Annotated in this window: 106 protein-coding genes (2 of these 106 running past the window's edge); 48 read left to right on the top strand and 58 right to left on the bottom strand. The window is 61.2% G+C overall.

What is annotated here, in order from left to right; all coding sequences use genetic code 11:
* Positions 1 to 121, bottom strand: partial view of a DUF2076 domain-containing protein gene (locus AC1Q6Y_RS13890; protein ID WP_492624699.1) — the 5' portion only. The gene continues 656 nt to the left of window position 1, outside the view; only the first 121 of its 777 coding nucleotides appear in the window; it begins with the start codon at positions 119 to 121; its stop codon lies off the left edge, out of view.
* A 178-nt stretch (positions 122 to 299) separates the two neighbouring features.
* On the opposite strand from AC1Q6Y_RS13890, the gene AC1Q6Y_RS13885 reads away from it, so the two are divergent.
* Both AC1Q6Y_RS13885 and AC1Q6Y_RS13880 read left to right on the top strand, forming a co-directional pair.
* Positions 300 to 974: a YciC family protein gene (locus AC1Q6Y_RS13885; protein WP_492587865.1), complete on the top strand. Its 675-nt coding sequence runs from the start codon at positions 300 to 302 to the stop codon at positions 972 to 974.
* A 66-nt stretch (positions 975 to 1,040) separates the two neighbouring features.
* Positions 1,041 to 2,120, top strand: a complete 1,080-nt coding sequence (locus AC1Q6Y_RS13880) for an endonuclease/exonuclease/phosphatase family protein (protein WP_492624698.1) — start codon at positions 1,041 to 1,043, stop codon at positions 2,118 to 2,120.
* 144 nt (positions 2,121 to 2,264) lie between these two features.
* Here the strand turns inward: AC1Q6Y_RS13880 and AC1Q6Y_RS13875 are convergent, their stop codons facing one another.
* From AC1Q6Y_RS13875 to AC1Q6Y_RS13855, 5 genes are all read right to left on the bottom strand, one after another.
* Positions 2,265 to 3,098, bottom strand: coding sequence for an ABC transporter ATP-binding protein (locus AC1Q6Y_RS13875; RefSeq protein WP_090451570.1), 834 nt, complete (start codon positions 3,096 to 3,098; stop codon positions 2,265 to 2,267).
* Complete coding sequence (locus AC1Q6Y_RS13870; RefSeq protein ID WP_007990681.1) at positions 3,086 to 3,889, bottom strand: ABC transporter permease; 804 nt, start codon at positions 3,887 to 3,889, stop codon at positions 3,086 to 3,088. The genes AC1Q6Y_RS13875 and AC1Q6Y_RS13870 overlap by 13 nt, the downstream gene beginning before the upstream one ends.
* 8 nt (positions 3,890 to 3,897) lie before the next feature.
* Positions 3,898 to 4,884, bottom strand: coding sequence for an ABC transporter substrate-binding protein (locus AC1Q6Y_RS13865; RefSeq protein WP_057713182.1), 987 nt, complete (start codon positions 4,882 to 4,884; stop codon positions 3,898 to 3,900).
* A 390-nt stretch (positions 4,885 to 5,274) separates the two neighbouring features.
* Positions 5,275 to 6,645: an aspartate aminotransferase family protein gene (locus AC1Q6Y_RS13860; protein WP_492624697.1), complete on the bottom strand. Its 1,371-nt coding sequence runs from the start codon at positions 6,643 to 6,645 to the stop codon at positions 5,275 to 5,277.
* Between the two features lie 21 nt (positions 6,646 to 6,666).
* Complete coding sequence (locus AC1Q6Y_RS13855) at positions 6,667 to 8,157, bottom strand: aldehyde dehydrogenase (protein WP_492624696.1); 1,491 nt, start codon at positions 8,155 to 8,157, stop codon at positions 6,667 to 6,669.
* A gap of 227 nt (positions 8,158 to 8,384) precedes the next feature.
* Here AC1Q6Y_RS13855 and AC1Q6Y_RS13850 point away from each other — a divergent pair, with 227 nt between their 5' ends.
* Positions 8,385 to 9,305, top strand: coding sequence for a LysR family transcriptional regulator (locus AC1Q6Y_RS13850; protein ID WP_057713179.1), 921 nt, complete (start codon positions 8,385 to 8,387; stop codon positions 9,303 to 9,305).
* 24 nt (positions 9,306 to 9,329) lie between these two features.
* On the opposite strand, the gene hrpB is transcribed toward AC1Q6Y_RS13850, so the two are convergent.
* Positions 9,330 to 11,846: an ATP-dependent helicase HrpB gene (gene hrpB, locus AC1Q6Y_RS13845; protein ID WP_492624695.1), complete on the bottom strand. Its 2,517-nt coding sequence runs from the start codon at positions 11,844 to 11,846 to the stop codon at positions 9,330 to 9,332.
* A gap of 109 nt (positions 11,847 to 11,955) precedes the next feature.
* Between hrpB and AC1Q6Y_RS13840 the strand changes: the two genes are divergently transcribed.
* Positions 11,956 to 12,375: a hypothetical protein gene (locus AC1Q6Y_RS13840; protein WP_057713177.1), complete on the top strand. Its 420-nt coding sequence runs from the start codon at positions 11,956 to 11,958 to the stop codon at positions 12,373 to 12,375.
* A 42-nt stretch (positions 12,376 to 12,417) separates the two neighbouring features.
* A complete protein-coding gene (locus tag AC1Q6Y_RS13835; protein ID WP_492624694.1) occupies positions 12,418 to 13,314 on the top strand; it encodes a cation diffusion facilitator family transporter in 897 nt (298 codons plus the stop codon).
* Here AC1Q6Y_RS13835 and AC1Q6Y_RS13830 read toward each other — a convergent pair.
* Entirely contained in the window at positions 13,308 to 14,351 is a 1,044-nt protein-coding gene (locus tag AC1Q6Y_RS13830; RefSeq protein ID WP_492624693.1) for a DUF6515 family protein, read from the bottom strand. The genes AC1Q6Y_RS13835 and AC1Q6Y_RS13830 overlap by 7 nt on opposite strands.
* 437 nt (positions 14,352 to 14,788) lie before the next feature.
* On the opposite strand from AC1Q6Y_RS13830, the gene AC1Q6Y_RS13825 reads away from it, so the two are divergent.
* Together AC1Q6Y_RS13825 and AC1Q6Y_RS13820 are read left to right on the top strand one after the other, a co-directional pair.
* The gene (locus AC1Q6Y_RS13825; protein WP_007937367.1) at positions 14,789 to 15,268 is read left to right on the top strand and encodes an Lrp/AsnC family transcriptional regulator; all 480 of its coding nucleotides are present in this window, start codon (positions 14,789 to 14,791) and stop codon (positions 15,266 to 15,268) included.
* A 213-nt stretch (positions 15,269 to 15,481) separates the two neighbouring features.
* Positions 15,482 to 15,691 (top strand): DUF2788 domain-containing protein, encoded by a 210-nt coding sequence (locus tag AC1Q6Y_RS13820; RefSeq protein WP_008022976.1) that lies wholly within the window; start codon positions 15,482 to 15,484, stop codon positions 15,689 to 15,691.
* On the opposite strand, the gene AC1Q6Y_RS13815 is transcribed toward AC1Q6Y_RS13820, so the two are convergent.
* From AC1Q6Y_RS13815 to AC1Q6Y_RS13800, 4 genes are all read right to left on the bottom strand, one after another.
* Positions 15,686 to 16,321 (bottom strand): pseudouridine synthase, encoded by a 636-nt coding sequence (locus tag AC1Q6Y_RS13815; RefSeq protein ID WP_102670798.1) that lies wholly within the window; start codon positions 16,319 to 16,321, stop codon positions 15,686 to 15,688. The genes AC1Q6Y_RS13820 and AC1Q6Y_RS13815 overlap by 6 nt on opposite strands.
* Positions 16,322 to 16,393: 72 nt before the next feature.
* Complete coding sequence (amn, locus tag AC1Q6Y_RS13810; protein ID WP_191622263.1) at positions 16,394 to 17,893, bottom strand: AMP nucleosidase; 1,500 nt, start codon at positions 17,891 to 17,893, stop codon at positions 16,394 to 16,396.
* 164 nt (positions 17,894 to 18,057) lie between these two features.
* Positions 18,058 to 19,707, bottom strand: a complete 1,650-nt coding sequence (locus tag AC1Q6Y_RS13805; RefSeq protein WP_492624692.1) for an acyl-CoA dehydrogenase family protein — start codon at positions 19,705 to 19,707, stop codon at positions 18,058 to 18,060.
* Between the two features lie 74 nt (positions 19,708 to 19,781).
* The gene (locus AC1Q6Y_RS13800) at positions 19,782 to 22,166 is read right to left on the bottom strand and encodes a 7TM diverse intracellular signaling domain-containing protein (RefSeq protein WP_492624691.1); all 2,385 of its coding nucleotides are present in this window, start codon (positions 22,164 to 22,166) and stop codon (positions 19,782 to 19,784) included.
* A gap of 395 nt (positions 22,167 to 22,561) precedes the next feature.
* Here AC1Q6Y_RS13800 and AC1Q6Y_RS13795 point away from each other — a divergent pair, with 395 nt between their 5' ends.
* From AC1Q6Y_RS13795 to AC1Q6Y_RS13780, 4 genes are all read left to right on the top strand, one after another.
* Entirely contained in the window at positions 22,562 to 23,359 is a 798-nt protein-coding gene (locus AC1Q6Y_RS13795; protein ID WP_057713171.1) for a hydroxymethylpyrimidine/phosphomethylpyrimidine kinase, read from the top strand.
* 31 nt (positions 23,360 to 23,390) lie between these two features.
* Positions 23,391 to 24,014 carry a thiamine phosphate synthase gene (gene thiE / locus AC1Q6Y_RS13790; RefSeq protein ID WP_223500205.1) on the top strand — a complete coding sequence of 208 codons (624 nt, stop codon included), beginning with the start codon at positions 23,391 to 23,393 and terminating at the stop codon, positions 24,012 to 24,014.
* 10 nt (positions 24,015 to 24,024) lie between these two features.
* Positions 24,025 to 25,308 carry a glutamate-1-semialdehyde 2,1-aminomutase gene (gene hemL, locus AC1Q6Y_RS13785; RefSeq protein WP_046041700.1) on the top strand — a complete coding sequence of 428 codons (1,284 nt, stop codon included), beginning with the start codon at positions 24,025 to 24,027 and terminating at the stop codon, positions 25,306 to 25,308.
* Positions 25,309 to 25,532: 224 nt separating this feature from the next.
* Entirely contained in the window at positions 25,533 to 26,087 is a 555-nt protein-coding gene (locus AC1Q6Y_RS13780) for a tetratricopeptide repeat protein (protein WP_057713169.1), read from the top strand.
* 130 nt (positions 26,088 to 26,217) lie between these two features.
* Here the strand turns inward: AC1Q6Y_RS13780 and AC1Q6Y_RS13775 are convergent, their stop codons facing one another.
* A complete protein-coding gene (locus AC1Q6Y_RS13775) occupies positions 26,218 to 26,547 on the bottom strand; it encodes a DUF1820 family protein (protein ID WP_008052403.1) in 330 nt (109 codons plus the stop codon).
* A 134-nt stretch (positions 26,548 to 26,681) separates the two neighbouring features.
* Here AC1Q6Y_RS13775 and miaB point away from each other — a divergent pair, with 134 nt between their 5' ends.
* The 5 genes from miaB to lnt all read left to right on the top strand — a co-directional run bounded on the left by miaB (position 26,682) and on the right by lnt (position 32,110).
* A complete protein-coding gene (miaB, locus tag AC1Q6Y_RS13770; RefSeq protein ID WP_492624690.1) occupies positions 26,682 to 28,010 on the top strand; it encodes a tRNA (N6-isopentenyl adenosine(37)-C2)-methylthiotransferase MiaB in 1,329 nt (442 codons plus the stop codon).
* A 228-nt stretch (positions 28,011 to 28,238) separates the two neighbouring features.
* Positions 28,239 to 29,246 carry a PhoH family protein gene (locus tag AC1Q6Y_RS13765; RefSeq protein ID WP_008022966.1) on the top strand — a complete coding sequence of 336 codons (1,008 nt, stop codon included), beginning with the start codon at positions 28,239 to 28,241 and terminating at the stop codon, positions 29,244 to 29,246.
* Entirely contained in the window at positions 29,239 to 29,733 is a 495-nt protein-coding gene (ybeY, locus tag AC1Q6Y_RS13760) for an rRNA maturation RNase YbeY (RefSeq protein ID WP_057713168.1), read from the top strand. The genes AC1Q6Y_RS13765 and ybeY overlap by 8 nt, the downstream gene beginning before the upstream one ends.
* A gap of 5 nt (positions 29,734 to 29,738) precedes the next feature.
* Positions 29,739 to 30,578 carry a CorC family transporter gene (locus tag AC1Q6Y_RS13755; RefSeq protein WP_046028710.1) on the top strand — a complete coding sequence of 280 codons (840 nt, stop codon included), beginning with the start codon at positions 29,739 to 29,741 and terminating at the stop codon, positions 30,576 to 30,578.
* Between the two features lie 8 nt (positions 30,579 to 30,586).
* Positions 30,587 to 32,110, top strand: coding sequence for an apolipoprotein N-acyltransferase (gene lnt / locus AC1Q6Y_RS13750; protein WP_223500185.1), 1,524 nt, complete (start codon positions 30,587 to 30,589; stop codon positions 32,108 to 32,110).
* 139 nt (positions 32,111 to 32,249) lie between these two features.
* Here lnt and AC1Q6Y_RS13745 read toward each other — a convergent pair whose 3' ends face one another.
* Both AC1Q6Y_RS13745 and AC1Q6Y_RS13740 read right to left on the bottom strand, forming a co-directional pair.
* Positions 32,250 to 33,008 (bottom strand): YdcF family protein, encoded by a 759-nt coding sequence (locus AC1Q6Y_RS13745; RefSeq protein ID WP_223500183.1) that lies wholly within the window; start codon positions 33,006 to 33,008, stop codon positions 32,250 to 32,252.
* Positions 33,009 to 33,112: 104 nt separating this feature from the next.
* On the bottom strand, positions 33,113 to 33,433 hold the full coding sequence (locus tag AC1Q6Y_RS13740) for a hypothetical protein (protein WP_057713165.1): 321 nt from the start codon (positions 33,431 to 33,433) through the stop codon (positions 33,113 to 33,115).
* Between the two features lie 280 nt (positions 33,434 to 33,713).
* On the opposite strand from AC1Q6Y_RS13740, the gene leuS reads away from it, so the two are divergent.
* From leuS to AC1Q6Y_RS13715, 5 genes are all read left to right on the top strand, one after another.
* Positions 33,714 to 36,320 carry a leucine--tRNA ligase gene (gene leuS, locus AC1Q6Y_RS13735; protein ID WP_492624689.1) on the top strand — a complete coding sequence of 869 codons (2,607 nt, stop codon included), beginning with the start codon at positions 33,714 to 33,716 and terminating at the stop codon, positions 36,318 to 36,320.
* 87 nt (positions 36,321 to 36,407) lie between these two features.
* Positions 36,408 to 37,013: an LPS-assembly lipoprotein LptE gene (locus tag AC1Q6Y_RS13730; RefSeq protein ID WP_492587851.1), complete on the top strand. Its 606-nt coding sequence runs from the start codon at positions 36,408 to 36,410 to the stop codon at positions 37,011 to 37,013.
* A gap of 39 nt (positions 37,014 to 37,052) precedes the next feature.
* Entirely contained in the window at positions 37,053 to 38,090 is a 1,038-nt protein-coding gene (gene holA / locus AC1Q6Y_RS13725) for a DNA polymerase III subunit delta (protein WP_407516290.1), read from the top strand.
* Positions 38,091 to 38,299: 209 nt separating this feature from the next.
* Positions 38,300 to 38,464, top strand: coding sequence for an alternative ribosome rescue factor ArfA (gene arfA / locus AC1Q6Y_RS13720; protein ID WP_003228536.1), 165 nt, complete (start codon positions 38,300 to 38,302; stop codon positions 38,462 to 38,464).
* A 61-nt stretch (positions 38,465 to 38,525) separates the two neighbouring features.
* A complete protein-coding gene (locus AC1Q6Y_RS13715; protein ID WP_090451593.1) occupies positions 38,526 to 39,848 on the top strand; it encodes a lytic murein transglycosylase in 1,323 nt (440 codons plus the stop codon).
* Between the two features lie 117 nt (positions 39,849 to 39,965).
* Here AC1Q6Y_RS13715 and AC1Q6Y_RS13710 read toward each other — a convergent pair whose 3' ends face one another.
* From AC1Q6Y_RS13710 to AC1Q6Y_RS13650, 13 genes are all read right to left on the bottom strand, one after another.
* Positions 39,966 to 40,916 (bottom strand): S66 peptidase family protein, encoded by a 951-nt coding sequence (locus tag AC1Q6Y_RS13710; RefSeq protein ID WP_057713161.1) that lies wholly within the window; start codon positions 40,914 to 40,916, stop codon positions 39,966 to 39,968.
* Between the two features lie 173 nt (positions 40,917 to 41,089).
* Positions 41,090 to 42,088 (bottom strand): lipoyl synthase, encoded by a 999-nt coding sequence (gene lipA / locus AC1Q6Y_RS13705; RefSeq protein ID WP_162130289.1) that lies wholly within the window; start codon positions 42,086 to 42,088, stop codon positions 41,090 to 41,092.
* Between the two features lie 25 nt (positions 42,089 to 42,113).
* Positions 42,114 to 42,761: a lipoyl(octanoyl) transferase LipB gene (gene lipB, locus AC1Q6Y_RS13700; protein ID WP_046041686.1), complete on the bottom strand. Its 648-nt coding sequence runs from the start codon at positions 42,759 to 42,761 to the stop codon at positions 42,114 to 42,116.
* Positions 42,761 to 43,036: a DUF493 domain-containing protein gene (locus tag AC1Q6Y_RS13695; protein WP_008052383.1), complete on the bottom strand. Its 276-nt coding sequence runs from the start codon at positions 43,034 to 43,036 to the stop codon at positions 42,761 to 42,763. Before AC1Q6Y_RS13695 ends, lipB begins: the two co-directional genes overlap by 1 nt.
* An 87-nt stretch (positions 43,037 to 43,123) precedes the next feature.
* Positions 43,124 to 44,281 (bottom strand): D-alanyl-D-alanine carboxypeptidase family protein, encoded by a 1,158-nt coding sequence (locus AC1Q6Y_RS13690; protein WP_057713160.1) that lies wholly within the window; start codon positions 44,279 to 44,281, stop codon positions 43,124 to 43,126.
* A gap of 184 nt (positions 44,282 to 44,465) precedes the next feature.
* A complete protein-coding gene (locus tag AC1Q6Y_RS13685) occupies positions 44,466 to 45,476 on the bottom strand; it encodes a septal ring lytic transglycosylase RlpA family protein (protein ID WP_057713159.1) in 1,011 nt (336 codons plus the stop codon).
* Complete coding sequence (gene mltB / locus AC1Q6Y_RS13680) at positions 45,476 to 46,486, bottom strand: lytic murein transglycosylase B (protein WP_057713158.1); 1,011 nt, start codon at positions 46,484 to 46,486, stop codon at positions 45,476 to 45,478. Before mltB ends, AC1Q6Y_RS13685 begins: the two co-directional genes overlap by 1 nt.
* Positions 46,487 to 46,503: 17 nt before the next feature.
* The gene (rodA, locus tag AC1Q6Y_RS13675; protein ID WP_057716556.1) at positions 46,504 to 47,607 is read right to left on the bottom strand and encodes a rod shape-determining protein RodA; all 1,104 of its coding nucleotides are present in this window, start codon (positions 47,605 to 47,607) and stop codon (positions 46,504 to 46,506) included.
* A gap of 31 nt (positions 47,608 to 47,638) precedes the next feature.
* The gene (gene mrdA / locus AC1Q6Y_RS13670) at positions 47,639 to 49,534 is read right to left on the bottom strand and encodes a penicillin-binding protein 2 (RefSeq protein WP_057713157.1); all 1,896 of its coding nucleotides are present in this window, start codon (positions 49,532 to 49,534) and stop codon (positions 47,639 to 47,641) included.
* Positions 49,535 to 49,544: 10 nt separating this feature from the next.
* Positions 49,545 to 50,012 carry a 23S rRNA (pseudouridine(1915)-N(3))-methyltransferase RlmH gene (gene rlmH / locus AC1Q6Y_RS13665; RefSeq protein WP_008052376.1) on the bottom strand — a complete coding sequence of 156 codons (468 nt, stop codon included), beginning with the start codon at positions 50,010 to 50,012 and terminating at the stop codon, positions 49,545 to 49,547.
* Positions 50,013 to 50,021: 9 nt separating this feature from the next.
* The gene (rsfS, locus tag AC1Q6Y_RS13660; protein ID WP_007975896.1) at positions 50,022 to 50,516 is read right to left on the bottom strand and encodes a ribosome silencing factor; all 495 of its coding nucleotides are present in this window, start codon (positions 50,514 to 50,516) and stop codon (positions 50,022 to 50,024) included.
* 73 nt (positions 50,517 to 50,589) lie between these two features.
* Positions 50,590 to 51,279 carry a nicotinate-nucleotide adenylyltransferase gene (gene nadD / locus AC1Q6Y_RS13655; RefSeq protein WP_007975898.1) on the bottom strand — a complete coding sequence of 230 codons (690 nt, stop codon included), beginning with the start codon at positions 51,277 to 51,279 and terminating at the stop codon, positions 50,590 to 50,592.
* A 1-nt stretch (position 51,280) separates the two neighbouring features.
* Positions 51,281 to 52,552, bottom strand: a complete 1,272-nt coding sequence (locus tag AC1Q6Y_RS13650; protein WP_057713156.1) for a glutamate-5-semialdehyde dehydrogenase — start codon at positions 52,550 to 52,552, stop codon at positions 51,281 to 51,283.
* Between the two features lie 189 nt (positions 52,553 to 52,741).
* Between AC1Q6Y_RS13650 and AC1Q6Y_RS13645 the strand changes: the two genes are divergently transcribed.
* Together AC1Q6Y_RS13645 and AC1Q6Y_RS13640 are read left to right on the top strand one after the other, a co-directional pair.
* A complete protein-coding gene (locus AC1Q6Y_RS13645; protein WP_492624688.1) occupies positions 52,742 to 53,440 on the top strand; it encodes a DNA-3-methyladenine glycosylase in 699 nt (232 codons plus the stop codon).
* Between the two features lie 159 nt (positions 53,441 to 53,599).
* Entirely contained in the window at positions 53,600 to 54,916 is a 1,317-nt protein-coding gene (locus tag AC1Q6Y_RS13640; protein WP_057713155.1) for a bifunctional DedA family/phosphatase PAP2 family protein, read from the top strand.
* 90 nt (positions 54,917 to 55,006) lie between these two features.
* Here AC1Q6Y_RS13640 and AC1Q6Y_RS13635 read toward each other — a convergent pair whose 3' ends face one another.
* From AC1Q6Y_RS13635 to AC1Q6Y_RS13615, 5 genes are all read right to left on the bottom strand, one after another.
* Complete coding sequence (locus AC1Q6Y_RS13635) at positions 55,007 to 55,168, bottom strand: hypothetical protein (protein ID WP_157858919.1); 162 nt, start codon at positions 55,166 to 55,168, stop codon at positions 55,007 to 55,009.
* A 484-nt stretch (positions 55,169 to 55,652) separates the two neighbouring features.
* On the bottom strand, positions 55,653 to 56,021 hold the full coding sequence (locus AC1Q6Y_RS13630; protein WP_057713154.1) for a hypothetical protein: 369 nt from the start codon (positions 56,019 to 56,021) through the stop codon (positions 55,653 to 55,655).
* Between the two features lie 204 nt (positions 56,022 to 56,225).
* Positions 56,226 to 56,816: an LON peptidase substrate-binding domain-containing protein gene (locus tag AC1Q6Y_RS13625; protein WP_492624687.1), complete on the bottom strand. Its 591-nt coding sequence runs from the start codon at positions 56,814 to 56,816 to the stop codon at positions 56,226 to 56,228.
* 10 nt (positions 56,817 to 56,826) lie between these two features.
* Positions 56,827 to 57,543: an LrgB family protein gene (locus tag AC1Q6Y_RS13620; RefSeq protein WP_057713153.1), complete on the bottom strand. Its 717-nt coding sequence runs from the start codon at positions 57,541 to 57,543 to the stop codon at positions 56,827 to 56,829.
* The gene (locus AC1Q6Y_RS13615; protein ID WP_057713152.1) at positions 57,540 to 57,902 is read right to left on the bottom strand and encodes a CidA/LrgA family protein; all 363 of its coding nucleotides are present in this window, start codon (positions 57,900 to 57,902) and stop codon (positions 57,540 to 57,542) included. The genes AC1Q6Y_RS13620 and AC1Q6Y_RS13615 overlap by 4 nt, the downstream gene beginning before the upstream one ends.
* A 193-nt stretch (positions 57,903 to 58,095) precedes the next feature.
* On the opposite strand from AC1Q6Y_RS13615, the gene AC1Q6Y_RS13610 reads away from it, so the two are divergent.
* The 3 genes from AC1Q6Y_RS13610 (at position 58,096) to AC1Q6Y_RS13600 (ending at position 61,054) form a co-directional block, all read left to right on the top strand.
* On the top strand, positions 58,096 to 58,551 hold the full coding sequence (locus tag AC1Q6Y_RS13610) for a MaoC family dehydratase (protein WP_057713151.1): 456 nt from the start codon (positions 58,096 to 58,098) through the stop codon (positions 58,549 to 58,551).
* A gap of 115 nt (positions 58,552 to 58,666) precedes the next feature.
* Positions 58,667 to 60,385, top strand: coding sequence for a C13 family peptidase (locus AC1Q6Y_RS13605; RefSeq protein ID WP_223500103.1), 1,719 nt, complete (start codon positions 58,667 to 58,669; stop codon positions 60,383 to 60,385).
* A gap of 27 nt (positions 60,386 to 60,412) precedes the next feature.
* Positions 60,413 to 61,054 carry an oxidoreductase gene (locus tag AC1Q6Y_RS13600; RefSeq protein ID WP_057713149.1) on the top strand — a complete coding sequence of 214 codons (642 nt, stop codon included), beginning with the start codon at positions 60,413 to 60,415 and terminating at the stop codon, positions 61,052 to 61,054.
* Between the two features lie 170 nt (positions 61,055 to 61,224).
* Here the strand turns inward: AC1Q6Y_RS13600 and AC1Q6Y_RS13595 are convergent, their stop codons facing one another.
* The 4 genes from AC1Q6Y_RS13595 to AC1Q6Y_RS13580 form a co-directional block, all read right to left on the bottom strand.
* Positions 61,225 to 61,509 carry a YceK/YidQ family lipoprotein gene (locus tag AC1Q6Y_RS13595; RefSeq protein ID WP_090451603.1) on the bottom strand — a complete coding sequence of 95 codons (285 nt, stop codon included), beginning with the start codon at positions 61,507 to 61,509 and terminating at the stop codon, positions 61,225 to 61,227.
* Positions 61,502 to 62,134, bottom strand: coding sequence for a flavin prenyltransferase UbiX (gene ubiX, locus AC1Q6Y_RS13590; RefSeq protein ID WP_057713147.1), 633 nt, complete (start codon positions 62,132 to 62,134; stop codon positions 61,502 to 61,504). The genes AC1Q6Y_RS13595 and ubiX overlap by 8 nt, the downstream gene beginning before the upstream one ends.
* Complete coding sequence (mpl, locus tag AC1Q6Y_RS13585) at positions 62,131 to 63,480, bottom strand: UDP-N-acetylmuramate:L-alanyl-gamma-D-glutamyl-meso-diaminopimelate ligase (protein ID WP_492624686.1); 1,350 nt, start codon at positions 63,478 to 63,480, stop codon at positions 62,131 to 62,133. Before mpl ends, ubiX begins: the two co-directional genes overlap by 4 nt.
* A 158-nt stretch (positions 63,481 to 63,638) precedes the next feature.
* Positions 63,639 to 65,552, bottom strand: coding sequence for a sigma-54-dependent Fis family transcriptional regulator (locus AC1Q6Y_RS13580; protein WP_150813910.1), 1,914 nt, complete (start codon positions 65,550 to 65,552; stop codon positions 63,639 to 63,641).
* Positions 65,553 to 65,851: 299 nt separating this feature from the next.
* Between AC1Q6Y_RS13580 and exaC the strand changes: the two genes are divergently transcribed.
* The 9 genes from exaC (at position 65,852) to AC1Q6Y_RS13535 (ending at position 75,374) form a co-directional block, all read left to right on the top strand.
* Positions 65,852 to 67,372, top strand: a complete 1,521-nt coding sequence (gene exaC, locus AC1Q6Y_RS13575) for an acetaldehyde dehydrogenase ExaC (protein WP_492624685.1) — start codon at positions 65,852 to 65,854, stop codon at positions 67,370 to 67,372.
* Between the two features lie 271 nt (positions 67,373 to 67,643).
* Positions 67,644 to 69,017 (top strand): ethanolamine permease, encoded by a 1,374-nt coding sequence (gene eat, locus AC1Q6Y_RS13570; RefSeq protein ID WP_057713144.1) that lies wholly within the window; start codon positions 67,644 to 67,646, stop codon positions 69,015 to 69,017.
* Positions 69,018 to 69,209: 192 nt separating this feature from the next.
* A complete protein-coding gene (locus AC1Q6Y_RS13565) occupies positions 69,210 to 70,604 on the top strand; it encodes an ethanolamine ammonia-lyase subunit EutB (RefSeq protein WP_492624684.1) in 1,395 nt (464 codons plus the stop codon).
* An 8-nt stretch (positions 70,605 to 70,612) separates the two neighbouring features.
* Entirely contained in the window at positions 70,613 to 71,437 is an 825-nt protein-coding gene (gene eutC / locus AC1Q6Y_RS13560) for an ethanolamine ammonia-lyase subunit EutC (protein WP_492624683.1), read from the top strand.
* A 114-nt stretch (positions 71,438 to 71,551) separates the two neighbouring features.
* Positions 71,552 to 72,013, top strand: a complete 462-nt coding sequence (locus AC1Q6Y_RS13555) for a GNAT family N-acetyltransferase (protein ID WP_007990572.1) — start codon at positions 71,552 to 71,554, stop codon at positions 72,011 to 72,013.
* Positions 72,014 to 72,283: 270 nt separating this feature from the next.
* On the top strand, positions 72,284 to 72,940 hold the full coding sequence (locus tag AC1Q6Y_RS13550) for a DedA family protein (protein ID WP_090451611.1): 657 nt from the start codon (positions 72,284 to 72,286) through the stop codon (positions 72,938 to 72,940).
* Positions 72,941 to 72,944: 4 nt separating this feature from the next.
* Positions 72,945 to 73,757, top strand: coding sequence for a M90 family metallopeptidase (locus AC1Q6Y_RS13545; RefSeq protein ID WP_090451613.1), 813 nt, complete (start codon positions 72,945 to 72,947; stop codon positions 73,755 to 73,757).
* Positions 73,758 to 73,870: 113 nt separating this feature from the next.
* A complete protein-coding gene (gene ppa / locus AC1Q6Y_RS13540) occupies positions 73,871 to 74,398 on the top strand; it encodes an inorganic diphosphatase (protein ID WP_007990564.1) in 528 nt (175 codons plus the stop codon).
* Between the two features lie 229 nt (positions 74,399 to 74,627).
* Positions 74,628 to 75,374 carry a LexA family transcriptional regulator gene (locus tag AC1Q6Y_RS13535; protein ID WP_492624682.1) on the top strand — a complete coding sequence of 249 codons (747 nt, stop codon included), beginning with the start codon at positions 74,628 to 74,630 and terminating at the stop codon, positions 75,372 to 75,374.
* Between the two features lie 336 nt (positions 75,375 to 75,710).
* Here AC1Q6Y_RS13535 and AC1Q6Y_RS13530 read toward each other — a convergent pair whose 3' ends face one another.
* From AC1Q6Y_RS13530 to AC1Q6Y_RS13505, 6 genes are read right to left on the bottom strand one after another with little or no spacing between them, the layout of a single operon-like run.
* A complete protein-coding gene (locus tag AC1Q6Y_RS13530) occupies positions 75,711 to 76,523 on the bottom strand; it encodes a YfaP family protein (protein WP_492624681.1) in 813 nt (270 codons plus the stop codon).
* Between the two features lie 3 nt (positions 76,524 to 76,526).
* Positions 76,527 to 78,146: a DUF2300 domain-containing protein gene (locus AC1Q6Y_RS13525; RefSeq protein ID WP_492624680.1), complete on the bottom strand. Its 1,620-nt coding sequence runs from the start codon at positions 78,144 to 78,146 to the stop codon at positions 76,527 to 76,529.
* 1 nt (position 78,147) lies between these two features.
* The gene (locus AC1Q6Y_RS13520) at positions 78,148 to 82,707 is read right to left on the bottom strand and encodes an alpha-2-macroglobulin family protein (protein ID WP_492624679.1); all 4,560 of its coding nucleotides are present in this window, start codon (positions 82,705 to 82,707) and stop codon (positions 78,148 to 78,150) included.
* Positions 82,704 to 83,342: a DUF1175 domain-containing protein gene (locus tag AC1Q6Y_RS13515; RefSeq protein WP_057713137.1), complete on the bottom strand. Its 639-nt coding sequence runs from the start codon at positions 83,340 to 83,342 to the stop codon at positions 82,704 to 82,706. The genes AC1Q6Y_RS13520 and AC1Q6Y_RS13515 overlap by 4 nt, the downstream gene beginning before the upstream one ends.
* On the bottom strand, positions 83,339 to 85,051 hold the full coding sequence (locus AC1Q6Y_RS13510; protein ID WP_492624678.1) for a DUF2138 domain-containing protein: 1,713 nt from the start codon (positions 85,049 to 85,051) through the stop codon (positions 83,339 to 83,341). Before AC1Q6Y_RS13510 ends, AC1Q6Y_RS13515 begins: the two co-directional genes overlap by 4 nt.
* Positions 85,052 to 85,090: 39 nt before the next feature.
* Positions 85,091 to 85,882, bottom strand: coding sequence for a YfaP family protein (locus AC1Q6Y_RS13505; protein WP_492624677.1), 792 nt, complete (start codon positions 85,880 to 85,882; stop codon positions 85,091 to 85,093).
* A 409-nt stretch (positions 85,883 to 86,291) separates the two neighbouring features.
* On the opposite strand from AC1Q6Y_RS13505, the gene AC1Q6Y_RS13500 reads away from it, so the two are divergent.
* From AC1Q6Y_RS13500 to AC1Q6Y_RS13485, 4 genes are all read left to right on the top strand, one after another.
* On the top strand, positions 86,292 to 86,534 hold the full coding sequence (locus tag AC1Q6Y_RS13500) for an exodeoxyribonuclease VII small subunit (RefSeq protein WP_007970180.1): 243 nt from the start codon (positions 86,292 to 86,294) through the stop codon (positions 86,532 to 86,534).
* A complete protein-coding gene (gene ispA / locus AC1Q6Y_RS13495) occupies positions 86,531 to 87,418 on the top strand; it encodes a (2E,6E)-farnesyl diphosphate synthase (protein WP_057713134.1) in 888 nt (295 codons plus the stop codon). The genes AC1Q6Y_RS13500 and ispA overlap by 4 nt, the downstream gene beginning before the upstream one ends.
* A gap of 91 nt (positions 87,419 to 87,509) precedes the next feature.
* A complete protein-coding gene (gene dxs / locus AC1Q6Y_RS13490; RefSeq protein ID WP_057713133.1) occupies positions 87,510 to 89,408 on the top strand; it encodes a 1-deoxy-D-xylulose-5-phosphate synthase in 1,899 nt (632 codons plus the stop codon).
* 157 nt (positions 89,409 to 89,565) lie between these two features.
* Positions 89,566 to 91,449, top strand: coding sequence for a TonB-dependent receptor domain-containing protein (locus AC1Q6Y_RS13485; protein ID WP_492624676.1), 1,884 nt, complete (start codon positions 89,566 to 89,568; stop codon positions 91,447 to 91,449).
* Between the two features lie 95 nt (positions 91,450 to 91,544).
* Here AC1Q6Y_RS13485 and AC1Q6Y_RS13480 read toward each other — a convergent pair whose 3' ends face one another.
* The 12 genes from AC1Q6Y_RS13480 to nrdR all read right to left on the bottom strand — a co-directional run bounded on the left by AC1Q6Y_RS13480 (position 91,545) and on the right by nrdR (position 100,503).
* Entirely contained in the window at positions 91,545 to 92,390 is an 846-nt protein-coding gene (locus AC1Q6Y_RS13480; protein WP_492587838.1) for a cobalamin-binding protein, read from the bottom strand.
* The gene (locus AC1Q6Y_RS13475; protein WP_489339296.1) at positions 92,390 to 92,809 is read right to left on the bottom strand and encodes an MFS transporter; all 420 of its coding nucleotides are present in this window, start codon (positions 92,807 to 92,809) and stop codon (positions 92,390 to 92,392) included. The genes AC1Q6Y_RS13480 and AC1Q6Y_RS13475 overlap by 1 nt, the downstream gene beginning before the upstream one ends.
* A complete protein-coding gene (ribA, locus tag AC1Q6Y_RS13470; RefSeq protein WP_008053837.1) occupies positions 92,806 to 93,423 on the bottom strand; it encodes a GTP cyclohydrolase II in 618 nt (205 codons plus the stop codon). The genes AC1Q6Y_RS13475 and ribA overlap by 4 nt, the downstream gene beginning before the upstream one ends.
* 163 nt (positions 93,424 to 93,586) lie before the next feature.
* Positions 93,587 to 94,327: a substrate-binding periplasmic protein gene (locus AC1Q6Y_RS13465; protein WP_492624675.1), complete on the bottom strand. Its 741-nt coding sequence runs from the start codon at positions 94,325 to 94,327 to the stop codon at positions 93,587 to 93,589.
* A gap of 53 nt (positions 94,328 to 94,380) precedes the next feature.
* Positions 94,381 to 94,884 carry a phosphatidylglycerophosphatase A family protein gene (locus AC1Q6Y_RS13460; RefSeq protein WP_007970166.1) on the bottom strand — a complete coding sequence of 168 codons (504 nt, stop codon included), beginning with the start codon at positions 94,882 to 94,884 and terminating at the stop codon, positions 94,381 to 94,383.
* Positions 94,881 to 95,846, bottom strand: a complete 966-nt coding sequence (thiL, locus tag AC1Q6Y_RS13455; protein WP_154862096.1) for a thiamine-phosphate kinase — start codon at positions 95,844 to 95,846, stop codon at positions 94,881 to 94,883. Before thiL ends, AC1Q6Y_RS13460 begins: the two co-directional genes overlap by 4 nt.
* A gap of 176 nt (positions 95,847 to 96,022) precedes the next feature.
* Complete coding sequence (nusB, locus tag AC1Q6Y_RS13450; protein ID WP_057713127.1) at positions 96,023 to 96,523, bottom strand: transcription antitermination factor NusB; 501 nt, start codon at positions 96,521 to 96,523, stop codon at positions 96,023 to 96,025.
* Positions 96,520 to 96,996 carry a 6,7-dimethyl-8-ribityllumazine synthase gene (gene ribH, locus AC1Q6Y_RS13445; protein WP_003228649.1) on the bottom strand — a complete coding sequence of 159 codons (477 nt, stop codon included), beginning with the start codon at positions 96,994 to 96,996 and terminating at the stop codon, positions 96,520 to 96,522. The genes nusB and ribH overlap by 4 nt, the downstream gene beginning before the upstream one ends.
* A 91-nt stretch (positions 96,997 to 97,087) precedes the next feature.
* Complete coding sequence (gene ribBA / locus AC1Q6Y_RS13440) at positions 97,088 to 98,179, bottom strand: bifunctional 3,4-dihydroxy-2-butanone-4-phosphate synthase/GTP cyclohydrolase II (RefSeq protein ID WP_090451662.1); 1,092 nt, start codon at positions 98,177 to 98,179, stop codon at positions 97,088 to 97,090.
* A 16-nt stretch (positions 98,180 to 98,195) separates the two neighbouring features.
* A complete protein-coding gene (locus AC1Q6Y_RS13435; RefSeq protein WP_008018158.1) occupies positions 98,196 to 98,861 on the bottom strand; it encodes a riboflavin synthase in 666 nt (221 codons plus the stop codon).
* Positions 98,862 to 98,908: 47 nt separating this feature from the next.
* Positions 98,909 to 100,042, bottom strand: coding sequence for a bifunctional diaminohydroxyphosphoribosylaminopyrimidine deaminase/5-amino-6-(5-phosphoribosylamino)uracil reductase RibD (gene ribD / locus AC1Q6Y_RS13430; RefSeq protein WP_492624674.1), 1,134 nt, complete (start codon positions 100,040 to 100,042; stop codon positions 98,909 to 98,911).
* Positions 100,039 to 100,503, bottom strand: a complete 465-nt coding sequence (gene nrdR, locus AC1Q6Y_RS13425) for a transcriptional regulator NrdR (RefSeq protein ID WP_003228656.1) — start codon at positions 100,501 to 100,503, stop codon at positions 100,039 to 100,041. The genes ribD and nrdR overlap by 4 nt, the downstream gene beginning before the upstream one ends.
* Positions 100,504 to 100,630: 127 nt before the next feature.
* Between nrdR and AC1Q6Y_RS13420 the strand changes: the two genes are divergently transcribed.
* From AC1Q6Y_RS13420 to trxA, 3 genes are all read left to right on the top strand, one after another.
* On the top strand, positions 100,631 to 101,095 hold the full coding sequence (locus tag AC1Q6Y_RS13420; protein WP_057713125.1) for a YbaY family lipoprotein: 465 nt from the start codon (positions 100,631 to 100,633) through the stop codon (positions 101,093 to 101,095).
* The gene (locus AC1Q6Y_RS13415) at positions 101,092 to 101,745 is read left to right on the top strand and encodes a class I SAM-dependent methyltransferase (protein ID WP_057713124.1); all 654 of its coding nucleotides are present in this window, start codon (positions 101,092 to 101,094) and stop codon (positions 101,743 to 101,745) included. The genes AC1Q6Y_RS13420 and AC1Q6Y_RS13415 overlap by 4 nt, the downstream gene beginning before the upstream one ends.
* A 183-nt stretch (positions 101,746 to 101,928) precedes the next feature.
* Positions 101,929 to 102,801: a thioredoxin gene (gene trxA / locus AC1Q6Y_RS13410; protein WP_057713123.1), complete on the top strand. Its 873-nt coding sequence runs from the start codon at positions 101,929 to 101,931 to the stop codon at positions 102,799 to 102,801.
* Between the two features lie 103 nt (positions 102,802 to 102,904).
* Here trxA and AC1Q6Y_RS13405 read toward each other — a convergent pair whose 3' ends face one another.
* Positions 102,905 to 103,246 carry a hypothetical protein gene (locus AC1Q6Y_RS13405; RefSeq protein ID WP_492624673.1) on the bottom strand — a complete coding sequence of 114 codons (342 nt, stop codon included), beginning with the start codon at positions 103,244 to 103,246 and terminating at the stop codon, positions 102,905 to 102,907.
* A gap of 135 nt (positions 103,247 to 103,381) precedes the next feature.
* On the opposite strand from AC1Q6Y_RS13405, the gene AC1Q6Y_RS13400 reads away from it, so the two are divergent.
* The 5 genes from AC1Q6Y_RS13400 (at position 103,382) to AC1Q6Y_RS13380 (ending at position 107,534) form a co-directional block, all read left to right on the top strand.
* Positions 103,382 to 103,972 carry a DUF2796 domain-containing protein gene (locus AC1Q6Y_RS13400; RefSeq protein WP_492624672.1) on the top strand — a complete coding sequence of 197 codons (591 nt, stop codon included), beginning with the start codon at positions 103,382 to 103,384 and terminating at the stop codon, positions 103,970 to 103,972.
* Between the two features lie 135 nt (positions 103,973 to 104,107).
* Positions 104,108 to 104,818 carry an ABC transporter ATP-binding protein gene (locus AC1Q6Y_RS13395; RefSeq protein WP_057713120.1) on the top strand — a complete coding sequence of 237 codons (711 nt, stop codon included), beginning with the start codon at positions 104,108 to 104,110 and terminating at the stop codon, positions 104,816 to 104,818.
* 1 nt (position 104,819) lies between these two features.
* Positions 104,820 to 106,085 carry an ABC transporter permease gene (locus AC1Q6Y_RS13390; RefSeq protein WP_057713119.1) on the top strand — a complete coding sequence of 422 codons (1,266 nt, stop codon included), beginning with the start codon at positions 104,820 to 104,822 and terminating at the stop codon, positions 106,083 to 106,085.
* A gap of 11 nt (positions 106,086 to 106,096) precedes the next feature.
* Complete coding sequence (locus AC1Q6Y_RS13385) at positions 106,097 to 106,615, top strand: DUF3299 domain-containing protein (RefSeq protein ID WP_090451674.1); 519 nt, start codon at positions 106,097 to 106,099, stop codon at positions 106,613 to 106,615.
* Positions 106,616 to 106,835: 220 nt separating this feature from the next.
* Positions 106,836 to 107,534, top strand: coding sequence for an OmpW/AlkL family protein (locus AC1Q6Y_RS13380; protein ID WP_090451676.1), 699 nt, complete (start codon positions 106,836 to 106,838; stop codon positions 107,532 to 107,534).
* A 199-nt stretch (positions 107,535 to 107,733) separates the two neighbouring features.
* On the opposite strand, the gene AC1Q6Y_RS13375 is transcribed toward AC1Q6Y_RS13380, so the two are convergent.
* Together AC1Q6Y_RS13375 and AC1Q6Y_RS13370 are read right to left on the bottom strand one after the other, a co-directional pair.
* The gene (locus AC1Q6Y_RS13375; RefSeq protein ID WP_492624671.1) at positions 107,734 to 108,663 is read right to left on the bottom strand and encodes an NAD-dependent epimerase/dehydratase family protein; all 930 of its coding nucleotides are present in this window, start codon (positions 108,661 to 108,663) and stop codon (positions 107,734 to 107,736) included.
* Positions 108,656 to 109,540, bottom strand: a complete 885-nt coding sequence (locus AC1Q6Y_RS13370; protein WP_008053852.1) for a sugar nucleotide-binding protein — start codon at positions 109,538 to 109,540, stop codon at positions 108,656 to 108,658. The genes AC1Q6Y_RS13375 and AC1Q6Y_RS13370 overlap by 8 nt, the downstream gene beginning before the upstream one ends.
* A 308-nt stretch (positions 109,541 to 109,848) precedes the next feature.
* On the opposite strand from AC1Q6Y_RS13370, the gene AC1Q6Y_RS13365 reads away from it, so the two are divergent.
* A protein-coding gene (locus AC1Q6Y_RS13365; protein WP_492624670.1) for an Lhr family helicase crosses the window boundary here: on the top strand, positions 109,849 to 112,866 show its 5' portion. The gene runs 1,299 nt beyond the window's last position; the window shows 3,018 of its 4,317 coding nt (coding positions 1-3,018); its start codon is at positions 109,849 to 109,851; its stop codon lies off the right edge, out of view.

The raw sequence follows: 112,866 nt of genomic DNA, 5'->3' as shown, positions 1-112,866 counted from the left end.
GGCGCGTCAGGTGTTCCTTGATCCGCGCCTCGGCTTGGGCGTCGCGCGGGGCTGAGTCCGTTTCGGCCTGCTGCAGCCGGGAAAACAGTCCATCGATCAGGGTTTGTTCTTCGCTGTTCATGGCGACCTCGTAGATTGCCGGGAAAATCGTTGCCTTTATCCAATGAGGATAAGGTGCCTGACCTTAATGGAGGCTGAAACAAGATGTTTCAATGACATTTACCGAACGTTTACGTTTGCGTCTACGAGCGCTTGATCGGTTAAAGTGAGCCACTGCTTCCAACCTGCGATACCCACTGATGAATCCGTTAGATGTCCTGCGTGACTCGCTGTATTTCTTCAAGCGCAATCTGGGCCAGATCGTGCAGCTGTGCCTGCCGCTGGTGATGCTTGAGGCGCTGCTGCAACAAGTGGTCGACCACTCCACCGAGCCGGACAGTTTCCCCGGCATCAGCGTGATAGTCGGCTTGCTGGTGTACCCGCTGTACACCGCTGCGCTGATTCTGTTTCTCGACGCCCGCAGCCGCGGCGAGTCGCCGCGCAACCGCGACCTGCTGGCGATGGCGGCGAGCCTGTGGCCACGCTTCGCCCTGCTCACGGCGCTCAATACCGTGCTGATTCTGCTGGGCCTGTCGCTGTATTTCCTGCCGGGTATCTACCTGATGGTGACCCTGGCGTTTGGCGAATACCTGCTGGTGTTGCGCGGCCTGGCGCCACTGGCAGCCATGAAGGAAAGCCTGCGCATGACCCAAGGGCATTTCTTGCGCATCCTGCTGTGCATTCTGTGTGTGATGGGGCCGTTGTGGCTGCTCAAAGGCGTGACGCTGGCAGCGTACCCCGAACCTCAGAACCCGGTGGTATCCATGCTGATCGACAGCGCACACAGTTTCCTGCAGCTGTTTACCAGCGTGGTGCTGTTCCGACTGTTCATGCTGATCAACCCGTTGCCTGAAAGAAATGACAGCTCGCTCTGACCTTGGGCGCGACCTTCGCTCTCGGGTATGCTCGGGAACAATCCTGTAACGCTAATAAGCCGAGCCATGACCCGTCTACTGCGCTACATCCTGCCGGGCCTGCTGATCGTGATCGGCCTGATCGCCGCGATGATCTACAGCCTGACCTGGCGCCCCGATGCCAAAGAAGTGTTGACCGTCAGTTGCAGTGCCCAGGCCCCCTCCCTGGTCCCCGGGCAGGCATTGAAGGTGATGACCTGGAACGTCCAGTACCTGGCCGGCAAGCGCTACGTATTCTGGAATGACCTGGCCGCGGGCACCGACGAACGTCCCACAGCGGAAGACATGGCTTTCAGCCTTGACGAAGTGGCGCGGGTGATTCGTGACGAACAACCGGACATCGTGCTGCTGCAGGAACTGGACCACGGCGCCAAGGCCAGCGATTACCAGCACCAGTTCAAGCTGCTGCAGGAGCGGCTCGCCGACTTGTATCCGTGTGGCACCAGCGCGTTCGACTGGAAGGCCGACTTCGTGCCGAATCCGCACATCTTCGGCAGTGTCGGCCGGCAACTGGCAACCCTGAGCCGTTATCGGATCGAACATGCCGAACGGCTGCAACTGCCAGTTGCCTCGGGCAATCCGGTCAGCCGCCAATTCAAACCCAGAAACGCCTTGCTGGTGAGCTACTTGCCATTGAGTGATGGCGGGCAAATAGCGGTGCTCAATACCCATCTGGAGCGCGCCAATCGAGCCGACAACACCTTGAAAAACCAGGTGAACGCCGTGGCCAGGGCCCTCGATAAACTCGAAAGCCGTGGCACGCCGTGGTTGATCGGTGGGGATTTCAACCTGCTGCCGCTGGGCCAGTATCAGCGCCTGCCCGATGCACAACGCGCGCCCTACTCCGCCGACAGCCTGTTACACCTGCTGTGGGACAAGTACCCGATGATCCCGACCAACAACGAAGCCAGTGGTATCGACCGCGAGCGCTGGCTGACCCACTACCCGAACGACCCCGGACTGAACGGCCCGGACCGGACCGTCGACTACCTGTTCTACAGTCCGCGGATCAAACGGGTGGAGGCGATGGTGCGGCAGGACGATACATTGCGCATCTCCGATCACCTGCCGGTGATTGCGCGGTTTCTGCTGCCGGTTGCGCCCTGACACCTCACCCCAGCCAGACACAAAACCTGTGGGAGCGAGCTTGCTCGCGATGGCGTCGTGTCAGTCGACATCAATGCTGAATGACAAATCGCAATCGCGAGCAAGCTCGCTCCCACAGGGATGGTGCACGGGCTGGAATCGGGTTTAATGCACCTCTTCCAGATCATCATGCAGCAGCCCGAAGATCTCGCGCTTCATCTCGATGAACGAGCGCTCCATGACCATGTCCAGGTTGCGTGGACGCTCGATCGGCACATCCAGAATCTGCTTGATCCGCCCCGGCCTGGCACCCATCACATACACCCGGTCGCCCAGCAGAATCGCCTCGTCGATGTCGTGGGTCACGAACAACACAGTCTTCTTGCTGTTGCCCCACACCCGCAGCAACAACTGCTGCATTTGCAGGCGCGTCTGGCTGTCGAGAGCCCCGAAGGGTTCGTCCATCAGCAGGATCTGCGGGTCATTGGCCAGTGCGCGGGCAATGGCGACACGTTGCATCATCCCCCCGGACAACTGTTTGGCGTAGTTGTCGGCAAAACCGCTCAGGCCCACTTCATTGACGTAGTAATCGACGATGTCCTTGCGTTGCGCCGCCGGCATGCCACGCCGCTTGAGGCCGAACTCGACGTTCTGGCGCACTGTCAGCCACGGGAACAGCGTGTAGCTCTGGAACACCATGCCGCGGTCCGCGCCGGGGCCTTCGACCTGCTGGCCGCCAACGTAAATCTCGCCCGAGGTCGGTTCGGCCAGGCCGGCGGTGAGATACAGCAGGCTCGACTTGCCGCAACCGGAAGGCCCCACCAGTACGGCAAATTGCTGGTCCGGCACTTCGAACGACACTTCCTCCAACGCGGTAAAGGTACCGCCATCGGGTTTCTTGTAACTCAGGCTGACCTTGTCCACCTTCAGCCGTGGCGCGTTCACCGGGGCGGCCTGGGGGGCGACAAAACGATGAGTGGCGGCGGTTACTGAGCCCATGCGGTGATCCTCAGACGAAGGAAACGGAACAGTTGATCGGTGACCAGGCCCAGCAGGCCGATGATCGCGATGGCGAGGAAAATCACATCCACCTGGAAGCCACGCATGGCCTTGAGGCTCAGGTAACCCAGGCCACTGGATGCGGCCACCAGTTCAGCCACCACCAGGTAAGTCCAGGCCCAGCCCATGGTCACCCGCAGGGTGTCGAGCACGCCCGGCAAGGACGCCGGGGCAATCACATGCAGCACCGCGTCACGACGGTTCGAGCCAAGGGTGTAGGAGGCGTTGATCAGGTCCTTGGAGATGCCTTTGGACACGTCCGCGATCATCACCAGTTGCTGGAAGAACACGCCGAAAATGATCACCGACACCCGCTGCTCCAGACCGATGCCGATCCACAGGATGAACAGCGGTACGAACGAGGTCACCGGCAGGTAGCGAATGAAATTCACCAGCGGCTCAAGGAAGGCCTGGACGATGCGAAAGCTGCCCATCAACAAGCCCAGGGGCACCGCCACCAGGGACGACACGATGAAACCGACCATCACCACTTCGACACTGGCCCACACATGTTGGCCAAGGGTGCCGTCGCGGCCTAACCGCACGGCGGCCTCGACCACCGCGCCCGGCGTCGGCAGGAACATGCCCGGCACCACGCCGCCGTAGGACAACCCGGCCCACAGGCCGACCAACAGCACCCAGGCCAGGCCGCTCGCGCTCCAGATCACCGAGACCGGTAATCCGGTCTTGGGCGTGATGCAGCGGCTCAGCCATGAATTGCGCTTGAACATGCAGCCTCCTAGAGCGGGGTGACGAAGCGGTTGTCGATCAGGTCGTCATTGCTGACGTTGTAGGGCTTGCCTTGCAGCTCGCTGGCGGTCTCGTTGGCCAGCTTGATCAGCGGTGCGCTGTCACCCGGTTTACCCGGCGAGCCCAGCAGTTTTTCGCTCATGGCCTGATCGTAGAAACGCACGCCCTGTGCGGCCGCTTCCATTTCCTTCGGATCGGCCAGGTAACCGCCGACACCCTTGGCCATGATTTTGTAGGCTTCCTGTGGATGATCCTTGGTGTACTGCACAGCTTTGTACAAACCGGCCACCAGGGCCTTGACGTCTTCCGGCTGCTTTTCGATCACGCTGCAGTTCAGTGCGACCACATCGACGATCACCCCCGGTGTGCTGCTGCTGTCGATCAGCACCTTGCCCTGCTTCTTGTCGCGAACCATCGACAGGTGCGGCTCCCAGGTCACGGCGGCCGGTACGCGACCGGCGATGAACGCGGTGGCGGCGTCGTCAGCCGTCATGTTCTGCACGGTGATGTCGCTCATGCTCATGCCGTGTTTTTTCAGTAGATAGGACAACCAGAACTGCGAGGTCGAACCTTCGTTGACCGCAACGGCCTTGCCCTTGAGTTCCTGCAGGCTCTTGACGTCCTTGCCCACCAGCACGCCGTCGCCACCATGGCTGTCGTCCAGCGCGGCCACGGCCTTGAAGCAGAATTGCGGACGGTACTTGAGCACCTCGTCGATGGTCGACGCCGAGCCGGACAACTCACCGGAAGCTTGTGCGGCCATGTACATCGCCGCTTCCTCGACCACCGGCAATTCGACGGTCAAACCGTTTTCCTTGAAGTAGCCAAGGTCCTTGGCCAGGTACAGGGTGCCGTAGCCGACCCAGGTGGTATGACCGATGGACAGGGTGCCGGCCTGGGCGCTGGTGGCGACCGTCGCGGCGATGGCGGTGACCGCCAGTGGATGGGCAACGCGGGTAAGCAAGGACTTGATCATGGAGCACTCCCAAAGCTGTTGATTTAGTTTTGTCATGGGCAGTACGGCGAGCCCTGAATCGGCTGCAACCTGTGGTCTCTCGGGGACCCTTCGGCGGGCAGCATTCGGTGGGCTGGCGAGATCGATGTTGGCCCAAGGGCGGGATTAGGAAAATGAGGAAATATGTGGATGCGAACGATGAAAAAACTCGTTAGCGCGCACCGCGAAAGGGCGCTGTGGGCGGGGATGCACAGGGTGAGAGCAAGACTTGGGAAATGTGTTGTTTGAGCAATAGCTATCGCGAGCAAGCTCGCTCCCACAGGGTTTGTGCCAGCCACAATATTTGGGCATTACACATAACCTGTGGGAGCGGGCTTGCCCGCGAAGAGGCCCGCAAGAACGCTACAAATGTCAGAGCCAGCCGTACTCCTGCGCCGTACGATCCACCGCTTTCAAGGTCTTGGCGATCAGCTCATCGATCTCCTCACGGCTGGCAATCAACGCCGGCGCCATGATCATCCGGCCCAAGGTCGAGCGAATGATCACGCCCTCTTCAAAACCAATCGTGCGGCAGCGCCACGCAATGTCGTTCTCGTTGGCAAAACGCTTGCGAGTGGATTTGTCTTCGGCCAGTTGCAACGCCGCAACCATGCCGGTGCCCTGGATGTCACCCACCAGCGGGTGCTTGCCGAACACTTCGCGCAGGCACTGTTGCAGGTACGGGCCGATGTCGTCCTTGACCCGCGTCACCACGCCTTCATCGCGCAGGGCCTTGAGGTTGGCAATCGCCACAGCCGCCGCCACCGGGTGCCCGGAATAGGTCAGGCCGTGGGCAAACACACCGCCCTGCTCCACCAGCACCGAGGCCATTTTCTTCGACAGGATCAAGCCGCCCATGGGGATGTAGCCCGAGGTCAGGCCCTTGGCGATGGACAGGGTGTCCGGCTCGAACCCGAAGTACTCGTGGGCGAACCATTCGCCGGTGCGACCGAAGCCACCGATCACCTCATCGGCGCACAGCAGCACATCGTACTTGCGGCAGATGCGCTGGATTTCCGGCCAGTAGCTTTCGGGCGGGAAGATCATGCCGCCGGCGCCCTGGAACGGTTCGGCGATAAAGCCTGCGACCTTGTCAGCACCCAGTTCGAGGATCTTCGCTTCCAGTTGCTGCGCCGCGCGCAGACCGAATTCGGCCGGGGTCAGGTTGCCTTCGTGGGCGAAGAAGTACGGCTCGTCGATATGCTCGATGTCCGGAATCATGCCGCCCATTTCGTGCATGAACTTCATGCCGCCCAGCGCCGTCGCGGCCAGGGTCGAACCGTGGTAACCGTTCCAGCGACCGATCATGATTTTCTTCTCGGGCTTGCCGAGCACCTGCCAGTAACGACGCACCGTGCGGATCAACACCTCGTTGGCTTCGGAGCCTGAGTTGGTGTAGATCGCGTGGCTGTAGTGAGCCGGCAGCAAGCTGAACAGCAGTTCGGACAGCTCGATCACCTGCGGGTGGGTGGTGTGGAAAAACATGTTGTAGTACGGCAGCTGTTCCAGCTGCCGGCTTGCCGCGGCGGCCAGGTCCTTGCGCCCGTAACCGAGGTTGGTGCACCACAACCCGGACATGCCGTCGAGGTAACGTCGGCCATCGTTGTCCCACAGGTGCAGGCGCTCGCCACGGACCATCACCCGTGGCCCCTCATCGTTGAGGGCTTTCTGATCGACGAACGCATGGATGTGGTGCGCAGCGTCGGCGGCCTGGTAGTCGCGGGTATCACGTGGTGTGGTCATCGCCAGTTCTCCGTTTTGTTATCAGCGCAATTGAAACCAGGTGGTCTTCAACTGGGTGTATTTATCGAATGAATGCAGGGACAGATCGCGGCCGAAACCCGACTGCTTGCCACCGCCAAAAGGCACGGTCACGTCCAGCGCATCGACGCTGTTGACCGACACCGTACCGGCGCGCAATTGTCGCGCCACACGGTGAGCGCGGTTGAGGTCGTCGGTCCAAAGCGAGGCCGCCAGACCGTAGACGCTGTCGTTGGCCAGTTGCAAGGCGTGGGCTTCGTCGTCGAATGCCGTAATCGCCAGCACCGGGCCGAACACTTCATCGCGAAACAGCGGCATGTCCGGTGTCACGCCGGTGAAAATCGTCGGCTGGATGAAGTTGTCCGAGCCGTTGAAGATCGACTGCCGACCGCCACAGATCCTGGTCGCGCCTTGCTGTTCGGCCTGTTGGATGAACTTCATGATGCGTGCGGTCTGACGGCTGTCGACGATGGCCCCGGCGGCGCTCGACGGGTCCAGCGGATCACCCGGCAACCAGCGTTCAGCCTGGGCTTTGAGGCGCTCGACAAACTCGTCATGGATCGAGCGCTGCACCAGCAACCGCGAGTTGGCCGAGCAGACTTCGCCCTGATTGAAGAAGATACCGAACGCGGCTTTCTCGGCCGCCAGGTCCAGATCCTGACAATCGGCAAACACCAGGTTGGCGCTCTTGCCGCCGCACTCCAGCCACACCTGCTTGAGGTTCGATTGCGCCGAGTACTGCATGAAATATTTGCCGACCTCGGTGGAGCCGGTGAACACCAGGCAATCGACGTCCGGGTGCAGGCCGAGGGCCTTGCCGGTCTGCTCGCCGAGCCCCGGCAGCACGTTCAGCACACCCGCAGGTACACCGGCTTCCAGCGCCAGCTCAGCCAGGCGCAGGGCAGAAAACGGCGACTGTTCGGCCGGCTTGAGGATCACCGAGTTACCGGCGGCCAGGGCTGGGGCGAGTTTCCACGCCGCCATGTCCAGAGGGAAATTCCACGGCACCACCGCAGCCACCACGCCCAGGGCTTCGCGAGTAATGGTTGCCAGCACGTTCTGCGCACTCGGCGCGACCTGATCGTAGAGTTTGTCGAGGCTTTCGGCGTACCAGCGGAACACTCCCGCGGCACCCGGCACGTCGATGTTGTAGGCATCGGCGACGGGCTTGCCCATGTTCAGCGAATCGAGCAGCGCCAGTTCTTCACGGTTTTCGAGGATCAAATCGGCCAGGCGCAACAGTACTTGCTTGCGTTCGGTCGGTGAGCGCGCAGCCCAGGTGCCTGCCTCGAAAACCTGCCGCGCATTGTGTACCGCCGAGTTCACGTCTTCTTCGCCGCAGGCGGCAACGTTGGCCAGGCATTGGCCGGTGGCGGGGTTGATCGCGGCGAAAGTCTGCCCCGACTGCGCCGGGCGGCGCTGGCCGTCGATCACGGCCTGGTCGGGAAACCGCAGGGAAGCGGCCTTGCGTTGCCAATACTCAAGCTCGAACACGTTCAGATGCTCCAGAGGACATTCTTGTGTATTGGATAGTCGCTCAGGCCCAAGCGGTGGAAAACCAGTAAAAATGTGTTCGCAGGCCAAGAAAAAACTACGTAGCCAATCTCCCTTCTGGCGCAGCATGTGGTTATTGTTCAACCACAACAAATCGCTACCCGAGCGGATAGGGGTCGCGCGCAAATTGCCAGGATGCCTGATCCGTTCTCCCCCCGAGGTTTGCTGTGGCTGCCTACAATCTGCGTCAACTGAAATACTTCATCACCACCGTCGAGTGCGGCAGCGTGGCCGAGGCCTCGCGCAAGCTGTACATCGCCCAACCCTCGATCTCCACGGCCATCAAAGGGCTGGAAGACAGCTTCGGCGTGCAGCTGCTGATTCGTCACCATGCACAGGGCGTGTCATTGACCCCCAGTGGTGCACGCTTCTACCGCAAGGCCCAGGAACTGCTGCGCATGGCCAAGGAGTTCGAGCAGAACGCCCTGGCCGACAACGATGTGGTCTCCGGGCAGATCGATATCGGCTGCTTCGAAACCGTCGCGCCGCTGTACCTGCCGCAATTGATCGCCGGATTTTCGGCGTTGTACCCGGGGGTGGAAATCCGCATCCGCGACGGCGAGCAACAAGAGCTGGTGCAGGGCCTGACCTCCGGCGCTTTCGACCTGGCGATCCTTTACGAGCACGATCTGGACGGCACCATCGAGACCGAACCGCTGATGCCGGCGCAACGACCTTACGCACTGCTGCCAGCCGATCACCGTTTTGCCCAGCAGGCACAGGTGTCGCTGCGGGACCTGTGCCTGGAGCCAATGATTCTTCTGGACGTGCAGCCGAGTCGGACCTACTTCGTCAGCCTGTTCGATGAGCTGGGCCTGACGCCACGCATCGCCTTCAGCTCGCCATCGATCGAGATGGTGCGGGGCATGGTTGGCCAGGGGTTCGGGTTCTCGATCCTGGTGACCAAACCGCATTCGGAGTGCACCTACGACGGGCAGAAAGTGGTGTGCGTGGACATTGCCGAAGACGTCACCGGTTCGGGACTGGTGGCGGCGTGGCTCAAACGCGGGCAACTGACCAAACCGGCGCAGTTGTTTGCGGACTACTGCCGCGAACAACTCACCGCCAAATCCGAAAGATCGCAGTAATTTCTGTGAGTCCGGTGTTAACCGTTATTTACGGGGTTTGATCCGCGCAGTTGCTTCGGCCACCAGCGGATCATCCGGCCAATAATGCTTCGGATAACGCCCCTTCAAATCCTTCTTCACTTCGGCGTAGGTGCTGCGCCAGAAGTTGGCCAGGTCCTGCGTTACCTGCACCGGCCGCCGCGCCGGGGACAACAGATGCAGTTTGACCACCTGCCGCCCCCCGGCAATGCGCGGGGTCTCGGCCAGGCCGAACAACTCCTGCAAGCGCACCGCGAGAATCGGCGGCTGTTCGCTGTAATCCAGACGAATCGACGAGCCTGACGGCACGCTCAAATGATGGGGCGCCAGCTCGTCCAAGCGTTGTGGCAGCGGCCACGGCAGCAGGTTGTGGACGATGCTCGACAGGTCGAGATTTGCGAAGTGACTGAGTCGCGAGACTTTGCCCAGATAAGGCATCAACCAGTGCTCAAGACTTTTGAGCAACGCTGCGTCGCTGACATCCGGCCATTCGCTTTCGCCCTTGCTGGCCAAGTCCAGTTGCCGCAACAAGGCGACCCGCGCCTGCCACTGACGCAACTCCGGGGTCCACGGCAACAACTCCAGCCCTTTGCGCCGCGCCAGGTTGACCAGCGCCTGGCTGCGGGCGGTTTCATCGAGACCGGTCAGCGGTTCACGACTGAGGATCAGTTCACCAACCTTGCGCTGACGCTCGGCCCGCAGTACGCCTTCACGTTCATCCCAATCCAGTTGATCGACGCAGCGAACCTGCTCGGCCAGCACTGAATCGAAGAGTGCCGGATCGAAGTCCGTCGCCAGATAAATCCGCTCCTCACGCTGGCCCTGGCGACTGCCCAGATCGGCGATCACCAGCCACGGCTGTTTCATCAGGCTATCGGCCTCGGCGAACAGTGCGGCACGTCCGTTGGCCAAGCGATATTCCGCACCACCGGCGCGCCGTTGCTGAGCGACCCGGTCGGGATAGGCCAGCGCCAGCAATGCGCCGAGCCAGCGCGGGTGATCTGGATCGCTGACCGGCTCCGCTGCTTTGCCCCGTAGGTAACCACGATACTGCCGCGCCAGTTGCCGTGCGCGCTGCACCCCACCCTGGGCACCCCGTGCGGCGCGTTCTTCGCCAGACAGCAATACCAGTCGGCTGTGCAAGTCCGCCCCGGCGCCGCGCAAGATATCGCGCTCGCCGAGCAGTGCCGCGACGTCGCAGGCCATGTCCGCCAGTCCCAGCGCCTGGCCGCGCAACAGCAAATGCGCGATGCGCGGATGCGCCGGCAGTTCGGCCATGGCCTGACCGTGACGGGTCAGCGTTTCGCCATCCAACGCTCCGAGGCGTTCCAGCAAATCTTGAGCCTGTGCATAGGCGGCGGCAGGCGGCACGTCGAGCCACACCAACTGTTCGGGTTTTACGCCCCAACGTCCCAGTTGCAAGGCCAGCCCGGCGAGGTCCGCCGAAAGGATTTCCGCACTGCCATAGGCCGCCAGTTGCTCGTGCTGATCCTGGGACCACAAGCGATAACACACGCCCGGCTCCAGGCGCCCGGCCCGGCCCGCGCGCTGGGTGGCGCTGGCCTTGGAAATGCGCTGGGTGTCGAGACGGGTCATGCCGCTGCCGGGGTCGAAACGCGGCACCCTAGCCAGCCCGGCATCGATCACCACGCGCACGCCATTGATGGTCAGGCTGGTTTCGGCGATGTTGGTGGCCAGCACCACTTTGCGCTTGCCCGCCGGTGCCGGATCGATGGCTGCCCGTTGCGCGGCGAGGTCCAGTTCACCGTGCAATGGGCACAGTAGAACCTGAGTGTTTTCGCCCAAGGCATCGGCCAGTTGCTGATGCACACGTCGGATTTCCGCCTGCCCCGGCAGGAACACCAACACACTGCCGGTTTCGTCGTTCAAGGCTTCAAGAATGGTTTGTACCAAGCGCGGCTCGATGAATTCACCGGACTGGAACGGTCGGCCCCAGCGCATCGCCACCGGGAACATGCGCCCTTCGCTGCGCAGAATCGGCGCGTCGTCCAGCAACCCGGCCAAGCGTTCGCCTTCGAGCGTGGCGGACATCAAGAGGATTTTCAGCGGCTGATCGTCACGGAACAGTTCCCGGCCATTGAGGCTCAGGGCCAGCGCCAGATCCGCGTCGAGACTGCGTTCATGAAATTCGTCGAAGATCAGCAGGCCCACGCCCTCAAGCGCCGGGTCGTCCTGCAAACGCCGGGTGAGGATGCCTTCGGTGACCACTTCAATGCGGGTGTTGGGACCGACCTTGCTGTCGAGCCGAATGCGATAACCTACGGTTTCGCCGACCTTCTCCCCCAGCTCACTGGCCAGCCGTTCAGCCGCTGCGCGCGCGGCCAACCGACGGGGTTCGAGCATCAGGATGGTCTGCCCGGCCAGCCACGGTTCGTTGAGCAAGGCCAAAGGCACGCGGGTGGTTTTACCGGCGCCGGGCGGCGCTTCGAGCACGGCTTCGTGGCGTGTAGCGAGGGCTTCACGCAAGGCGGGTAAAACTTCATCGATCGGCAAAGAAATCATGCTGGCTCCCAAACAGAGCGGCGAGTATAACGGCGAACTGCAAGGCGTTCGTCAGGGTCTTAATTCATACCGACGACGTTTCGTTTCGAGATTACCCAGGAGGTTTCATATGCGTGCTCCCTTTCGCCTGATTGGCGGTGTTCTGGTCGCAACCTTGCTGACTCAGGTGACCGCCTGCGGTTCGATCTTCTACCCGGATCGCCGTGGCCAGATCGAAGGCAAGATCGACCCGGCCATCGCCGCGCTCGACGCCGTGGGCCTGCTGTTCTACATCATCCCCGGCCTGATTGCGTTTGCCGTGGACTTCGCCACCGGCGCGATTTACTACGCACCGGGAGAGACTGCCCAGGTTGCACCGGAAAAACTCAAGGAAGCCATCGGCGCCGACGGCAAAGTCGATAACCGCAAGTTGCAGACTATTCTGGAAAGCGAACTGGGTCGCAGCTTCCCGCTGGACGATCCACGCCTGATCCAGAGCAAAGGCAACGCCCAGCAACTGGCGATGTTCGGCCTGCAACCCGCCGCGTAAATCCCTACGCGCGAAAGGACTCTTCAAGGAACGATGGCCCCTATGACCTCCAGCTCCGAACACGCCCGCCTGCTGCGGCTGGCGACCCGTGCCTCGGTGGCGGTGGCATGCATCCTGATCGTCGCCAAAGCCATCGCCTGGTGGTTGAGCGGCTCGGTGAGCATGCTCGCCGGGCTCACCGACTCGACACTCGACGGCGTCACGTCATTGCTCAACCTGCTGGCGGTGCATTACGCCCTGCGCCCCGCCGACAATGATCATCGCTACGGGCACGGCAAGGCCGAGTCATTGGCGGGCATGGCCCAGGCATTGTTCATCGGCGGCAGTGCGGTACTGATCGCGTTGCAGGCCTACGATCGGTTGAAGCATCCCGAGCCCGTGGGCGCACCGTGGATCAGTATCGGCGTGATTGTGTTTTCCCTCGTGCTGACCCTGGCTTTGTTGATGTTTCAACATCGGGTGGTCAAGGCCACCGGCTCCAACGCGGTGCGCGCCGACTCCCTGCACTACCGCTCGGACATGCTGCTCAACGGCAGCATTCTGATCGCGCTGGTGTTGGCCGGGTTTGGACTGCATCAGGTCGACCCCTGGTTCGGCCTGGGAATCGCCGTCTACATTCTGTGGAGCGCGGTGCAGATCGCCCGGGAGAGCTTCGCGGTGTTGATGGATGAAGAACTGCCGCCGGATGTCAGCCAGCACATGCTGGAATTGGCGTGCAGCGTCCCCGGCGTATTGGGCGCCCATGACCTGCGCACGCGGATCTCCGGCAACCAGTGGTTTGTGCAGTTGCATCTGGAGCTGCCGGGGGAGCTGACGCTATCCGTTGCCCATGGCATCAGCGATCAGGCTGCCGCCGCCATTCACACCGCCTACCCGCGGGCCGAAGTGCTGGTGCACGCCGACCCTCAGGAAGTGGTGAAAGCCGCGCGGGATCAGTAAGTCACCTGATAGCCGCGACTGCTCAGGCAGTTGCCCTGGGCCTGTCGGTAGGCTTGCACCACCGACGGGTCTGGCTGGTAGGTGGCGGTTCGTGGATCGAAACCACTCTGCTGCACCGCGTATTGATAACACTCGTAACCGTCCCGACTGACCTGCTCCGGCGACTGACCGTTGGCTGGATACGCCTCCACGTCATAACCGCTGTTGCCAGCGGGTGGTTGCGGTTGGCCAACCGGCGGTTCGACCACGACGTAGTCCTGAGTGCTTTGCTGATAGGCGTAATAGGAACCGGCCGCCAGGAACAGCAGCGCCCCGCCGATCCATACCTGCTCGGCGTAATCGGGCAGGTACCTGACACGAATCCCGCGCGGTGGCTGCACCACCACGTAACGCGGGCCCAGCGGGCGATACCAGTAGCCACCGGAATAGAAGTAATCCATGCCACGGTAAGGCACGCGGTAGTCGCGCTCGGGAAAGCGGTCGATCACTTGACCGGGACGATACCTGGGGCCAGGCCCCCAGCCGTTGCCGCGTCCACTCGGGCGCCCCTGCCCGTGATTGTCATAGGACGGTGCGACTGTGTAACCACTCCAGCGCTGTTTGTCATCGTTGCGACGTGGCTGGTCCTTGTAGTAACCGCGCTGCGGCTCCTGGGTCTGGCGCACGGTGTCGGGCCGGGGCTGGATTGGCATGTCAGTGGCCGGCATCTGCGGCGGTGGCGGCGGCGAGCGCACCTGGCTGTTGAAATCCGGCGCTGGACGGCTCTGCCTCTGGTCATTGTCCTGACGTTGATTCTGGCCGCCGTGCTCTTTCTGGCGGTTGTCCTTGTTCTGCGCCCGGGGCTGATTCTGCTGCTGGCCGTTTTGCGGATGCGGCTGGTCACCGCCACCACGGCCCTGGTTATCGCCCTGATGCCCACCCTGGCCGCGTTGCCCGCCATCATGGCCACGGTTTTGCGGCTCATCGGCCATCGTTTGCACCGAGACACTGACACACAACAAACCAACACCGGCCAAACGCCAGATGCGCGATTTCATGCTTTACCTCATTGCGGGTAAGGGCCTGTACTTAAGACTGGGAAAGCGCTGGCCGGTTCTGCGACAGGTTATCTGTCACGCAACTTATTTATTGAGGCCAGTGGGTCAAATTCCACGCAAGAAAAAGGGGAGACCCGTCGGCCTCCCCTTAGAGAACTTCGTCCTGGCTCGACACTTGTGGCGTCGGCTCACCTCACGCCGTCTTCTGGACAGTGTGTAGCTCGGGGGCCGGCACATCCCCGGTGGGGGTGGCGACCGCGGCGGGCCTGATTCGGCGAGCCGCACTGGACTGTTTGTCCGAGCAGTGATTCTGGTGATAAGAATAGGCCGGGAGCGCCGGCAGAGGATTGCGAAGATTGCTGAATTAAACATCACTTGCGCAATTTTTAACCCTAGATACATAATCCTCCGCAATAGTTACGACAAAGGACCGATTGATGAGCAAGCTCGACCGTTACGACCTGAGTATTCTGGCGGAATTGCAGCGCGACGCACGCATCTCCAACCAGGAGCTGGCCGAGCGCATCGGCCTGTCGCCTTCGCCGTGCTCGCGGCGGGTCAAGCAACTGGAAGACGACGGTTACATTTCCCGCCAGGTCGCCCTGCTCGACCGCAAGATGCTCGGCCTGAGCCTGACCGCTTACGTGCTGATCGGCATGGACCGTCACACGCCGGAGCGTTTCGAGAATTTCGAAGCGGCCATCCGCACCCTGCCCCAAGTGCTCGAATGCAGCCTGGTGACCGGGATGGATGCCGACTATCAGCTCAAGGTCGTGGTGCCGGACATGGATCACTACCAGAAACTGCTGCTTGGGCATCTGACGCGGATTGAAGGCGTGACCAGCGTGCGATCGAGTTTTGTGTTGAATCAGGTGTTGAACAGCACCGAACTGCCTTTGACTCATCTGCGCAGCTGAGGACGCCATCGCGAGCAAGCTCGCTCCCACAGGTTTTGTATGGATCACGATACTGCGGTCAACACAAAACTTTGTGGGAGCGAGCTTGCTCGCGATGGGGGCGGCACAGGCGACGAATGACTGCGACACACCGACGCAGGTCAATACTGCACGAAGCCAGTGCGGCGTATACTCGCCGCGCCCTTTTAGCCTCGCCTGTGCTGGAGATGTTCGATGGATCCTGCAGTATTCGAAGAGTGGATGATGACCGGACTGGTCACGATCCTGATCATTTTCATGGGTTTCATCGTCTGGGATCTGGCGAAGAAGTCCAAGGCCGGGCGCTTTGGCTCGTTCATTCTGTTCTTCGTGCTCGGCCTTGGTGTTGCTGCATTCGTGATCAAAAGTGTGGTCATCGGCCTGATCGAATCCGGCACTTTATAAGCGCGCCGGTACTTCTTTCCACTGCCCCTGATCGAGCCCTTCGATCGTCCAGTCGCCGATCCTGACTCGCACCAGGCGCAAGGTCGGCAACCCGACCGCAGCGGTCATGCGCCGCACCTGCCGGTTGCGCCCTTCGCGAATCACCAACTCCAGCCAGCTGGTCGGCACGCTTTTACGAAAGCGAACCGGCGGATTGCGCGGCCACAGCTCAGGCTCGTCCAGTTGCCGTGCCTCGGCGGGCAAGGTCATGCCGTCATTCAATTCGACGCCGTCGCGCAAGCGCTGCAACTGTTCGGTGTTCGGCTCGCCCTCGACCTGCACCCAATAGGTCTTGGCCAGCTTGTGTTTCGGGTCGGCGATCCGCGCCTGTAGCTGGCCGTCGTTGGTCAGCAGCAACAAGCCTTCGCTGTCGCGGTCCAGCCGCCCGGCCGGATAGATGCCCGGTACATCGATGTAATCCTTCAGGGTCGCGCGCCCGTCGCCGTCGCTGAATTGCGTCAGCACATCGAAAGGTTTGTTGAACAGGATCAGCTTCGGCTCGGCTGGTGGCGCCTTGGCGACACGGCGCGGGGCTGATGGGGATGGTTTCGCGCCGGGGCGACGGGAAGGTGGACGAGATGGACGCGACATGGGCAAAACAACATCTAACGGTCAGGGCTGCTAATGCTAGTGCCCTGACCGCCAAATGACCATGACAAACCGTTAGCGGAACGGCGGCTCGTCGAAGCTGCGCAGTTTGCGCGAGTGCAGCGAGTTGAGTTCGGTGCGCAACAGATCCACCGCCTCGATACCGATCTTCAGGTGCTGGCTGACCGCGCGCTCATAGAAAGCGTTGGCCGAACCCGGCAACTTGATTTCGCTGTGCAGCGGCTTGTCCGAGACGCACAGCAACGTGCCGTACGGCACTCGCAAGCGATAACCCTGCGCGGCAATGGTGCCGCTTTCCATGTCCACCGCCACGGCGCGGGACAGGTTGATCAGCGGCCGTTCCTGCGCCCAGCGCAGCTCCCAGTTACGGTCGTCGTAGGTCAGCACGGTGCCGGTACGCAGGCGTTTCTTGAGTTCGTCGCCCTTCTCGCCGGTGACGTTGGCCGCCGCTTGCTGAAGCGCGAGCTGCACTTCGGCCAACGCCGGAATCGGAATGTTCGGCGGCACCACCCGGTCGAGAATTCCGTCGCGACGCATGTAGGCGTGGGCCAGCACGTAGTCGCCAATGGTCTGCGACTGACGCAGGCCGCCGCAGTGACCGATCATCAGCCAGCAGTGCGGGCGCAGCACGGCCAGGTGGTCGGTGATGTTCTTGGCGTTGGACGGGCCGACACCGATGTTGACCAGGGTCACGCCGTGGCCATCGCTGGCGATCAGGTGATACGCCGGCATCTGGTAGCGGTGCCAGACCACCCCGGCGGCAATCGCCGAGGCTTCGCCGTGATCCATGCTCTTTTCGATGATCACGTTGCCCGGCAGCACCATGCGCACGAAACGCGGGTCGTTGCGCAGTTGCTCCAGACCATGGACGATGAACTGATCGACGTAGCGGTGATAGTTGGTCAGCAGAATCCACGGCTGCACATGCCGCCAGTCGCTGCCGGTGTAATGCACCAGTCGGCGCAGGGAGAAATCCACCCGCGCGGCATCGAACAGCGCCAGGGGCAGCGGATCGGTGTTTTCCCAATCGTACAGACCGTCGGCAATGCCGTCGGTCGCCGCCGACAGGTCGGTACTCGGGAACACCCGCGCCAGCACGGGGGCAGTGACACCGGAACCCGCCAGCTCATCGCCCTGCTCGACCACATACGGATACGGGATGTTCTGCTGGCTGACACCGACTTCCACGGTCACGGTGAAGTCGTGCATCAGCGGAACGAGCTGTTCCAGCAGGTACTTACGGAAAGCCGAGGGATGGGTGACGGTGACGCTGTAGGTGCCCGGCAGCTGAACCTTGGCGTAGGCACGGGTGGTCTGCGGGACTTCGCCCTGGCAGTGATAGGTCAGGCGCAATTCGGGATAGCGGAACATCGAGCGCTGTTCTGCATCGGGCTCGACGCGATCCTTGAGGTAGCGCTTGAGCGCCTGGCTCAGCGCGGTGGTTGCACGATTGTGCAAGAGTGCAAGCCGATCCACGGCTTGCTCGGCGGTTTGAACGACAATAAAAGCTTCGGTCACGATCAGCATCCTGTGTTCTGACTTGCAGACCTTCATCTTGCCTGCATCGTCGCTTCACGGGAACAGTGGCATTGACTGAGTACAGAGAACAACTGTGGGAGTGAGCTTGCTCGCGATAACGGCGCATCAGTCAACATCACTGTTGAATGTTGATCCGTCATCGCGAGCAAGCTCGCTCCCACAGGAGTTTACGGCGCTGATCAGAAGCCTTGAGGAGTCGAACGGGCGACAATCGCTTCCACGTCCAGGCCTCGTGGTAACGCGCCATACACTCGGCCGCCGCCATCCAGGCGACTGGCGATGAAAGCATCACTGACCACCGCATTCCCGGCTTCCAGCAACAGCTTCGCCTGCAGTCCCAAGGCAATGTCTTCAGTCAGTTGCCGGGCGCGGTACTGGATGTCGCTGGTGTCCTTGAAGGCCGCCTGCAATTGATGGATGTGCGCAGCCAGGCGCTTGTCGCCATGGCCATCGCCCAACTCGCTGAACAGCGCATCGAGCACGCCTGGTTCTTTCGACAGGGCACGCAGCACGTCGAGGCACTGCACGTTACCGGAGCCTTCCCAGGTCGAATTCACCGGCGCCTCGCGGTAAAGCCGCGGCAGGATGCTGTCTTCGACATAACCCGCGCCGCCCATGCATTCGGCCGCTTCGTTGATCATCGCCGGCGCCCGTTTGCAGATCCAGTACTTGCCCACCGCCGTCACCAGGCGGGCGAATTTGGCTTCCTGCGAATCATCCAGATGATCCAGCGCCCGGCCCATGCGCAGGCTCAACGCCAGGGCCGCTTCGCTTTCCAGTGCCAGATCCGCCAGCACGTTCTGCATCAACGGCTGTTCGCTGAGCAGTTTGCCGCCAACCGATCGGTGAGCGCAGTGATGGCTGGCCTGGGTCAGCGCCTGACGCATCAGCGAACTGGAACCGACCATGCAATCGAAGCGGGTCATGGCGACCATTTCGATGATCGTCGGAACGCCACGGCCCTCTTCACCGACCATCCACGCCAATGCTCCACGGAACTCCACTTCGCTGGAAGCGTTGGAGCAGTTGCCGAGCTTGTTCTTCAGGCGCTGGATATAGAACTGATTGCGCGTTTCGTCCGGACGATGGCGCGGCAACAGGAAACAGGTCAGGCCCTTGTCGGTCTGCGCCAGTGTCAGGAAGGCGTCGCACATCGGCGCCGAGCAAAACCACTTGTGCCCCACAAGTTCATAGGCCTGGCCCGGACCGCTGGCGCCGACCGGATAGGCCTTGGTGGTATTGGCCCGCACGTCGGTACCACCCTGCTTCTCGGTCATGGCCATGCCGATGGTGACTCCAGCCTTGTGGACCATGCCGACATTGCGCGGGTCGTATTCGGTGGCGAGGATTTTCGGCAGCCACTTTTTCGCCAGGTCCGGTTGCAGGCGCATGGCCGGAACGCTGGCGAAGGTCATGGTCAGCGGGCATCCACTGCCGGCCTCGGCCTGGCTGTGCAAATAGGTCATGGACGCGCGGGCGACATGGGCGCCGTCCTGCGGGTGCGCCCAGGGCAGCGAGGTCAGACCGTGTTCGACCGCCGTGCGCATTAATTGATGGTAGGCCGGATGAAACTCCACCAGATCAATGCGATGACCAAACCGGTCATGGCTGTTGAACACCGGCTTGTTCTGATTGGCCAGGAACCCGGCTTCCATCAACGGGCCACCGGCCAGCGCGCCATAGGCGTCGATCCGCGATTCGGCCCAACCGGCCCCGAAGCGCCGCGACCATTCCTGCAACGGCAAGTCAATGCGGTACAGGTTGGCGCCGTCCAGTGACGGTGGCTGGTTGGTGACTTCGTGGGTTTCGGCGAACTGATGCAGGTTCATGACAGGGCTCCTTTGGTCGGCCAAGGGACTTCAGTTAAGCACCGCCCCTCGGCCGATCAAAGTGTCATATACGCCTAACTGTCGGCGCTTTCGCCCTGTTTCGGGCAGAGCACACGGCGGTAGAGCGCGGCCTGCAAGTCTTCGAATTTCACCGGTTTGCTCAAGTGATCAATCACTGCGCCGGTCGGGCAGCGTTCTCGGTCACCGCTCAGGGCGATCATGAACAACGGCAGCTCGGCATAACCGGGTAACGCGCGGATCCGGCAGCACACCGACTCACCGTCCGGCAGCGGCAACTGACAATCGACCAGCACTGCGTCAAACACTTCGCGTTGCAACAGATCGAGCGCGACATCGACGCTGTTGGCCGTACGTACGCGAAAGCCCAGCTTGAGCAACATGCCGCGCATCACCAACTGGCTGATGCCGTTGTCATCCACCAACAGCACGGCACAATCCTGGGGCAAGCGCAGGCGCGGAAAATCCCGGGTCATCAACGGCGTCACCGGACGTTCGGCCGCCGGCAACCCGACTTCCACATCCAGCTGAAACCGGCTGCCGCGCCCTGGCTCGGAGCGATGAGTCAGTCGTCCACCGAGCAATTCGACCAACTGTCGGCAAATCGCCAGGCCAACCCCCAGGCCACCGTATTCACGGGTCATCGAGCCATCGAGCTGGAAGAACCGTTGATACATCGTGGCCTCCCCTAGATCGGTGAAACCAATGCCCGTGTCGATCACCGCAAAGGTCAACGCCAGCCGGTCGGGCTCGATGGTCCTGCCGGTCACCCGCAGCGCCAGACCGCCGACCTTTGTGAACTTGATGGCGTTATCCAGCAGGCATTCCAGGCACTGCGCGATCTTGACGTTGTCGCCGAGCAAGCGATCCGGCACACCTGGCGCGACATCGACCTTGAAGTCCAGCGACTTGCTCGATGCGTTGCCCTCGAACTGCGTGCGCAGTGCCTCGACCACGCCACGCAAGCTGAAGGTGTCGGCCGAGGCCTTGAGTTTGCCGGCCTGCAGTTCGGTGAGGGTGAGGATGCCGTTGACCATGCGCATCATGTCCCGCGCCGACCCCGAAGCCGTCTGCTGGTAGTACTCGAGTTCCGGGTCCATCTCGACCGTCTGCATCAGCTCCAGTGAACCGATCACACCATTCATGGGCGTGCGCAATTCGTGGGTCAGGGTGGCAAGGAACTCGTCCTTGAGCTTGTTACTGTGAGCCAGTTGCTGGTTGAGGACTTCAAGCTTCTGGCTGGCGTCGAACAGGGTTTGAGCCTGCTGCTCGCGCATCGCGTTGATGCGGTCGGCCAGCGCCAGGGACAGCAACGCCACTTCGATGGCCGAGCCGATCTGACTGGAATACATGGTCAGGAACACGTTCGGCAGGTATCCAAGCACCATCAGCGTATTGACGATGCCACCGAGTAAAAACGCCGACCAGGCAATGATGAAATACCGCGCCACCCGCAGACCCCGCAGCCAGGCAAAGATCCCGGCGGCAAAAATCACCACGGTGAATGTCAGCGCCAGGGCCGTGGCCAGGCGCAAGGCCAGGGCATAGCTGGTCATCAATGACAGGCCGATCACCAGCGCACTGAAGGCAACCAGCGCCAGCAACAAGCGGTCAAGCCAGCGACTGTGGGTAGCCATCTGCAGGAAACTGCGGGCGAACTGACTGCCGAACAGCCCCGCACAGCCGATGAAAAACGGCGTCGCAGCGTTAGCCCACCACGGATTGTCCGGCCAGAAATACTGCACAGCCGCACCGTTTACCGACAGCTGATACAAGCCGAACGAGGCGATATAAAAGATGTAGTAGAGGTAACTGGTGTCGCGCACGCTGAGGTAGATGAACAGGTTGTAGACCAGCATCCCCAGCAGTACGCCGTAGATCAGCCCCAGTACGTAGAGGCGCACGGGCTGCTCTTCGAGGTAGGCGGTGCTCGACCACAAGGTTACCGGCGCCTGGATCGAGCCTTCGCTTTGCAAGCGCATGAATACGGTTTCGGCCTGGTCCGGCTTGAACGTCAGGTCGAACAGATAGTTGTTCTGACGAATCTCGCGGCTGGCGAAGGGCAAGGCATCGCCGGTCTGCCTGACCAACTGATAGTTGCCGGCCGCATCGGGCAAATAGAGATCGAGATGATCGAGGGGCGGATAGGCCAGTTCCAGCAGCCAGGTCCTTTGCGCCGCCGGATTGGCTGGACGGTAATGCAGGTCGATTTTCAGCCAGAACACCGAACGCGAGTACCCGGCGTTAAGCGTATCTTTGTGGTGCGGTTTGAAGTTGCCGGCCGCCGCTTGCGCACGGATATCCGCGATGGTCGCCTGACCACCTGCGTCCTCATAGACCTGCAGGGTTCGGCCCAAGGGGAGGCTTTGAGTGAACTCATCGAACTCGACGGCGTTTGCCAGGAGGGGCAAACACAACAGCAACATCAGCAAATAGCGCATTGAAGCCCCAGCGTGGCCTGTCCGGTTCTGTCAGGAAGCCCCCCATTCCTTTTGAGCAGACGTAAAACCGGTATTACCTGTTATTGGTTTGGATCCACTCTAGCATAGCCGTTGATGGCCAATGAGAACCACAGAAATTTTCCCTACAAAGGCTCTAGAACGGGCGTTCCAGCAACACCAACGAACGATTATCAATGACAGGAATATCAATGTGGCGAGGGGGCTTGCCCCCGTTCGGCTGCGAAGCAGTCGTAAAACCAGCCGACTCGATGAACCTGACGGGTCACTGGGGCCGCTTCACTACCCAACGGGGGCAAGCCCCCTCGCCACAATGTATCGACCAAACACACTGCCACAACACCCGAAAAACAGGTTTGGTGGTAAGCTCGCGCACCATGAATATCTACAGCTCTCGCCCCGTTGTCCTCTGTCTCTCCGGCCACGACCCAAGTGGTGGCGCCGGCTTGCAGGCAGATATCGAAGCCCTGCTCGCACAGGGTTGCCATGCGGCTCCGGCCGTCACCGCCCTGACCGTGCAAGACACCGTCAATGTCACTGACTTCCGCGTCCTGGACCGTGAGTGGGTACTGGCCCAGGCCAATGCCGTGCTCAACGACTCCGAAGTCGCCGCCGTCAAACTGGGCATGCTCGGTTCCCTGGAAATGGTCGACACCGTGGTCGAACTGCTTTCGGCGCACCCGCACTTGCCGGTGGTCTGCGACCCGGTGCTGCGCGCTGGTGGCGGCGGACGCCTGGGCAAGGACGAAGTCGGCTACGCCATGCGCGAACGCCTACTGCCCCTTTCGATCATTGCGACCCCCAACCTTCCCGAAGCCCGCATCCTCGCCGAACTGCCCGAAGGCACCGCGGACGAGTGCGCAGAAAAACTCCTGCCGTTCGTCAAACACCTGCTGATCACCGGCGGCCATGGCGACGAAACCGAAATCCACAATCGCCTGTACAGCCGCGACGGCCTGCGCGAAACCTTTACCTGCCAGCGCTTGCCGGGCAGTTATCACGGTTCCGGCTGCACCCTGGCCAGTGCGCTGGCCGGTCGTCTGGCCCAGGGCGAAAACCTCGCCAGTGCCGTGCAGACCGCGCTTAACTACACGTGGCGCACCCTGCGAGATGCCGAGCAGTTGGGCAAAGGCCAGTTCGTGCCGCGCCGTTTGCCACTGGATTTCTGTTCGTAACTTCTATTTGTAATGCGGTGAGGCTTGTCCGATGAAACTACGTGGCCTGTACGCCATTACCGACAGCCATTTGCTGGAAGGTAAGCTGCTCAAGTACGTGGAGGCGGCGCTGGAAGGCGGCGTCACCTTGCTGCAATACCGCGACAAGAGCAATGACGAAGCCCGTCGTCTGCGCGAAGCCGAAGCCTTGCGTGATTTATGCGAACGCTACAACACCCGGTTGATCATCAATGATGACGCTGAGTTGGCCGCACGCCTGAATGTCGGCGTGCACTTGGGTCAAACTGATGGTCCATTGTCTCCGACCCGCGCCCTGCTGGGTCGCGATGCAATCATCGGTTCGACCTGCCATGCGCAACTCGACCTCGCCGAACAGGCCGTCAAAGAAGGCGCCAGCTACGTCGCGTTCGGCCGCTTCTTCAATTCCAACACCAAACCCGGCGCCCCGACCTGCAGTCTCGATCTGCTCGACCAGGCACGCAGCAAACTGCACCTGCCGATCTGCGCGATCGGCGGCATCACCCTGGAAAACGCCGCGCCGCTGGTGGCCCATGGTGTCGACCTGCTGGCCGTGGTGCATGGCCTGTTTGGCGCCGAGAGCACGGCTGAAGTAACCCGCCGCGCCCGCGCATTCAATGAATTACTAAAAGTCTGAGAGCCCGATCATGTCTCGTTCCGAAACGCTGTTTGCCAATGCCCAGAAACACATTCCCGGTGGCGTGAACTCGCCGGTTCGCGCGTTCAAGAGCGTCGGCGGCACGCCACTGTTCTTCAAGCACGCCGAAGGCGCCTACGTCACCGACGAAGACGACAAGCGCTATGTGGATTACGTCGGTTCCTGGGGCCCGATGATTCTCGGCCACAGCCACCCGGACGTGCTGGACGCCGTGCGCAAACAGCTTGAGCACGGCCTGTCCTACGGCGCCCCGACCGAGATGGAAACGCAGATGGCCGACCTGGTCTGCTCCCTCGTGCCGTCGATGGAAATGGTGCGCATGGTCAGCTCCGGCACCGAAGCGACCATGAGCGCCATTCGCCTGGCCCGTGGCTTCACCGGCCGCGACAGCATCATCAAGTTCGAAGGCTGCTACCACGGCCACTCCGACAGCCTGCTGGTCAAGGCCGGTTCCGGTGCACTGACCCAAGGCGTACCGAGCTCGGCCGGTGTACCGGCGGCATTCGCCAAACACACCCTGACCCTGCCGTTCAACGACATCGACGCGGTAGAAACCATGCTCGCCGAAGTCGGCCAGGACGTGGCCTGCATCATCGTCGAGCCAGTTGCCGGCAACATGAACTGCGTGCCGCCGGCACCGGGTTTCCTCGAAGGCCTGCGGACCCTGTGCGACAAGCACGGCGTGGTGCTGATTTTCGACGAAGTGATGACCGGTTTCCGTGTCGCCCTCGGCGGTGCCCAGGCGTACTACGGCGTGACGCCGGACCTGACCACCTTCGGCAAGATCATCGGTGGCGGCATGCCGGTTGGCTGCTTCGGCGGCAAGCGCGAAATCATGCAGCGCATCGCCCCGCTGGGCCCGGTGTACCAGGCCGGTACGCTGTCCGGTAACCCGCTGGCGATGGCCGCCGGCCTGACCACCCTGCGTCTGATCAGCCGCCCGGGCTTCCACGCCGAGCTGACCGACTACACCACTCGCCTGCTCGACGGCCTGCAACAGCGCGCCGATGCGGCCGGCATTCCGTTCGTGACCACCCAGGCCGGCGGCATGTTCGGCCTGTACTTCAGCGGTGCCGACAACATCGTCACCTTCGATGACGTCATGGCCAGCGACGCAGCCCTGTTCGGCCGCTTCTTCCACCTGATGCTCGAAGGTGGCGTGTATCTGGCACCGAGCGCATTCGAAGCCGGTTTCACTTCGATCGCCCACGGCGAAGCTGAACTGAAGCTGACCCTGGACGCCGCCGAGCGCGCCTTCGCGGCCTTGAAGTAACGTTCAAATGCTGACGCTGGCCCTTGCCAGCGTCAGCTTTCGCCTACGCTCCCACGATTTTTCCTACTCATCTGCTAATAATCCCCCGCAAAGTGGGCGATAAATTTCCCGTGCAGCAGAAAAACGAGTAAAGACTTTGTAAGGTTGGCCCTGCTTATTTCATAATGCGCGCTTATTGGATCCCTCGATGGGTCCGCGCGCCCTTCAGAGGTAAGTCGATTCCCATGAACCGCACCGGCCGCACCCTTGCACTGGGCTGCCTGTTGCTTCTTCAGCCCCTGCTCGCGCACGCACAAGCAGGCGGCAACTCGTTGTTAATCCCAGCGATGGGTCGCTGCACCCTCAATACCCAGCCGCAAGACCTGGAACAGGCGCTCGCCGCCTGCCAGAAAGCGTCGGAAGAAGGGGATGCGCAAGCGCAATACGAGTTGGGTGAGTTCTACTACGAAGGCAAAAACACGCCGCGCGACCTCAATCAAGCCCTGAGCTATTTCGAAAAAGCCTCGCTGCAAGGCCACGCCCAGGCACAATTCAAACTCGGCACCATGTTCTTCCACGGCGAAGGCGTGCCGGCCAATAACGTTCAGGCGTACATCCTGCTGAAAATGGCGGCGGTCAACGGCGCCGAAGAGGCCCTGGACACCGCCGACGAAGTCACCGAAAAGATGCCCCGCGAAGAACTGGAGCTTGCTACCCAGGTGCTCGGGCAAATTTTCCGTAAATACCTGATGGAATTGCAGAGCGCCGATGGGCGTACGCCGTTCGCGCCACTGCCCTGACTTCCGTGTTGTTCTGACTGCCCCAATCGCGAGCAAGCTCGCTCCCACATCCGACTGCATTCCCATGTGAGAACTCGGCCAACTGTGGGAGCGAGCTTGCTCGCGATTGGGGGCGACCCGGTCTTGAGCCCTACTTCTCGGGCATCGGCATCGGAAACGGCATGACATTGCCGACCGCGCCACGGGCTTCGCTGATTTTCGGTGTTCCCATTCGCTCGACTTCATCGATACGCACGATCGAATGCATCGGCACAAAACTGCGCACTACGCCTTCGAACTGAGCCTTGAGCTTTTCTTCGCTCGGATCGACGACCACTTGCGTGCGCTCGCCAAAGACGAACTCTTCCACTTCCAGAAAGCCCCACAGATCACTTTGATAGATCTGCTTGGCGTACATTTCGAACACCTGGCCCTGGTTGAGGAAAATCACCTTGTAGATTGGAGCTTCACGTTTGGTCATGGTGGGCGAAACACATCGGGGGATAAAAATGAGGGCGCGAACTATAGCATAGCCATCGGACGCGCAGCGGTAGGAACCTGGGTACATGTTCCCTATAATGCGCGGTTCTTTGAATCACGTGATGACTCTATTCCATGGCCAAGAAGCTTTACATCGAAACCCACGGTTGCCAGATGAACGAGTACGACAGCTCGCGCATGGTCGATCTGCTGGGCGAACATCAGGCCCTGGAAGTCACCGCTCGCGCTGAAGACGCCGACGTGATCCTGCTCAACACCTGCTCGATTCGTGAACGTGCCCAGGATCGTGTCTACTCCCAGCTCGGCCGCTGGCGCGAACTGAAGCTGGCCAACCCGGACATGGTGATCGCCGTCGGCGGTTGCGTGGCCAGCCAGGAAGGCGCGGCCATTCGCGATCGCGCACCGTACGTCGACGTTGTCTTCGGCCCGCAGACCCTGCACCGCCTGCCGGAAATGATCGACGCCGCGCGCATCAGCAAGCTGCCGCAAGTCGACGTCTCGTTCCCGGAAATCGAAAAGTTCGACCACTTGCCCGAGCCCCGCATCGACGGCCCGAGCGCTTACGTGTCGGTGATGGAAGGTTGCAGCAAGTACTGCACGTTCTGCGTGGTGCCCTACACCCGCGGTGAAGAGGTCAGCCGGCCGTTCGACGACGTGATTGCCGAGATCATTCACCTGGCCGAAAACGGCGTGCGGGAAGTGACGCTGCTGGGGCAGAACGTCAACGGCTATCGCGGCCTCACCCATGACGGGCGCCTGGCCGACCTGGCCGAGCTGATCCGCGTGGTCGCCGCGGTCGATGGCATCGACCGCATCCGCTACACCACGTCGCACCCGCTGGAGTTCTCCGACAGCCTGATCCAGGCCCACGCCGACGTGCCGGAGCTGGTCAAGCACCTGCACTTGCCGGTGCAATCGGGCTCGGACCGCATTCTCGCGGCGATGAAACGCAACCACACCGCGCTTGAATACAAATCCAAACTGCGCAAACTGCGCGCCGCCGTGCCGGGAATCTGCATCAGCTCGGACTTCATCGTCGGCTTCCCCGGCGAGACCGAGAAAGACTTCGAGCAAACCATGAAGCTGATTACCGACGTCGGCTTCGACTTTTCCTACTCGTTCGTCTACAGCCAGCGCCCGGGCACACCGGCCGCCGATCTGGCCGACGACACGCCGGAAGAGCTGAAGAAAGAACGCCTGAATGCCCTGCAGCATCGCTTGAACCAGCAAGGTTTCGAGATCAGCCGACAAATGGTCGGCTCGATCCAGCGAATCCTGGTGACCGATTACTCGAAAAAGGACCCGGGCGAGCTCCAAGGCCGCACCGAGAATAATCGTATCGTCAACTTCCGCTGCGACAATCCGACCCTGATCGGCCAGTTCGCGGACGTGCACATCGATGCCGCGCAGCCGCACTCGCTGCGGGGCTCGCTGATCCAGTAACACTGCATTCCACTGTGGGAGCGAGCTTTTGTGGCGAGGGGGCTTGCCCCCGCTGGATCGCGAAGCGGTCCCAAGATTTTGCGACTGCTTCGCAGTCGAACGGGGGCAAGCCCCCTCGCCACAGTTTAAGTGCCAAATTCCTGCATCTTATTTAAGAGCTTTCGCACCCACGCCACTGGCGCTATCCTTGAACTCATCACCATTGCCCCAGGGCGGCTAAATACGACCTTGAACGCACCCATAGAACCACATCGTTTCATCCTCGAGCCTTTTGAAGCTCGCCGCTTCGCCAATCTGTGCGGGCAATTCGACGAGCATTTGCGCTTGATCGAACAGCGCCTGACCATCGAGATCCGCAATCGCGGAAACCAGTTCGAGCTGATCGGCGAACCCAAACACACCACCTCCGCGGAAAACCTCCTGCGCCGCCTGTACCGGGAAACCAAGGGTACCGAGCTGTCGCCGGACATGGTGCACCTGTTCCTGCAGGAATCGGCCGTCGAGCAGCTGGACAACCACTCCCCCGCCGAACCGTCCGTCGCCCTGCGCACCAAGAAAGGCATGATTCGGCCACGCGGCTTGAATCAGCTGCGCTACGTGAAGGAAATCCTCGGCAACGACATCAACTTCGGCATCGGCCCGGCCGGTACCGGCAAGACCTACCTGGCTGTCGCCTGCGCGGTGGATGCACTGGAGCGCGAGCAGATTCGCCGCATCCTGCTGGTTCGTCCGGCGGTCGAAGCGGGCGAAAAACTCGGCTTCCTGCCCGGCGACCTGTCGCAAAAAATCGACCCGTACCTGCGCCCGCTCTACGACGCGCTCTACGAAATGCTCGGCTTCGAATACGTCGCCAAGCTGATCGAGCGCCAGGTGATCGAAGTCGCGCCGCTGGCCTATATGCGCGGCCGCACGCTGAACAACAGCTTCATCATTCTCGACGAAAGCCAGAACACCACGGTCGAGCAAATGAAGATGTTCCTGACCCGGATCGGCTTCGGCTCCACCGCCGTCATCACCGGGGACATTACCCAGGTCGACCTGCCACGCGGCACCAAGTCCGGCCTGCACCACGTGATTGAAGTGCTCAAGGATGTGCCGGGGATCAGCTTCACCCACTTCCAGCCCAAGGACGTCGTGCGCCATCCACTGGTACAGCGCATCGTCGAAGCCTACGAGCGCTTCGAAACCAAAGCGGCCGATGATGCCGCCGCCAAGGATAGCCGCCGCGATGCTTGAGCTTGACCTGCAAATCGCTACCGAAGCCTGCGCCCCCAGCGAGGCCGAGTTCCGCCAGTGGTGCGAACTGGCCCTGCGCCAGCGCACCGCCGACTCGGAGATGACCATTCGTCTGGTCGACGAAGCCGAAGGACGCGAGCTGAACCACACCTGGCGGCAAAAGGACTACGCAACTAACGTCTTGTCATTCCCGGCCGACGTGCCGGATGAGTTCCTCGACATCCCGCTGCTGGGCGATCTGGTGATCTGCGTGGCCGTGGTCGAGCGCGAAGCCGCTGAACAGGGCAAGGAGCTCAAGGCCCATTGGGCGCATCTGGTGATTCACGGTTGCTTGCATCTGCTTGGTTACGACCATATTGATGACGAAGAAGCCGAAGAAATGGAAGCACTGGAACGAACGTTGCTTGCAGAACTGGGCTTTCCCGATCCGTACGCGGACGACGAAACCGACGCATTCCCTACCGAAACAACAAAGGATTCAGAGTAATCGCTATGAGCGAAGATCGATCGAGCAACGGGCAGAAGTCATGGCTGGGTAAACTCACCCAGGCTTTTGCCCACGAGCCGAAAAACCGCCAGGAGCTGCTGGAGCTGCTGCGCGATGCACACCAGAACAAACTGCTGGACAGTGAAGCGCTGGCCATCGTCGAAGGCGCCATCCAGGTGGCTGACTTGCAGGTCCGGGACATCATGGTCCCGCGCTCGCAGATGGTCAGCATCAAGGCGACCCAGACACCGCGCGAGTTCCTGCCTGCCGTGGTCGACTCGGCCCACTCCCGCTACCCGGTGATCGGCGAAAGCCATGATGACGTGATGGGCGTGTTGCTGGCCAAGGACTTGCTGCCGTTGATCCTCAGGGAGAACGGCGACAGCTTCAACATCAAGGACCTCCTGCGCCCAGCCACCTTCGTGCCGGAGTCCAAGCGCCTTAACGTGCTGCTGCGCGAGTTTCGCGCCAACCACAACCACATGGCCATCGTCATTGACGAGTACGGCGGCGTGGCAGGCCTGGTGACCATCGAAGACGTGCTGGAACAGATCGTCGGCGACATCGAAGACGAACACGACGTCGAAGAAGACAGCTACATCAAGCCGCTGCCCAGCGGTGATTTCCTGATCAAGGCCCTGACACCGATCGAGAACTTCAACGAATTTTTCGACAGCGAGTTCTCCGACGACGAATTCGACACCGTTGGCGGCCTGGTGATGAGCGCGTTCGGGCATTTGCCAAAACGCAACGAAATCACTGAAATCGGCCCGTACCGCTTCCGCATCCTGAACGCCGACAGCCGTCGGATTCACTTGCTTCGCCTGACGCCCATTGCTCGCTAAGGATTGAAATGCGCTGGACAACCCGCCCCGGCTGGCCCGGTAACCTGCTGGCCGTGGCGGCCGGTGCAATCACCACACTGGCCCTGGCGCCGTTCGATATCTGGCCCCTGGCACTGCTCGCCGTCGGCCTGTTCTATGCCGGCCTGCGCGAGCTGAGCCCACGTCAGGCACTAGGGCGCGGCTGGTGTTTCGGTTTCGGCCTGTTCGGTGCCGGCACCAGCTGGATCTACTACAGCATTCACCACTTCGGCGGCGCGTCGGTATTGCTGGCCGGTTTCCTGATGCTGCTCTTCACGGCGGCAATTGCCTGGTTCTTTGCCCTGCCCGCCTGGATATGGGCGCGCTGGCTACGCCGAAATGAAGCGCCGCTGGCCGACGCCCTGGCCTTCGCAGCGCTGTGGGTCGGCCAGGAAGCCTTCCGCGGCTGGTTCCTGACAGGCTTCCCGTGGCTGTATTCCGGGTACAGCCAGCTCGATGGCCCACTGGCCGGGCTCGCGCCTATCGGCGGGATGTGGCTGATTTCCTTTACCTTGGCCCTGACAGCTGCGTTGATCTACAACGGCATGCGCCTGGTTCGCACGGGGCGCAAAGGCTTCATCGCTGCCGGTGTTTTGCTGCTGGTCGGCCCGTGGCTGGCCGGCATCGCGCTCAAGCACCACGCCTGGACCAGCCCGTCGGGCCCGCCACTGAGCGTCGCCGCCATTCAGGGCAACATCGAACAAAGCATGAAGTGGGACCCGACGCAGCTCAACGCGCAACTGGCGCTGTATCGCGACATGAGTTTCAGCTCCAGGCGAGTCGACCTTCTCATCTGGCCGGAAACGGCGATCCCGGTGCTCAAGGAGTCCGCCGAGGGCTACCTGAACATGATGGGCAGCTTCGCGGCCGAGCGTAAATCGGCGCTGATTACCGGCGTCCCGGTCCGCATGGAGGTCCGCCACGAGAAGCGCTTCTTCAATGGCATCACCGTTGTCGGCGAAGGCGACGGCACCTACCTCAAGCAAAAACTGGTGCCGTTTGGTGAATATGTTCCGCTGGAGGATCTGTTGCGCGGGCTGATCGCCTTCTTCGATCTGCCGATGTCGGACTTTGCCCGCGGACCATCTGACCAGCCGCTGCTGCAAGCCAAGGGTTATCAGATCGCGCCGTACATCTGTTATGAGGTGGTGTACCCGGAATTCGCCGCCAGCCTCGCCGCCCGCAGCGACCTGTTGCTGACCATCAGCAACGACACCTGGTTCGGCACCTCCATCGGTCCGCTGCAACACCTGCAGATGGCGCAGATGCGTGCGCTGGAGGCCGGCCGCTGGATGATCCGCGCCACCAACAACGGCGTGTCCGGCCTGATCAACCCGTTCGGTCAGATTACCGATCAGATCCCGCAGTTCGAACGCGGCATCCTGTATGGCGAAGTGGTGCCGATGCACAACCTCACGCCGTACCTGGAATGGCGTTCGTGGCCATTGCTCATTCTCTGCGTGTTGTTGTTTGGCTGGGCGCTGGTTGCCAGTCGGATGGCTAAAACCGTTTAAAAGCTTCGCGAGCAAGCCCGCTCCCACATTTGATCGGCGTCGTACACAAATACAGAGACCGACTTAAATCCAGTGTGGGAGCGGGCTTGCTCGCGAAGGCGGCATCACAGGCACCTCATCAATCAGCACCGACATCACCTCAGTAGAACATCGAATAACCGATCTGCCCCACCGCCTCGTTCATCAACTGCCCGTTCTGCCAGATCGCCTTGAACTCCGGCATCCAGCCTCCCAGTGGCCGCGCATTGTCGCCGCTCAGAAACCCTACCGGCGCCGGCACCACCTCAAACCCGGCCTTGCGGAAACTCCAGACCGCTCGTGGCATATGCCCGGCATGAGTCACGAGCACCACACGTTTGATGCCCTGTGGCAGCAACACCTGGGCGCTGAACTGCGCATTTTCCCAGGTCGTGCGGCTGCGCCCTTCCTGCCAGCGCACGGTCACGCCAAAATCGTCGCGCAAGGAGTCAGCCATCATCTGCGCTTCGCTTGGCGGAGTGCCGTAATGCAAGCCGCCGCTGGTCAGTACCGGCAAGCCGGAAGCCTTGGTCAGTCGCGCGGCAAAGCGCTGGCGCTCCAGGCCTACACCCGTGGGCTGGTCGGCCCCCCAGGCCACGTCACCGCGCTCGCGTCCGGAACCAAGGACGACGATGGCGTCCGCGCGCTGCCCCAGCACTGCCCATTCGTCGCGGGCCAGCGGTGGCTCGCGCTCGAGCAGGCTGGCACTCCACTGCACCACCACCGGCAGGCTCATCAGCCAAAGACCACCCAGCCCCAGTGCAAAGCACACACCGGCGAGCCTTGGCCTTGAGCGGCGCAACCACCAGGCAAGCAAAAGCAGCAGCAATAGAATGCCGGGGGGCAAAAGAAGTTGTTTTACAAAGTAACGAAAAGGCATCGAGCATCTCCTGGAGATGCCCGAAGCCTAAGTGGGTTAGCGCAATGCGACAATCAATACAGAAGAACTATGCTTCAAAAAACAATTGAGCACGGCTCTGCGTCTTATTTGAACTGCAAAGACCGGACCTTTACCGCGTCTCTGCCGGGAACCTTGTCCTTGAGCCAGATGATCTTGGCCGAACGTGGTGCGTCGAGTTGCTTTATCGCCTCTGACAAGCATCCGTGCGTCTCACGCTCACTGCGATCCAGATACGCCTTGATCAATGCAAACTCTGCGGAGCTCAGGCCACGCAGTTCCAGTTCCAGAGGGCGTACGTCGCGCAACCGGCCAGCAGTTCTTGCCGCTTCCAAGGCCAGGGCCAAACGATCGATCAGCCTTTCGTACAGCTCCGGTTTTGTAGCTTTTTGCTGTGACTCAACCATCCCTCACCTCATTGGAAGATAAGACCTACTCCCCAGTTAGAGCTTAGCTTCCATGAACAAACCGGCTGAGCGCCGCGACCAACGGCCCTCGCGGCGGTTTTGCGGGACGCGCGGCAGCAATCAGGGTTTCCCTCGGTAGAGCGCGGTCATGTATGCTACGGCGCTTCCTGTAACTCCACTTCCAGCTCGGCTGGACATCGAAAACGCCAATGCGGCGTGTTCACCGTCCAGCGTTGCATTGAAGAGGATTAGGCCACCCCTATTCAGTTCAAAAGTAGCCATGCACGAACAATATCAGCCCCGTGAAATCGAAGCCGCCGCCCAGTCGTTCTGGGACGAGCAAAAGTCCTTTGAAGTCAGTGAACAGCCAGGCAAGGAGACTTACTACTGCCTGTCGATGTTCCCTTACCCCAGCGGCAAGCTACACATGGGGCACGTGCGCAACTACACCATCGGCGACGTGATCTCCCGCTACCAGCGCATGCAAGGCAAGAACGTTCTGCAACCCATGGGTTGGGACGCCTTCGGCATGCCGGCGGAAAACGCCGCGATGAAGAACAACGTAGCGCCCGCCAAGTGGACCTACGAAAACATTGCCTACATGAAATCCCAGCTGCGCAGCCTGGGCCTGGCGGTGGACTGGTCCCGTGAAGTGACCACCTGCAAGCCCGATTACTACCGCTGGGAACAATGGCTGTTCACCCGCCTGTTCGAAAAAGGCGTGATCTACAAAAAAAGCGGCACCGTGAACTGGGACCCGGTCGACCAGACCGTCCTGGCCAACGAACAGGTGATCGACGGTCGCGGCTGGCGTTCCGGCGCGCTGATCGAAAAGCGCGAAATCCCGATGTACTACTTCAAGATCACCGCCTACGCGGATGAACTGCTGGAGAGCCTGGACGAACTGACTGGCTGGCCTGAACAGGTCAAGACCATGCAGCGCAACTGGATCGGCAAGTCCCGCGGCATGGAAGTGCAGTTCCCGTACAACGTCGATTCCATCGGCGAAGCGGGCGCGCTGAAAGTCTTCACCACCCGTCCGGACACCCTGATGGGCGCGACCTACGTCGCCGTCGCCGCCGAGCACCACCTGGCTACCCTGGCCGCACAGAACAACCCTGAGCTGCAAGCGTTCATCGCTGAATGCAAGGGCGGCAGCGTTGCGGAAGCCGACGTTGCGACTCAAGAGAAAAAAGGCCTGCCGACCGGCCTGTTCGTTGAGCACCCACTGACCGGTGAAAAGCTACCGGTATGGGTCGCCAACTACGTGCTGATGCATTACGGCGACGGCGCGGTCATGGCTGTTCCTGCCCACGACGAGCGCGATTTCGAATTCGCCCACAAATACAACCTGCCGGTCAAATCCGTGGTGCGCACCAGCTCCGGTGACAGCAACCCGGCGCCATGGCAAGACGCCTACGGCGAGTACGGCACGCTGATCAATTCCGGCGAGTTCGACGACCTGGACTTCGCGGGCGCCTTCGACGCTATCGAAGTCGCGCTGATCAAGAAAGAACTGGGCGCCTCGCGTACCCAGTTCCGTCTGCGCGACTGGGGCATCAGCCGCCAGCGCTACTGGGGCTGCCCGATCCCGATCATCCACTGCGGCACCTGCGGTGACGTGCCGGTACCGGAAGATCAACTGCCTGTCGTGCTGCCGGAAGACGTCGTACCCGATGGCGCCGGTTCGCCACTGGCGCGCATGCCCGAGTTCTACGAGTGCAGCTGCCCTAAATGCGGCCAGCCTGCCAAGCGTGAAACCGACACCATGGACACCTTCGTCGAGTCCTCGTGGTACTACGCCCGCTACGCCTCGCCGCACTTTGAAGGCGGCCTGGTGGAAAAATCGGCGGCCGACCACTGGCTGCCGGTGGATCAGTACATCGGCGGTATCGAACACGCGATTCTTCACCTGCTCTATGCGCGCTTCTTCCACAAGCTGATGCGCGACGAAGGCCTGGTGAGCTCCAACGAGCCGTTCAAGAACCTGCTGACCCAGGGCATGGTGATCGCCGAGACTTACTATCGCCGCGAAGCCAATGGCGCTTACACCTGGTTCAACCCGGCGGACGTCGAGCTTGAGCGTGACAGCAAGGCCAAGGTCATCAGCGCCAAGTTGAAAGCAGACGGCTTGCCGGTGGAAATCGGTGGCACCGAGAAGATGGCCAAGTCGAAGAACAACGGCGTCGACCCACAGTCGATGATCGACCAGTTCGGCGCAGACACCTGCCGCCTGTTCATGATGTTCGCCTCGCCACCTGACATGAGCGCGGAATGGTCCGACTCCGGCGTCGAAGGTTCGCACCGTTTCCTCAAGCGCGTCTGGCGCCTGGCTCAAGCCCACGTCACTCAGGGCCTGCCGGGCAAACTGGACGTCGCCAGCCTGAATGACGAGCAGAAAGCCGTTCGTCGCTCGATCCACCTGGCCATCAAGCAGGCCAGCCAGGACGTCGGCCAGAACCACAAGTTCAACACCGCCATCGCTCAGGTGATGACGCTGATGAACGTACTGGAAAAAGCCGCACAAGCCACCGACCAGGATCGCGCACTGATTCACGAAGGCCTGGAAACCGTGACTCTGTTGCTGGCTCCGATCACGCCGCACATCAGCCACGAGCTGTGGAATCAACTGGGTCACGCCAATCCTGTGATCGACGCCGGTTGGCCGGTGGTGGATGACAGTGCGTTGGTACAGGACAGCCTGCAACTGGTGATTCAGGTCAACGGCAAGCTGCGTGGCCACATCGAAATGCCGGCCAGCGCCAGCCGTGAAGAAGTCGAAGCCGCCGCCCGTGCCAACGAGAACGTGCTGCGCTTCGTCGACGGTCTGACCATTCGTAAAGTGATCGTAGTGCCCGGGAAACTGGTCAATATCGTCGCCAGCTAATTGGATCAGGCGCCAGGTGAGCCTGGCGCCGAGTAAAACCTTTCGGGCCGCTTGATCGGCCCACATGGTTTCAAGGGGAGCAACAAGATGATCAAACGCAATCTGCTGGTGATGGGCCTCGCGGTTCTGCTGAGCGCCTGCGGTTTCCAGCTGCGCGGCACCGGCACCAATGAACTGGCGATCAAGGAACTCGACCTGAGCGCCCGTAACGCTTATGGCCCAACCGTTACCCAGTTGCGTCAGGTACTGATTGGCAGCGGCGTCAAGGTCTATACCGGCGCTCCTTACAAGCTGGTACTGACCAATGAACAGGAAAGCCAGCGCATCCTCACCTACGCAGGTGCCGGTCGTGCCGGCGAGTACCAGGTCAGCACCGTGTTGAGCTACGACATCCGTGGTCGCGGCGATCTGCCCCTGTTGAGCGACAAGCTTGAAGTGCAGAAGATCTATATGCACGACGGCAACAACTTGGTGGGCTCTGACCAAGAAGCTGAAACTGCCCGGACAGAAGGCCGCCGGGAGTTGGTTCAACGCATGATGCTGCGCCTGGAACAACTGAGCCCCACCCAACTGGACCAGTTGCAGCAGACTGCCGAAGCCAAGGCCAAGGCTGATGCCGCGGCGCTGGAAGCGGCAAAGAAGGCTGAAGCGGAAACCCCGCGTCAGTCGCCTGTCGAACTGCCACAGCAGTAAGACTTACGGGGCGCCTGTGCGCCCCGTTCGCCCTCTCTTATGAAGCTCGCCCCCGCCCAACTCGCCAAACACCTGCAAGGCGCCCTTGCGCCGGTCTATATCATCAGCGGCGATGACCCGTTGTTGTGCCAGGAGGCGGCCGATGCTGTTCGCACTGCCGCCCGCCAGCAGGGATTCGATGAGCGCCAGGTGTTTGCCGCCGACGCCAGTTTCGACTGGGGGACGCTGCTGCAAGCCGGTGCCAGCATGTCGCTGTTCGCCGAAAAGCGCCTGCTGGAACTGCGCCTGCCGTCCGGCAAACCCGGCGACAAGGGCGCTGCCGCGCTGATCGAGTACTGCTCGCGCCCGGCCGACGACACCGTGCTGCTGATCAGCTTGCCGAAACTCGATGGCAGCGCACAGAAAACCAAGTGGGGCAAGGCGCTGGTCGAAGGACAACAGACCCAGTTCGTGCAGATCTGGCCGGTCGATGTCGCCCAACTGCCAAGCTGGATCCGCCAACGTTTGTCCCAGGCCGGGCTTTCCGCCAGCCAGGACGCCGTTGAGCTGATCGCGGCACGGGTCGAGGGCAACTTGCTGGCCGCCGCCCAGGAAATCGAAAAGCTCAAACTGATGGCCGAAGGGGGTCAGATCACCGTTGAAACCGTGCAGGCTGCGGTGGCCGACAGTGCGCGCTTCGACGTCTTTGGCCTGACCGATGCGGTTCTCAATGGTGAAGCAGCCCATGCCTTGCGCATGCTCGAAGGGTTGCGCGGCGAAGGCGTCGAGCCGCCGGTGATTCTCTGGGCCCTGGCCCGAGAGTTGCGCCTGCTGGCCAATATTTCGCTGCAATACAGTCAGGGCACGCCACTGGACAAGGCTTTCAGCCAGGCCAAACCTCCGGTCTGGGACAAACGAAAACCCTTGATGAACAAAGCCCTGCAACGCTACTCGGCGCAACGCTGGGCGCAATTGCTGCTCGAAGCACAGCGCATCGACGCGCAGATCAAGGGCCAGGCGGCCGGTTCGCCGTGGATGAGCCTGAGCCGGCTGACGTTGTTGATGGCCGGGCAACGCTTAACCCTACCCGCTGAATAACACCACCCCCTGTAGGAGCGAGCTTGCTCGCGATGGTCGTTAACGATAACGCAGACTTTCTGATTTAACGCAGCGCCCTCAAGTGCTTCGCGAGCAAGCTCGCTCCTACAAAGAACGGCGCTTTTTCCGACAGCCACCGGGACTAGACAGCCCCTTAACTTCGGCCGATGATTTGCCCCGCAAAAACCACTCACTTGCGAGGCACCATCATGAGCAAAAAGCCATCAAAGCATGGCCCCAACAAGGCCAAATCCATCATCGCCCAGCCATTGTTCCGCAGCCGCCAGGAACGCCCCACCAAGGGCAAAGGCAGCTACCGCCGCGAAGCCTTCCAGTCTGACAGCTGGGAGGCTTCTTACTTTCTGGCTGCGTAAAGCAGAACCCCCCTTCAACATGTTAAGGTCTGTACCTGATTCGTATTCCCTGGACCCGTGCATGCCTTTTTGTCTTCCCCATCGTTGGCACTTACGCCAATTGATCGCTGCCTCCAGCCTTGTTTTGCTTGTCGCCTGTGCGGAAAAACCGACCGCAGCCGACGCTCAGCCGCTTCAGACACTTCCTGTCGCTACCGCCCCGGCGGTTGTTCCGCCGGTGGTTCCGACGGGTGAGAACCTCGACATCCAGCCTACCCAGACATTTGCCGAATGGCAGGCGGGTTTCCGCAAGGATGCCCTGGCCGCCGGTATCCGCGCCGATCTGTTTGATCGCGCTTTCGCCAATGTCAGCTTCGACCCCAGTGTGATTCGTGCCGATCGCAGCCAACCGGAATTCGCAAAACCGGTGTGGGAATACCTCGATGGCGCGTTGTCGCCGCTGCGGGTACGTAAAGGCCAGTCACTGATCGACCAGTACGCCGACATCCTGCAAGGCATCGAGCAGCGTTATGGCGTTGATCGTCAGGCGCTGGTGGCCGTGTGGGGCATGGAAAGCAATTTTGGCCAGTTCCAGGGCAGCAAGTCGGTGATCAACTCGCTGGCGACCCTGGCCTACGAAGGCCGCCGTCCCGGCTTCGCCCACGCGCAATTGATCGCGGCCCTGCAAATCCTGCAACAAGGCGACATCGAACCCGAAAAGATGCTCGGTTCCTGGGCCGGCGCCATGGGCCAGACCCAGTTCATCCCGACCACCTACAACACCCACGCCGTCGATTTCGACGGCGACGGCCGTCGCGATATCTGGAGCAGTTCGGCTGATGCCCTGGCCTCGACCGCGCATTACCTGCAAAGCTCCGGCTGGCAGAGAGGTCAGCCGTGGGGCTTTGAAGTCCAGCTGCCGAGCGGCTTCAACTACGTACTGGCCGATGGCACGATTCGCAAGAGTGTTGCCGAGTGGCGCCAACTGGGCGTTACGCTGCCCAACGGTGGCCAGGTCCCGGCAGGCTCGGAGCAACTGTCTGCGGCACTGCTATTGCCGGCTGGCTACCGCGGCCCGGCGTTCCTTGTGCTCGACAACTTTCGTGCGATTCTCAAGTACAACAATTCGTCGTCCTATGCCCTGGGGGTGAGCCTGTTGTCCGAACGCTTCAATGGCGCAGGCTTGATCAGCGGTACGTGGCCAAAGGATGACCTGCCTCTGAGCCGTACCGAGCGGATCGAGCTGCAAAGCCTATTGAGCGCGCAAAACTATGACGCCGGCACCGCCGACGGGATCATCGGCGCCAACACCCGCAAGGCTATCCGCAGCGCCCAACAGTCGTTTGGCTGGCCGGCAGATGGGTATCCGACGCACAAGTTGCTCGAAGGACTGCGTAACCGCTAAAAGCATCGCGGGCAAGCCCGCTCCCACAGGTTCAGGGGCGTTCACATGATTTGTGTACGACGCGAACACTGTGGGAGCGGGCTTGCCCGCGAAGACTGACTGACAGGCGATAAAAATCTAGCGCCTGGCCACCACATCCTGCTCCAGCATCAATTCCTTGTTTCCCGCATCCAGCCTGACCAGCGCCCCCATGGGTAACGTCAGGTTCGGGTCGCAATGGCCGCTGCGCCACCCGGACAGCACCGGAATCTTCAAAGGCTCGAAGATCTGCTTGAGCAACCTGTCCAGCGCCGCCACCTCAACCCCCGCCACATCCCCGACCAACACGCCGCGCAGCTTGTGCAACGTGCCTGCCAGCCGCAGATGGGTGAGCAACCGGTCGATGCGATAAAGCGGCTCGTTGATATCCTCGATCAACAGAATGACGCCCTCGGCGTCAATCTCGTAGGGCGTGCCCATGGTCGCGGCGATCATGGCCAGATTGCCACCGAGCAAGCGCCCGTGAGCCACGCCTGGCTCGATCGTGGTCAGCGGGTAGGCCACCGGATGCGCCAGCACTGTTCCCGCCCTCACCTTCCCTCGCAGCATGTTGAAGAACGAAGACTCGGTAGGTATTTGCTTCTCACCCAGCAGGTCGGCATTGAGCAACGGACCATGAAAGGTCACGAAGCCGGCATAACGACTGATCGCCAAATGCAGCGCAGTGATATCGCTGTAGCCGACGAACGGCTTGGCGTTGTCACGCAGCAAATCAAAATCGATGCGGTCGAGCAGCCGGGGCGTGCCATAACCACCGCGCAGGCAGATGATCGCATCCACCTCGCTGTCGGCGAACGCTGCATGCAGATCGTCGAGTCGCACCTCGTCACTGCCGGCCAGGTAGCCGTTTTTTTCGTAGACCCCGGGAAACACTTTCAGTGAATAACCCCGGGCACGCATCCATTGCACCGCCTTGTCGGTGTCCAGCGGCGCGGGACCGGCGGGTGCGATAACGCCGATCATGCCTTCCGACGGCAGTGCCGGGACGGGAGCATGAGGGCAAAGGGTGAGGGTCGGTCGAGCGGTCATCCGTGAATCTCCCTGCGTGAAAACATCAGCACACAGTAGTCAGGAACGGGGACAAACAGAAGAGGAACCGTTGCCCCGCAGGTTGCAGGAAAAGGCAGCCGTTGTCGTAGGCCAGGCAAAAAAACGCCCGCAAGGCTTTGAAACCTTGCGGGCGTTTTATGCTTCACAGTCGATCAGGACGACATCAGCTCGGCCTTGACCAGCTTCGCCTGCTCGTCGGCGTGGTACGAGGAGCGAACCAATGGACCGGAAGCGACGTTCTTGAAGCCCATCTTGTAACCTTCCTCGGCGAACCAGGCGAAGGTGTCCGGGTGCACGAAGCGCTGGACCGGCAAGTGGCTGCGGGACGGTTGCAGGTACTGGCCGAGGGTCAGCATGTCGATGTCGTGCTCGCGCATGCGCTTCATGACTTCGATGACTTCTTCGTCGGTCTCGCCCAGACCCAGCATCAGGCCGGACTTGGTCGGAATGTGCGGCATCATCTGCTTGAAGCGTTGCAGCAGGGTCAGCGACCACTGATAGTCCGAACCTGGGCGGGCAGCCTTGTACAGACGTGGCACGGTTTCCAGGTTGTGGTTGAACACATCCGGCGGCTCGGCGGCGGTGATTTCCAGCGCGATGTCCATGCGGCCACGGTAGTCCGGGACCAGGGTTTCGAGCTGCACGTTCGGCGACAGTTTGCGGATTTCGCGGATGCAGTCGGCAAAGTGCTGGGCACCGCCGTCACGCAGGTCGTCACGGTCCACCGAAGTGATCACCACGTACTTCAGGCGCAGGTCGGCGATGGCAATGGCCAGGCTTTCCGGCTCGTTGACGTCCAGCGGCTTCGGACGGCCGTGGCCGACGTCGCAGAACGGGCAACGACGGGTGCAGATGTCACCCATGATCATGAAGGTCGCGGTGCCGCCGGAGAAACACTCGCCCAGGTTCGGGCAGGAAGCTTCTTCGCACACGCTGTGCAGCTTGTGTTTGCGCAGCAGGGCCTTGATGCGGTCGACTTCCGGCGAAACCGGGATGCGAACGCGAATCCAGTCCGGCTTCTTCGGCAGTTCGGTGGTCGGAATGATCTTCACCGGGATGCGTGCAACCTTTTCGGCGCCGCGCAGCTTGACGCCGGCTTCAACCTTGGGACGCGGGGCCGGGCGCTCGGTGACATCAAGCGTCGGGATCATGGTTTGCACTGCATCAGTAGTCATATCAGTCGATTCCGCCCGTCAGGGTCGTCTGCTCAGCATAGTCGAGGTGTTTGACGAGCTGCGCGCGCAGCCGGGCACTTACCTCGGCAAATTCAATCGATCCTGCGTGATCGCTCAGCTGGGTCATCGCCAGCCCGGCGTAGCCGCAGGGATTAATCCGTCGAAACGGTTCCAGGTTCATGTCCACGTTCAAGGCCAGGCCATGAAAGGAACAACCGTGGCGGATCCGTAGACCCAGGGAGGCGATTTTCGCCCCGTCGACGTAGACACCCGGCGCATCGGGCTTGGCCACGGCGGTGACACCGTAACTGGCCAGCAGCTCGATCAGGCATTGCTCCATCCGGCTGACCAGATCGCGCACGCCAAACCCGAGCTTGCGCACGTCCAGCAGCAGATAAGCCACCAGTTGGCCGGGGCCGTGGTAGGTCACCTGACCACCACGGTCGACCTGCACCACCGGAATATCACCGGGAAGCAGCAGATGCTCGGCCTTGCCGGCCTGGCCCTGGGTGAACACCGCAGGGTGTTCGACCAGCCAGATCTCGTCGGCGGCATCGTTGCCGCGTTCGTTGGTGAAGCGTTGCATGGCATGCCAGACCGGCTCGTAAGCCATCTGGCCGAGTTCGCGAAAGCCCAGCACACCGGACATCACAGCACCATGTGCACGAAACCGGTTGCCCGCAGTTCGCTGTTGATGTTGTACAGCTGGTCCTGGTCGGTCGCCACGATGTGCAACTGAATGGTGGTGTATTTGCCGTTGCTGCTCTGGCGCTCATCAACACGCTCATCGTTGATCGTTGCATATTTGCGGACGATGTCGATGATTCTGTCCTTGTTGCCCACACCGGTGTCGCTGATCACCTTAACCGGGTAATCATTGGCAGGGAACTCGATCTTTGGCGCCTTTACTTCGGTATCGGTCATGGCGTAACGGCCTCGTAAGCGTAAGCCGTGGCGACGGGCATGGCTGCGCGCCAGATCAGCGCGGAGCCATGCAGGTGCACACTAAATTCAGTTGAACAAGCCGTAGAAGAATAGACGGATGCTATCCCACATGCGGCGGAAGATACCACCTTCCTCGACAGCGTCCAGAGCGATCAGATCGGCGCTGTGCACCACCTTGTCGTCCAGTTTCACTTCGACTTTACCGATCACGTCGCCCTTGGCGATTGGCGCGATCAGTTGCGGGTTCATGGTCATGCTGGCAGCGAGCTTTTTCAGCTGGCCTTTTGGCAGGGTCATGGTCAGGTCTTGCGCCAGGCCAGCCTTGATCTGGTTGGTGGAGCCTTTCCAGACTGGAGCCTGAGCCAGCTCGGTGCCCTTCTGATAGAAGGTCTGGGTTTCGAAGAAACGGAAACCGTAGGTCAGCAGCTTCTGGGTTTCGGCGGCACGGGCCACTTCGCTGTTGGTGCCGAAGACCACGGCGATCAGACGCATGCCATCACGTACGGCCGAAGACACCATGCAATAGCCGGCTTCGTCGGTGTGACCGGTTTTCAGGCCGTCGACGGTCTTGTCGCGCCACAGCAGCAGGTTGCGGTTCGGTTGCTTGATGCCGTTCCAGAAGAACTCTTTCTGCGAGTAGATCGCGTAGTGAGCCGGGTCTTCGTGGATGATCGCGCGAGCCAGTACGGCCATGTCGTGAGCCGACGAGTAGTGCTCAGGGTTCGGCAGACCGGTCGGGTTCATGAAGTGGCTGTTGGTCATGCCCAGGTCGCCAACGGTTTTGTTCATCATGTCGGCGAACGCGTCTTCGCTGCCGGCGATGTGCTCGGAGAGCGCAACGCTGGCGTCGTTGCCCGACTGGATGATGATGCCGTGCAACAGGTCGCTGACAGTCACCTGCGAGCCGACCTTGATGAACATCCGCGAACCGCCGGTACGCCAGGCGTTTTCGCTGACGGTCACCGGATCGTTTTCGCCGATCTGGCCACGACGGATTTCCAGAGTCGCGATGTACGCGGTCATCAGCTTGGTCAGGCTGGCCGGCGGCAGACGCTGGTCACCGTTGTTCTCGACCAGCACGTTGCCGCTGCTGGCATCCATGAGCACATAGGCCTTGGCGGCCAGTTGTGGTGGCGAAGGCATCATCTCGACCGCGAACGCGGCGGGTGAGAGAAGCAGCGGGACTAGCAGGAACAGGCGTTTGGCAAAGGTGGTGATGTTCATCCGTCTCTCGAAATCGCTAATGGAAACTTGCCCAAGGGCAAAACTAATCAAATGACTTTCTAACGAGTCATCGCGTGTTCAGTTGCTCACTCAGTCACCCTTGCCGGGCTTTTGTTCTTCAACGAGTCAACAACCTGGTTCGCCCCCCAATACCGCAGACGAACCGTCAATCAAGCTCTACGTATTACTCCGTGACCACACTCGGCGAACCGAGATTGGCCAGGCGCACACTGTTCTGCACCTGCTGGATTTCACCCGGCGAACCGATTGGCCCCATGCGCACCCGATGCAGGGTCTGCTGATTGCGCACGATCGAGCTGATGAACACCGGAGCGCTCACCATCCCGCTGAGCTTCGATCTCAGGAGTTCTGCAGCGTCCGGGTTGGCGAACGCGCCCACCTGCAGATACTGGCCAGAGGCTGCTACAGAAGCGTTTTTTTTTGCATCGAGCTGCACGGGCACCACCGCGGCGGCGTGTTGCTGCGGCGGAGGCGTCCATTGCTCGACGGTGCCGGCCGAAGCCGTGATCACCGGGGCGCTATTCTGCGCGACTTTCGGTTCGTTGAGCATTAATGGTGCCGGACGGCCCTTGGCAGCCCACCATTGCTGCGGATCGATGCCTTCGACCTTGACCCGCGCGGTGCCGGTTTCGGCGTAACCAAGTTTCTTGGCGGCAGCGTAGGACAAGTCGATGATCCGGTCCGAATAGAACGGCCCGCGATCGTTGACGCGCAGGATCACCGACTTGTTGTTGTCCAGGTTGGTCACCCGAACGTAACTTGGCAGTGGCAGAGTCTTGTGGGCAGCGCTCATGCCGTACAGGTCATACACTTCGCCGTTGGCGGTGTTCTGGCCGTGAAACTTGGTTCCGTACCAGGACGCCGTGCCCGACTGCACGTAGGTCTTTGACTCCTGCAGCGGAAAGTAGGTTTTGCCCAGTACCGAGTAAGGAGCGGCCTTGTACGGGCCGGTGTGCAGGGTCGGCGTGGCGTCCGGGATACGCGAAACATCGACATCCCACCATGGCGCGCCATCCTTGTGGGCGCGGTTGATGTCCAGCCCCGGCGTCGTGCGCACCGCGGTGCTGCTGGTCTTCTGGGCCGGCGCACGGCTGGTCGAACAACTGGCGACCAGCATTGCCAACGCGGCGAATGCCATCAGCTTCAGGGGTTTATTGATAGGCAATGCCCGCATTACTTGACGCCCCGTGCTTGGACCAGCTGCTCAGACAGTTGATGTACGGCCATGGCGTACATCACGCTGCGGTTATATCGCGTGATCGCGTAAAAATTCTTCAGGCCCATCCAGTACTCGGAGCCATTGTCGCCTTCCAGGCGGAAAGCAGTAACCGGCATATCATCGCGCAGCGCATCATGACTTGACCACCCCAGGGCTCGCAACTCCCCGACGGTTTTCGTCGGTTCGATGCCGGTGGTCAAACCTTCGTCGACCTGATCGCCACGGACATCGCCGCGACTGACTACCGGTTCGCCGGCGACCCAGCCATGGCGCTTGAAGTAACTGGCAACACTGCCAATGGCATCATCCGGATTGGTCCAGATGTTGATATGGCCATCACCGTCGAAATCCACTGCATAAGCGCGGAAACTGCTCGGCATGAACTGCGGCAATCCCATTGCGCCAGCGTAGGAGCCTTTGAGCGTCAACGGATCGACCTGCTCTTCGCGGGCCAGTAGCAGGAACTCACGCAACTCCTTGCGGAAAAACTCGGCACGGGGAGGATAGTCGAAACCCAGGGTCGACAAGGCATCGATCACCCGGAAATTTCCGGTATTACGGCCGAAAAAGGTTTCAACACCGATGATCGAGACAATCACCTGGGCCGGCACGCCGTATTCCTGCTCGGCACGAGCCAACACCGCTTCGTGCTGACGCCAGAAATCCACACCCCGGGCTATGCGCGCATCGGTGATGAACATCGGGCGATACTCGCTCCACTGCTTGACCCGTTCGGCAGGTTTGGAGATGGCGTCCAGAATCGACTGCTTGCGCTCGGCTTCACGGAACACACCCATCAATTGTTCACCGGCGAAACCGTAGTCGCGGGTCATTTCACCGACGAATTCGGCCACCTGGGGTGAGCCTTCGTAGTCGCCGGCCAACGCGTCCGGCATGGTGCCAAGGATGCTTACCAGGCTGACCCATGGCGCGTATCGAGTCGCCCAGCCACGCATTACTTGCATTGAAAATTTCACCTTATTCAAACCTGCGCGATCCACTTGCGATGGGTATGGATCGACATCAAAACCCCAAACGCTGACAGTAGCGTCACCAGCGAAGTTCCTCCGTAGCTAATGAACGGCAACGGCACCCCCACCACCGGCAACAGGCCACTGACCATACCGATGTTGACGAAAACATAAACAAAAAACGTCATGGTCAGGCTGCCCGCGAGCAACTTGCCGAACAATGTCTGCGCCTGGGCGGTAATCACCAGGCCGCGGCCGATCAACAGCAGGTAGATCAGCAACAGCGCGCAGATCCCCACCAGGCCGAACTCTTCACCCAATACGGCAATGATGAAGTCGGTATGGCTTTCCGGCAGGAAGTCCAGGTGCGACTGGGTGCCCAGCAACCAGCCCTTGCCGAACACCCCACCGGAGCCGATGGCGGCCTTGGACTGGATGATGTTCCAGCCGGTGCCTAGCGGGTCGCTTTCCGGGTCGAGGAACGTGAGGACGCGCTGCTTCTGGTAATCGTGCATAACGAAATACCACATGGCCACGGACACCGGCACGGCGGCAGCGAGCACGCTGAGGATCCAGCGCCAGCGCAGGCCACCCATGAACAGCACGAAGGCACCCCCCGCCAGAATCAGCAATGAAGTGCCAAGGTCGGGCTGACGCACGATCAGGATGAATGGCAAGCCGATCAGGAACAGGCTCACCCCCACATGCTTGAGTTGCGGCGGCAAGGTGCGCTTGGACAGGTACCAGGCGATGGTCGCCGGCATCAGGATCTTCATGAACTCCGAAGGCTGGAAGCGGATCACCCCGGGAATGTTGATCCAGCGGGTAGCACCCATGGCGTTGTGACCCATGACGTCGACGACTACCAGCAACAGCACGCCGATCACATAACCCACCGGGACCCAGCGGGCCATGAAGCGTGGCTCGAACTGGGCGATGACGATCATCGACACCAGGCCGATGCCGAAAGAAGTGGCTTGTTTGGCCAGCAGATCCCAGCTTTTGCCACTGGCCGAATAGAGTACGAACAGGCTGCCGGCCGCCAGGGTCAGCAGCAGGATCAGCAACGGGCCGTCGATGTGCAGGCGTTGCAGCAGCGTCGCACGGCGACGCATCACATCCTCACTGGAGAGCATGCGATCGAAGTTATTCATCACGGGCGGTAGCCTCTGCACTGATAGGGCTGGCGTATTCGGGCTTCAACCGACCGTCCTGGTCCAGGAGCCAGGCATCCATGATTTGGCGCACCACCGGCGCGGCGACGCCGGAGCCGGACTCGCCGTTCTCGACCATCACCGACACCACGATTTTCGGGTCGTCGGCCGGCGCGAAACCGACGAACAGGGCGTGGTCGCGATGGCGCTCCTGAACCTTGGAACGGTCATACTTCTCACCCTGTTTGATCGCGACCACCTGGGCTGTACCCGACTTGCCGGCGATCCGGTATTGCGCGCCGATAGAGGCTTTGCGCGCCGTACCGCGGGCACCATGCATAACCTGCTGCATGCCGTGGTTGACCCTGGTCCAGTCCGAGGGGTCGCGCAGGATGATGTCCGGCATCGGATTCTCATCCACCGGCTTCACGCCCTCGATGGTCTTGGCCAGGTGCGGACGGTTCCAGACGCCTTTGTTGGCGACCAGAGCGGTGGCCTGGGCCAATTGCAACGGGGTCGACTGCATATAGCCCTGGCCGATCCCCAGAATCAGCGTTTCACCCGGGAACCACGCCTGCCGGCGGGTCGCACGTTTCCATTCGCGGGACGGCATCAGCCCCGGCGACTCTTCGAACATGTCCAGGGAGACTTTCTGGCCGATGCCGAACTTGGTCATGTATGCCGACAGCCGATCGATCCCCAGCTTGTGGGCCAGGTCATAGAAGTAGGTGTCGTTGGAACGCATGATCGCCGTATCGAGGTCGACAAAACCGTCACCGGTGCGATTCCAGTTACGGTATTTGTGATCGTAGTTGGGCAGCATGTAGTAACCCGGGTCGAACACTCGCGACGACGCCGTCACCACGCCCGCGTCCAGACCGGCAATCGCCACCGCGGGCTTGATGGTCGAACCCGGCGGGTACAGGCCACGCAGCACGCGGTTGAACAGCGGCCGGTCGATGGAGTCGCGCAGCTCGGAATAGGCCTTGAAGCTGATGCCGGTGACGAACAGGTTCGGGTCGAAACTCGGTTGGCTGACCATCGCCAGCACTTCGCCGGTTTTCGGGTCCAGCGCTACCACCGCGCCACGACGACCACCGAGCGCAGCTTCGGCGGCTTCCTGCAATTTGATGTCCAGACTCAGGACGATGTCCTTGCCGGGAATCGGATCGGTACGCTTGAGCACGCGCAGTACGCGGCCCCGGGCGTTGGTCTCGACTTCCTCGTAACCCACCTGGCCGTGCAATTCAGGCTCGTAGAAACGCTCGATGCCGGTTTTGCCGATGTGGTGGGTGCCGCTGTAATTGACCGGGTCCAGCGACTTGAGCTCTTTCTCGTTGATCCGCCCCATGTAGCCCACCGAGTGAGCAAAGTGCGCCCCTTGGGGATAGTGACGAACCAACTGCGCGACCACTTCCACGCCCGGCAGGCGGAACTGGTTAACGGCGATCCGGGCGATCTGCTCTTCGCTCAGCTCAAACAGGATCGGCACCGGCTCGAACGGCCGGCGCCCCTGACGCATGCGCTTCTCGAAGATCACCCGGTCCTCGGGCGTCAGTTCCAGCACTTCGACGATCACGTCGAGCACCTGCTGCCAGTCGCCGGAACGCTCGCGGGTCATGCTCAGGCTGAAACTCGGCCGGTTATCGGCAATCACCACGCCGTTGCGGTCGAAAATCAGCCCGCGAGTCGGCGGAATCGGCTGCACGTGGACGCGGTTGTTTTCCGACAGGGTCGAGTGGTACTCGTACTGGATCACCTGCAGGAAATACAGACGCGCGATCAACACCGCAATCAGCGCCACCACTGCAATGGCCCCGAACACGACGCGACCACGCACCAGACGGGCGTCTTTTTCGTGGTCCTTGATGCGGATCGGCTGGGACATGAGGGCAGAACTACTTGTGGTAAGGGTGACCGGACAACACGGTCCAGGCACGGTACATCTGTTCGCCGATCAGGATCCGCACCAGCGGGTGCGGCAAGGTCAGCGGCGACAACGACCAGCGCTGGTCGGCCCGGGCACAGACTTCCGGCGCCAGCCCTTCGGGGCCACCGACCATGAAGTTGACAGTGCGCGAGTCCAGCCGCCAGCGATCGAGCTCGACCGCCAGTTGCTCGGTACTCCAGGGCTTGCCATGGACTTCGAGAGTGACAATCCGCTCGTTCGGCCCGACCTTGGCCAGCATGGCTTCGCCTTCCTGACGGATGAAACGGGCCACGTCGGCGTTCTTGCCACGGGTATTGAGCGGAATTTCCACCAGTTCCAGCGCCAGCTCGGACGGAAGACGCTTGGCATATTCATGCCAGCCTTCTTCCACCCACTTGGGCATGCGTGAACCGACGGCGATCAGTCGCAGTCGCACAGCGGTCCCTTATTCCTGGTCTTTGTTGAGCTTGTTGAAGTGCTCGTGACCAACTTCAGGGCTGTGGTGCTTGCCATCGGCCGCACGGCTCTGCTCGGCACCTTTCCACAGGCGCTCCAGGTCGTAGAACTGACGGGCGTTGGAGGTCATCATGTGAACGATCACGTCGTCCATGTCCAACAGCACCCAGTCGCTGTCGCCCTTGCCTTCTTCACCCAGCGGCTTGATACCCAGGGCTTTGACGGCCTCGCGAACCTTGTCCAGCATCGCGCCGATCTGGCGGTTGGAGGTACCGGTGGCGATGATCATGTAGTCAGTGATGCTCTGCTTGTCGCGAACATCAATCACCAGCACGTCCTGGGCCTTGACGTCTTCAAGGGCGGCTACGGCGATCTTGACCAGCTCGTCGCCTTTAGGCGGCTCGGCGGCGAGGACCTTTTCCGGCAGCGGGGCACTCTTGAATGTGCCTTTGCGTTTTACTTTGCTTTCGTTGTTGCTCGTCATATAAAACTCGTTTTGCTCGTTTGTTCGGGCGCTTCAATACACGTTGTTGCCACGTGCCTTGAGGCACTCCCATTCAGTTCGACGCACGGTAGAGTCCGTGCGCATCGATGTAGGCCAGGACCGCGTCGGGCACCAGGAAACGTACCGACTTACCGCTGGCCAGCAGTTGACGGATCTGGGTGGCGGATACCGCGAGCGGTGTCTGCCAGACGAATGCAATCTGTCCGCTCGGCCCTTTGAGGGCCAGCGGGTCGCTCACCGAGCGCGCTGCCAGCAAGTTGCGCAAGGCATCCGGCGGTTCGCTGTCGGCATCCGGGCGTTGCAACACCAGGATATGGCAATGCTGGAGCAACTCTTCCCAGCGGTGCCAAGTGGGCAGGCCGCAAAAAGCGTCCCAGCCCAAAAGCAGAAAAACCTGGTCGGATACGGCCAGTTCGGCGCGCATCAGTTCCAGGGTATCAATGGTGTAGGACGGTTTGTCCCGCTGCAATTCGCGGGCGTCCACCACCAACGGCGCCACACCGGCCACCGCGCACTCGACCATCGCCAGACGGTCTTTTGCCGACACCTGCGGCTTGTCCCGATGGGGCGGCCTGGCACTGGGTGTCAGGCGCAACTCATCGAGCGCAAGTGTTTCGGCGACTTCCAGCGCACCGCGCAAATGGCCGATGTGCACCGGGTCGAACGTTCCGCCCAGCACGCCAATGCGGCGAGGGGCTGGCTCGCTGACGGTGACCGGGGCTGACGGGTCGAAGTCGCCCAAGTCAGACCGGCTCCTGTCCGCGCAACTGCCCGTCGCCGACCACGATGTACTTCTCGCAGGTCAGTCCCTCGAGGCCCACCGGGCCGCGGGCGTGCAGCTTATCAGTAGAAATGCCGATCTCGGCACCCAATCCGTATTCGAAGCCATCGGCGAAGCATGTCGGGGTATTGATCATCACCGACGAGGAGTCGACTTCAGCCACGAAACGCCGGGTGTCGCCCTGATGTTCGCTGACAATCGAATCGGTGTGATGGGAGCCGTAATGATTGATGTGCTCGATGGCCTGTCCCAGTCCGTCGACCACGCGGATCGACAAAATTGCCGCCAGGTACTCGGTGCTCCAGTCTTCTTCGGTAGCGGCCACGGCATCGATGATTGCCCGGGTACGCTCGCAGCCGCGCAGTTCGACGCCTTTTTCGCGGAACTGTGCCGCCATCGCCGGCAGGAAATCCTTGGCAACGGTGTGGTCCACCAGCAGCGTTTCCATGGCACCGCAGATGCCATAACGGTAAGTCTTGGCATTGAACGCGATGCGCTGCGCCTTGGCCAGATCGGCGTGTTCACTCACGTAAACGTGGCAGATGCCGTCCAGGTGCTTGATCACCGGGACACGGGCATCACGGCTGACGCGCTCGATCAGGCCACGACCGCCGCGCGGCACGATGACATCAACGTATTCAGGCATGGTGATCAGCGCGCCGACGGCAGCGCGATCGGTGGTTTCGACCACTTGCACCACCGCGGCCGGCAGATCGGCCTCGGCCAGGCCACGCTGAATGCAGGCGGCGATGGCACGATTGGAATGAATGGCCTCGGAACCGCCACGCAAGATGGTCGCGTTACCGGACTTCAGGCACAGACTGGCCGCATCGATGGTCACGTTCGGTCGCGACTCGTAGATGATTCCGATCACGCCCAGTGGCACGCGCATCTTGCCGACCTGAATACCGGACGGACGGAAGCTCATGTCACGGATAGCGCCGACCGGGTCCGGCAGGGCTGCCACCTGACGCAGGCCGACGATCATGCCGTCGATACGCGCCGGGGTCAGTGCCAGGCGCTCAAGCAGGGCCGGCTCAAGACCATTGGCGCGACCGGCAGCCAAATCCTGTTCATTGGCCGCCGTCAGCTCGGCGCGGGCAGCGTCCAGCGCGTTGGCGGCGGCCTGCAGGGCGCGGTTTTTCTGCGCGGTACTGGCACGGCCGATCACGCGGGAAGCTTCGCGGGCAGCGCGACCCAGGCGGGTCATGTAGTCAAGAACGGACTCAGTCATGGTCTGGCGTGGTCTTTGATTAGGTCTTGGTAAAGAGTAAAGCGACAGATTATAGCTGTCGCGCCCACCGACTAACAGCGGTGACGGGCGGATGGTCGAAATGGAGGGCAAATTGCCGATGTTCAGCCGGGATTAAGCTGCAAATTGTTATCATCACGACTCATTCAGCCCTGACAAATGCCGGTCATCATGTCCAATCTGACTGTTCGAGCGTCCGCCGCGAGCCTGCCCACGGGTCTCCCGGACGCGTTTTTCGACCGTGACGCGCAAATTCTGGCCCGGGATTTACTGGGCAAAGTCATTCGCCATCGAGTGGGCGACCTGTGGCTCAGCGCCCGAATTATCGAGACAGAGGCCTACTACTGCGCGGAAAAGGGCAGCCACGCATCCCTCGGCTACACAGAAAAGCGTAAGGCTTTGTTTCTGGATGGCGGCCACATCTATATGTATTACGCTCGGGGCGGCGACTCACTGAACTTCAGTGCTCAAGGGCCGGGAAACGCGGTACTGATCAAATCCGCCTACCCGTGGGTCGATCAATTGAGCGGGCCGGCCAGCCTGGCGCAGATGCTACTGAACAATCCCGATTCCCAGGGCCACCCTCGCCCGTCACAAAAACTCTGTGCCGGGCAAACCCTGCTCTGCAAGTCGTTGGGCCTGAAAGTGCCGGTATGGGACGCCAAACGCTTCGACCATGAAGTGCTGCTGGTAGAACACGTCGGGCAGACGCCTGCCCACGTCATCCAGACCACGCGTCTGGGCATTCCCCACGGGCGCGATGAACACCTGATGTACCGCTTCGTCGATGCGGCCTACGCGGCTTATTGCACGCGCAACCCGCTACGACGGGGACAGGTCGAAGGTCGCGATTATTTTGTACTGTCCTGAGACCGATCCGGATTTTGAAACTGAAGGAATCTTCTGTAGGAGCGAGCCTGCTCGCGATGAGGTCAGCACAATCAACATCACCGTTGACTCAAAGTGCGCTATCGCGAGCAGGCTCGCGCCTACAAAGTAGAAAATTGAACATTTGATGGAGTGGTTTTTATGGGCCCATGGCTCGATAGCGTGACCGGATGGTTGGCGGCCAACCCGCAATGGCTGGCGGCAGCGGTATTCATCGTGGCCTTTGTGGAATGCCTGGCGATTGCCGGGCTGATCGTTCCCGGCACGGTGCTGCTGTTCGCCGTGGCGGTACTGGCAGGCAGTGGCGCACTGACGCTCAGTGAGACGCTCTTGCTGGGTTTCGTCGCCGGGGTGCTGGGTGACGTCATTTCGTATTTTCTGGGACGGCACTTCCATCAGAACATCCGGCGCCTGCCGGGCTTGCGCCATCATCCGGAATGGATCGCCGGAGCCGAGTCATACTTCCAGCGCTACGGCATCGCCAGCCTGCTGGTTGGGCGCTTTATCGGCCCCTTGCGGCCAATGCTGCCGATGGTGGCCGGAATGTGCGACATGCCTTTCCCGCGCTTCTTCGCTGTCAGCCTGTTGGCTGGCGCGGGTTGGTCGTTGGCTTATCTGATGCCTGGCTGGGCCACGGGCGCGGCAATCCGCTTGCCATTGCCCGAAGGCTTCTGGCTCCAGGCCGGAGTTGTTGTCGGCAGCATTGCTGTGATGGTCGGCTTGAGCGCAACCAGTAGCCTGCGCCGGCATCGCAATGCCACGATGTTCATCACCGGCATGAGTTTTCTGATTCTGGCAGGGTTGTTTATCGGCTATTCGCATCTGAGCGCGCTCGATCAGGGCGTGATGACACTGGTGCAAGAGCATCGCAATCCGATGCTCGATGAAGTAGCCGTAGTCTTCACACTGATCGGCGAATTCCGCAACATGCTGGTGTTCAGTGCTTTGCTCGTAGCGCTACTGGTAATCGCCAGGCAATGGCCGCAAGCGATCTTCGCCTGCAGCACCCTGCTCTGCACGGCACTGGCCAACACCGCGACCAAACACTTCTTCGCTCGCGTACGTCCGGAAGTCCTGAGCGATCCACTGACCAGTTACAGCATGCCAAGCGGTCACGCCTCGGGTTCTTTCGCGCTGTTTCTAACCCTCGCCGTACTTGCCGGGCGTGGACAACCGCCACGGATGCGATTGACCTGGTTACTACTGGGTTGCATTCCAGCCTTGGCGATTGCCCTCTCCAGGGTTTACCTCGGCGCGCATTGGCCGACGGATGTATTGGCGGGTGCAATGCTGGCGGCCTGTGTCTGCGCAGCCAGCCTCTGGCTGAATCAACGTCAGGCACCACTGAACGCAATGCCGCCCAAGGTCTGGTGGCTGCTGCTACCGGCGTTAGTGGCCCTGTTCGGCTTCTTCGTATTGCGGCACTTGCCCCATACGATGTTGCGGTATGCCTACTAAAAAGAGTGCAGTTTTATCTCGGTCTCTCATAAAAAAAGAACCCCGACCAATATGACGGGGTTCTTTTTGAATGCGTTCAGCTAATTGCAATCAGGCACGTTGACGTTTACGCATTTCCAGAATCAGTGCATCAGCGAGCCGGCTTGCTGCAATTGCAGTATCCTCGAAGGGCTGACCAAAACTTGCATGTTTGAGCAGGTAACCTACAGCGGCCGCTTCCCATGCCGCCCACTCATTGGTGAAAATAGTCATCATTGAAATCCTTTTGATATTTTGAAGTGACCCGCTTTATGCGGGCAACCCCAAACTAATCAAAACACCGGTACCCAGCAATGCTGGCAATCGAGTGCAATGTTTGCCAAATGCTGCTCAGGTAAACAGCTCCCCCTGCAACTCATCCAGTAACGCCTGAATCGCACTCAGTCGCTGCTGCGGATCATCTAATTGCAGCAGGTCGAACTAGCCCGCTCGAAGATCGCGATTACTTTGTGTTGAGCTGACTGAGTCGGACCTGAAGTAAATCGAATCCTGTGGGGCGGGCCTGCCCGCGAAGGCGGAGAGTCAGGCGATATCAGTATCGACTGAAAGAGCCTCTTCGCGGGCAAGCTCGCTCCCACAGGGTGTTATGGAGTTCTTGAAGCCTGCGTTCGTCCCTTGGCGCAAATGGAACATCAGCCCACAAAACGTCATTCAAGGAATCGCTTTACCATCAACTACCAAAAAACCATATTACGACTTAGCTTCCGAATGGAAAGCTTGGCAGTTCCGAACCTTCCGTGCCGCGATACTTCGCAACGGCTGAATCGGCATTTTTGGCAACGCGGCCGGCAATGACAACATAGTCTTCAAGTTTCCAACGAACCTCTGTCGAAAACTTGATCATAGCGTCCCCTACATAACTATCCCAAAGCCGCTGCTCATAATTATCACGATCACCATTCAGGCCCGAACGACGCACCAGGATCAACGCATTGGCCGCATTGGCTGCAGAGTCCGCGGCAAACTGAACTTCGCCCTGCGGTGATTGCGCAGAAACATAGTTGACCATAATTCGAGAAAAGCACAACTCCCACAAAGCACGCTCGGCACCAGTAAAATTCTTCACAATAACAGCTCCTTATATATGTAACGCCCGCCTCATGCAGGCGCAGCAAATATAATCACCACCGCGTGAACACTCAATACAAACCATCACCTTTAGTTATTAGAAATAAATACAGACTCAGCCGGCTGAACCTAAAATAAACCTCAAAAACAATGCCATTAAAAATAACATACAGCCAAGCCATCGGAAGTTCGCCAAAATCACTCAGGCAAACAACTCCCCCTGCAACTCATCCAGCAACGCCTGAATCGCATCCAGTCGTTGCTGCGGATCATCAAGTTGCAGCAGGTCGATCTTGTCCAGTTCCGCGAAAGGCAACAGGTACGCCAATTGATTGGCCAGTGATTGTTGCCCGGTCGCCTCAGTGCCCATGTTCAACGCTTCGACCATCGGGTGCTCAGCCAAGGCCTTGAGCAACGCAACCAGGTCGGCATCTTCGTCCTGCAAGGGCTGCTCGGGCTCGTCTTCCAGCCACTCGACCTCGGCGACGATCAACTGATCGCGCTGGACTTCCGTTCGTAATACATGGAAACGCCGTCCGCCCTGAACCCGAATCCCCAGCAGGCCGTTGTCCTGTTGCTTGAAATCGGTGATCAGCGCCTCACACCCGACCAAGGCGTAACCCGCCGGGGCGATCCCGACTTCCTCACCCTCGAGGATGCACACCACGCCGAACCCGCCGCCCTGCTTCATGCAGCGGCCGATCATGTCCAGATAGCGCGCCTCGAAGATCTGCAAGTCGAGGATGCAGCCTGGAAACAGCACTGTATTGAGCGGAAAAAGCGGCAGACTCATAGACATTTCCTTACACCACCATCGACACCGCCAACGGCAGGAGCACCGCCGTGGCCACACCCATCAGGCTCATCGCCAGCGCCGCGAAGGCGCCGCACTCTTCACTTTCCTGCATCGCCACTGCCGTGCCGACCGCGTGGGCCGTCATGCCCAGTGCCATACCCCTGGCTTCCGGGCTATGCACGCCCAGCCGGGTCAACAACGCCGGGCCGAAAATCGCGCCGATCACACCCGTAATCAAGACGAACACCGCTGCCAGCGCCGCGACACCACCGATCTGCTCGGCCACCAACATAGCGATAGGCGAAGTCACCGATTTCGGCGCCATGGTCATCAGGATCATGTGCTCGGCACCGAACGACCAGCCCAGCAACACGCCCATCCCCGTGGCCACCACCCCGCCTATCACCAGCGTAGTAAATATCGGCCAGAACAACTGCCGAATCCGTCGCAGGTTGAGATAAAGCGGCACCGCCAGTGCGACAGTGGCCGGGCCTAGCAGGATGCTGAGAATCTCGGTGCTCTTGCGGTACTCGGCATAGGTCAGGCCGCAGCCCACCAGCACGCCGATCACCAACAACATGGAGACCAACACCGGCTGCAAAAAGATCCAGCGGGTTTTCTCGAATGCCGCCAGGACGAGTTGATAGGCGCCAAGAGTAATGCCGATACCAAACAGGGGATGATGAATCACCGACGTCCAGGCGCCGTGCCAGTCGAAGATCATTGGCTGTCCTCGGAGTGAGCGTGCCCCTTGACCATACGATGCATCAGCACCCCGGCGAAGGCCATGGAAAGCAGCAGCGACAATACCAGCGCACCGACAATGGCCCAGAAATCCGCCGCGATGTCAGCGGCGTAGACCATCACGCCCACAGCCGGCGGCACCAGCAACAGGGGCAGGTAACGCAACAGGCTACTGGCCGCCAGGTTCAGCGGCTCGCCAACCTGCCCGCGACAGATGAGGTACACCAGCAACAGCAGCAACCCCACAATCGGCCCCGGCAGCACCGGCAAGAACAAATGATTGAGCGCAGTGCCGAGCAATTGGAACAGCACCAGCCACGTCAGGCCCCGTAACAACATCAAAGTTCTCCCGCAAAATCCGTCACCCGCATTGGCCGGGCATTATAGGCATGCTCGCGCTATAGACCGGCATTCGCCAAAAGCATTGTCAGTTGACCGCTGCGTTTGGCCATGTTGATCTAAAGTAGTAAGCCGGGAGGTCAGATCCCCGCAAGCCAAAACTATAAAACCGATGAACCCAAGGAGAGTCTCAATGCCCTATGTTCCAGTTGCGGAGCTCAAAGATTATGTCGGCAAGGAACTTGGACGTTCCGAATGGCTCACTATCGATCAGGACCGCATCAACCTGTTCGCCGAAGCCACAGGGGATTTTCAGTTCATCCACGTCGACCCGGTCAAGGCTGCGCAAACGCCATTTGGCGGCACCATCGCTCACGGCTTCCTGTCGTTGTCGCTGATCCCGAAACTGATGGAAGACATCCTCGTCATGCCCGAAGGCTTGAAGATGGTGGTCAACTACGGACTCGACAGCGTGCGTTTCATCCAGCCGGTCAAGGTCAATTCGAAAGTGCGCCTGAAAGTCGACCTGACCGAAGTCATCGAGAAGAAACCCGGCCAATGGCTGCTCAAGGCCACCACCACCCTGGAAATCGAAGGTTCGGACAAACCGGCGTACATCGCCGAGCCCCTGTCTCTGTGCTTCGTATAAACCTTGCCGGATGCGAAGCAGCTCATGCTGTTTCGCGCCCTCACGCGGTACCTCACCCTATATTAAGGACACATAGCTGCGGCATACTCCCTCGCCTAATTGCCCGGAATCCGCTATGCGCCCACTTGCACTCCTTGCCTTGACCTTGATGCTCACCGCTTGCGGCGACGGCGAATCGCCATTTCCTCCTGACGCCCGCCTGCCGGACGGCGGACGTTATCGCGGTGACCTGGTCAATGGCTTGCTGCAAGGCAAGGGGCGTATCGACTACCCGAACGGCAGCTGGTACGCCGGCGAATTCGACAAGGGCCAGTGGCAAGGCCAGGGCGAATGGCATGGCAGCAATGGCGAAGTCTATCGCGGTCAGTTCAATCAGGGACTGTTCGACGGCCAGGGGGCATTGACCACCAACGCCAGCAGCTACAGCGGCGGCTTCAAGGCCGGCCGGCGCAACGGCGAAGGTACCCTCAAAGAAAACGGCATGAGCTATCGCGGAGAGTTCAAGGCCGATCAATACGCCGGCCTGGGTCGCCTCGAACTCGAAGACGGCAGCTCCTATCAGGGCCAGTTCGCCCACGGCAAACCCAATGGCGAAGGCCAGCGCGGCGACGGCAACGGCAATCAGTTCACCGGGCACTTCGTCGACGGCCAGCTGGAAGGCAACGGGACTTTCAACAGCGCCGATGGCGACATCTATGTCGGCAGCTTCAAGAACAATCAACTGCACGGCAAGGGCCGCTACGAAAACGCCGACGGCGATGTCTGGCTGGGACAGTTCAAGGAAGGCTCGCTGAACGGCAAGGGTGAGTTGATCGGCACTGACGGCAGCCACTACATCGGCCAGTTCAATGACTGGCGTTTTTCCGGCCAGGGCCGCCTGAACCTGTCCGACGGCAGCTTTTACACCGGCCAGTTCGACAACGACAGTTACCAAGGGCGCGGCACATTGGTGTTGACCGATGGCACCGTGCTCAGCGGCACCTGGATCAACGGCCAGCGCGTACGCGACACCGAGGGCAAATTATTGCCCGACACCCTGGAACTCGGCCTGCTGGCCCAGGGCCGCCTGCTCGACGCAGCGCTGGCCAACGTTCCACACTCGACGCCGGCGGTGGAGCTGTACTCGTTGACCTTGGGGGGTGATGGCAAGCAAAGCGTGTTTCTGCGCGAATCCGACTACGTCGCCAACATGCTCACCACCCGTTTTGGCACCCTTGGCCAGATCCGCCTGGTGAACCATCGTGACCACCTCGCCGACCGCCCGATGGCTACCCGGGAAAACCTGCGCCGGGCTGCCCTGACGCTGGCCGAACGCAGCGGTCCGGAAGACCTGGTTTTCATCTACCTGAGCAGCCACGGCACCAGCGAACACGAACTGGTGCTTGACCAGCCACGCATGGAATTGGCCGATCTGCCAGCCGACGAATTGGCCGCTGTTCTCGCCCCCCTGAAAAATCGCGACAAGATCATCGTGATTTCGTCCTGCTACTCCGGCGGTTTCATCCCCGCCCTCAAGGATGAACGGACCCTGATCATGACGGCCTCGCGGGCCGACCGAGTGTCCTTCGGTTGCTCGGAGGAAGCCAACTTCACTTATTTCGGAGATGCCCTGTTCGCCCAGGCCCTGAACCAGACCGATGACCTGGAACAAGCCTTCAAACTGGCCAAGGCCACTGTCGCCGAACGTGAGCTGGCGGACGGTTTCGAAGCGTCCGAACCACAGATCTGGGCACCGAAAACCGTCCTCTCGCATTGGCAACTCCTGCGCAAACAGCAGGCACGAAAAGCGCTGCAAAGTGCGTCCATCGAAAGCAAGGATGCAAACAGCAACTAAGCTGAATAGTATCAAGGGAGAAACACTATGTACTTGACGCCTCAGCACGTATTGCTTGCCGGAGCCACCGGCCTGACCGGTGAACATCTGCTTGATCGCCTGCTTAACGAGCCGACGATTACACGGGTATTGGCCCCCTCACGCAGGCCATTGGCCGAGCACCCGCACCTTGAAAACCCCGTCGGCGACCCGGCAGAGTTTCTGCCGCAGTTGAACGGCCGTGTCGACATCGCCTACTGTTGCCTGGGCACCACCATCAAACAGGCAGGCTCGGAACAGGCGTTCCGCGCGGTGGACCTGGACATGGTCGTGGCCTTTGCCAAACGCGCACGGGAGATGGGCGCACGGCACCTGATCGTGATCAGTGCTCTGGGAGCCGATCGCAGATCCTCGATTCTCTACAACCGGGTCAAAGGCGAGATGGAGTACGCACTGCGTGCGCAGGACTGGCCGCAGCTGACCATCTGCCGCCCTTCGCTGTTGCTGGGTGATCGCACCGAGCCGCGACTGGGCGAGAAAGTCGCCGGCCCGTTATCTCGGCTGATCCCTGGTAAATACCATGGTATCGAAGCCTGCCAACTGGCTCGCGCGATGTGGCGCCTGGCACTGGAAGAGCAGGACGGGATCAGGATTGTCGAGTCGGATGAGCTGAGGAAGCTGGGCAAGTAAACCGCGAACCTGTGGCGAGGGGGCTTGTCGGAACGCCGCACCGCCCCGTTCGGCTGCGTAGCAGTCGTAAATATGGAACTTGCGATGTATCAGAAAAATGGAGATGGCCGGTTTTGGGGCTGCTTCGCAGCCCAACGGGGGGCAAGCCCCTCGCCACAAAAGCGCTATACCTACAACCCACCCGTCGCCTGAAAACTCACCCCTATCACCGTCAGCAACGACAGCGGCAACAGCAGCGTGTCGAGCAACGCACTGGCCGGCAGATCAACACCCGGATAGCTCGGTGCTTCGGCGCCGAACCGGTCCATCGCACAGCACCCACCGTTCATTGCGTACAAATCCAGGCGAGTCCCGGCGTACACCACCGGCGCCCCCGGCTTGGCCGCATCGAGGGTGCGCGCCGTGGCGCACCCGGCCAATTGCAGCGCCAGCACCATCACCAGTAGCTTATTCATCGCTGGTCAGATGATGCTCGCCCCAGCGCGGCAACATGTCCTGAGGAATATTGAGCACGTTAAGGATCCGCGCCACGACAAAGTCGATCAGGTCATCGATGGTTTGCGGTTGATGATAGAAGCCCGGCGAGGCCGGCAGAATCGTCACGCCCATGTTCGACAACTTGAGCATGTTCTCCAGATGGATGCTCGAATACGGCGCTTCACGGGGCACCAGGATCAACTGCCGACGTTCTTTGAGCGTCACGTCGGCGGCACGCTCGATCAGGTTGTTGCAGGCACCGGTGGCAATAGCCGACAGAGTGCCGGTGGAACACGGCACCACCACCATCGCCGCCGGCGAACCGGAGCCCGAAGCCACCGGCGACATCCAGTCTTCCTTGCCATACACGCGAATCTGCCCGGCGGCAGCCCCCGTGTATTCGGTGAGGAACGCCTGCATCATCTGCGGCTTGGCCGGCAGCGTGACGTCGGTTTCGGTGGCCATCACCAATTGCGCCGCCTTGGAAATCAGGAAGTGCACTTCACGATCTTCCCGCACCAGGCAGTCGAGCAGGCGCAAACCGTACTGAGCACCGGAAGCGCCGGTCATCGCCAGGGTGATGCGGTCCGGGCCGTTGTTCATTTTAGCGCCTCGGCGAGTTTGCCGTGCAGGCCACCGAAGCCGCCGTTGCTCATGATCACCACGTGAGTGCCTGGTTGCGCCTGACTCTTCACGCGTTCGATGATGCCTTCCAGGGAGTCGCTGACAATCGACGGCACGGTGCACAGCGCCGCCGTGGCCGCCAGGTCCCAACCGAGGTTGGCCGGGGCGTACCAGATCACCTGATCGGCATCGACCACGCTTTCCGGCAATCCGTCGCGGTGCGCGCCAAGCTTCATGGAGTTGGAACGCGGCTCGATGATCGCGATCAACGGCGCATCGCCGATGCGTTTGCGCAGGCCATCCAGTGTGGTGGCAATGGCGGTCGGGTGGTGAGCGAAGTCGTCATAAATGGTGACGCCACCCACTTCCGCGACTTTTTCCATCCGGCGCTTCACGCTTTTGAAGGCGCTCAACGCGGCGATGCCCATGGACGGCACGACGCCGACGTGGCGCGCCGCGGCCAGGGTAGCCAGTGCGTTGGCGACGTTGTGCTGACCGGTCATGTCCCACTCGACCACGCCTTGGGAAACACCTTCAAACATCACTTCGAAGGCCGAGCCATCTTCGCTGAGCAACTTGACCTGCCACTGGCCGTCGGCACCCGTGGTCTGCACCGGAGTCCAGCAGCCCATCTCGATGACACGCTGCAGCGCCGGCTCGGTGGTCGGATGAATCACCAGGCCTTCGCTCGGAATGGTCCGCACCAAGTGATGGAACTGCCGCTCGATGGCCGGCAGGTCCGGGAAGATGTCCGCGTGATCGAATTCGAGATTGTTCAGGATTGCCGTGCGCGGGCGGTAGTGCACGAACTTGGAGCGCTTGTCGAAAAAGGCGCTGTCGTATTCGTCGGCTTCGATGACGAAGAACGGCGTGCCACCCAGGCGCGCCGACACCGAGAAATTCTGCGGCACGCCACCGATCAGGAAGCCCGGACTCATGCCCGCGTGTTCCAGCACCCAGGCCAACATGCTGCTGGTGGTGGTCTTGCCGTGCGTACCGGCAACCGCCAGTACCCAGCGACCTTGCAGCACGTGATCGGCCAGCCATTGTGGGCCGGAGACGTAGGGCAGGCCTTTGTTCAGCACGTACTCCACAGCCGGGTTGCCCCGGGACATGGCGTTGCCGATCACCACCAGATCAGGGGCCGGATCGAGTTGCGCCGGGTCGTAGCCTTGGGTCAATTCAATGCCCTGGGCTTCCAGCTGAGTGCTCATCGGCGGATAGACGTTGGCATCGGAGCCCGTCACGTGATGGCCCAGCTCTTTGGCCAGAACCGCCATTGACCCCATGAAAGTGCCGCAGATACCAAGAATATGAATGTGCATAGTCGACCTCGTAAAACATGGCCGCAGGTTAGCTTAGGGAGGGGAAAATCGCACCTGATGTTTCAGAGTTGAGGGCGCCTTCGCGAGCAAGCCCTCACCCACAGGGACCGCGTGTACCCTGTGGGAGCGGGCTTGCTCGCGAGTGGCCGCGACACGGATTACCGGGCGATACCGTGTTTACGCAGCTTCCGATAGAGGGTATTGCGACTGACCCCCAGCTGCTCCGCTGTGTGCGTCATATGCCAGCGCGTCTGCTCCAGCGCCGTGAGTAGCGCTAGCCGCTCGGCATCTTCCAGCGGATGCTCCGAAGCTTCTTCAATCGTCGACACTACCGGCCGCGCCTGGCGAATCATCGCCGGCAAATCCTCCAGGCCGATCCGCCCGTCCTCACACAGTGCTGCCAACGTACGCAGCACATTTCGCAACTGCCGCACGTTACCCGGCCAAGCGAACCCCAATAAGGCCTCCCGCGCCGGCCCGTCGATCAACACGGTTTCTCCGCCCGCCTCCTCGGCCAGCAAAAAGTCGAGCAACCGGGATTTGTCGCTACGATCACGCAAGGCCGGCAACGCGACTTCCAGCCCGTTGAGCCGGTAATACAAATCCTCACGGAAGCTGCCGTCCTGCACACGATCCAGCAACTTACGGTGAGTGGCACTGATGATCCGCACATTCACCGATTCCGGCTCTCCGCCGATCGGCACCACTTGTCGGTCTTCGAGCACCCTCAGCAAGCGCGTCTGCAAGGCCAGTGGCATGTCACCGATTTCATCGAGGAACAAGGTCCCGCCATCGGCCTGTTGCAACTTGCCGCGCATACCCTCCTTGCGTGCACCGGTAAAGCTGCCGCCGCGATATCCGAACAACTCGCTTTCGATCAGGCTTTCGGGAATGGCTGCGCAATTGAGGGCGACAAAGGCTTTCTCCGCCCGCTGGCTGGCGTGGTGCACCGCTTTGGCAAAGGCCTCCTTGCCGGACCCGGTTTCACCGTTGATCAGCAGCGGTACGTCGCGCTCGTAGACGCGCAAGGCTTTGCGGAAGTCCGCCTGCAACGTTGCGTCATCCAGGCAAATGCCCGACAGGCGCGGTGCTTGTGCGACCTTGGCCGCTGGCACCAACGGAGTTGGCAGCGGCCGCCGTGCCTCACCGCGCAATACCGCAAACAGCTTGCGACCATCACGGGTGCGCAACGGCCAACTGGCGGCGGCATTGGTGCTCGCGCGACCGAGCAACTCATCGAGCGAGCAATCGAAAAACGCCTCCACCGGCTTACCCAGCAAGCCGCCGCGAATATGTCCCAGCAGGTTCAGCGCACTCTGGTTGACCGCGCAAATGCGCCCTTCCCCGTCGAACGCCAGCAGCCCTTCGCTGAACAGACCGACGGACTCGGCTTGCAAGTGAAAACGCAACAACCATTGGTTGTCGAAGCAGCGCAGGAAGTAGCAGCTCTCGATCATCTTCGCCGACAGGTTGACCAGTGCCATGGTGTGGAACTGGCTTTGCCGCGACACATCGCGCCGCGCCGACGACACGTCGAGCACCGCCAGCAATTCGCCATGGGGATCGAAGACCGGGCTCGCCGAGCAGGTCAGGCCGGTGTGGCGGCCGCGAAAGTGTTCGTCCTGATGGATGGTCAGCGACTGACGCTCCACCAGACAGGTGCCGATACCGTTAGTGCCTTCGCAGGCCTCGCTCCAGTCGGCCCCGAGCCAAAGACCGGCGCGCTCGAAGATCTGTCGTTCGGCGGGCGCGGTGACGCAGTTGAGGATCACGCCGCGGGCGTCGGTCAGCAGCACTGCATGGCCGGCGCCGGAGAGCTGTTGATGCAGGCTGGTCATTTCATTGCCGGCGATGTGCAGCACTTGCTGCAAGCGCTCGCGGCTTTCCAGGACACGACCATGTTCCAGCACCGTCGGCGCGATGCTCAGGGCCGGATCGAGATGATAGTCCTCAAGGCAGCGCAGCCAGGAACGGGCGATGGACGGATCGCTACCCGGACCGTGCAGGTGGGTCTTGCCCTGGGTCACCGTCAATACTTGCTGGGCATGGCGACTCAAATGGTTGTCTTGCATTTCTTATTATTCTCCCCGGGGCTCGGCGACCCGTGCATGAGGTGATGCCGAGCATCCTCCAGCCCGGCCCGCATTGCAATGCCTGCAAGACCGGCTGGTCACAAGCTGTGCCACAAAGGGTACAAAGTGTCACCCTGGCTGTACCGAAAGCGTCACAGGCGCTACCCGCCCGTCTGACAAAAACCTCGCAAGGCCTTGATTTACCTGACATGCAAGGCACTGGCCCGCCCCTTGCTCTACGCTTAAAGCAAGCGCACATGCGCGACTCCCTATAAGCACAAAAGCAAGGAGAGACCACCATGCGTTACGCTCACCCCGGTACTGAAGGCGCTATCGTTTCGTTCAAAGCCAAATACGGTAACTACATCGGCGGCGAGTTCGTCGCGCCTGTCAAAGGTCAGTACTTCACCAATACCTCGCCAGTGAATGGCCAACCGATTGCCGAATTCCCCCGCTCCACGGCCGAAGACATCGACAAGGCCCTGGACGCTGCCCACGCGGCGGCCGATACCTGGGGCGCCACGTCCGCCCAGGCACGTTCGCTGGTGCTGCTGAAAATCGCCGACCGCATCGAACAGAACCTCGAACTGCTGGCGATCACCGAATCCTGGGACAACGGCAAAGCCGTTCGCGAAACCCTCAACGCCGACATCCCTCTGGCCGCCGACCACTTCCGCTACTTCGCCGGTTGCATCCGCGCCCAGGAAGGCAGCGCCGCCGAAATCGACGGCAACACCGTGGCCTATCACATCCATGAACCGCTGGGCGTGGTCGGGCAGATCATTCCGTGGAACTTCCCGATCCTGATGGCCGCCTGGAAACTCGCCCCGGCGCTGGCTGCCGGCAACTGCGTGGTGCTCAAACCCGCCGAGCAAACCCCGCTGGGCATCACCGTGCTGGTCGAACTGATCGGCGACCTGCTGCCACCGGGCGTGCTGAACATCGTGCAAGGCTTCGGCAAAGAAGCCGGCGAAGCCCTGGCCACCAGCAAACGCATCGCCAAGATTGCCTTCACCGGCTCGACCCCGGTCGGCTCGCACATCATGAAATGCGCGGCCGAAAACATCATTCCGTCCACCGTGGAGCTGGGTGGCAAGTCGCCGAACATCTTCTTCGAAGACATCATGAAAGCCGAACCATCCTTCATCGAGAAGGCCGCCGAAGGCCTGGTGCTGGCATTCTTCAACCAGGGCGAAGTCTGCACCTGCCCTTCCCGGGCGCTGGTGCAAGAGTCGATCTACGACGAATTCATGCAAGTGGTGATGAAGAAGGTCCTGCAAATCAAACGTGGCGACCCGCTGGACACCGACACCATGGTCGGCGCCCAGGCGTCCGAACAGCAATTCGACAAAATCCTTTCGTACCTGGAAATCGCCAAGGGCGAAGGCGCCGAGCTGCTGACCGGCGGCAAGGTCGAAAAACTCGAGGGTAACCTGGCGAGCGGGTATTACATCCAGCCGACGCTGCTCAAGGGCACCAACAAAATGCGCGTGTTCCAGGAAGAAATCTTCGGTCCGGTGGTGAGCATCACCACCTTCAAGGACGAAGCCGAAGCCCTGGCCATCGCCAACGACACCGAGTTCGGCCTGGGTGCCGGCCTCTGGACCCGCGACATCAACCGCGCCTACCGCATGGGCCGCGCCATCAAGGCCGGTCGAGTGTGGACCAACTGCTACCACCTGTACCCGGCGCACGCCGCGTTCGGCGGGTACAAGAAGTCCGGCGTCGGTCGTGAAACCCACAAGATGATGCTCGACCACTATCAGCAGACCAAAAACCTGCTGGTGAGCTACGACATCAATCCGCTGGGCTTCTTCTAAAACCGGGGGCGACACAGGTAACTCTGTGTCGCCCTTTCTACCGCCTTCGCGAGCAAGCCCGCTCCCACAGGTTTTTGTGGTGAATCCAGCTGTTGAGACCTGACACAGAACCCTGTGGGAGCGAGCTTGCTCGCGATAGCGACTTAAATGACACAACACAAAAGGCTGGCCGCTCTGGCACGGGCCTTGCGTACCCGTCATTCAGGAATTGCACCCAACCCGTCGCACCCGAAAGTCCAAAAGATCGAACAATAAAAATTAGAGAGGACTTATGACTATTTCTTCCACACAGCTCAAACCCACACTCGGCACCCTGCATTTATGGGGCATTGCCGTCGGCCTGGTGATTTCCGGCGAGTACTTCGGCTGGAGTTACGGCTGGGGCACCGCAGGCACACTGGGTTTTCTCGTCACCGCGTTGATGGTGGCGACGATGTACACCTGCTTCATCTTCAGTTTTACCGAACTGACGACGGCGATTCCCCACGCTGGCGGGCCGTTTGCCTACAGCCGCCGGGCCTTTGGTGAGAAAGGCGGGTTGATCGCCGGCATCGCCACCCTGATCGAATTCGTCTTTGCGCCACCGGCCATCGCCATGGCCATCGGTGCCTACCTCAACGTGCAATACCCGGAACTGGACCCGAAGATCGCCGCCGTTGGCGCCTATTTCGTGTTCATGGGCCTGAACATCCTCGGTGTCAGCATCGCGGCCACCTTCGAGTTGGTGGTCACCGTGCTGGCAGTCGCTGAGTTGCTGGTATTCATGGGCGTGGTCGCCCCGGGCTTCAGCTTCAGCAACTTCGTGCTCAATGGCTGGTCGGGTTCGAACGAGTTCACGATGGGCTCGATTCCCGGGATTTTTGCGGCGATCCCCTTTGCGATCTGGTTCTTCCTCGCCATCGAAGGCGCGGCCATGGCCGCCGAGGAAGCCAAGGACCCGAAACGCACGATCCCCAGAGCCTATGTCAGCGGCATTCTGACCCTGGTGTTCCTGGCCATCGGCGTGATGGTGATGGCCGGCGGCGTCGGCGACTGGCGTCAACTGTCGAACATCAACGATCCGCTGCCCCAGGCGATGAAAGCTGTGGTCGGCGATAATTCGACCTGGATGCACATGCTGGTATGGATCGGTCTGTTCGGTCTGGTGGCAAGTTTCCACGGGATCATTCTTGGCTATTCCCGGCAGTTCTTCGCCCTGGCTCGCGCCGGTTACTTGCCCAAGGGGCTGGCCAAACTCTCGCGCTTCCAGACGCCGCATCGGGCGATTCTGGCCGGCGGCGTGATCGGCATCGCGGCGATCTACAGCGACGGTCTGGTCAACCTGCAAGGCATGAGCCTGACGGCTGCGATGATCACCATGTCGGTATTCGGCGCCATCGTGATGTACATCATCAGTATGCTGAGCCTGTTCAAGCTGCGTAAGACCGAACCGAACCTGGAGCGCACCTTCCGCGCGCCGGGCTATCCGATCGTGCCGGGGATCGCGCTGTTTCTGGCGGTGGTGTGCCTGGTGGCGATGGCCTGGTTCAACACCTTGATCGGCCTGGTCTTCCTCGGCTTCATGGTTGCCGGGTACCTGTACTTCCAGTTGACTGCCAAGCAACGCTCCGAGGCACCGGCAGACGCTATGCTCGAAGGTATCTGAATGCACCGGCACCGGGATTTTTGCCGGTGCCTGCCTTATCAAAGTGCACAGAGGCTCCATGTGGGAGCGAGCTTGCTCGCGATAGCGGATATTCATTCGACACATGCGTTGGATTTGAAACCGTCATCGCGAGCAAGCTCGCTCCCACAGGGATTGACAGTGTTAGCTAGAGAACAGGAGGACTCCGCCCCCATGGCCGTATATGCCCATTCCGTCGGCGCCCAGACCTATCGCTTCGACAGCCTCAAGGATGTGATGGCCAAGGCCAGCCCAGCGCGCTCCGGGGATTTTCTGGCCGGTGTCGCGGCCCTCAATGACGGCGAGCGCGTCGCGGCACAGATGACTTTGGCCGACATTCCGCTATCCCACTTCCTGCAAGAAGTGTTGATTCCCTATGAGTCCGATGAAGTCACCCGCCTGATCATCGACACCCACGACAAACAAGCCTTCGCGGTCATCAGCCACCTTACCGTCGGCGGCTTTCGCGATTGGCTGCTCAGCGATGCCGCCGACGAGCAGGTTCTGCGCGCCCTCGCCCCCGGCCTGACCCCGGAAATGGTTACCGCCGTGTCGAAGATCATGCGCGTGCAGGATCTGGTGCTAGTGGCGCAGAAAATCCGTGTGGTCACGAAATTCCGCGGCACCCTCGGCCTGCGCGGGCGACTGTCCACGCGCCTGCAACCGAACCACCCCACCGACGAACCGGCCGGTATCGCCGCAAGCATTCTCGACGGCCTGCTGCACGGCAACGGCGATGCCATGATCGGCATCAACCCGGCCACCGACAGCATCGCCTCGATTTGCGCCATGCTGGAAATGCTCGACGCGATCATCCAGCGCTACGAAATCCCGACCCAGGCGTGCGTGCTGACCCATGTCACCACGTCGATCGAAGCGATCAATCGCGGTGTCCCATTGGACCTGGTGTTCCAGTCGATCGCCGGCACCGAAGCGGCCAACGCCAGTTTCGGCATCAACCTCAATATATTGCAGGAAGGTTACGACGCAGGTTTGAGCCTCAATCGCGGCACGCTGGGCCAGAACCTGATGTACTTCGAAACCGGCCAGGGCAGTGCCCTGTCGGCCAACGCCCATCACGGCGTCGATCAGCAAACCTGCGAAACCCGGGCCTACGCCGTGGCGCGGCATTTCAAACCATTTCTGGTGAACACCGTCGTCGGCTTCATCGGCCCGGAATACCTGTACAACGGCAAACAAATCATCCGCGCCGGGCTCGAAGACCACTTCTGCGGCAAATTGCTCGGTGTGCCCATGGGTTGCGACATCTGCTACACCAACCACGCCGAAGCCGACCAGGACGACATGGACACCCTGCTGACCCTGCTGGGCGTCGCCGGGATCAACTTCATCATGGGCATCCCCGGCTCCGACGACATCATGCTCAACTACCAGACCACTTCGTTCCACGATGCGCTCTACGCCCGGCAAACCCTGGGATTGAAGCCCGCACCGGAATTCGAACAGTGGCTGGCGAGAATGGGCATCTTCACTCAAGCCGATGGCAGGGTTCTCTTCGGCGACAGCCTGCCGCCAGCCTTCCGGCAGGCCTTGGCGCAACTGGGATGAGCATTGACATGGATAAATTACCCTTCGATCCACACAACCCTTGGCTGGAGCTACGACGCCTGACGCCGGCGCGAATTGCCCTGGGCCGCACCGGCACCAGCATTCCCACCCGCGCACAACTGGACTTCCAATACGCCCACGCTCAGGCGCGGGATGCGGTGCACTTGCCGTTTGACCATGCCTCCCTCAGCGCGCAATTGGCCGAACGTGATCGCGAGTGCCTTTTGCTGCACAGTGCGGCGACGGATCGCAACACGTACCTGCAACGCCCCGACCTGGGGCGAAAACTCAGTGATGCCTCGGCGCAGGCCCTGCGTGATTACGCGGTGGCTCATCCGGGAGGCGTGGACCTGGTGATCGTGGTCGCCGACGGCCTGTCGGCATTGGCCGTTCATCGCCATACCCTGCCGTTTCTGGCGCGCTTCGAAGAGCAAATAACCGGCGACGGCTGGACTGTTGCACCAGTCGTACTCGTAGAACAGGGCCGGGTGGCCGTCGCCGATGAGATCGGTGAGTTGCTTGGCGCAAAAATGACCGTGATCCTCATCGGCGAGCGCCCTGGCCTCAGCTCCCCGGACAGCCTGGGATTATATTTCACCTACAATCCCAAGGTCGGCCTTACCGATGCCTACCGTAATTGCATCTCCAATGTCCGGCTCGAAGGCCTGAGCTACGGCATGGCGGCACACCGTTTGCTGTATTTGATGCGCGAAGCCTGCCGGCGGCAGTTGTCAGGGGTCAATCTGAAGGACGAAGCGCAGGTTCAGACACTGGACTCGGACACGGGAGGCGACATGAAAGGAAATTTCCTGCTCGGACCGCCGAATGCCTGAACCGCTTGCGCATTGCACATTCGTACCAGTTTCAGGCAGGATCGTTGCGCGGCCGCCAAGGGTTTCCCATCGCCGTCAGAGACGTAAGACAGCCACTTGAAGACGAGACCTACCATGCGGATTATTCAAGCGACCCTCGAACACCTGGACCTGCTGACACCCTTGTTCGTCAAATATCGCGAGTTTTATGGTTCCCTGCCGTATCCGGACTCGTCCCGGGCGTTCCTCGAGAAACGCCTGCGTCGCAAGGAGTCGGTGATCTACCTGGCGCTGTCCGATGATGACAGCAACAAACTGATGGGTTTCTGCCAGCTGTACCCGAGCTTCTCCTCGCTTTCGCTCAAACGTGTGTGGATCCTCAACGATATTTATGTCGCCGAAGACGCCCGCCGCCAGTTGGTGGCCGACAACCTGATCCGCACCGCAAAAAAAATGGCCAAGGAAACCAATGCCGTGCGCATGCGTGTTTCCACCAGCAGCAACAACGAAGTCGCGCAGAAAACCTACGAGTCCATCGGATTCAAGGAAGACACCGAATTCAAGAACTACGTGCTGCCGATCAGCGACGAACTCTGAATCACCTGCACCCTGCTCGCGATGGCATCGACTGGATTACACTGGTCCAAAGAAGTAACGGCATCGTGAGCAGGCTCGCTCCCACCTGTTCGTTATCAAACATCAGCCCTGTCATGACATTCCCCGCTACAATCTCGACGCGATTTTCACCACTCGCCTCGTATAATCCCGATATTCCCGGCTTGTAAGAAAAACTACCCCTATCCGTAGTCTTACGCGAAGTCATCCGCACAGGTCTGCTGAGTCGGGCCGTCACCACAGGTGCTTTCCATGGATTTCAACCCGATCGACATTGTCCTGCATCTCGACGTCTACCTCGACATGCTTGTAACCAACTACGGGGCATGGATCTACGCCATTCTGTTCATGGTGATCTTTTGTGAAACCGGCCTTGTGGTCATGCCCTTCCTGCCGGGCGACTCCCTGCTGTTCATCGCTGGCGCCGTGGCGGCCGGTGGCGGCATGGATCCGGTACTGCTCGCCGGCCTGCTGATGCTGGCGGCGATCCTGGGCGACAGTACCAACTACATCATCGGACGAACGGCAGGTGAAAAGCTGTTCAGCAATCCGGACTCGAAGATCTTCCGTCGTGACTACCTGCAACAAACCCACGACTTCTACGACAAGCACGGCGGCAAAACCGTGACCCTGGCGCGCTTCCTGCCGATCATCCGTACTTTTGCACCGTTCGTCGCCGGCGTGGGGAGAATGCCTTATCCGCGTTTCTTTGCCTTCAGCGTGCTGGGCACCATCCTATGGGTCGGCGGCCTGGTGACGCTCGGTTACTTCTTCGGCAACGTGCCGTTCATCAAGAAGAACCTGTCGCTACTGGTAGTCGGCATCATCCTGCTCTCGCTGGTGCCGATGATCATTGGCATGGTGCGTAACCGCCTTGCCGGTTCGAATTCCAAAGCCGAATCGCGCTGACACGATGTGGTCCCTGAGCGCCTGGCGTCGCCGGCGCACCCTGGCAAAACACCCGATTGCCGACGACATGTGGCAACGGGTGCGCCATCACTTGAGTTTTCTCGACGGCATCAGCGCCGCCGAAGACCAATGGCTGCGCGAAGCCTGCGTACTGTTCCTCGAAGACAAGCACCTGAGCGCCCTGCCCGGCGTCGAACTGCATCAGGAACAACGCTTGCTGCTCGCCGCCCAGGCGCAATTGCCACTTCTGCACCTCGGCGACCTGAACTGGTATCAGGGCTTCCACGAAATCATCCTCTACCCAGACGACTTCCTCAGCCCCCAGCGCCATCGCGATGCCAGCGGTGTCGAGCACGAATGGGACGGTGAGCACAGCGGTGAAGCCTGGCAGCAAGGCCCGATCATCCTCGCCTGGCCCGGCGTAATGGCCAGTGGAGGCTGGGAAGGCTACAACCTGGTGATCCACGAACTGGCGCACAAGCTCGACATGCTCAACGGCGTCGCCAACGGCCTGCCGCCGCTGCATGCCGACATGCGCGTCAGCGACTGGGCCAACGTCATGCAAGAGGCCTACGACGACCTAGACCGGCAACTGGAACGCAATCCCGATGCCGAAACCGCCATCGATCCGTATGCCGCAGAAAATCCTGCCGAGTTCTTCGCCGTCACCAGCGAATACTTCTTCAGCGCCCCGGATTTGCTGCACGAGGCTTATCCACAGGTGTACCAGCAGTTGAAGCTGTTCTATCGCCAGGATCCGCTGGCGAGGTTGAAGCAACTTCAGGCGCATGACCCTGTCTATCAGGCACACCAGTGAGCGCCATACGACTTCTGGTCCATGGCGTCGACACAGGAATATGCCTATAATCGCCGCCACTTTTTGGTCAATCCGGCCAAGTGTTTTTGGTCAACTAACGGGGGCAACGCCCAATGAGCTACAGCAAGATTCCGGCTGGCAAAGACCTGCCGAACGACATCTACGTCGCGATCGAGATCCCGGCCAACCACGCGCCGATCAAATACGAAATCGACAAAGACAGCGATTGCCTGTTCGTTGACCGTTTCATGGCCACCCCAATGTTCTACCCGGCCAACTACGGTTACATCCCGAACACCCTGGCTGACGACGGTGATCCCCTCGACGTGCTGGTCGTAACCCCTTACCCGGTTGCTCCAGGTTCGGTAATCCGCGCCCGTCCGGTCGGCATCCTGAACATGACCGACGACGGCGGCGGCGATGCCAAAGTCATCGCAGTCCCACACGACAAGCTGTCCCAGCTGTACGTCGACGTGAAGGAATACACCGACCTGCCAGCGCTGCTGATCCAGCAGATCGAGCACTTCTTCGCGAACTACAAAGATCTCGAAAAAGGCAAATGGGTGAAGATCGAAGGCTGGGCCGGCGCAGACGCCGCCCGCGAAGCGATCACCAAGTCGGTTGCTGCCTACAAAGGCTAAGCCCGGCTGCAGGCTTTTAGCTGCAAGTGGCAAGAAAAACCCCGGATGATCCGGGGTTTTTTGTGGGTGCCAGATAAGCACACCAAACACTACGTTTAAACAGGCCTTCCCATGGTTTTTGTCTGTTTAAAATTCCCCAAGTGCGTCTTACATCCGGTCGTAAATTTCCCGCGAAATTTGAACGAGGCGTTTATTCAAACCCTTGTTAGCCGCCAGTAGACTCGCGTTCATGAAAAAGAACACTAGCGGCCCACGCTTCAAAGCGCTCCTCGAAGCAGCGAACATCACGACCACCGGATTTGCCGAATTCCTGGATACGGCTCCGCAAAATGTACATAACTGGTACACCCGCGGTGTGCCTGCCCATTGCATGGAAGAAGTCGCCAGAAAACTCTCCGTCAGCAGCGACTGGCTGAAAACCGGCGAAGGCTCGAAAGACGCCCAACACCTGCGCCTGCTCGACGAGTCCGGCAACACCTTCGATGCCCAGACCATCCGCGGTGTCTACACGGTCATAGAGCCTGTCGACGTCGAACTGCCATTCCTCAAAGAAGCTGTCACCGCCCCGGGATCCAACAAAACCCATGTCATAGAAGATCCCGGGAAATCCATCCGCCTGCCCCGCAGCCACCTCGACTCCTTGGAAATCAACCACGCCGACGCCATCTGCACCCTGATGAGCGGCAATAGCATGGGTGAGAAAATTGAAGACGGTTCGACCCTGGCGATTGACCGTGGCCTGACCCAAATTGTCGATGGCGAGATCTACGCCATCGAACACGACGGCATGCTGCGCATCAAGTACCTGCACCGACTACCGGGCAACTCCCTGCGACTTCGTAGCCACAACCGCGCCGAATACCCGGATGAAATCTTCAGGGCCGCACAGATCGAAGAGCAGAACATCAGGGTGCTGGGCTGGGTGTTCTGGTGGTCGACCCTGAACAAACGACGGCCGACGGTGCCCTTTCTTTAAGCGCTCCGGAACACCCATCGGCCACCCACCCGAGTGGCCAAAGGCTCTGCCCGGCACTTCCCGCTGGGAATTTCCGTCAAACCTGCGTATGCTGCGCCCCACATTTGTGCATCGACCCGCCCTGCGGCTCAGATGCACTGGCCTGGCAGATGACTTTCTCACCAGGTCCCACAGCCGGACGCAAGATCCGGGTGTACGTTTTGAAGGCTGGCGCGGTTTACCAAAAATGATCCAAGCCAGTCCCCGAGAAGCCGGCCACAAGCCGGCTTTTTAATGCCTGAAAAAAGTTAACTGCCCAGAACCTGCATTTGTCTCAGCAGCGCTATCACTTCCCCCTCACGGATAACTAAACCCTTTCACCAACGTCAACTCCCCCACCGCACGCATCGGCACCAGGAACGTCTCCATCTTCTCGCTCGGCGTGCCTTCCTCGGTAATCACCGTTACCTGCGCGGTAGTCAGCGCTTGCACCGCATCTTCCTGCCCCTCCTCATCACTGCTGTACCCGCCACCGAAGTAGTTCACGTAGACCAGATATTGCCCCTTGATCGGCGCAGGCATGGCGAAGATTTCCGGGCCGTAGCCGGTGGTGACGTCGACGTCGAGCGCTGCGCCGTTGGGGACGACGCGGTCGCCGTACCAGATGTGCGCGCCGTCGGGGGTGATCAGGTGGAGGTCAAGGTCGGTGCCGTCGCTGTCCCAGGCCAGCAATACGCGCAATTTGGCCGGGGTCGCCCCGCCGCTGCTGTTGAGAAATTGCGTGCGCTGACGTTGTTGGCCATCAGGGCTGCGAACCTCGACGCTGTTGCTGCCGTTGGGGAATGAGAACGGGCGATCGAAGCGCCCGGCCGGGTCGATTTTCAGCGGCATGCTGACCCCGTTGACGATCAGTCGGCCGGGCTCTGTGGATTTGGCTGTAGCTTTGATCTGCCCGCTGATGCGAGCCGTGTTGGCCTGCCCTGTCGGGGTATTCACCGATGAGGCCGGGTAGTTGACGGTCTGCCGGAAGTTTTCCCCTTCGCCCTCAGGCGCGCCGGTGCGCCAGCCGCCTGCGGGGATGTCGAGTTTGACGCTGTCAGCCGCCATCACCGATGGCAACGCCACCAGCGAACAGAGCAACAGCAAGACCTGTGGATAACGGAGTTTCATGGTCTATTCCAGCAAGAGGTGGCGGGCGAGCCCTTCGATGTAGGTTTCATCCTGGCCATTGGGGTGTGCTTCGAAGGCCAGGTGCAGGTATTCGTGGGTCAGGTCGAGGCGGTCTTGCAGTGTCTGCGCGCCACGCACGTAGATACGCTGGCGTTCGCGGTCGACATAGGGGCGGCCGAATGCCAGACGGCATACGGCGAAGGTGCTGACTTCGTTGTAGCCGGTTTCGCTTTCAAGTTTTTGGCGCCAGCCGCGCCGTTGTTTCTGCAGCCATTCTTGTGCAGCGGGCAACGCTTCGCAGGAGGCGACCGGGTTGTCCCAGCGACTGAGACTGGCGCGTGGGTAGGCGTGCAGCAGGATGGCGTCGTAGCGCTGGCCGGCACGGGCCTGTTCGACGGCTTGCTGCCAGGACAGTTTGTCCGGACCGGGTTGATCGGAATGGTAGGTGATGGTGCTGCCGGCCAGCACCAGGTCGCTGGTCCAGGCGGCGATGTCGCGAGACTCGGACGACGCCGGACGCGGTGCGACCCGCTGACGACTGCTGCTGTCGTCGATGCTCAGGCAGTCACCGCTGCGCGTGGCGTTTTGCAGCAGGTAAGTGCGGATGGCCACGGCCAGGGCTTTGGCGGCTTCGACCGGTTCGGTACTGGCTTCGCGCTGGAGCACACGGGCAACGTACTCTTCGCGATTCAGACGAGCCACGAGCTTGTCGCTCAGCAGAAACAGTTCACCGTCGCTGTGGATATCCAGCGCATTACCGTTGGCGAATTCGACGCGGTAGTCACCCTGCAATGCCCCGGAAGTCACTGCGGTGCCCCCTGACAGCACGCGCCGAAGTGGATAGCGAGAGAACAGGTCGACCTCTACGCACTGCCCTGCATCCACAGGCCATGCAACAGGAATCACGGTAGACAGTGCCTGCGCGTAATCACGCAGTACCCGTTGACTGGTACCGCGCCCGCCGGCCCAGACCGGTGTACCATCCGCCGTCCAACCGGCAAACCCACCCTGTCGCGATGTTGCATCCTGATCCGCCAGCCAGCTCCAGGTCTTCACCCGCAGACGGCTTCCGAGTTCGCCGACGACATGGCCATCGGCGGCATTGAGCATCACATCGAGCAACACACGCCGGGCTTGATCCTGCGCCGGCAGCACGGCCAACATCTTCAACAGTTCCGCCACCGAAACCCGGGTGGACGGTTGCAACGAAGGCAAATCCAGCAGCCATTGCGGCACCTGCCGCGTCTGCCAATAGGCTCGCCAGTCGGCATCGCTGATGCCCAACCGCGCGGGTTCGAAATACAGACCACATGACTTCACCAACGCCTGATCACGCTCGATCCTGCCGCCCGCCGTGCAGCAATAAACCTCTTCCTTCGACTGGCCCCGGCATTCATAAGCCGGCTCACGCGCGCCGGTGTCCACCAACCAGGCGTAGACGAACAACTTCCATACACTGCCCAGTGGCGACTGCAACGTCTGCGGCAACGGCTCGCGGGTGATCACCTGCGTTCGACTCAACGACAACAAATCGCCCTTGAAGGCCAGGCGCAAAGGTTCGTCCTGCGCCGTTGCCAGCACAGGGATCAAACACAACAACCAAGCTGTCAGCCGCCTGTGCACGTCAGTGAACCGTGACCTGGCCAAGGGCTGCCTTTTGTTCCATCGCCTGATGCTGCGGCGCATAAACCTGAGTGAAACGCACCGGCGGCAAGTTGAACTGCCCTTTCTGCGAGAAACGCACCAAATGCCGCAGGCGCAATTCACCACTCAAGGCATCGACCGGAATGGCGTAAGCCATTTGCCCCGGTTCGAAACGCGCCTTCTCCAGCGACGTCGGCTCGGTGCCGGCCTTGCCCATGAGTTTGATGCCCCAGGTCGTGCGCTCGACATCGGCGCCCGGTGGCAGCGGCACTTCCAGCATCCCGTAACGCAACGGTCTGGCGGCTTGGCTGGTGACGATCACCTCATCGAGATAGAGGTTGTCGCTGGACAGTGGCGCGTTGCCGACCGCTTCAAGTTTGAAGGTGAAAGCCGCATCCCCCGGCACCAATCGCGACAGGCGACGGGTGATGGTCACGGCCATCGGATCGACTGCCGGCTGTTGGCTGCGGTAACTCAATGCAGCGCGCAGCGGACGCTCTTGCGCACCGGTCAGCGTCAATACTGTCGGCACTGGCGCAGCCCCCTGCCACGTCCAATACATCTCCCCAGAAACCCCGTACTGTTTCTTCCAGCCCTCACCCGGCGCCAATGCAATGGTGGGCGATGCCTGCTCGATGCTGCGTTGCAGCCAGGTCAACGCCAACGCACGTTCCAGGGTCGATTGCTGAGGCAGCAAACGTTGCAGCAAGGCCTGGGCGTGAGCCTGATCGAAGGGTTGCAGCGACAGGTTCAGCGCTTCGGCAAACGGCTGGGAACTGACCGCCAGACGTTGCTGCGCGTCGGCCAGTTGCCGATTGAACGCGTCCGGTAAAGCGACCTTCGCTTGCCTGGCCAACGATGCCGTCAGCACGCGTGCAGCCGCCAGCCCCAAGGCTGAATCCGGATCACTCATGACGAGGCTGTCTTCGCCGTTCTCCATCAGGTTCGCCGCGGTGCCCTCGCCCGCTTTCGCCAGGTCGTCCATCAAGCCACTGAGCAAGGTGTTGACCGGCAACTGCATCTGTTTGGCGAACGACAGGATCAGCGCCCGCTGCAACAACGGCGTGTTCTTCGCCTGTTTGGCGTAGACCTCCAGCACCCGCTGCCAATGCTCCGGCGGCAGGCTCAGTTCCAGCACCTGGCTGGCGTGCCAGTCGGCGTAATAGGCGTAGGCGGTGAGGAATGCATCCGGTTCGCCATCCATGCCCCACCAGGTGAAGCTCGCCGAAGGGCCGGCCATTTGTACCAGACGCAAGCGACTGTTTTGCATGATCAGACGCAGGCGATCACGGATCTGCGGATTCGCCGCCAGCGTCGGGTAGGCAATGCTCAATGGCAGCAGGCCGCTGGCGGTCTGCTCGACGCCACCGTAGGGGTAGCTCAACAGATCGTCGAGTGCAGAACGGAACAACGCTTGCGGACTGTCGTCCAGACGCAGGCGGATATCACTGGCGTCTGTCGGCAACGTCAGCGGCGTATCGCCCTCACCCACATCAAGGCTCTGGGTTTGAGTCACCTGCCAGCCTTCACCGGTCGCACTCAGGCGCACCGCCAGGGCATCAGCGATTTTGCCATCCTGCATCAGCTCGGCGCTCCACTCGCCATTGACCAGTTCAAAGGTCGGCAACGGGATGTAGTTGATGCCACTGTTCAGAGTTACAGGCACGCGCTGTTCGTTGCCGGCGTAACGGGTCACCAGTTCGGCCTTGACCGGTTTCTCGGCCTGACTGAAGGCGAACACACCGAGGTCCGGTTTGTCACCGGCGCGGAATCGGGTCGGCCCGCTCCACTTCAGGTACAGCGGTTTTTCCGAGCGTACGAACTGCTTCTTCTGCCCGACCTGACCGCCATCGGCGATGGCCCTGGCGGTGATGCGCCAGCGGGTCAGGGAGTCGGGCATCTTGAAGGTGAAGCGGGTTTTGCCGTTGGCATCGGTCAGCAATTCAGGTTGCCACGCCGCCGTGTCAACGTCTTCGCGACGCGGCCGTTCCAGCACTTTCACGCCGCGCTCACTGCGATTGGCCTTGCCCGGTGCGCCGGGGCTGCCCGGCAAGGCGACGTCATAACTGATGAACGACAAACTGGCGCTGGTGCGCACGTTGTTGCGCCGTGGGTGATAGAAGAACTGGTCGATGCTCGGCGCGACTTCCGGTTGCAGGGCGTAGACCATTTCATCGACCACGCTGACCGTCAGGTGCGCGGGGATCGCTTTGCCGGCGAACCGGGTGGTCAGGTCCACCGAGACGGTTTCACCCGGCAGGTAGGTTTCTTTGTCGGTGGCGATTGCCACGTCGATCTGTGGCGTTACCACCTTGATGCCGGCGTTCTGGAAACTGTATTGGCCACCCTTGGTGTACAACACCGAGAAGGTCAGGTTCGGCGCGAAACCGTCTTTCACCGGGATGCGCGCGCGGTATTGGGTATCGCTGAGTTTTTCCATCGTCAGCCAGTCGCCGCCCTTTGAAAGCAGCGCAGTGGCTTCGACCTTGTCGCGTTCCAGAGATAACAGCGCATCGCTCACTGGCTCGGGGAAAGTGATCAGCGCCAGCGCTTCATCGCCTGCGATGTACTCGGGCTTGTCGAGGACGATTTCCACGGTGCCGGGTACAGCTTTGACACCTTCGCCGGTCACCGAATGGCCAGTGGCGCCGACCGCCCGGCCATGATCATCCTTGAGCGTCAGGTTGTAGGTGCCTGGGTGGTCAAAGGCCAGGGTGAAACCTTTGTCGGTTGCCGCGAGCTTGCCTTCGCCGGTGCTCTGGTCCTCCAAACGCACCCAGCCATAGCTGCCTGGCGTAACGGCATCGGCTTGCTCGCCTTCGCGGGCGTAGCTGAAGGCAACCTTGTCACCCACCGCGCTGAAGCGTTGAGGCGCGCTCAAGCGGAAATTCGCCGCGCCACGGTCGATGAGGATTTCCTTGGTGGTCTTGACCCGATACGCCGCACCGTCGCTGGCAAATACCGTGAGCATGTAGCGACTGGGCTTGTCCGCTGCCGGCAAGTCGAGGGACGCGCTGCCCTTGGCGTCGGTGGTCAATTCGGTGCTGGTCAGTTCCACCGGAAATTGCCCGAGGTATTGCAGTTCGTTGTCGACCATCGACAGCTGTTGGGCGCGCAGGCTCAGGCTCAATTTCGCATTGGCCACCGGTTTTCCGTCCGGGTACAGCAGCACCAGGTTGCCCTTGACCGCTTCGCCAGTACGGTAATCCTGCTTGGCCAGGTTGAGTGAAATCTCGAAGTGCGGCTTGATGTATTCAGCCACGCGGAAGGCGCTGCTGTAAGCCTGATCCTTGTAGTTGAAACGCAGTTCATAGCCACCAGCCACAGCGTTATCGGGCAACTGGAATCGGCCCTGGGTGCCAGCCTTGGAATCGAGCTTCAGATCGAGGGATTGCAGCGCCGTGCCGGTCGCATCCAGCACGGTCACATTGACGTCGGCCGCGCTTGGCTGCACCGAGTCCCGCGCGTTCTTGAACTCCCGCCCGACGATTTTCAGCGACACCCAATCCCCCGGTCGATACAGCGGCCGGTCGGTGAAGGCATAGAGTTTGGTGTCGTAGATTTCGCTGTCGTAGTAGAAATTCTCGGAGACGAACACCCCGCCCTCTTCGTCTTCGCCGATCACGAACGAACGCTCAGGGCTGACGTGTTTCAAGCGCAGCAAGCCGTCGGTATCGGTGGCGCCGCTGCTCATTACGCCCAGGCCATCGGTCCACAGCACATTGACCTTCGGCACCGAACTGCCTTCGTGTTTGCGCGCGGCCCACACCAGCAACTCGTCACCGGCGATCTTGCTCACCGCCACGGTGTTGGAGACGAACACCATGGTGGTGGCGCGGTACTTGCCGATCAGCGCTTCCACCAGATAAAGACCCGGCTTGAGATTGCCCAACGGGATGTACACGTTGCCCGGCGCGACGCTGACGAACTCGCTGGAAGAACCGGCCAGGTTCACCCCCGCAGGTGGCTGGATCGGCTTGGCCTGCCACAACGGATAACGGAACTGGCTGACCACCGGCAAACCCGGTATCAGTGCAAATTGCGGCTGCGCATCGTAGGGCGTTGGCGCGGCCATCGCGTTGCCCATCTTCAGTTCCGGCACTTCCTCGGTGACTTGTTTACGCGACTCGTAGGAAAACGCCCGCTGCATCACCCGACGGGATTTGCGATACCAGTTGTCCCACAGGTACGCGAGGGTATTGGACAGCCCCTCCCCCTTGAACTGGCCATCGCTGACCACCCGATGAAGGTTCTTCTGGCGCTTGAGGAAGTCCAGCGGCTTGTCGATGCGATACACCCGAATATCGGCGCCGCCGTAGGGTTCCATGCGAAACCGGCGATAGTCGCGACCCGGCGCTTCAAGGCGCACCATCGCCTGTTCATCGCTGGCAAAGCTGCTGTCGGCCAGCAGGAAAAAACTCTCGCCGGCCACTGGCGCATAGCCGCTGGCCGGGACCGAGTCTTCGGCGTTTACCGCCGAGAACGGCAGCACCAATACCAACATCAAAGACAGAAAACGCAGCATGCGGGCACCGGTCATTGGGAAAGAAAATTCAGTCGATAGACGCCGATGAAGTTGGGGTTGGCTGCGTCGGGTATCCATCGGGTGTCCTTCCATGTCATGAGTTGCTGCAGGCTTGCCGAACGCATGCCGTTGTCGGTGGGGGTGCTGGTGCCGGTGTGATAGGCGATGTAACGGCCCATCCAGATCATCAGGTGCTGGTCGTCGCCCTGGTCGAAAAACATCAGGTCGCCAGGGCGCGCTTGAGACACATCGCGGCTGACCAGATGGCTGTTGAACTGGATCAATTTGATCGCATTGACGTATGGCCCGACCTTGCCGCCGCCCTGCTGCCATTGCTGGGCAAGACCGCGCTGGGCGTCGCTCAATTGCAGTTCCGGCGGCAGGTAACGATTGGACAGGCCATTGCTGCGCAGCCATTTGTCGTCATGGACTTTCAGCGCTTCGTTAGCGGCGAAGCGCACCAGCCCGGCACAGTCTTGTTGATACCAGCGCGGGCTCGGGCCCTGGCTCAGTTGCTCCTGGGCAATGCGCACGAACCATGCACGAAACACCTGGGATTGCTGTGGGTCGAGCGACGGTGCCTCGACAGCGCGGGCACCCGCGCTCAGCAACAACGCCAGCAGGCCGAGACTTCGGATCAATGCCGTCACAGGGCTTTCCACTCCAGCGGCAGCCACTGCCAGTGGCCGTCTGGCTCGCTGCCTTCGGGCAAGGTCAGGGCGTATTTGCCGTAGCCGCCGAGCTTGCGCAGTTTCGGGATCAGCCAGGTTTGCGCGGCGTTATAGAACACCGGTTCCATGTCCTGGGGCAGGCTGTCGAGGGTTTCCTGCTGCATCAGTTGGGCCATGGAGTCCGGGCCGAAATAGACCGGCATCAGCAGGTCTTTCGGTACCACGTCGGCCATCGGCGGGAAGCGTTTGTCGAGGGTGCCAAGAGCCTTGTCCACCAACTTGTCATCGAGGGAAAAAAGCAACGTCGAACCATGCCGCGCCAGGCTGACTTTCATGAACGCCTTGCCGGTGATGGCATCGGGGTCTTGAGCTTCCTTGGCCGCATAGGAACCGAAACTGGAGCTGACCTGGCGTTGCCACTGGTGGCTCTGGCCTGCCTGTTTCTCCATCACCGGGAAGGCGCCATCCTCGACCTTGCTCTCGTAGGCACCGACCATCGAGCCAAACAGGCTGCCCAAATCCCCATCGAGTTTGCCGCTGTCATCATCGTTGAGGCTGGCCACCAGCAAGGGCGTGTACAACCGCGAATCGGCATACCAGCACAGGCCTGCCGCGCCGGCCATGTGTTCGGTCAATGCCTGGGCCACCTTCTCCTGCGCACCGAGTTTCACCAGCAGCGGTGTCTGTTGTTCGGCTGCCAGCGGCAACGCCACGCAAGCGCTGGCGCCCATGGGCATGGCTTGCCAGATCGGTTTGAAATCGAAGTCTGCCTGATTCTCCAGTTCATCCATGGCCAGGAAGCTGTGCCAGCCCTTGTCGTCCATGTCAAAACGCAGGCCGGCGAAGTTAGGGATGAAACGCTGGTAACCCATGGCCAGCACGCTGGCATTCACCGACAGGCGTTGTTTCACTTGCGGCTCACGAGGTGCCAGGCCGAAGGCTTCGGGAAACAGTTTGTCGCCATTGAGCAGCGCAGCAATGGCCGTGGTCGACACGCTGCCCGATTCTTCCGTTGCGCCACTTTGCGGGTCGTAGAGTTTCGCCGGATTGGACAACACCACCAGTTTGTCGCCATGGGACGCGAACAGCAGCGCCTTGCTCGCGTTGTAGTTGAGTTGATAGAGCGCCACGTCGTCGGTACCGACCTTCACGTCGGCGACCTTGCTCAGCTGCGAGTCGTCCAGTGCCACTTTGGCCAGCGGCTCCAACACCTTGGCCAGCCCGCCGCGATCCATCACCAGCAGGAAATCCTTGAGCCGCCCATCCGCCCCGCGCCACAACGCTACATCGGCAGGCTGATCGAACAACTGCTCGATCAAGGTGTCCTGCAGTTTCAGGTCGTGTTCGTAGATGATCCGCCGCAAGCTGCCGATCAAGCCCAAGCGATCGGCGTGGGTTTCGTAATAGAAGACGAAATCTTCGGTCAGGGTTTCCTTGAGGAACGGCACCGCCAGCAAGTCCTTGGGCAACTGGCTCAGGGAGTGGGTTTCCAATAGGCCATCCGGGCGGCTCATGCCCAGTTTGTCACTGGCCAACACGGGGGCCGGGGCCTTGGGCTTGTGCATGAACCACCCCAACCCACCGGCCACGACAACGACCAGGCATATCCCGATCAGCAGCGTCGGCCAATGCAGGGGAGGTTTGGCCGCGGGTGCGCCAGCGGCCGGAGTAACAGTGCTATCACTCATGTTCACAAAACCCGAATTTCATCCGTGGAGCGGGGATGCTTAGTAGTTGAATGTCTTGACCAGCAGCAGGTCGCCGATTGCGCGCAGGGGCACGATGAACGTCTCGCGTTTTTCATCGACGGTGTTTTCGTTGAGCACCAGGTTGATCTGCGAGGTAATCACCTCGTTCTGGTTGCTGGTCTCATCGAAGTTATAGCCGCCGCTGCCGAAGTTGCCCCAATAGTTCACGTAAACCAGATAGGTGCCACGCAGCGGTGCGGTCATGGTGAACATTTCCGGACCCGGGCCATCGACGCCGTCGGGGTCGAGGCCGCCACCATTGGTCAAGGCCGAATGCGCCCAGAAGGCATGCTGGCCATCAGGCGTGACAATATGCAGGTCGAGTTCGGCTTTCGGATCGTCCCAACCCAGCACCACGCGAATCCGCGCCGGGGTGCGCAGGTTGTTGGCTTCATAGAATTGAACACGCTTGAGAGACTGGCCTTCGGCGCTGCGCACTTCGACACTGTTGGAACCGGCGCCAAACGCATAGGGTCGGGCGAAACGCCCTTGTTCGTCGGTATAGAGATTCAGCGGATTGCCGTTGACCGCCAACGTGTGCGGCCCGCGCTGAGTGCCGAGGGCCTTGAGCTGGCCTTCGATCATCGTGCGATTGCGCTGCACGCCCCGATCAATCGGCGGCGTGGGATAGGCGACTTGCGGGTTTTCCGTGCGGTCCAGCAACCCGTTGAAGCGCCAGCCGCCCACCGGTTCCGACAACTCGGCATCCGGCGCGGCCAGAATCACGGGCACGATAGCCAACCCGATCAGCAGCAAAAGAAATGAGCGCATGCGACGCCTCCTGCCATGCATGACGAAACCTTGCGCCTGATCCTGAGCGCATTACAGATGTGGATACTGCGTTTCGTCTGAAAGACCCGTGATTGCCGAGTCGAATATGACGCGAAGGTTAGACGTGCAGGTGTTTTTTAACAATCGGGCGCATCTGGATTTGCGGGAGGAATCACAGCGCTGGGTGGACGGTGAGCCGAAAAGCATCTTCCACCCTGTAGGAGCGAGCTTGCTCGCGATGAACGCAAGGGCACCGCGTCAAATCAGACAGTACGCGTCATCGTTAACGACCATCGCGAGCAAGCTCGCTCCTACAGGAATGGGCAGCACCAAATCCCCCGCTCATTTGCCCATACCCCCCCTATCTGCTAGTGTCGCGCCGGTTTAACGTCAACCGGAAATCGCCGCCATGGCCCGCAAAAAAGCTGCACTGGATTTCGAACAATCCCTCGCCGACCTGCAAACGCTGGTGGAGCGCCTGGAGAATGGCGAATTGTCGCTGGAGGACTCGCTGGCCGCTTTCGAGCAAGGCATCGGTCTGACTCGCGATTGCCAGGCGGCGCTGGCCCAGGCCGAGCAAAAGGTTCAGGTGCTGCTCGAGCGTGATGGCGAGTTGGCCGAGGAACCCTTCGACGCGGATCAGCCAGAATGATTGCAGCGTACTCGGCCACCAGCCAGGCCCGCGTCAATGCAGCGCTGGAAACCCTGTTCACCGCACCGAGCCCCGAGCTGGCGCGGCTGTACGAAGCCATGCGCTACAGCGTGATGAATGGCGGCAAACGCGTGCGTCCACTGTTGGCCTACGCCGCGTGCGAGGCGTTGGGCGGTAAGGCCGAGCAAGCCAACGGTGCGGCCTGTGCGGTGGAATTGATCCACGCTTACTCGCTGGTGCATGACGATTTGCCAGCAATGGACGATGACGATCTGCGCCGCGGCCAGCCAACTACCCACAAGAAATTCGATGAAGCCTGCGCGATCCTCGCCGGCGACGGCTTGCAGAGCCTGGCTTTCAGCGCCCTGCTCGATCCACGCCTGAGCGCGTCGGATGCCGAAATCCGCCTGCAAATGGTCAGTGCCCTGGCGTTGGCGGCAGGCCCGGCGGGCATGGTTGGCGGTCAGGCCATCGACCTCGGCTCGGTCGGTCTGAAGCTCGACCAGAAAGCCCTGGAGTACATGCACCGGCACAAGACCGGCGCGCTGATCGAGGCCAGCGTCAAACTCGGCGCCCTGGCCAGCGGCCGTGCCGAGAAAGACGAACTCAAGTCCCTGCAGACTTATGCACAGGCCATCGGTCTGGCATTCCAGGTGCAAGACGACATTCTCGACGTCGAAAGCGATACCGAAACCCTCGGCAAACGGCAGGGTGCCGACATTGCCCGGGACAAACCGACCTACCCGTCCCTGCTCGGCCTCGACGCCGCCAAGGCCTATGCCCTGGAGCTGCGCGACCAGGCCCTGCACGCACTGCGACCGTTTGACGCAGCGGCCGAGCCGTTGCGTGATCTGGCCCGGTATATCGTCGATCGCCGCAGCTGACGGCGAATCCGCCAAAAAAGACCAACGCGTGGGCAGGGGACGATGCATCAGGTAAACTGCCGCATCTTTTATACCTATAACGATTCGCCTGATGCCCACGACGTTTCATGAGATTCCCCGCAAGCGCCCGACCACGCCCCTGCTCGACCGCGCGAACACGCCGGACGGCCTGCGCCGGTTAGGCGAAGCCGAGCTGGAAACCCTGGCCGATGAGTTGCGCCTGGAATTGCTCTACACGGTCGGCCAGACCGGTGGGCATTTCGGTGCCGGCCTGGGCGTGATCGAGCTGACCATCGCGCTGCATTACGTCTTCGATACCCCGGACGACCGGCTGGTGTGGGACGTGGGTCATCAGGCTTATCCACACAAGATCCTCACCGGTCGTCGCGAGCGCATGGGCACCCTGCGCCAGAAGGACGGCGTCGCCGCCTTCCCGCGCCGCTCCGAGAGCGAGTACGACACCTTTGGCGTCGGCCACTCCAGCACCTCGATCAGTGCCGCGCTGGGTATGGCGATTGCCGCCCGCCTGCAAAACAGCGAGCGCAAGGCGATCGCAGTGATCGGCGACGGCGCGTTGACCGCGGGCATGGCGTTCGAGGCGCTGAACCATGCGCCGGAAGTGGACGCCAACATGCTGGTGATCCTCAACGACAACGACATGTCGATCTCGCGCAACGTCGGTGGCTTGTCGAACTACCTGGCGAAGATCCTTTCCAGCCGCACCTACGCGAGCATGCGCGAAGGCAGCAAGAAAGTGCTGTCGCGCCTGCCCGGTGCCTGGGAAATCGCTCGCCGGACCGAAGAATATGCCAAAGGCATGCTGGTTCCCGGCACGCTGTTCGAAGAACTGGGCTGGAACTACATCGGCCCCATCGATGGCCACGACCTGCCGACCCTGATCGCCACCCTGCGCAACATGCGCGATCTGAAAGGCCCGCAGTTCCTGCACGTCGTCACCAAGAAAGGCAAAGGCTTCGCTCCGGCGGAAGTCGACCCGATCGGTTACCACGCCATCACCAAACTCGAACCGCTGGACGCCCCGGCCGCCGCGCCGAAAAAGGCCAGCGGGCCCAAGTACTCCGGTGTGTTCGGCGAGTGGCTGTGCGATATGGCGGCGGCCGATCCGCGTCTGGTCGGGATTACCCCGGCGATGAAGGAAGGCTCGGACCTGGTCGCTTTCAGCGAACGCTTCCCGCTGCGCTACTTCGACGTCGCCATTGCCGAGCAGCACGCCGTCACTCTCGCGGCCGGCATGGCCTGCGAAGGCGCCAAACCCGTGGTGGCCATCTACTCGACCTTCCTGCAACGCGGCTACGACCAGTTGGTGCATGACGTCGCGGTGCAGAACCTCGACGTGCTGTTCGCCATCGACCGCGCAGGCCTGGTCGGCGAAGACGGCCCGACCCACGCCGGCAGCTTCGATTTGTCGTTCCTGCGCTGCATCCCCGGCATGCTGGTGATGACCCCGAGCGATGAAAACGAGCTGCGCAAGATGCTCACCACCGGCCACCTGTACGAAGGCCCGGCGGCGGTGCGTTACCCACGCGGCAACGGCCCGAACGCGACCATCGAGAAAGACCTCGAACCGATCGAGATCGGCAAGGGCGTAGTCCGCCGCCAGGGCAGCAAAGTCGCCCTGCTGGTGTTCGGTGTGCAACTGGCCGAAGCCCTGAAAGTCGCCGAGACGCTGGACGCGACCGTGGTCGACATGCGTTTCGTCAAGCCGCTGGATGAAGAACTGGTTCGCGAAATCGCTGGCAGCCACGAGCTACTGGTCACCGTCGAAGAAAACGCGATCATGGGCGGTGCCGGTGGCGCGGTCAGCGAATTCCTCGCCCGCGAAAACATCCTCAAGTCGATGCTGCACCTGGGCTTGCCGGACATTTACGTCGAACACGCCAAGCCTGCGCAAATGCTGGCTGAGTGCGGGCTGGATGAAGCCGGGATCGAGGCTTCGATCCGCGAGCGCCTGCAACTGCTGAACATCTAAACGCAAAACCCTGTGGGAGCGAGCTTGCTCGCGATGGCGGACTGTCAGTCGACTCAGATGCTGACTGATACACCGCTATCGCGAGCAAGCTCGCTCCCACAGTGGTTTTCAGCGCCTATCAAAACTGTATTCGCCTCAAAGCACCAACGGACTACCCATGAAACTCTCTCCCTTCGCCCTGACGCTGACCCTGCTGCCGGCCGGTCAATTGCTGGCCGACACCTTCGAACGCGACCAGGCCCTGAAGCTGCCCGACGTGTTGATCAGCGCCAACCGCCAGGTCGAAGCGCGCAATGACAGCAGCGCCGCCAACACCGTGTTCACCCGCGACGACATCGATCGCCTGCAACCCGATAGCGTCACTGACCTGTTGCGTCGGGTACCGGGTGTGCAAGTCTCGCAGTCCGGCGGGCGCGGCAGCATTCCGGGGGTCTACATCCGCGGCACCCAGTCGGCCCAGAGCCTGGTGCTGGTGGATGGCCAACGCATCGGCAGTTCGACCTCCGGCGACAGCAACCTGCAACACATCAATATCGAACAGGTCGAGCGCGTGGAGGTGCTGCGCGGCTCCCGCTCGGTGATTTACGGCAGCGATGCGATTGGCGGGGTGATCCAGATCTTCACCCGCCGCGGCGGTCAACAAGGCCTGCAACCGCGCATGCACACCGGTTTTGGCAGTAATCAGACTTGGGAGCGCAGCCTTGGCCTGTCTGGTGGTGATGAGCGAACCCGCTTCAACCTTGGCGCCAGCCTCGATGAAACCGCCGGAATCAATCGCACCCACGAGTCGTATCCCAGTGATGGCGATCACGACGCCTACCGCAACAAATCCCTCAGCCTGAGCCTGAGTCACACCCTGACGGAAGACGTCGAAGTCGGCGCCAACGTGCTGGATAACCGTGGCAAGAGCGAGTTTGATAGTCCGTTCGGCCGTTACGATTACGTGACGGACAAGTCCTATCAACAGCAGCCCTACAACGACTTCAATGTGAGCAGCGCCAGCAGCTACATTGATGCACAGATCAATGAGGTATGGAAAACCCGCGTCGAACTCGGTCACAGCGAAAACCGCGAGACAACCCTCGACAAGCTCAGCGATGAGCGCAGTGTTTTCAATACTTACCGCGACTCGGTCACCTGGCAGAACGATCTGACGCTCAACGAGCGCAACAGCCTGATGCTCGGTGGCGACTGGTACGAAGACCGGATCAACAGCACCACAGCGTTCGACGAAGACAGCCGCTGGAACCGCGCCGTGTTTATCCAGCATCGCTTTCAGGCCGACAGTTTCTCTACGGAGTTGGGTCTGCGTCACGACGATAACCAGCAGTTCGGCAGCCAGAACACCTGGAGCGGCACCTTCACCCTGCCGCTGACCCCGGACAACGAAGTGCTGCTGACCTATAGCGAAGGCTTCCGCGCGCCGACGTTCAACGATCTGTATTACCCGGATTTCAGCAACCCGGATTTGAAACCCGAAACATCCAAGAGCTATGAGCTGCAATGGCGCAGCCAATTGACCGAGAGCAGTCGCCTGGAGACGTCGCTGTATCGCACCGACCTTGAAGACGCGATCATTTTCGGCAGCAACTCACGCCCCGAAAATGTTGCCTCGGCACGGATCAACGGCTTCGAAGCAGCGCTGAAGCAGGAACTGTTCGGCTGGCAGAGCAACCTTGGCGTGGCGATCATCGACCCACGCGACCGTGATACGGGCCACACCCTGGCCCGTCGTGCGCGGCGCACCTTGAGCCTGGACCTGGACCGACAGTTCGATCGCCTGGGCCTCGGCGCCAGCTGGCAAGCAGTCAGCAGCAGCTATGACGACTTGAACAATCAACAACCGTTGGGTGGTTATGCCCTGTTGGGGTTGCGCAGCAGTTGGGAGCTCAATCGTGAAATCCAGCTGGAGCTGAAGGTCGATAACCTGCTGGACAAGGGTTACAGCCGGGCCCTGTACAGCTACCAAGGTAGCCAGTATGGGTATCGCGAGGAAGGTCGGGCGTGGATGTTCGGGGTGACGTGGACACCAGAGTTCTAAAGCCAGACTCGATCATTTGTGGCGAGGGGGCTTGCCCCCGTTGGGCTGCGAAGCAGCCCCAAAATCCTACACCCCTATTTCTCAGGTACATCGCATTAATCTGATTGCGGGTGCTGCGCACCCGAACGGGGGCAAGCCCCCTCGCCACAGGGCGCAATCAAATGACAAAGCTTTGCCGTTGCCTCGATCATCTGCCCACTCGGCCGCTCCAGGCCCTTGTCCGTCACCAGGCGCAATTGCCCTTGTGATACCGCCGCCACCTGTGGCCAGGCTTTCCACGCATCAAGCTGCGCCTGATCGCTGGCCAGAATCACCTCGGGATTACGCTGCAACACCGCCTCCACACTGACTTGCGGTGCCGGCAGCTTCAGGTCGGCAAACACGTTTTGCGCACCGCAGGCCTCCAGCGCATCGCTGATGATCTGCTCGCCGCCAACCGTATACAGCGGCCGATCCCAGACCTGATAGAACACTCGTAACGGCTTGTCCCGGCGATAGCGCTGGCGCAATTCATCCAGCCGCTGGCGTAGATCGCTGGCCAATGAAATTCCGCGTTCAGGCCGATCGAGCTGAGCAGCAATGGCTTCGATCTGCGCCGTGAGCTGGTCCAGGCTGCGGGGTTCGGCGACGTAGGTGGGAATATTCAGTCGCTTGAGCTGGTCACGCTGGGCCGGGCCGACACTACCGGGCCATAGCAGCAACAGATCGGGCTTCAGGCTGAGCAAGCGCTCCATGTCCAGCTGGCCATAGCGGCCAACGGAGGGCAGGTCCTTGAGTTCGGCAGGTCGCTCACCGGCGTCCAGCACACCGACCAGGAGGTCGGCGGAGCCCAGTTCAACGACGATTTCAGAGAGCGACGGTGCGAGGCTGACAACCCGTTCGACCGCAACGGCCGAGCCACTGGCGGCCAGCAGCAACACCGCCAGCCAGAGCGCGCGCATCAACCGAGTTGACGCGGAATACGGTAGAGGTAGAACAACACGGCGGTCGACAGTGCCAGCAGCATCAGCGGCACGGCTTCGAGACCGACGAACACCGCCAGGGCAGCGATCCAGGCCGGCAGCCCGGCGGCCAGGAATGCCGGGCGCCGCTTGGCTGCCAGACTGATCCAGGCAGCAGGTTCTTCAGAGGTATCGAGGGCTTTCTGGGTGGCGATCAGTGCGTGTTTGTAGGCGCCGAAAAACTTCAGGCTGACAAACATCGAAGCAACTCCGGCGATGAACAACGGCATCGCCAGCACCGGCAGAATGGCTTCGCTCTGGCCGAACACCGCGTTGATCACAAACAGGGGCAACAAGGCCAGTGCCAGGTATTGCCACCAGTTGACGGACAGTCGCCGCCGCACCTGACCACGGGTCACGCCCGGTCTACCTCGCCCTGATGCTCATTGCCCATCATATGATCGAGCTTGCTGGCCTTGGTCGCCAGGTAGAGTCGGTTATGCGGGTTGTGGCCGGTGTGCAGCGGCACGCGCTCGGCGACCACGATACCCATGTCGGTCAAGGCTTTGACCTTGCGCGGGTTGTTGGTCATCAGGCGCAGTGACTTCACGCCCAGGTGCTCCAGCATCGGCAGGCACATGGCGTAGTCACGCTGGTCGGCGGCAAAGCCCAGGCGTTCGTTGGCTTCAACGGTGTCGGCGCCACCGTCCTGCAGCTCATAGGCGCGGATCTTGTTCAGCAGACCAATGCCCCGGCCTTCCTGTCGTAGGTAGAGCAATACGCCACGACCTTCGCGGGCGATGGCTTGCAAGGCGGCCTCCAGTTGCGAGCCGCAGTCGCAACGCTGGCTGAACAGGGCATCGCCCGTCAGGCATTCGGAGTGCAACCGGCCGAGTACCGGGGCACCATCGTCGAATTCACCCAGGCTCAGCACAACGTGCTCGCGGCCGGTGGCTTCATCGAGAAAGCCATGCATGGTGAATTGCGCAAAAGGCGTTGGCAGCTTGGAAGCGGCGACAAAAACGACAGGCACCGGTGTGCTCCTGATCTAAAAGTCTGAAGATTCGCAGAGCCGGCATTGTAACAGCAGGTTCCGGAGGACGCTTAGGCTGAATTATCGGCGATAACTATCAAAATGTTTGATATACGCCCTGAAGACACTCCCACAAGGTTCAGTATCAGTCCTTGAATCGGGGTCAATTATCTTCAAACGGATAAGGCTGTTTCCAGCGTTCAAAAATCGGTTTCAACTCGCCGCTTTTCACCAGTTGCTCCATGCGCTGGTCGAACAGGGCCATTAACGTGCGTGCCTTCGGGGTCTTGGCAAAACACAGGTACAGCGGCAACTCGGCGATATGGGTGCGCCGCAGTTGGGACGGATCCTTGGCGCGCTTGATGACGTCATCGACTTCGGTCAGGGCATCGATGTAAAAGTCGGCACGATTGTGGATCAGCATCGACTCGATGCCGGTACGCCGCTGCACTTCGTCGAAGTGGCGCACATTGGGCAAGTAATCCTGGTAGTCGTAGCCGCGAACCCAAGCCAGTCGATAATTGCCCAGGGTTTGCGGGGTGGGTACCGGACTGCTGACCAGGCCCAGGGCATAGATGTGATCGGTGTCGAAGTTCCAATGGGGATAGAGCACACCCTCAGAATCGTCACGATAGGAGCCGACGCAGGCATCGACCTCGCCACGTTCGGCCAGGCCCAGCGAACGTACGTAGGGCTCGGTGCGGATGTCGACCTTGACGCCCGCCGGCTCGAACACTTGCCGTAGCACGTCCCAACCCAGTCCATGACCGTCAGCGGCGGTGTAGCCTTCCCACTCTTCGCTGGCCAGATGAATCACCGACGGCGGCGTAGCCCCCCCTCCTCCCGCCTGAACACAAGAGCAAAACATCGCGAACGCCATCACCATCAATCCGCGTACAGTCATCCCCCGCTTCCCCCGATAAACAGCTCTCATGATCAACGCCTGGAAATCCCCGGTCAGGCGAAAAACCACACCAATCCCTGCATCGCCAACCAGGCGAACACCCCGGCCAGGACATCATCGAGCATGATGCCGACGCCGCCATGTACGTGCCGGTCAATCCAGCGAATCGGCCATGGCTTGAGAATGTCGAAGAAGCGGAACATCAGGAAACCCGCCAGCAACCACTGCCAGCCCTCCGGCACCAGCCACAGGGTGATCCACATCCCGACCATTTCGTCCCAGACGATGCCTTCATGATCGTGTACCCGCAAATCGTCGGCCACTTTGCCGCACAGCCAGAAGCCGAACAGCATGGTGATGCCCAGCATCAGCCAGTAACCCCAGTCGGGCAGCATCTGCCACAACGGAATAAAGGGCAGCGCAACCAACGACCCCCAAGTGCCGGGCGCCTTTGGCAAGGTGCCCGAGCCAAAGCCGAACGCCAGGAAATGCCATGGATTACGCCAGACCGACGGCGGTACGAATTCCGCCGGGACCTGTTTGGGATGATCTGTCACGGTGACTCCCGAAAATGTTGATAACCCCGGGTTTGCGGGGTGATGTCTTTGCCATCGGCGTCCAGCAGCTTCACGCCCTGCCCCGTCACCACTTGACCAATCACATGGATCGGCCAGCCATCGGCCAGCAATAGCGGCAACTCGACGGACGGTAAGGTGAAGGCCAGGACGTAGTCGTCGCCGCCGCTCAGGGCCGCAACCTGTGCGTCCGATTGGCCAAGAAAGTCGACCAGGCTCTGCGACAGTGGCAAACGATCCCGCTCGACTTCGATACCGACCTTCGACGCCAGCGCGATATGCCCGCAATCAGCAAGCAGGCCGTCGGAGATATCCATCGCCGAAGTGGCCTTGCCCCGTAGCGCCTGACCCAAACCGAGCTGCGGTTGCGGCGACCAGTAATGCGCCAGCAACGGCTCGGCAATGCGCGCTTCGGCCGTGCGCTGGCCGAGCACCAAGGGCAAGGCACCGGCGGCATTGCCCAGGTTGCCGCCGACACACAGCAGGTCGCCCGGTTGCGCACCGCTGCGGGTCAGCGCCTGACCGGCCGGCACGCGCCCGAACACGGTCATGGTCAGGCTCAGCGGCCCGCGGGTCGTGTCACCGCCCACCAGCGCCACGCCGCAGCTTTGCGCCATCTGGTTCAAACCACGGGCATAGGCTTGCAGCCAATCGGCGGTCACCGTCGGCAAGGTCAGGGCAAGGGTAAAGGCAATCGGGGTGGCGCCCATGGCGGCCAGGTCGCTGACGGCCACGGCCAGCGAGCGCTGACCGAGCAGAAACGGATCGCAGGGATCGGCGAAATGCACGCCGGCCACCAACGTATCGGTAGAAATCGCCATCTGCTCCCCGGAGGGAACAGCCAGCAAGGCGCAGTCATCGCCAATCCCGAGGGCAACGCCTTCGCCGCCCTGCGCACAAGGCGCGGCGGCGAAGAAATTGCGGATCAGCTCAAACTCGCCCATCAGGTATCCTGTCTCACCAATACTGTTCATTTTTTAGCGGCGTCTGGTGTCGCCATACTGCGTTGCCGCTCCTCGCCATAGCACGCTATGACTCGTCGCGGCGCCTTGTCTGGCAACACCAGCCACTCGCTAAAAAACGAACGTATCGGCGAGACAGGACACTGTCCAAACGCCAATCAGCGCTTGAACGCCTTCACTTCAGCTTCACGCAGACGCGGGGCCAACTTGTCGAGCACACCGTTGACGAACTTGTGGCCGTCGGTGGAACCGAAGACCTTGGCCAGTTCGATACCCTCGTTGATCACAACGCGGTACGGCACGTCGACGCGCTTGAGCAGTTCCCAGGTCGACAGGCGCAGAACGGCCAGTTCAACCGGGTCCAGCTCTTCGATGGTCAAGTCCAGGCATGGCGTGAGCGCGGTGTCGATTTCGGTCTTGAACTGCGGAACCCCGTGCAGGATTTCGCGGAAGTACGCGCCGTCGACATCGCTGAAATCGTTATCGACCCGGAACTGCGCTTCGATCTCGTTCAGCGACTGCTTGGCCATGTGCCATTGGTACAGGGCCTGGGTCGCGAGCTGACGGGCTTCGCGGCGCTTGGCGCTTTTCGATGGCTTGCCGGCATCCGCAGGCTTTGGATCGCGCGGGTTGAAACGATCGCTTTCGTCGCTAATCACTTGGCCTCCAACTGCGCCAGCAGGCTGACCATTTCCAGAGCGGACAGGGCAGCTTCAGCACCTTTGTTGCCGGCCTTGGTGCCGGAACGTTCGATGGCTTGCTCGATGGAATCAACGGTCAGGACGCCGAAAGCGACCGGAACGCCGAACTCCATGGACACCTGGGCCAGGCCCTTGGTGCACTCGCCAGCCACGTATTCGAAGTGCGGAGTGCCGCCACGAATGACCGCGCCCAGGGCGATGATTGCCGCGAATTCGCCTTTCTGGGCGACTTTCTGCGCAACCAGCGGAATTTCGAAGGCGCCAGGTGCGCGGATGATGGTGATGTCGCTTTCGCTCACGCCGTGGCGAACCAGGGCATCAACTGCACCGCTGACCAGGCTTTCAACGACGAAGCTGTTGAAACGGCCCACTACCAGAGCGTAGCGGCCTTTAGGGGCGATGAAGGTACCTTCGATGGTCTTCAGGGTCATTCGTTAGATCTCTTAAAGAGCCGGGACGCGTCTTCTACGCGCCCCTCAGTGATTTATTTGCCGCGAATTCAAGGCCGGGAACAACCGGTCATTATTCGGAGGGCACGTATTCTACAACTTCCAGATCGAAACCGGATATCGCATTAAATTTCATCGGTGCCGACATCAGGCGCATTTTGCGTACGCCAAGGTCGCGCAGGATCTGCGAACCGGCACCAACAGTGCTGTAGGTGGTCGGTTTTTTCACTGCGGCGTGATCGGCGGTTTCGCGGATATGCGCCAGCAACACGTCGCCATCGAGCGGGTGACCGAGCAACAGCACCACGCCGCTACCAGCCTCGGCAACCGCGGACATGGCGGCGCGCAGGCTCCAGCGGCCCGGTTGCTTGACCATCAGCAGGTCACGCAGCGGGTCCATGTTGTGCACGCGTACCAAGGTCGGCTCTTCGGCACACACGTTGCCCAGGGTCAGTGCCATGTGCACGTCGCCTTCCACGGAATCACGATAGGTCACCAGGTTGAATTGGCCCAGTTCGCTGTCCAGTGGCTGCTCGGCAATCCGCTGAACGGTACGTTCGTGGATCATCCGGTAGTGAATCAGGTCGGCGATGGTGCCGATCTTGATGTCGTGTTCGGCGGCAAAGGCTTCCAGCTCGGCGCGACGGGACATGGTGCCGTCGTCGTTCATCACTTCGCAGATCACCCCGCTAGGCTCGTAACCGGCCATGCGCGCCAGGTCGCACGCCGCTTCGGTGTGGCCGGCACGGGCCAGGGTGCCGCCGGCCTGAGCCATCAGCGGGAAGATGTGGCCCGGGCTGACGATGTCTTCAGCCTTGGCATCACGGGCGGCGGCGGCCTGCACGGTGCGCGCACGGTCTGCGGCGGAGATGCCGGTGGTCACGCCGGTGGCCGCTTCGATCGATACGGTGAACTTGGTGCCGAAACCGGACCCGTTGCGCGGCGCCATCAACGGCAGCTTGAGCAGTTCGCAGCGCTCGCGGCTCATCGGCATGCAGATCAGGCCACGGGCGTGCTTGGCCATGAAGTTGATGTGCTCGGGCTTGCAGCACTCGGCGGCCATGATCAGGTCGCCTTCGTTCTCGCGGTCTTCGTCATCCATGAGGATGACCATCTTGCCTTGGCGGATGTCTTCAACCAGTTCTTCGATGCTATTGAGCGCCACAAGGCACCCCCTTGGGTCAGGATTTGAGGTAGCCGTTGGCGGCCAGAAAGCTTTCGGTAATGGTGCTGCCAGCAGTCGGCTCTGCAGCCTTGTCGCCCAGCAGCAGACGCTCCAGGTAACGGGCCAGCAAGTCCACTTCCAGGTTCACCCGGCGGCCTGGCTGGTACGACGCCATGATGGTTTCGCTCAGGGTGTGGGGAATGATGGTCAGCAGGAACTCGGCGCCATCGACTGCGTTCACGGTGAGGCTGGTGCCGTCGACGGTGATCGAGCCTTTATGGGCGATGTACTTCGCCAGGTCCTTTGGCGCGCGGATGCGGAATTCCACGGCGCGCGCATTTTCGGTACGGGCAACCACTTCGCCCACGCCGTCGACGTGACCGCTGACCAGATGCCCGCCGAGGCGAGTGGTCGGGGTCAGGGCTTTTTCCAGATTGACCGGGCTGCCGCTTTTCAGGTCGTTCATGGCGGTGCAGTCGAGGGTTTCGCGACTGACGTCCGCCGCAAAGCCATTGCCCGGCAATTCAACGGCAGTCAGGCACACGCCGTTGACCGCGATGCTGTCGCCCAGTTTGACATCGCTCAGGTCGAGCTTGCCGGTTTCGACGTGAACCCGCACATCACCGCCCTTTGGGGTCAATGCACGAATACTGCCGATGGATTCGATGATGCCGGTAAACATGAGGTTCTCCTCGAGAACAAAGCCAGCGCTGTAGCGATGGCCAGAAATTATACGCTCGCGGCTGGCGAAGGAATCGCAATGACTCGCCAGTCATCGCCAACGGCACGAATTTCGATGATTTTGAGCTGGGGCGCATCCTTCATTTGCACGAGCGGCCAGTCCAGCAGCGGCCGCGCCGAGGAACCCAGGAACTTGCCGGCAATGAAAATCTGGAACTCGTCCACCAGACCGAGTTGGGCAAAGGCACCTGCCAGGCGCGGGCCGGCCTCGACCAGCACTTCGTTGACGCCACGGGTTGCGAGTTCAACCAATAGTTGACGCAGATCGACCTGACCGTCGTAGCCCGGCACGATCAGGCACTCCGGACCGTTGGCATATTGCTCTTCAACCGCCACGCAGGTGGCGACCAGCGCCGGGCCTGCCTTGAAGAACGGTGCATCCAGCGGCACCCGCAGGCGGCCGTCGACCAACACCCGCAGCGGCGGACGGCTCATGACCAAGGCTGCTTGCTCTGCATCCAGCCCCAACTCATCGGCGCGCACGGTCAACCGTGCGTGGTCCGCCAGCACCGTATCGGCACCGGTCAGTACCACACTGGCTTGCGCGCGCAGACGCTGCACTGCCGAGCGCGCCGCCGGGCCGGTGATCCACTGGCTTTCGCCGCTTTCCATGGCGGTTCGCCCGTCGAGGCTCATGGCCAACTTGACCCGCACGAACGGCAAGCCGTGTTCCATGCGTTTCAGAAAGCCTTGATTAAGCTTGCGCGCCTCGCCTTCCAGCACGCCGCTTTCGGTGGCGATACCGGCCTGTGTCAGGCGTTGCAGACCGCGACCGGCGACTTCCGGGTTCGGGTCCTGCATCGCCGCGACCACGCGGGCCACACCGGCATTGACCAGTGCATCGGCACAGGGCGGCGTACGGCCGTGATGGCTGCAAGGTTCAAGCGTCACGTAAGCGGTGGCGCCACGAGCCTGCTCACCAGCCGCGCGCAGGGCGTGGACTTCAGCGTGGGGCTCGCCGGCGCGCTCGTGCCAGCCTTCGCCGACAATCTGCCCGCCCTGCACGATCACGCAACCGACCCGCGGATTGGGGTGCGTCGTGTAATGCCCCTTGCGCGCCAGTTCCAGGGCACGGGCCATGAAATGGGCGTCGAGGATGGCTTGTTCGGCGCAAGTGGTCATTCTTTCACCGGTTCACGGGCCAGGCGATCGATCTCTTCGCGGAACTCGTTGAGGTCCTGGAAGCGGCGATACACCGAGGCGAAGCGGATGTAGGCGACTTCGTCGAGCTTCTGCAGCTCGGCCATCACCAGTTCGCCGACCACGAGGGATTTGACCTCGCGTTCGCCGGTGGCGCGCAGTTTGTGTTTGATGTGCACCAGCGACGACTCGAGGCGCTCGACACTCACCGGGCGCTTTTCCAGCGCGCGCTGCATGCCGGCGCGGAGTTTTTCTTCGTCGAACGGCTGGCGACTGCCGTCGGTTTTGATCAGGCGCGGCAACACCAGTTCAGCCGTCTCGAACGTCGTGAAACGCTCGCCGCAGGCCAGGCATTCACGCCGGCGGCGCACCTGTTCGCCCTCGGCGACCAGACGCGAGTCGATGACCTTGGTGTCGTTGGCACCGCAGAAGGGACAGTGCATGGTGGCAGGCAACAAAAAAAGGGAGGGCCATGGTAGCGCATCCCCGTGGCAAGACAAGCCATAGGGTTTGCGGTATACAGACGGGATGATCACTTGATCCATGGAATTCAGCGTTATGGAGCCACCAATGTCGTTACGTCCGCTCATTTTGCTCAGTGTTTTCAGCCTGCTGGTGGCCTGCAGCAGCGATGCACCCAAGCCCCAGCCGCCAACGCCTGGCCCGGTGCCGCAGCAAGCGCAGAAGAAAGCCCGGGAGGCCGCCGCACTCGGCCCTCTGCCCGCCCATCAGCGTGAACTGAGCGGCACCTTGCAAGGCGTTCCAGCTGGCGCTGAAGTCGAACTGGCATTGCTGGTGATCGACGATAAGGACCGCCCGCAACAATTGCTCGCCAGCTCCAGCCTGATCGGCAACAACCAGGTTCTGCCGTTTCACCTGCGCTTCAATCCGGAATCCTTCCCGGCCGGGGCCCGCGTTGAACTGCGAGGCCGCGCCAGTCAGTCCGGGCAGTTGATCCTGCACCTGCCGTCGCAACTGATTACCCAGCCGACCACCCAGGCCTTGGGCCAACTGCAATTCGTCAAAGCCCCATGAGTGCACCGTTCGACCTGCAAAAGGCGTTGGGTGAACTGCTCGGTGATGCGCAATTGGTCGCCTGTGAGTTACCAGGGACCGACCTGAAGTTGTGGCTGATCGACGGCGACAACATGGACCGCGCCTTCAGCCCGGAAGAGACCCGGCGCATCCTGCATGAGCCGCCGTACTGGAGTTTCTGCTGGGCCAGCGGCCTGGCCGTGGCCCGCTATCTGGCCGAAAACCCCCATTGGGTCGAAGGCAAGCGGGTACTGGATTTCGGTGCCGGCTCCGGGGTGGCGGGGATTGCGGCGGCGAAGGCCGGGGCGCTCGAAGTACTGGCCTGCGACCTCGACCCGCTGGCGATTGCCGCGTGTCGGGCCAATGCCGAGCTCAATAACGTACAGCTCAATTACTCGACGGACTTTTTCGCCGAGGCCGATCGCTTCGATCTGATCCTGGTGGCGGATGTGCTGTACGACCGGGCCAACCTGCCGCTACTCGACCAGTTCCTCAGCCGCGGCCGAGAGGCGCTGGTGGCGGACTCCCGCGTCAGGGATTTCCGTCATCCGTTGTACCGGCGCATCGAAATGCTCGAAGCCATGACCCTGCCGGATCTGGCCGAGCCCCACGAGTTTCGGCATGTGAGCCTGTACCACGCGCAGCGCTAGCTAAAAGCATCGCGAGCAGGCTCGCTCCTGCACTGGACCCGTGTCGTCCACAAATCCCCTGTGGGAGCGAGCTTGCTCGCGATGACGTCCTGTCAGACGAAACATCTCTAACGGCCACCCCGCTTCCGGCGCGCCCCCACCAAGCCGTATAGTTGCCCCATTCACGCTTTTACGAGATTGCCCATGAGTCAGGAAACGCCGTACATCTTCGACGCCACGACTGCCGATTTCGACCAGTCGGTGATCGAGAACTCCTTCCACAAACCAGTGCTGGTGGATTTCTGGGCCGAATGGTGCGCGCCCTGCAAAGTGCTGATGCCGATGCTGCAGAGCATTGCCGAGAGCTATCAGGGTGAGTTGCTGCTGGCCAAGGTCAACTGTGACATCGAGCAAGACATCGTCGCCCGCTTCGGCATCCGCAGCCTGCCGACCGTGGTGCTGTTCAAGGACGGTCAGCCTGTCGATGGCTTTGCCGGTGCGCAGCCGGAGTCGGCCGTGCGTGCCCTGCTCGAACCCCATGTGCAGATGCCGCCACCGGCCGCCGCCGATCCGTTCGAACAGGCCCAGGCGCTGTTCGACGACAGCCGTTTCGCCGATGCCGAAGCGCAGCTCAAAGTGATCCTGGGTGAAGACAACACCAACGCCAAGGCACTGATCCTGTACGCCCGCTGCCTGACCGAGCGCGGTGAACTGGGCGAAGCGCAAACCGTGCTGGATGCGGTCAAGAGCGATGAGCACAAGGCCGCGCTGGCCGGCGCCAAGGCACAGATCAAGTTTCTCGGTCTGGCCAGGGACTTGCCGGATGCCGCCGACCTGAAGGCCCGACTGGCGAAAGACCCGCTGGACGATGAGGCGGTCTATCAACTGGCGATCCAGCAACTGGCCCGTCAGCAGTACGACGCCGCGCTGGATGCATTGCTGAAGTTGTTCACCCGCAACCGCAGCTACAGCGAAGGCTTGCCGCACAAGACCTTGTTGCAGGTGTTCGAATTGCTGGGCAACGATCATCCGTTGGTCAGCACGTACCGCCGCAAGTTGTTTGCTGCGCTGTACTAAGCCGACCCTGTAGGAGCGAGCTTGCTCGCGAAAAACCTGAGAGCACCGAGGTGAATCAGGTTTCCCGCGTTATCGTTGATGCCCATCGCGAGCAAGCTCGCTCCTACACCAACCAGCGATACAGCGGTGTATCCCCGCCGCTTTCCACCTTCACGTCCGAACTGTGGCGCAGGCGCACCAGCAGCCGTTTGCCCGCCGCTGCACTGCCGGTCAGGCCTTCGAGTTGATCGAGCAGGTCCGGGCCACTGAGCTGCCCCGCCTTGCGCAGCAATTCCCGGGCGATCTGCCACAGCGCATCATCCTGGTTCAACGGTTTCGCCGCTGGCACGCTGACCGGGGGTTTTTCCACCTGCAACTGCGCCCCTAGTCGCGCCCAGTCCGCGTCGTCCATCTCCAGGGTCAAATCCACCGGCCAGTCGCCGATGCTTCCGCGAATTCGCAACATAGGTCTGCTCCCGCACATTTATTCCCGGCATGCTCCCATGGGACTTGTGCAACGCCAAGCAGACAGTCAAACTCTCCGCAATCACGTTATAAGATTACATAACATTTTCTTCATTTTACTTTTCGGAGACTCGTCATGCGTCGTCTGCTTCTCGCCCTGCCGTTTGCCATGTTGCCGCTGGCTGTCGCCCATGCCGCCGACGAACACGATCACGAGCATGGCAGCCTGGGTGCCCACGAACATGGCGTTGGACGCCTGAATGCGGCGCTGGACGGCAAGACCCTGGAGCTGGAACTGGAAAGCCCGGCGATGAACCTGGTGGGTTTCGAGCACGTCGCCACTAGCGACGCAGACAAAGCCAAAGTCGCCGCCGCCCGCGCGCAACTCGAACAACCACTGGCCCTTTTCAACCTGCCGAAAGCCGCCGGTTGCGTGGTGGAGAACCAGGAACTGGAAAGCCCGCTGTTCGGCGACAAGCCCGATGCCGACGATGATCACGATGAAGACGCCAAGGACGAAGACGGCCACGAACATCACCATGATCACAGCGAAATCCACGCTCACTATCAGTTCACTTGCGCCACGCCAGCGGCACTGAAGTCACTGGACCTGGCGAATATTTTCACCCGCTTCCCGGCCACCCAAAAAATTCAGGTACAACTGATCGGCCCGAGCGGGCAGCAAGGGGTTGAAGTGACGGCCAAAGCTGCTGCGCTGAAATTCTGACCCACTGTAGGAGCGAGCTTGCTCGCGATGGACGCCAACGATAACGCGGGCAACCTGATTCACCTCGGTGCTCTCAGGTTTTTCGCGAGCAGGCTCGCTCCTACAAGGGTTCACCACCAACCAGACCGGTTTCACATGACCCAAGCACTCATCGAACTGTCCGACCTGGGCTTCAGCTGGCCCGGTCACCCGCCGCTGCTGGACATCCCGGCGTTTCGCCTGGAGCGCGGCGAAACCCTGTTCCTCAAAGGCCCCAGCGGCAGCGGCAAGACCACCCTGCTCGGTCTGCTCGGCGGCGTGCAAAAGCCTGATCGCGGCAGCATCCGCCTGCTCGGCCAGGAGCTGACGCAACTCTCGGCCGGCGCCCGCGACCACTTCCGTGTCGATCACACCGGCTACATCTTTCAGCAGTTCAACCTGCTGCCGTTTCTGTCGGTGCGTGAAAACGTCGAACTGCCCTGCCACTTCTCGAAACTGCGCGCCGAACGAGCGAAACAACGTCACGGCAGCGTCGACAAAGCCGCCGCCACACTGCTCGCCCATCTGGGGTTGAAGGATGAAAACATCCTCGGTCGCCGCGCCGATTCGTTGTCCATCGGCCAGCAGCAACGGGTCGCCGCCGCCCGCGCACTGATCGGTCAACCGGAACTGGTGATCGCCGACGAACCGACCTCAGCCCTCGATTACGACGCCCGCGAGAACTTCATTCGCCTGCTGTTCGCCGAGTGCCGCGAGGCCGGCTCGAGCCTGTTGTTCGTCAGCCACGACCAAAGCCTGGCGCCGCTGTTCGACCACAACCTCTCGCTGGCCGAACTCAATCGCGCCGCTACCCCGTCCGAGGTCTGAGATGTATCTGTTTCGTCTAGCCATGGCCAGCCTGGCTAACCGTCGTTTCACCGCGATCCTCACGGCGTTCGCCATCGCCCTGTCGGTGTGCCTGTTGCTGGCAGTGGAGCGCGTGCGCACCGAAGCCAAGGCCAGTTTCGCCAGCACAATAAGCGGCACCGACCTGATCGTCGGCGCCCGCTCGGGCTCGGTGAACCTGTTGCTGTACTCGGTGTTCCGCATCGGCAACGCCACCAACAACATCCGCTGGGACAGCTTCGAACACTTCGCCAGCAACCCGAAAGTGAAGTGGGCGATCCCGATGTCCCTCGGCGACTCCCATCGCGGCTACCGGGTGATGGGCACCACCGAAGCCTACTTCGAGCATTACCAGTACGGGCGCCAGCAACACCTGCAACTGAGCGATGGCCGCGCCTTTGCCACTGACCCGTTCGAAGTGGTGCTCGGTGCCGAAGTGGCCGATGCACTGCACTACAAACTCGGTGACAAACTGGTGCTGGCCCACGGCGTGGCGGCGATCAGCCTGGTCAAGCACGACGACAAACCGTTCACTGTGGTCGGCATTCTCAAGCGTACCGGCACACCGGTGGACCGCACGCTGCACATCAGCCTCGGTGGCATGGAAGCGATTCACATCGACTGGCATAACGGCGTGCCGGCCCGGGGCGAGGGCCGCATCACGGCTGATCAGGCGCGCAACATGGACCTCACGCCGCAAGCGATCACCGCGTTCATGCTCGGCCTCAACAACAAGATTTCAACCTTTGCCCTGCAACGGGAAATCAACGAATTCCGTGGCGAGCCGATGCTGGCGATCCTGCCAGGCGTAGCGTTGCAAGAGCTGTGGAGTCTGATGGGCACCGCGGAAAAAGCCTTGTTCGTGGTCTCGCTGTTTGTGGTGCTGACCGGGCTGATCGGCATGCTCACAGCGATTCTCACCAGCCTCAACGAGCGCCGTCGGGAAATGGCGATCCTGCGCTCGGTGGGCGCACGCCCCTGGCACATCGCGACGCTGTTGGTACTCGAAGCCTTTGCCCTGGCGCTATCGGGCGTGATCGCCGGCGTGGCGTTGCTGTATGTGTGCATCGCGGCGGCCCAAGGTTATGTGCAAGCCAACTACGGCCTGTTCCTGCCGCTGTCCTGGCCGAGCGAGTATGAATGGACGCTGCTCGGTGGCATCCTGATCGCCGCGTTGCTGATGGGCAGCGTGCCGGCCTGGCGCGCCTATCGCCAATCCTTGGCCGATGGCTTGTCGATCCGTTTATGAGGACGTTGAAAATGCCCCGCGCTGTACTTGCGCTGTTGATGCTGGTCGCCCTGCCCCTGTGGGCGGCCCAGCCAAAAGACCTGACCTGGTCGGAGATGATCCCGCCCGACGCGCCGAAAGAAGTGCCGAACATGACGCCGTTGCATGATCTGTCGCAGATGAGCAGCACGCTCTCTGCAGAGTCGGCGCCAGCAGCCAAGCAGGACATGCCCAACGCACCGGTGGTCAAGACCCTCGACGGCCAGAACATTCGCCTGCCGGGTTACATCGTGCCGCTGGAAGTGAGCGAGGAAGGCCGTACCACGGAGTTTCTGCTGGTGCCGTATTTCGGCGCCTGCATCCATGTGCCGCCACCGCCGTCGAACCAGATCGTGCACGTCAAGAGCGAAGTCGGCGTGAAGCTGGACGAGTTGTATCAGCCTTACTGGATCGAAGGCGCGTTGCAGGTCAAGGCGTCCACCAGCGAGTTGGCGGATGCCGGGTATCAGATGGAGGCGGACAAGATTTATCTGTATGAACTGCCGGAGTGAATCAGGTCGTTTTGTGTCGACTGTCAGTCCGCCATCGCGAGCAAGCTCGCTCCCACAGGGGATCACATGCCTCCTGTGGGAGCGAGCTTGCTCGCGATGAGGCCATCAGAAACATCACAAATTCCAGTCCTTGCCACTTTCATTGAGCTGCATCAAAAGACCGAATAGTTAGCCGGCTTACCATTGGACATCAAAATTTTTAACGTCCTCTGGAGCCCCCATGAACAAGTCCATGCTCAGCGCTTCGCTGGTTGCCCTTGCGCTCGCAGCCCCGCTCGCCAATGCCTTCGAAGCCGGTGACATCCTCCTTCGTGCCGGCGCCATCACCGTCAACCCGGAAGCCGACAGCTCCAGCGTCAAGGTCGATCAAGGCCCGCTGGCGGGCGCCGACCTGGGCGGCAAGGCGACCATGAGCAGCGACACGCAACTGGGCTTGAACTTCGCCTACATGCTCACCAACCACCTGGGTATCGAGCTGCTGGCGGCCACACCGTTCGAGCATGACGTGAAACTCAAGGGCACGGCCCTAAGCGCGGCCAACGGCAAACTCGGCACCCTCAAGCACCTGCCACCGACCTTGAGCCTGGTGTACTACCCGCTGGACCCGAAGTCGGCCTTCCAGCCGTACGTCGGCGGCGGCATCAACTACACCTATATCTACGACGAACACGTTGGCAGCCAGGCCCAGTCCGCCGGTTTCAGCAACTTCAAGGCGGAAAACTCCTGGGGTCTGGCGTGGCAGGTCGGTGCTGACTACATGCTGACCGATAACATCATGATCAACGCCCAGGTGCGCTACATCGACATCGATACCCGCGCCACCGTCGAGAACAACTCGATCGCACCAGGCACCCGGGCACGGGTGGACGTCGATGTAGACCCGTTCATCTACATGGTGGGTCTGGGTTACAAGTTCTAAAGAACGTTCACGTGGTGGTGAATGAGGCTTGGTGGTGAGCAGACTTAAAAATGACGGCGACTGCTGCGCAGTCGAACGGGGCGATGCGGCGATCAGACGAGCCCCCTCGCCACAGGAATTACACAAGCTGTAAGTAAATTCCGGCCGTGAAAAAGGCGCCTGTAAAAAGGCGCCTTTTTCATTTCCGCAGGGAAGCGATCTATCGCCCCAGCAACCGCGCCAGCCCCACGCGCATCGGTGTCTGCTCTGTGGTACTGAAGCGTTCCAACAGGCGCCGGTTGTTCGCCCGGGAATGACGAATGTCGCCGGAGCGCGCCGGGCCGTAGCTCACCGGTGGCAACTTGCCAACCACGGCTTCGAGCGCTTCGAGCATTTGCTTGAGGGTCGTCGCCTGGTTCCAGCCAACGTTGACCGCACCGACTTCGACCCGGGGCATTTCGATGGCCTGCACCAGCAAGTCGACCAGGTCTTCGACGTAGACAAAATCCCGGGTCTGCTCGCCATCGCCGAACACCGTGATCGGCAAGCCCTTCAGGGCGCGCTCGCTGAAAATGCTGATCACCCCGGAGTACGGCGAGGACGGATCCTGGCGTGGGCCGTAGATGTTGAAGAAGCGGAAAATCACCGGTTCCAGCCCATGCTGGCGATGGTAGAAGTCGAAGTATTGCTCGCTGGCCAGCTTGTCCACCGCATAAGGCGTCAACGGCGCCTTGGGCGTGTCTTCGTCGATCGATTCACCTTCGCCATTGTTGCCATATACCGCCGCACTGGAGGCAAACAGCACGCGTTTGACCCCGGTCTGGCGCATGGCTTCGCAGACGTTCAGCGTGCCGATGAAGTTGCTCTGGTGTGTGCGCACTGGATCGTCCACCGAGGCCTGCACCGAAGCCACGGCGGCCAGGTGCGCCACGGCGCTGCATCCAGCCATCGCCTGGGCAACCAAAGCCGCATCGGCCACGTCGCCGACGATCAGTTCGACCTTGGGATTGTCCAGCGGCAGATTGCTGTGCTTGCCGGTGGACAGGTCATCGAGAATCCGCACCGCATGGCCCTTGGCAAGCAGGGCGTCAGTCAGGTGTGAACCAATGAAACCGGCACCACCGGTGATCAAAACGGGGCTGTCAGCCATGGCGATAGAACCTGTCCAGTAGACCGGGAAGCGCTGCACGCCAGGCGCGTGGTTTGATTCCGAAGGTGTGCAGAATTTTTTTGCAGGCCAGTACCGCGTGTTGCGGTTCTTCGGCGGCATCCGGACGCGCGGCGTGGGCCTGGGCGGTCGGGGCTTCGATGGCCAGCGGATGCAGGCTGCGGGCTTCGGTCAGAATCGCCTGCCCCAGCGCCAGCGGCGTAGTCGCCTCATGCCCGGCGTAGTGGTAGGTGCCCCACAGCGGCGCGGCGCAATCGAGTTGCTTGAGCACTGAAATGATCACGCGGGCGGCATCGTCGACCGGCGTCGGATTGCCCCGTCGGTCGTCGGCCATCAGCAACTCTTCGGGTTGTTCTGCACGGGCGAGGAAGCGGCCAAGGGCACCGTCCGGGCTGTCGTCCAGCAGCCAGCCGAAACGCAGCAGCACGTGTTGCGGGCAGGTGGCGCGCACGCTTTGCTCGATCCGCCACAACGCCTGACCCCGCAGGCCCAGGGGCACCGGTTCGTCTTTTTCGCTGTAGGCGGTGGCGCGGGAGCCGTCGAACACGCGATAACTGGAGGGTTGCAGCAGGACGATGTTGTGGTGCTGGCACAGTTCCGCCAGACGCTCGATCGCGCGCTCCTGGCCGGCCAGGCGCGATTCGCTCACCGCCTCGGCCTGAAACCAGTCGAAGTAGTAGGCAAGGTTGATCAATGCATCGGGACGGGTGTCGTCGAGCAGTTGTGTCAGGCTCGCGGCATCCCAGCCGTCTTCGGGCGGGCGGGGGGCGAGGAAACCGATGTCTTCCTCCGCACCGAGGCGAATCAGCGCCTGCCCAAGGGCATTTCCGCCGCCCAGTAACATAAGGCGCATTCGCATAGAGTCAGCAGGCCCAGTCTGATTGAAACGATGGCTTTATCGACATCGCGCCCAGGCGATGTCGTTGATAATTGCCGGAATCGTTGCATTTTGCGGGTTTAGTGCGCAACCGTCACCCGTAAAGTGTAGATCCGGGGGATTTGTGGTGCTGTCACTGGCCTCATCGCGAGCAAGCTAGCTCCCACAATGGATTTGTGTAAACCGCCCCCCCTGTGGGAGCGAGCTTGCTCGCGATGGGGTCCTGTCAGTCAACAGAGATCCCCAAGCGGTACTTGCATCTTGGCCCACCCACCCGCATAACTTGCTGCATGAACCTGCCCATTCCCGCAGACAGTGCCCTGAGCGGCTTCCACCCTGCCGTCAGCGCCTGGTTCAGCCACACGTTCCCGGCGGTCACCGCCGCCCAGGCCCGGGCGTGGCCGTTGATCCGCCAGCGTCGCTCAACCCTGGTCGCCGCGCCCACCGGTTCCGGCAAGACCCTCACCGCCTTTCTCGCCGTCATCGATGACCTGGTGCACCGCGGCCTGGAAAGCCCCGAAGGCTTGCCCGACGCAACCCTGGTGGTCTACGTCTCGCCCCTCAAGGCCCTGTCCAACGACATCCAGATCAACCTGCAAAACCCGCTGGCCGGCATTACCGAGCAATTGCGCGTGATGGGCCTGCCCGAACTGCAGATCAGCACCGCCGTGCGCACCGGCGATACACCGCAGAAAGATCGTTCGGCAATGCGCAAGACCGCGCCGCACATACTGGTGACCACGCCGGAATCCCTGTATGTGCTGCTCGGTTCCGACTCTGGCCGGCAGATGCTCGGCACCGCACAAACGGTGATCGTCGACGAGATCCACGCCATGGCTGCCAGCAAACGCGGCAGCCACCTGGCGCTGAGCCTTGAACGCCTGCAAGCCCTCTGCCCGGAGCCACTGCTGCGCATCGGGCTGTCGGCCACGCAAAAGCCCATCGAAGCGGTCTCGCGCTTCCTTGTCGGTCGCGCCCGCCCGTGCGAGATCGTCGACATCGGCCACGCCCGCCCCCGCGACCTGGACATCGAAGTACCGCCCGTGCCGCTATCGGCCGTGATGGCCAACGATGTCTGGGAGTTGGTCTACGACCGCCTCGCCGCCCTCGCCCGGGAACACCGGACCACGCTGATCTTCGTCAACACCCGACGTCTGGCCGAACGCCTGAGCCGGCACCTGAGCGAGCGCCTGGGCAAGGATGCCGTGGCCGCCCACCACGGCAGCCTGGCCAAGGAATTTCGCCTGGATGCCGAGCAGCGACTCAAGCGCGGTGACCTGCAAGTGCTGATCGCCACGGCGTCGCTGGAACTGGGGATCGACATCGGCGACGTCGACCTGGTGTGCCAGATCGCCTCGCCGCGTTCGATTGCCGGGTTTCTGCAACGGGTCGGCCGCTCCGGGCACCACGTCGGCGGCACGCCCAAGGGCCGTTTGTTCGCCACCACCCGGGACGACCTGATCGAATGCACCGCGCTGCTCGACTGCGTGCGCCGGGGCGAACTCGATACCTTGCTGATCCCGCAAGCGCCGCTGGACGTGCTGGCGCAGCAGATCATCGCCGAGGTCAGTTGCCAGGAGTGGCCGGAACAAGCGCTACTGGAGATGCTGCGCCGCGCCTCGCCCTACGCCGGACTCGACGACAAACACTACCAGGCGCTGCTGAACATGCTCGCCGAGGGTTACAACGGGCGACAGGGTATGCGCAGCGCCTACCTGCACCGCGACGCCGTGAGCCGCACCCTGCGCGGCCGCCGGGGCGCAAAACTGACGGCGGTGACCAGTGGCGGGACCATTCCGGACAACGCCGACTACAGCGTGCTGCTGGAGCCTCAAGGGCTGAACATCGGCACCATCAACGAAGACTTCGCCGTGGAAAGCATTGCCGGGGATATCTTCCAGTTAGGCAACACGTCCTATCGGATCCTGCGGGTGGAAACCGGCAAAGTCCGGGTCGAGCATGCCCAGGGCCAGCCGCCGACCATTCCGTTCTGGCTCGGTGAAGCACCGGGGCGCAGTGCCGAATTGTCCTCGGCGGTGGCGCGCTTGCAGGCACAACTCGATGACCTGCTGGGGGCTGCGCCAGGTGACTTGCAGCCAGCGCTCGACTGGCTGACCGAGACCCTGGGTTTGAACATCGCCAGCGCCGAACAACTGGTGGATTACCTGGCCCGTGCGCGACAAACGCTGGGTGCCCTGCCATCCCAAGACACGCTGCTGATGGAGCGCTTTTTCGACGAGTCCGGCGGCACGCAACTGGTCATTCACACGCCGTTCGGCAGCCGCATCAACCGCGCCTGGGGCCTGGCCCTGCGCAAGCGTTTCTGTCGCACCTTCAATTTCGAATTGCAGGCCGCCGCCAGCGAAGACGCCATCGTGCTGTCGCTGTCCACCAGCCACAGTTTTGAACTGGACGACGTCTGGCGCTACTTGCACAGCAACAGTGCCGAACACATCCTGATTCAAGCCGTGCTCGACGCGCCGCTGTTCGGCGTGCGCTGGCGCTGGAATGCCGGGGTGGCCCTGGCGCTGCCGCGCTACAGCGGCGGGCGTAAAGTCCCGCCGCAGATCCAGCGGATGAAAAGCGAAGACCTGATCGCCAGCGTGTTTCCCGATCAGATCGCCTGCGTGGAAAACCTCGCCGGCGAACGGGAGATTCCCGACCATCCGCTGGTAGAGCAAACCCTCGACGACTGCCTGCACGATGCCATGGACAGTGAAGGCTGGCTGGCCTTGTTGCGGCGCATGGAACGCGGCGACATTCGCCTGATCAGCCGCGACTTGCCGGCGCCCTCGCCGCTGGCGGCGGAGATTCTCAGCGCCCGGCCCTATACCTTTCTCGACGATGCACCGCTGGAGGAACGTAGAACCCAGGCAGTGCTCAATCGGCGCTGGAGCGACCCACAATCCACCGACGACCTCGGCGCCCTGGACGCCGAGGCGATTGCCGCCGTGCGCGACGAAGCCTGGCCAGTGCCTTGCGGGGTCGACGAAATGCACGAGGCCTTGATGAGCCTGGCGTGCATCACCGATACCGAGGCCGGCGCCAATCCGCAGTGGTTCGACTGGCTCAACACCCTGGCCGACAGCGGCCGCGCGAGCCGTTTGCAGATCAATGCCGGGCAATCGCTGTGGCTGGCGCTGGAGCGTCTGACCTGCCTGCGGGCGATTTATCCACAGGCCGAACTGACGCCGTCGCTGCAAGCGCTGCCGGACTTCGACGAGGTCTGGGAAGCCGACGACGCCATCCTCGAACTGATCCGCGCGCGGCTCAGTGCCTTCGGGCCGCTGGCGCTCGATCGCATTGCC

The sequence above is a fragment of the Pseudomonas sp. GW823-FHT06E10 genome, from assembly GCF_058794995.1.
The sequence above is the reverse complement of the archived record's forward strand: the minus strand, read 5'-3'. Positions and strand labels throughout refer to the sequence as shown.

What these genes read in the sequence shown, in the direction of transcription:
- holA (WP_407516290.1), top strand. Translation starts at nt 37,053, where the DNA reads ATGAAGCTCGCCCCCGCCCAACTCGCCAAACACCTGCAAGGCGCCCTT.
- thiE (WP_223500205.1), top strand. Translation starts at nt 23,391, where the DNA reads ATGAAACTACGTGGCCTGTACGCCATTACCGACAGCCATTTGCTGGAA.
- mpl (WP_492624686.1), bottom strand. Translation starts at nt 63,480, where the DNA reads ATGCACATTCATATTCTTGGTATCTGCGGCACTTTCATGGGGTCAATG.
- AC1Q6Y_RS13640 (WP_057713155.1), top strand. Translation starts at nt 53,600, where the DNA reads ATGGGCCCATGGCTCGATAGCGTGACCGGATGGTTGGCGGCCAACCCG.
- AC1Q6Y_RS13465 (WP_492624675.1), bottom strand. Translation starts at nt 94,327, where the DNA reads ATGACTGTACGCGGATTGATGGTGATGGCGTTCGCGATGTTTTGCTCT.
- AC1Q6Y_RS13565 (WP_492624684.1), top strand. Translation starts at nt 69,210, where the DNA reads ATGGCCGTATATGCCCATTCCGTCGGCGCCCAGACCTATCGCTTCGAC.
- AC1Q6Y_RS13875 (WP_090451570.1), bottom strand. Translation starts at nt 3,098, where the DNA reads ATGGGCTCAGTAACCGCCGCCACTCATCGTTTTGTCGCCCCCCAGGCC.
- lnt (WP_223500185.1), top strand. Translation starts at nt 30,587, where the DNA reads ATGCGCTGGACAACCCGCCCCGGCTGGCCCGGTAACCTGCTGGCCGTG.
- dxs (WP_057713133.1), top strand. Translation starts at nt 87,510, where the DNA reads ATGCCCACGACGTTTCATGAGATTCCCCGCAAGCGCCCGACCACGCCC.
- AC1Q6Y_RS13380 (WP_090451676.1), top strand. Translation starts at nt 106,836, where the DNA reads ATGAACAAGTCCATGCTCAGCGCTTCGCTGGTTGCCCTTGCGCTCGCA.
- ispA (WP_057713134.1), top strand. Translation starts at nt 86,531, where the DNA reads ATGATTGCAGCGTACTCGGCCACCAGCCAGGCCCGCGTCAATGCAGCG.
- mrdA (WP_057713157.1), bottom strand. Translation starts at nt 49,534, where the DNA reads ATGTCCCAGCCGATCCGCATCAAGGACCACGAAAAAGACGCCCGTCTG.
- AC1Q6Y_RS13835 (WP_492624694.1), top strand. Translation starts at nt 12,418, where the DNA reads ATGACCTCCAGCTCCGAACACGCCCGCCTGCTGCGGCTGGCGACCCGT.
- ribH (WP_003228649.1), bottom strand. Translation starts at nt 96,996, where the DNA reads ATGACCCTGAAGACCATCGAAGGTACCTTCATCGCCCCTAAAGGCCGC.
- AC1Q6Y_RS13405 (WP_492624673.1), bottom strand. Translation starts at nt 103,246, where the DNA reads ATGTTGCGAATTCGCGGAAGCATCGGCGACTGGCCGGTGGATTTGACC.
- AC1Q6Y_RS13420 (WP_057713125.1), top strand. Translation starts at nt 100,631, where the DNA reads ATGTCGTTACGTCCGCTCATTTTGCTCAGTGTTTTCAGCCTGCTGGTG.
- AC1Q6Y_RS13635 (WP_157858919.1), bottom strand. Translation starts at nt 55,168, where the DNA reads ATGACTATTTTCACCAATGAGTGGGCGGCATGGGAAGCGGCCGCTGTA.
- trxA (WP_057713123.1), top strand. Translation starts at nt 101,929, where the DNA reads ATGAGTCAGGAAACGCCGTACATCTTCGACGCCACGACTGCCGATTTC.
- AC1Q6Y_RS13805 (WP_492624692.1), bottom strand. Translation starts at nt 19,707, where the DNA reads ATGAACCTGCATCAGTTCGCCGAAACCCACGAAGTCACCAACCAGCCA.
- AC1Q6Y_RS13600 (WP_057713149.1), top strand. Translation starts at nt 60,413, where the DNA reads ATGTACTTGACGCCTCAGCACGTATTGCTTGCCGGAGCCACCGGCCTG.
- AC1Q6Y_RS13385 (WP_090451674.1), top strand. Translation starts at nt 106,097, where the DNA reads ATGCCCCGCGCTGTACTTGCGCTGTTGATGCTGGTCGCCCTGCCCCTG.
- AC1Q6Y_RS13610 (WP_057713151.1), top strand. Translation starts at nt 58,096, where the DNA reads ATGCCCTATGTTCCAGTTGCGGAGCTCAAAGATTATGTCGGCAAGGAA.
- AC1Q6Y_RS13865 (WP_057713182.1), bottom strand. Translation starts at nt 4,884, where the DNA reads ATGATCAAGTCCTTGCTTACCCGCGTTGCCCATCCACTGGCGGTCACC.
- eat (WP_057713144.1), top strand. Translation starts at nt 67,644, where the DNA reads ATGACTATTTCTTCCACACAGCTCAAACCCACACTCGGCACCCTGCAT.
- miaB (WP_492624690.1), top strand. Translation starts at nt 26,682, where the DNA reads ATGGCCAAGAAGCTTTACATCGAAACCCACGGTTGCCAGATGAACGAG.
- AC1Q6Y_RS13740 (WP_057713165.1), bottom strand. Translation starts at nt 33,433, where the DNA reads ATGGTTGAGTCACAGCAAAAAGCTACAAAACCGGAGCTGTACGAAAGG.
- AC1Q6Y_RS13695 (WP_008052383.1), bottom strand. Translation starts at nt 43,036, where the DNA reads ATGACCGATACCGAAGTAAAGGCGCCAAAGATCGAGTTCCCTGCCAAT.
- AC1Q6Y_RS13580 (WP_150813910.1), bottom strand. Translation starts at nt 65,552, where the DNA reads ATGCAAGACAACCATTTGAGTCGCCATGCCCAGCAAGTATTGACGGTG.
- AC1Q6Y_RS13485 (WP_492624676.1), top strand. Translation starts at nt 89,566, where the DNA reads ATGAAACTCTCTCCCTTCGCCCTGACGCTGACCCTGCTGCCGGCCGGT.
- hemL (WP_046041700.1), top strand. Translation starts at nt 24,025, where the DNA reads ATGTCTCGTTCCGAAACGCTGTTTGCCAATGCCCAGAAACACATTCCC.
- AC1Q6Y_RS13530 (WP_492624681.1), bottom strand. Translation starts at nt 76,523, where the DNA reads ATGAAACTCCGTTATCCACAGGTCTTGCTGTTGCTCTGTTCGCTGGTG.
- AC1Q6Y_RS13710 (WP_057713161.1), bottom strand. Translation starts at nt 40,916, where the DNA reads ATGACCGCTCGACCGACCCTCACCCTTTGCCCTCATGCTCCCGTCCCG.
- AC1Q6Y_RS13615 (WP_057713152.1), bottom strand. Translation starts at nt 57,902, where the DNA reads ATGTTGTTACGGGGCCTGACGTGGCTGGTGCTGTTCCAATTGCTCGGC.
- rsfS (WP_007975896.1), bottom strand. Translation starts at nt 50,516, where the DNA reads ATGACGAGCAACAACGAAAGCAAAGTAAAACGCAAAGGCACATTCAAG.
- AC1Q6Y_RS13555 (WP_007990572.1), top strand. Translation starts at nt 71,552, where the DNA reads ATGCGGATTATTCAAGCGACCCTCGAACACCTGGACCTGCTGACACCC.
- AC1Q6Y_RS13830 (WP_492624693.1), bottom strand. Translation starts at nt 14,351, where the DNA reads ATGAAATCGCGCATCTGGCGTTTGGCCGGTGTTGGTTTGTTGTGTGTC.
- AC1Q6Y_RS13500 (WP_007970180.1), top strand. Translation starts at nt 86,292, where the DNA reads ATGGCCCGCAAAAAAGCTGCACTGGATTTCGAACAATCCCTCGCCGAC.
- AC1Q6Y_RS13885 (WP_492587865.1), top strand. Translation starts at nt 300, where the DNA reads ATGAATCCGTTAGATGTCCTGCGTGACTCGCTGTATTTCTTCAAGCGC.
- AC1Q6Y_RS13815 (WP_102670798.1), bottom strand. Translation starts at nt 16,321, where the DNA reads ATGTCGCGTCCATCTCGTCCACCTTCCCGTCGCCCCGGCGCGAAACCA.
- AC1Q6Y_RS13435 (WP_008018158.1), bottom strand. Translation starts at nt 98,861, where the DNA reads ATGTTTACCGGCATCATCGAATCCATCGGCAGTATTCGTGCATTGACC.
- AC1Q6Y_RS13505 (WP_492624677.1), bottom strand. Translation starts at nt 85,882, where the DNA reads ATGCGCTCATTTCTTTTGCTGCTGATCGGGTTGGCTATCGTGCCCGTG.
- amn (WP_191622263.1), bottom strand. Translation starts at nt 17,893, where the DNA reads ATGAAGGTCTGCAAGTCAGAACACAGGATGCTGATCGTGACCGAAGCT.
- ribD (WP_492624674.1), bottom strand. Translation starts at nt 100,042, where the DNA reads ATGACCACTTGCGCCGAACAAGCCATCCTCGACGCCCATTTCATGGCC.
- AC1Q6Y_RS13795 (WP_057713171.1), top strand. Translation starts at nt 22,562, where the DNA reads ATGAATATCTACAGCTCTCGCCCCGTTGTCCTCTGTCTCTCCGGCCAC.
- AC1Q6Y_RS13690 (WP_057713160.1), bottom strand. Translation starts at nt 44,281, where the DNA reads ATGAACATCACCACCTTTGCCAAACGCCTGTTCCTGCTAGTCCCGCTG.
- ppa (WP_007990564.1), top strand. Translation starts at nt 73,871, where the DNA reads ATGAGCTACAGCAAGATTCCGGCTGGCAAAGACCTGCCGAACGACATC.
- AC1Q6Y_RS13625 (WP_492624687.1), bottom strand. Translation starts at nt 56,816, where the DNA reads ATGAGTCTGCCGCTTTTTCCGCTCAATACAGTGCTGTTTCCAGGCTGC.
- AC1Q6Y_RS13400 (WP_492624672.1), top strand. Translation starts at nt 103,382, where the DNA reads ATGCGTCGTCTGCTTCTCGCCCTGCCGTTTGCCATGTTGCCGCTGGCT.
- AC1Q6Y_RS13595 (WP_090451603.1), bottom strand. Translation starts at nt 61,509, where the DNA reads ATGAATAAGCTACTGGTGATGGTGCTGGCGCTGCAATTGGCCGGGTGC.
- hrpB (WP_492624695.1), bottom strand. Translation starts at nt 11,846, where the DNA reads ATGATTTCTTTGCCGATCGATGAAGTTTTACCCGCCTTGCGTGAAGCC.
- AC1Q6Y_RS13650 (WP_057713156.1), bottom strand. Translation starts at nt 52,552, where the DNA reads ATGACTGAGTCCGTTCTTGACTACATGACCCGCCTGGGTCGCGCTGCC.
- nrdR (WP_003228656.1), bottom strand. Translation starts at nt 100,503, where the DNA reads ATGCACTGTCCCTTCTGCGGTGCCAACGACACCAAGGTCATCGACTCG.
- AC1Q6Y_RS13880 (WP_492624698.1), top strand. Translation starts at nt 1,041, where the DNA reads ATGACCCGTCTACTGCGCTACATCCTGCCGGGCCTGCTGATCGTGATC.
- AC1Q6Y_RS13730 (WP_492587851.1), top strand. Translation starts at nt 36,408, where the DNA reads ATGATCAAACGCAATCTGCTGGTGATGGGCCTCGCGGTTCTGCTGAGC.
- arfA (WP_003228536.1), top strand. Translation starts at nt 38,300, where the DNA reads ATGAGCAAAAAGCCATCAAAGCATGGCCCCAACAAGGCCAAATCCATC.
- AC1Q6Y_RS13780 (WP_057713169.1), top strand. Translation starts at nt 25,533, where the DNA reads ATGAACCGCACCGGCCGCACCCTTGCACTGGGCTGCCTGTTGCTTCTT.
- AC1Q6Y_RS13645 (WP_492624688.1), top strand. Translation starts at nt 52,742, where the DNA reads ATGTCCAATCTGACTGTTCGAGCGTCCGCCGCGAGCCTGCCCACGGGT.
- AC1Q6Y_RS13755 (WP_046028710.1), top strand. Translation starts at nt 29,739, where the DNA reads ATGAGCGAAGATCGATCGAGCAACGGGCAGAAGTCATGGCTGGGTAAA.
- AC1Q6Y_RS13535 (WP_492624682.1), top strand. Translation starts at nt 74,628, where the DNA reads ATGAAAAAGAACACTAGCGGCCCACGCTTCAAAGCGCTCCTCGAAGCA.
- lipB (WP_046041686.1), bottom strand. Translation starts at nt 42,761, where the DNA reads ATGTCCGGTGTGCTGGGCTTTCGCGAACTCGGCCAGATGGCTTACGAG.
- AC1Q6Y_RS13605 (WP_223500103.1), top strand. Translation starts at nt 58,667, where the DNA reads ATGCGCCCACTTGCACTCCTTGCCTTGACCTTGATGCTCACCGCTTGC.
- AC1Q6Y_RS13520 (WP_492624679.1), bottom strand. Translation starts at nt 82,707, where the DNA reads ATGACCGGTGCCCGCATGCTGCGTTTTCTGTCTTTGATGTTGGTATTG.
- AC1Q6Y_RS13860 (WP_492624697.1), bottom strand. Translation starts at nt 6,645, where the DNA reads ATGACCACACCACGTGATACCCGCGACTACCAGGCCGCCGACGCTGCG.
- AC1Q6Y_RS13375 (WP_492624671.1), bottom strand. Translation starts at nt 108,663, where the DNA reads ATGGCTGACAGCCCCGTTTTGATCACCGGTGGTGCCGGTTTCATTGGT.
- AC1Q6Y_RS13825 (WP_007937367.1), top strand. Translation starts at nt 14,789, where the DNA reads ATGAGCAAGCTCGACCGTTACGACCTGAGTATTCTGGCGGAATTGCAG.
- AC1Q6Y_RS13545 (WP_090451613.1), top strand. Translation starts at nt 72,945, where the DNA reads ATGTGGTCCCTGAGCGCCTGGCGTCGCCGGCGCACCCTGGCAAAACAC.
- AC1Q6Y_RS13685 (WP_057713159.1), bottom strand. Translation starts at nt 45,476, where the DNA reads ATGCGGGCATTGCCTATCAATAAACCCCTGAAGCTGATGGCATTCGCC.
- mltB (WP_057713158.1), bottom strand. Translation starts at nt 46,486, where the DNA reads ATGCAAGTAATGCGTGGCTGGGCGACTCGATACGCGCCATGGGTCAGC.
- AC1Q6Y_RS13840 (WP_057713177.1), top strand. Translation starts at nt 11,956, where the DNA reads ATGCGTGCTCCCTTTCGCCTGATTGGCGGTGTTCTGGTCGCAACCTTG.
- lipA (WP_162130289.1), bottom strand. Translation starts at nt 42,088, where the DNA reads ATGATCCCGACGCTTGATGTCACCGAGCGCCCGGCCCCGCGTCCCAAG.
- AC1Q6Y_RS13715 (WP_090451593.1), top strand. Translation starts at nt 38,526, where the DNA reads ATGCCTTTTTGTCTTCCCCATCGTTGGCACTTACGCCAATTGATCGCT.
- AC1Q6Y_RS13370 (WP_008053852.1), bottom strand. Translation starts at nt 109,540, where the DNA reads ATGCGAATGCGCCTTATGTTACTGGGCGGCGGAAATGCCCTTGGGCAG.
- AC1Q6Y_RS13395 (WP_057713120.1), top strand. Translation starts at nt 104,108, where the DNA reads ATGACCCAAGCACTCATCGAACTGTCCGACCTGGGCTTCAGCTGGCCC.
- AC1Q6Y_RS13620 (WP_057713153.1), bottom strand. Translation starts at nt 57,543, where the DNA reads ATGATCTTCGACTGGCACGGCGCCTGGACGTCGGTGATTCATCATCCC.
- AC1Q6Y_RS13775 (WP_008052403.1), bottom strand. Translation starts at nt 26,547, where the DNA reads ATGACCAAACGTGAAGCTCCAATCTACAAGGTGATTTTCCTCAACCAG.
- AC1Q6Y_RS13870 (WP_007990681.1), bottom strand. Translation starts at nt 3,889, where the DNA reads ATGTTCAAGCGCAATTCATGGCTGAGCCGCTGCATCACGCCCAAGACC.
- thiL (WP_154862096.1), bottom strand. Translation starts at nt 95,846, where the DNA reads ATGGGCGAGTTTGAGCTGATCCGCAATTTCTTCGCCGCCGCGCCTTGT.
- rodA (WP_057716556.1), bottom strand. Translation starts at nt 47,607, where the DNA reads ATGCGTCGCCGTGCGACGCTGCTGCAACGCCTGCACATCGACGGCCCG.
- AC1Q6Y_RS13415 (WP_057713124.1), top strand. Translation starts at nt 101,092, where the DNA reads ATGAGTGCACCGTTCGACCTGCAAAAGGCGTTGGGTGAACTGCTCGGT.
- ybeY (WP_057713168.1), top strand. Translation starts at nt 29,239, where the DNA reads ATGCTTGAGCTTGACCTGCAAATCGCTACCGAAGCCTGCGCCCCCAGC.
- eutC (WP_492624683.1), top strand. Translation starts at nt 70,613, where the DNA reads ATGGATAAATTACCCTTCGATCCACACAACCCTTGGCTGGAGCTACGA.
- AC1Q6Y_RS13390 (WP_057713119.1), top strand. Translation starts at nt 104,820, where the DNA reads ATGTATCTGTTTCGTCTAGCCATGGCCAGCCTGGCTAACCGTCGTTTC.
- AC1Q6Y_RS13820 (WP_008022976.1), top strand. Translation starts at nt 15,482, where the DNA reads ATGGATCCTGCAGTATTCGAAGAGTGGATGATGACCGGACTGGTCACG.
- AC1Q6Y_RS13800 (WP_492624691.1), bottom strand. Translation starts at nt 22,166, where the DNA reads ATGCGCTATTTGCTGATGTTGCTGTTGTGTTTGCCCCTCCTGGCAAAC.
- ubiX (WP_057713147.1), bottom strand. Translation starts at nt 62,134, where the DNA reads ATGAACAACGGCCCGGACCGCATCACCCTGGCGATGACCGGCGCTTCC.
- AC1Q6Y_RS13550 (WP_090451611.1), top strand. Translation starts at nt 72,284, where the DNA reads ATGGATTTCAACCCGATCGACATTGTCCTGCATCTCGACGTCTACCTC.
- exaC (WP_492624685.1), top strand. Translation starts at nt 65,852, where the DNA reads ATGCGTTACGCTCACCCCGGTACTGAAGGCGCTATCGTTTCGTTCAAA.
- AC1Q6Y_RS13745 (WP_223500183.1), bottom strand. Translation starts at nt 33,008, where the DNA reads ATGCCTTTTCGTTACTTTGTAAAACAACTTCTTTTGCCCCCCGGCATT.
- AC1Q6Y_RS13510 (WP_492624678.1), bottom strand. Translation starts at nt 85,051, where the DNA reads ATGAGTGATAGCACTGTTACTCCGGCCGCTGGCGCACCCGCGGCCAAA.
- AC1Q6Y_RS13480 (WP_492587838.1), bottom strand. Translation starts at nt 92,390, where the DNA reads ATGCGCGCGCTCTGGCTGGCGGTGTTGCTGCTGGCCGCCAGTGGCTCG.
- leuS (WP_492624689.1), top strand. Translation starts at nt 33,714, where the DNA reads ATGCACGAACAATATCAGCCCCGTGAAATCGAAGCCGCCGCCCAGTCG.